Annotated in this window: 106 protein-coding genes and 1 tRNA gene (1 of these 107 cut by a window edge); 72 read left to right on the forward strand and 35 right to left on the reverse strand. The window is 68.9% G+C overall.

The genetic code is table 11. From position 1 onward, the window contains the following. Positions 1–339: the 3' portion of a type II toxin-antitoxin system PemK/MazF family toxin gene (locus AB0F44_RS09480; RefSeq protein ID WP_357354772.1), read on the forward strand. 72 nt of this gene lie to the left of the window's left edge; the window shows 339 of its 411 coding nt (coding positions 73–411); the start codon falls outside the window, past its left edge; it ends in the stop codon at positions 337–339. Positions 340–466: 127 nt separating this feature from the next. Then, complete coding sequence (locus AB0F44_RS09485) at positions 467–1834, forward strand: extracellular solute-binding protein (protein ID WP_357354774.1); 1368 nt, start codon at positions 467–469, stop codon at positions 1832–1834. Between the two features lie 50 nt (positions 1835–1884). On the opposite strand, the gene AB0F44_RS09490 is transcribed toward AB0F44_RS09485, so the two are convergent. Then, positions 1885–3153 carry a ribonuclease D gene (locus AB0F44_RS09490; protein WP_357354776.1) on the reverse strand — a complete coding sequence of 423 codons (1269 nt, stop codon included), beginning with the start codon at positions 3151–3153 and terminating at the stop codon, positions 1885–1887. Then, a complete protein-coding gene (locus AB0F44_RS09495) occupies positions 3150–3788 on the reverse strand; it encodes a DUF3000 domain-containing protein (protein WP_350660578.1) in 639 nt (212 codons plus the stop codon). The genes AB0F44_RS09490 and AB0F44_RS09495 overlap by 4 nt, the downstream gene beginning before the upstream one ends. Before the next feature lie 70 nt (positions 3789–3858). On the opposite strand from AB0F44_RS09495, the gene hemE reads away from it, so the two are divergent. Further along, complete coding sequence (hemE, locus tag AB0F44_RS09500) at positions 3859–4941, forward strand: uroporphyrinogen decarboxylase (protein ID WP_357354778.1); 1083 nt, start codon at positions 3859–3861, stop codon at positions 4939–4941. On the opposite strand, the gene AB0F44_RS09505 is transcribed toward hemE, so the two are convergent. Then, complete coding sequence (locus AB0F44_RS09505; RefSeq protein ID WP_357354780.1) at positions 4920–5846, reverse strand: LysR family transcriptional regulator; 927 nt, start codon at positions 5844–5846, stop codon at positions 4920–4922. The two genes, hemE and AB0F44_RS09505, sit on opposite strands and share 22 nt — an antisense overlap. Before the next feature lie 145 nt (positions 5847–5991). Between AB0F44_RS09505 and AB0F44_RS09510 the strand changes: the two genes are divergently transcribed. From AB0F44_RS09510 to hemG, 8 genes are all read left to right on the forward strand, one after another. Next, positions 5992–7233, forward strand: coding sequence for an acyl-CoA dehydrogenase family protein (locus tag AB0F44_RS09510; protein ID WP_357354782.1), 1242 nt, complete (start codon positions 5992–5994; stop codon positions 7231–7233). A gap of 162 nt (positions 7234–7395) precedes the next feature. Continuing rightward, on the forward strand, positions 7396–8502 hold the full coding sequence (sfnG, locus tag AB0F44_RS09515; RefSeq protein WP_357354784.1) for a dimethylsulfone monooxygenase SfnG: 1107 nt from the start codon (positions 7396–7398) through the stop codon (positions 8500–8502). Then, complete coding sequence (locus AB0F44_RS09520; protein ID WP_357354786.1) at positions 8499–9707, forward strand: SfnB family sulfur acquisition oxidoreductase; 1209 nt, start codon at positions 8499–8501, stop codon at positions 9705–9707. Before sfnG ends, AB0F44_RS09520 begins: the two co-directional genes overlap by 4 nt. A gap of 46 nt (positions 9708–9753) precedes the next feature. Further along, a complete protein-coding gene (locus AB0F44_RS09525) occupies positions 9754–10902 on the forward strand; it encodes an LLM class flavin-dependent oxidoreductase (protein WP_357354788.1) in 1149 nt (382 codons plus the stop codon). An 11-nt stretch (positions 10903–10913) separates the two neighbouring features. Then, the gene (locus tag AB0F44_RS09530; protein WP_357354790.1) at positions 10914–12260 is read left to right on the forward strand and encodes an MFS transporter; all 1347 of its coding nucleotides are present in this window, start codon (positions 10914–10916) and stop codon (positions 12258–12260) included. Continuing rightward, complete coding sequence (locus AB0F44_RS09535) at positions 12260–12757, forward strand: flavin reductase family protein (RefSeq protein WP_357354792.1); 498 nt, start codon at positions 12260–12262, stop codon at positions 12755–12757. The genes AB0F44_RS09530 and AB0F44_RS09535 overlap by 1 nt, the downstream gene beginning before the upstream one ends. 116 nt (positions 12758–12873) lie before the next feature. Beyond that, positions 12874–13164 carry a ribosomal protein L7/L12 gene (locus AB0F44_RS09540; RefSeq protein WP_357354794.1) on the forward strand — a complete coding sequence of 97 codons (291 nt, stop codon included), beginning with the start codon at positions 12874–12876 and terminating at the stop codon, positions 13162–13164. Between the two features lie 33 nt (positions 13165–13197). Next, positions 13198–14505, forward strand: a complete 1308-nt coding sequence (gene hemG, locus AB0F44_RS09545) for a protoporphyrinogen oxidase (RefSeq protein ID WP_357354796.1) — start codon at positions 13198–13200, stop codon at positions 14503–14505. A 4-nt stretch (positions 14506–14509) separates the two neighbouring features. On the opposite strand, the gene AB0F44_RS09550 is transcribed toward hemG, so the two are convergent. Next, positions 14510–15442 (reverse strand): alpha/beta hydrolase, encoded by a 933-nt coding sequence (locus AB0F44_RS09550; protein ID WP_357354798.1) that lies wholly within the window; start codon positions 15440–15442, stop codon positions 14510–14512. A 71-nt stretch (positions 15443–15513) separates the two neighbouring features. Here AB0F44_RS09550 and hemQ point away from each other — a divergent pair, with 71 nt between their 5' ends. From hemQ to AB0F44_RS09570, 4 genes are all read left to right on the forward strand, one after another. Continuing rightward, positions 15514–16233 (forward strand): hydrogen peroxide-dependent heme synthase, encoded by a 720-nt coding sequence (hemQ, locus tag AB0F44_RS09555; RefSeq protein ID WP_350660553.1) that lies wholly within the window; start codon positions 15514–15516, stop codon positions 16231–16233. A gap of 159 nt (positions 16234–16392) precedes the next feature. After that, on the forward strand, positions 16393–17100 hold the full coding sequence (locus tag AB0F44_RS09560; protein ID WP_357354801.1) for a hypothetical protein: 708 nt from the start codon (positions 16393–16395) through the stop codon (positions 17098–17100). Positions 17101–17109: 9 nt separating this feature from the next. Next, positions 17110–17703, forward strand: coding sequence for a Tox-REase-5 domain-containing protein (locus tag AB0F44_RS09565; RefSeq protein ID WP_357354802.1), 594 nt, complete (start codon positions 17110–17112; stop codon positions 17701–17703). Between the two features lie 83 nt (positions 17704–17786). Next, positions 17787–18482: an Imm52 family immunity protein gene (locus AB0F44_RS09570; protein ID WP_357354804.1), complete on the forward strand. Its 696-nt coding sequence runs from the start codon at positions 17787–17789 to the stop codon at positions 18480–18482. A gap of 17 nt (positions 18483–18499) precedes the next feature. Here the strand turns inward: AB0F44_RS09570 and AB0F44_RS09575 are convergent, their stop codons facing one another. Continuing rightward, positions 18500–19786, reverse strand: coding sequence for a solute carrier family 23 protein (locus AB0F44_RS09575; protein ID WP_357354806.1), 1287 nt, complete (start codon positions 19784–19786; stop codon positions 18500–18502). A gap of 103 nt (positions 19787–19889) precedes the next feature. Between AB0F44_RS09575 and AB0F44_RS09580 the strand changes: the two genes are divergently transcribed. Both AB0F44_RS09580 and AB0F44_RS09585 read left to right on the forward strand, forming a co-directional pair. Beyond that, positions 19890–20660, forward strand: coding sequence for an LLM class F420-dependent oxidoreductase (locus AB0F44_RS09580; protein ID WP_357354808.1), 771 nt, complete (start codon positions 19890–19892; stop codon positions 20658–20660). 25 nt (positions 20661–20685) lie between these two features. Continuing rightward, positions 20686–21510, forward strand: a complete 825-nt coding sequence (locus AB0F44_RS09585) for a hypothetical protein (protein ID WP_357354810.1) — start codon at positions 20686–20688, stop codon at positions 21508–21510. Positions 21511–21514: 4 nt separating this feature from the next. On the opposite strand, the gene AB0F44_RS09590 is transcribed toward AB0F44_RS09585, so the two are convergent. The 3 genes from AB0F44_RS09590 to msrB form a co-directional block, all read right to left on the reverse strand. Then, positions 21515–22405, reverse strand: a complete 891-nt coding sequence (locus tag AB0F44_RS09590) for an aminotransferase class IV (protein WP_357354812.1) — start codon at positions 22403–22405, stop codon at positions 21515–21517. Continuing rightward, positions 22405–23115 carry an HAD family hydrolase gene (locus tag AB0F44_RS09595; protein ID WP_357354963.1) on the reverse strand — a complete coding sequence of 237 codons (711 nt, stop codon included), beginning with the start codon at positions 23113–23115 and terminating at the stop codon, positions 22405–22407. The genes AB0F44_RS09590 and AB0F44_RS09595 overlap by 1 nt, the downstream gene beginning before the upstream one ends. Positions 23116–23229: 114 nt before the next feature. Next, positions 23230–23634 (reverse strand): peptide-methionine (R)-S-oxide reductase MsrB, encoded by a 405-nt coding sequence (gene msrB / locus AB0F44_RS09600; RefSeq protein ID WP_357354814.1) that lies wholly within the window; start codon positions 23632–23634, stop codon positions 23230–23232. 97 nt (positions 23635–23731) lie between these two features. Between msrB and AB0F44_RS09605 the strand changes: the two genes are divergently transcribed. Beyond that, the gene (locus AB0F44_RS09605) at positions 23732–24172 is read left to right on the forward strand and encodes a cysteine dioxygenase family protein (RefSeq protein WP_357354816.1); all 441 of its coding nucleotides are present in this window, start codon (positions 23732–23734) and stop codon (positions 24170–24172) included. 3 nt (positions 24173–24175) lie between these two features. Here the strand turns inward: AB0F44_RS09605 and AB0F44_RS09610 are convergent, their stop codons facing one another. The 3 genes from AB0F44_RS09610 to AB0F44_RS09620 form a co-directional block, all read right to left on the reverse strand. Next, positions 24176–25471, reverse strand: coding sequence for a GNAT family N-acetyltransferase (locus AB0F44_RS09610; protein ID WP_357354818.1), 1296 nt, complete (start codon positions 25469–25471; stop codon positions 24176–24178). A 40-nt stretch (positions 25472–25511) separates the two neighbouring features. Next, a complete protein-coding gene (locus tag AB0F44_RS09615; protein WP_357354820.1) occupies positions 25512–26384 on the reverse strand; it encodes a DUF4349 domain-containing protein in 873 nt (290 codons plus the stop codon). A 124-nt stretch (positions 26385–26508) separates the two neighbouring features. Then, a complete protein-coding gene (locus AB0F44_RS09620) occupies positions 26509–27774 on the reverse strand; it encodes a hypothetical protein (RefSeq protein ID WP_357354822.1) in 1266 nt (421 codons plus the stop codon). 141 nt (positions 27775–27915) lie between these two features. Here AB0F44_RS09620 and AB0F44_RS09625 point away from each other — a divergent pair, with 141 nt between their 5' ends. Then, on the forward strand, positions 27916–29001 hold the full coding sequence (locus tag AB0F44_RS09625) for a DNA polymerase domain-containing protein (protein WP_357354824.1): 1086 nt from the start codon (positions 27916–27918) through the stop codon (positions 28999–29001). Between the two features lie 199 nt (positions 29002–29200). Here AB0F44_RS09625 and AB0F44_RS09630 read toward each other — a convergent pair whose 3' ends face one another. The 4 genes from AB0F44_RS09630 to AB0F44_RS09645 form a co-directional block, all read right to left on the reverse strand. Continuing rightward, positions 29201–29725, reverse strand: a complete 525-nt coding sequence (locus tag AB0F44_RS09630; protein WP_355017819.1) for a hypothetical protein — start codon at positions 29723–29725, stop codon at positions 29201–29203. A 33-nt stretch (positions 29726–29758) separates the two neighbouring features. Beyond that, on the reverse strand, positions 29759–30856 hold the full coding sequence (locus tag AB0F44_RS09635; RefSeq protein WP_350660522.1) for an ATP-dependent DNA ligase: 1098 nt from the start codon (positions 30854–30856) through the stop codon (positions 29759–29761). Between the two features lie 50 nt (positions 30857–30906). Further along, the gene (locus AB0F44_RS09640; RefSeq protein WP_357354827.1) at positions 30907–31470 is read right to left on the reverse strand and encodes a DUF1269 domain-containing protein; all 564 of its coding nucleotides are present in this window, start codon (positions 31468–31470) and stop codon (positions 30907–30909) included. A gap of 93 nt (positions 31471–31563) precedes the next feature. After that, positions 31564–31827 (reverse strand): GlsB/YeaQ/YmgE family stress response membrane protein, encoded by a 264-nt coding sequence (locus AB0F44_RS09645; RefSeq protein ID WP_357354829.1) that lies wholly within the window; start codon positions 31825–31827, stop codon positions 31564–31566. Between the two features lie 263 nt (positions 31828–32090). On the opposite strand from AB0F44_RS09645, the gene AB0F44_RS09650 reads away from it, so the two are divergent. Beyond that, on the forward strand, positions 32091–32669 hold the full coding sequence (locus AB0F44_RS09650) for a hypothetical protein (RefSeq protein WP_357354831.1): 579 nt from the start codon (positions 32091–32093) through the stop codon (positions 32667–32669). Between the two features lie 604 nt (positions 32670–33273). On the opposite strand, the gene AB0F44_RS09655 is transcribed toward AB0F44_RS09650, so the two are convergent. Further along, positions 33274–33813 carry a hypothetical protein gene (locus AB0F44_RS09655; protein ID WP_357354833.1) on the reverse strand — a complete coding sequence of 180 codons (540 nt, stop codon included), beginning with the start codon at positions 33811–33813 and terminating at the stop codon, positions 33274–33276. Here AB0F44_RS09655 and AB0F44_RS09660 point away from each other — a divergent pair. Both AB0F44_RS09660 and AB0F44_RS09665 read left to right on the forward strand, forming a co-directional pair. After that, on the forward strand, positions 33791–34615 hold the full coding sequence (locus tag AB0F44_RS09660) for a DUF222 domain-containing protein (protein WP_357354835.1): 825 nt from the start codon (positions 33791–33793) through the stop codon (positions 34613–34615). The two genes, AB0F44_RS09655 and AB0F44_RS09660, sit on opposite strands and share 23 nt — an antisense overlap. 89 nt (positions 34616–34704) lie before the next feature. Continuing rightward, positions 34705–34783 (forward strand) — tRNA-Gln (locus AB0F44_RS09665). Positions 34784–34918: 135 nt separating this feature from the next. On the opposite strand, the gene AB0F44_RS09670 is transcribed toward AB0F44_RS09665, so the two are convergent. Continuing rightward, the gene (locus AB0F44_RS09670; RefSeq protein ID WP_357354836.1) at positions 34919–35851 is read right to left on the reverse strand and encodes a DUF1254 domain-containing protein; all 933 of its coding nucleotides are present in this window, start codon (positions 35849–35851) and stop codon (positions 34919–34921) included. Positions 35852–36043: 192 nt separating this feature from the next. Between AB0F44_RS09670 and AB0F44_RS09675 the strand changes: the two genes are divergently transcribed. After that, positions 36044–36991 (forward strand): alpha/beta hydrolase, encoded by a 948-nt coding sequence (locus AB0F44_RS09675; protein WP_357354838.1) that lies wholly within the window; start codon positions 36044–36046, stop codon positions 36989–36991. 7 nt (positions 36992–36998) lie between these two features. Here AB0F44_RS09675 and AB0F44_RS09680 read toward each other — a convergent pair whose 3' ends face one another. Beyond that, complete coding sequence (locus AB0F44_RS09680) at positions 36999–37781, reverse strand: alpha/beta hydrolase (RefSeq protein ID WP_357354840.1); 783 nt, start codon at positions 37779–37781, stop codon at positions 36999–37001. Positions 37782–37946: 165 nt separating this feature from the next. Between AB0F44_RS09680 and AB0F44_RS09685 the strand changes: the two genes are divergently transcribed. The 4 genes from AB0F44_RS09685 (at position 37947) to AB0F44_RS09700 (ending at position 40603) form a co-directional block, all read left to right on the forward strand. Beyond that, positions 37947–38138 carry a hypothetical protein gene (locus AB0F44_RS09685; RefSeq protein ID WP_357354842.1) on the forward strand — a complete coding sequence of 64 codons (192 nt, stop codon included), beginning with the start codon at positions 37947–37949 and terminating at the stop codon, positions 38136–38138. A gap of 200 nt (positions 38139–38338) precedes the next feature. Then, positions 38339–38770, forward strand: coding sequence for an adenylyltransferase/cytidyltransferase family protein (locus tag AB0F44_RS09690; RefSeq protein ID WP_350660472.1), 432 nt, complete (start codon positions 38339–38341; stop codon positions 38768–38770). Beyond that, positions 38767–40365 carry a class I SAM-dependent methyltransferase gene (locus AB0F44_RS09695; RefSeq protein ID WP_357354844.1) on the forward strand — a complete coding sequence of 533 codons (1599 nt, stop codon included), beginning with the start codon at positions 38767–38769 and terminating at the stop codon, positions 40363–40365. Before AB0F44_RS09690 ends, AB0F44_RS09695 begins: the two co-directional genes overlap by 4 nt. A gap of 1 nt (position 40366) precedes the next feature. Then, complete coding sequence (locus AB0F44_RS09700) at positions 40367–40603, forward strand: DUF6752 domain-containing protein (RefSeq protein WP_141806138.1); 237 nt, start codon at positions 40367–40369, stop codon at positions 40601–40603. Positions 40604–40615: 12 nt separating this feature from the next. Here the strand turns inward: AB0F44_RS09700 and AB0F44_RS09705 are convergent, their stop codons facing one another. Continuing rightward, complete coding sequence (locus AB0F44_RS09705; RefSeq protein ID WP_357354846.1) at positions 40616–41248, reverse strand: response regulator; 633 nt, start codon at positions 41246–41248, stop codon at positions 40616–40618. Continuing rightward, positions 41245–46584 carry a HAMP domain-containing protein gene (locus AB0F44_RS09710; protein WP_357354848.1) on the reverse strand — a complete coding sequence of 1780 codons (5340 nt, stop codon included), beginning with the start codon at positions 46582–46584 and terminating at the stop codon, positions 41245–41247. The genes AB0F44_RS09705 and AB0F44_RS09710 overlap by 4 nt, the downstream gene beginning before the upstream one ends. Positions 46585–46762: 178 nt before the next feature. Between AB0F44_RS09710 and AB0F44_RS09715 the strand changes: the two genes are divergently transcribed. Then, on the forward strand, positions 46763–48889 hold the full coding sequence (locus AB0F44_RS09715) for a SpoIIE family protein phosphatase (protein WP_357354850.1): 2127 nt from the start codon (positions 46763–46765) through the stop codon (positions 48887–48889). Here the strand turns inward: AB0F44_RS09715 and AB0F44_RS09720 are convergent. Next, positions 48886–49728: a helix-turn-helix transcriptional regulator gene (locus tag AB0F44_RS09720; protein WP_357354852.1), complete on the reverse strand. Its 843-nt coding sequence runs from the start codon at positions 49726–49728 to the stop codon at positions 48886–48888. The genes AB0F44_RS09715 and AB0F44_RS09720 overlap by 4 nt on opposite strands. A gap of 102 nt (positions 49729–49830) precedes the next feature. Between AB0F44_RS09720 and AB0F44_RS09725 the strand changes: the two genes are divergently transcribed. The 4 genes from AB0F44_RS09725 (at position 49831) to AB0F44_RS09740 (ending at position 53578) form a co-directional block, all read left to right on the forward strand. After that, positions 49831–50589, forward strand: coding sequence for an SDR family NAD(P)-dependent oxidoreductase (locus tag AB0F44_RS09725; protein WP_357354854.1), 759 nt, complete (start codon positions 49831–49833; stop codon positions 50587–50589). 43 nt (positions 50590–50632) lie between these two features. Continuing rightward, on the forward strand, positions 50633–52087 hold the full coding sequence (gene glmU / locus AB0F44_RS09730) for a bifunctional UDP-N-acetylglucosamine diphosphorylase/glucosamine-1-phosphate N-acetyltransferase GlmU (RefSeq protein ID WP_357354856.1): 1455 nt from the start codon (positions 50633–50635) through the stop codon (positions 52085–52087). Positions 52088–52161: 74 nt separating this feature from the next. Beyond that, positions 52162–53136, forward strand: coding sequence for a ribose-phosphate diphosphokinase (locus tag AB0F44_RS09735; RefSeq protein WP_091052555.1), 975 nt, complete (start codon positions 52162–52164; stop codon positions 53134–53136). Between the two features lie 13 nt (positions 53137–53149). Next, positions 53150–53578 carry a putative immunity protein gene (locus AB0F44_RS09740; RefSeq protein ID WP_357354858.1) on the forward strand — a complete coding sequence of 143 codons (429 nt, stop codon included), beginning with the start codon at positions 53150–53152 and terminating at the stop codon, positions 53576–53578. Positions 53579–53588: 10 nt separating this feature from the next. On the opposite strand, the gene AB0F44_RS09745 is transcribed toward AB0F44_RS09740, so the two are convergent. The 3 genes from AB0F44_RS09745 to pepN form a co-directional block, all read right to left on the reverse strand. Beyond that, entirely contained in the window at positions 53589–54059 is a 471-nt protein-coding gene (locus AB0F44_RS09745; protein ID WP_357354965.1) for an NUDIX domain-containing protein, read from the reverse strand. A gap of 716 nt (positions 54060–54775) precedes the next feature. Beyond that, complete coding sequence (locus tag AB0F44_RS09750) at positions 54776–55789, reverse strand: LCP family protein (RefSeq protein ID WP_357354860.1); 1014 nt, start codon at positions 55787–55789, stop codon at positions 54776–54778. Positions 55790–55837: 48 nt separating this feature from the next. Then, positions 55838–58270: an aminopeptidase N gene (gene pepN / locus AB0F44_RS09755; protein ID WP_357354862.1), complete on the reverse strand. Its 2433-nt coding sequence runs from the start codon at positions 58268–58270 to the stop codon at positions 55838–55840. A 222-nt stretch (positions 58271–58492) separates the two neighbouring features. Between pepN and AB0F44_RS09760 the strand changes: the two genes are divergently transcribed. Together AB0F44_RS09760 and pth are read left to right on the forward strand one after the other, a co-directional pair. Beyond that, a complete protein-coding gene (locus AB0F44_RS09760) occupies positions 58493–59113 on the forward strand; it encodes a 50S ribosomal protein L25/general stress protein Ctc (RefSeq protein WP_357354864.1) in 621 nt (206 codons plus the stop codon). Further along, positions 59110–59718, forward strand: coding sequence for an aminoacyl-tRNA hydrolase (gene pth, locus AB0F44_RS09765; protein WP_357354866.1), 609 nt, complete (start codon positions 59110–59112; stop codon positions 59716–59718). Before AB0F44_RS09760 ends, pth begins: the two co-directional genes overlap by 4 nt. A 17-nt stretch (positions 59719–59735) precedes the next feature. Here the strand turns inward: pth and AB0F44_RS09770 are convergent, their stop codons facing one another. Then, positions 59736–60398 (reverse strand): LuxR C-terminal-related transcriptional regulator, encoded by a 663-nt coding sequence (locus AB0F44_RS09770; RefSeq protein ID WP_357354868.1) that lies wholly within the window; start codon positions 60396–60398, stop codon positions 59736–59738. Positions 60399–60765: 367 nt separating this feature from the next. On the opposite strand from AB0F44_RS09770, the gene AB0F44_RS09775 reads away from it, so the two are divergent. The 5 genes from AB0F44_RS09775 (at position 60766) to AB0F44_RS09795 (ending at position 66927) form a co-directional block, all read left to right on the forward strand. Next, entirely contained in the window at positions 60766–61761 is a 996-nt protein-coding gene (locus AB0F44_RS09775) for a HAMP domain-containing sensor histidine kinase (protein WP_357354870.1), read from the forward strand. Further along, positions 61742–62434, forward strand: coding sequence for a response regulator transcription factor (locus tag AB0F44_RS09780; protein WP_357354872.1), 693 nt, complete (start codon positions 61742–61744; stop codon positions 62432–62434). The genes AB0F44_RS09775 and AB0F44_RS09780 overlap by 20 nt, the downstream gene beginning before the upstream one ends. Positions 62435–62596: 162 nt before the next feature. Continuing rightward, positions 62597–63922, forward strand: a complete 1326-nt coding sequence (locus tag AB0F44_RS09785) for an exopolysaccharide biosynthesis polyprenyl glycosylphosphotransferase (RefSeq protein WP_357354874.1) — start codon at positions 62597–62599, stop codon at positions 63920–63922. Between the two features lie 103 nt (positions 63923–64025). Then, positions 64026–66080, forward strand: coding sequence for a protein kinase (locus AB0F44_RS09790; RefSeq protein WP_357354967.1), 2055 nt, complete (start codon positions 64026–64028; stop codon positions 66078–66080). 10 nt (positions 66081–66090) lie between these two features. After that, entirely contained in the window at positions 66091–66927 is an 837-nt protein-coding gene (locus tag AB0F44_RS09795) for a 3'(2'),5'-bisphosphate nucleotidase CysQ (RefSeq protein WP_357354876.1), read from the forward strand. A 332-nt stretch (positions 66928–67259) separates the two neighbouring features. Here the strand turns inward: AB0F44_RS09795 and AB0F44_RS09800 are convergent, their stop codons facing one another. After that, on the reverse strand, positions 67260–67745 hold the full coding sequence (locus AB0F44_RS09800; protein ID WP_357354878.1) for an SRPBCC family protein: 486 nt from the start codon (positions 67743–67745) through the stop codon (positions 67260–67262). 44 nt (positions 67746–67789) lie between these two features. Here AB0F44_RS09800 and AB0F44_RS09805 point away from each other — a divergent pair, with 44 nt between their 5' ends. Together AB0F44_RS09805 and AB0F44_RS09810 are read left to right on the forward strand one after the other, a co-directional pair. After that, positions 67790–68530, forward strand: coding sequence for a dienelactone hydrolase family protein (locus tag AB0F44_RS09805; protein ID WP_357354880.1), 741 nt, complete (start codon positions 67790–67792; stop codon positions 68528–68530). Next, positions 68530–69027 (forward strand): gluconokinase, encoded by a 498-nt coding sequence (locus tag AB0F44_RS09810; RefSeq protein WP_357354882.1) that lies wholly within the window; start codon positions 68530–68532, stop codon positions 69025–69027. Before AB0F44_RS09805 ends, AB0F44_RS09810 begins: the two co-directional genes overlap by 1 nt. A 168-nt stretch (positions 69028–69195) precedes the next feature. On the opposite strand, the gene AB0F44_RS09815 is transcribed toward AB0F44_RS09810, so the two are convergent. Beyond that, positions 69196–70095, reverse strand: coding sequence for a crotonase/enoyl-CoA hydratase family protein (locus AB0F44_RS09815; protein WP_357354884.1), 900 nt, complete (start codon positions 70093–70095; stop codon positions 69196–69198). A gap of 138 nt (positions 70096–70233) precedes the next feature. On the opposite strand from AB0F44_RS09815, the gene AB0F44_RS09820 reads away from it, so the two are divergent. Together AB0F44_RS09820 and AB0F44_RS09825 are read left to right on the forward strand one after the other, a co-directional pair. Continuing rightward, on the forward strand, positions 70234–71358 hold the full coding sequence (locus AB0F44_RS09820; protein ID WP_357354886.1) for a histidine kinase: 1125 nt from the start codon (positions 70234–70236) through the stop codon (positions 71356–71358). Beyond that, entirely contained in the window at positions 71355–72023 is a 669-nt protein-coding gene (locus tag AB0F44_RS09825) for a response regulator transcription factor (RefSeq protein WP_350659343.1), read from the forward strand. The genes AB0F44_RS09820 and AB0F44_RS09825 overlap by 4 nt, the downstream gene beginning before the upstream one ends. A gap of 12 nt (positions 72024–72035) precedes the next feature. On the opposite strand, the gene AB0F44_RS09830 is transcribed toward AB0F44_RS09825, so the two are convergent. The 3 genes from AB0F44_RS09830 to AB0F44_RS09840 all read right to left on the reverse strand — a co-directional run bounded on the left by AB0F44_RS09830 (position 72036) and on the right by AB0F44_RS09840 (position 74956). Further along, positions 72036–72812: an ABC transporter permease subunit gene (locus AB0F44_RS09830; RefSeq protein WP_357354888.1), complete on the reverse strand. Its 777-nt coding sequence runs from the start codon at positions 72810–72812 to the stop codon at positions 72036–72038. Continuing rightward, a complete protein-coding gene (locus AB0F44_RS09835) occupies positions 72812–73537 on the reverse strand; it encodes an ATP-binding cassette domain-containing protein (RefSeq protein ID WP_357354891.1) in 726 nt (241 codons plus the stop codon). The genes AB0F44_RS09830 and AB0F44_RS09835 overlap by 1 nt, the downstream gene beginning before the upstream one ends. Before the next feature lie 96 nt (positions 73538–73633). Beyond that, positions 73634–74956, reverse strand: coding sequence for an LCP family protein (locus AB0F44_RS09840; protein ID WP_357354892.1), 1323 nt, complete (start codon positions 74954–74956; stop codon positions 73634–73636). 113 nt (positions 74957–75069) lie between these two features. Here AB0F44_RS09840 and AB0F44_RS09845 point away from each other — a divergent pair, with 113 nt between their 5' ends. The 8 genes from AB0F44_RS09845 (at position 75070) to AB0F44_RS09880 (ending at position 85646) form a co-directional block, all read left to right on the forward strand. After that, positions 75070–76584, forward strand: coding sequence for an LCP family protein (locus AB0F44_RS09845; protein WP_357354894.1), 1515 nt, complete (start codon positions 75070–75072; stop codon positions 76582–76584). Between the two features lie 74 nt (positions 76585–76658). Continuing rightward, positions 76659–77594: a glycosyltransferase gene (locus tag AB0F44_RS09850; RefSeq protein WP_350659348.1), complete on the forward strand. Its 936-nt coding sequence runs from the start codon at positions 76659–76661 to the stop codon at positions 77592–77594. Further along, positions 77591–78493, forward strand: a complete 903-nt coding sequence (locus tag AB0F44_RS09855) for a glycosyltransferase (RefSeq protein WP_350659349.1) — start codon at positions 77591–77593, stop codon at positions 78491–78493. Before AB0F44_RS09850 ends, AB0F44_RS09855 begins: the two co-directional genes overlap by 4 nt. Positions 78494–78530: 37 nt before the next feature. Further along, a complete protein-coding gene (gene glf, locus AB0F44_RS09860) occupies positions 78531–79724 on the forward strand; it encodes a UDP-galactopyranose mutase (RefSeq protein WP_350659350.1) in 1194 nt (397 codons plus the stop codon). After that, positions 79721–81736 (forward strand): glycosyltransferase, encoded by a 2016-nt coding sequence (locus AB0F44_RS09865; RefSeq protein ID WP_357354897.1) that lies wholly within the window; start codon positions 79721–79723, stop codon positions 81734–81736. The genes glf and AB0F44_RS09865 overlap by 4 nt, the downstream gene beginning before the upstream one ends. Continuing rightward, entirely contained in the window at positions 81720–82619 is a 900-nt protein-coding gene (locus tag AB0F44_RS09870) for an ABC transporter permease (RefSeq protein ID WP_357354899.1), read from the forward strand. Before AB0F44_RS09865 ends, AB0F44_RS09870 begins: the two co-directional genes overlap by 17 nt. Next, the gene (locus AB0F44_RS09875; RefSeq protein WP_350659353.1) at positions 82616–83413 is read left to right on the forward strand and encodes an ABC transporter ATP-binding protein; all 798 of its coding nucleotides are present in this window, start codon (positions 82616–82618) and stop codon (positions 83411–83413) included. Before AB0F44_RS09870 ends, AB0F44_RS09875 begins: the two co-directional genes overlap by 4 nt. A 124-nt stretch (positions 83414–83537) precedes the next feature. Beyond that, a complete protein-coding gene (locus AB0F44_RS09880) occupies positions 83538–85646 on the forward strand; it encodes an FG-GAP-like repeat-containing protein (protein ID WP_357354902.1) in 2109 nt (702 codons plus the stop codon). Here AB0F44_RS09880 and AB0F44_RS09885 read toward each other — a convergent pair. Then, a complete protein-coding gene (locus AB0F44_RS09885) occupies positions 85628–86329 on the reverse strand; it encodes a TIGR03089 family protein (protein ID WP_357354904.1) in 702 nt (233 codons plus the stop codon). The two genes, AB0F44_RS09880 and AB0F44_RS09885, sit on opposite strands and share 19 nt — an antisense overlap. Positions 86330–86352: 23 nt before the next feature. Here AB0F44_RS09885 and AB0F44_RS09890 point away from each other — a divergent pair, with 23 nt between their 5' ends. Next, a complete protein-coding gene (locus tag AB0F44_RS09890; protein WP_357354906.1) occupies positions 86353–87429 on the forward strand; it encodes a mannose-1-phosphate guanylyltransferase in 1077 nt (358 codons plus the stop codon). Positions 87430–87511: 82 nt separating this feature from the next. On the opposite strand, the gene AB0F44_RS09895 is transcribed toward AB0F44_RS09890, so the two are convergent. From AB0F44_RS09895 to cofD, 3 genes are read right to left on the reverse strand one after another with little or no spacing between them, the layout of a single operon-like run. Next, positions 87512–88294: a DUF3105 domain-containing protein gene (locus tag AB0F44_RS09895; RefSeq protein WP_357354908.1), complete on the reverse strand. Its 783-nt coding sequence runs from the start codon at positions 88292–88294 to the stop codon at positions 87512–87514. A 41-nt stretch (positions 88295–88335) separates the two neighbouring features. Next, a complete protein-coding gene (gene cofE, locus AB0F44_RS09900; RefSeq protein WP_357354910.1) occupies positions 88336–89301 on the reverse strand; it encodes a coenzyme F420-0:L-glutamate ligase in 966 nt (321 codons plus the stop codon). A gap of 8 nt (positions 89302–89309) precedes the next feature. Next, on the reverse strand, positions 89310–90323 hold the full coding sequence (gene cofD, locus AB0F44_RS09905; protein ID WP_357354912.1) for a 2-phospho-L-lactate transferase: 1014 nt from the start codon (positions 90321–90323) through the stop codon (positions 89310–89312). Positions 90324–90676: 353 nt separating this feature from the next. Here cofD and AB0F44_RS09910 point away from each other — a divergent pair, with 353 nt between their 5' ends. From AB0F44_RS09910 to AB0F44_RS09920, 3 genes are all read left to right on the forward strand, one after another. Further along, entirely contained in the window at positions 90677–90931 is a 255-nt protein-coding gene (locus tag AB0F44_RS09910) for a WhiB family transcriptional regulator (protein WP_008361238.1), read from the forward strand. 248 nt (positions 90932–91179) lie between these two features. Continuing rightward, positions 91180–94086 (forward strand): glycosyltransferase family 2 protein, encoded by a 2907-nt coding sequence (locus tag AB0F44_RS09915; protein ID WP_357354914.1) that lies wholly within the window; start codon positions 91180–91182, stop codon positions 94084–94086. Next, positions 94083–95912 carry a DUF5719 family protein gene (locus tag AB0F44_RS09920; RefSeq protein WP_357354916.1) on the forward strand — a complete coding sequence of 610 codons (1830 nt, stop codon included), beginning with the start codon at positions 94083–94085 and terminating at the stop codon, positions 95910–95912. Before AB0F44_RS09915 ends, AB0F44_RS09920 begins: the two co-directional genes overlap by 4 nt. Before the next feature lie 648 nt (positions 95913–96560). Here the strand turns inward: AB0F44_RS09920 and AB0F44_RS09925 are convergent. Further along, complete coding sequence (locus AB0F44_RS09925; protein WP_357354918.1) at positions 96561–96932, reverse strand: metallopeptidase family protein; 372 nt, start codon at positions 96930–96932, stop codon at positions 96561–96563. 43 nt (positions 96933–96975) lie between these two features. On the opposite strand from AB0F44_RS09925, the gene AB0F44_RS09930 reads away from it, so the two are divergent. The 17 genes from AB0F44_RS09930 (at position 96976) to AB0F44_RS10010 (ending at position 114368) form a co-directional block, all read left to right on the forward strand. Beyond that, positions 96976–97428, forward strand: coding sequence for a DUF3499 domain-containing protein (locus AB0F44_RS09930; RefSeq protein WP_357354920.1), 453 nt, complete (start codon positions 96976–96978; stop codon positions 97426–97428). A gap of 19 nt (positions 97429–97447) precedes the next feature. After that, positions 97448–98851: a phosphomannomutase/phosphoglucomutase gene (locus AB0F44_RS09935; protein WP_357354922.1), complete on the forward strand. Its 1404-nt coding sequence runs from the start codon at positions 97448–97450 to the stop codon at positions 98849–98851. After that, positions 98848–99048, forward strand: coding sequence for a Trm112 family protein (locus tag AB0F44_RS09940; RefSeq protein WP_357354924.1), 201 nt, complete (start codon positions 98848–98850; stop codon positions 99046–99048). Before AB0F44_RS09935 ends, AB0F44_RS09940 begins: the two co-directional genes overlap by 4 nt. 7 nt (positions 99049–99055) lie before the next feature. Continuing rightward, positions 99056–100087, forward strand: coding sequence for an SIS domain-containing protein (locus AB0F44_RS09945; protein WP_357354926.1), 1032 nt, complete (start codon positions 99056–99058; stop codon positions 100085–100087). A 176-nt stretch (positions 100088–100263) separates the two neighbouring features. Beyond that, the gene (locus AB0F44_RS09950; protein WP_357354928.1) at positions 100264–101076 is read left to right on the forward strand and encodes a transporter substrate-binding domain-containing protein; all 813 of its coding nucleotides are present in this window, start codon (positions 100264–100266) and stop codon (positions 101074–101076) included. Positions 101077–101340: 264 nt separating this feature from the next. Continuing rightward, entirely contained in the window at positions 101341–102159 is an 819-nt protein-coding gene (locus AB0F44_RS09955) for a transporter substrate-binding domain-containing protein (RefSeq protein ID WP_357354930.1), read from the forward strand. Positions 102160–102280: 121 nt separating this feature from the next. Next, entirely contained in the window at positions 102281–103099 is an 819-nt protein-coding gene (locus tag AB0F44_RS09960; protein ID WP_357354932.1) for a transporter substrate-binding domain-containing protein, read from the forward strand. Between the two features lie 107 nt (positions 103100–103206). Next, on the forward strand, positions 103207–104166 hold the full coding sequence (locus AB0F44_RS09965) for a DUF808 domain-containing protein (RefSeq protein ID WP_357354934.1): 960 nt from the start codon (positions 103207–103209) through the stop codon (positions 104164–104166). A 198-nt stretch (positions 104167–104364) separates the two neighbouring features. Beyond that, on the forward strand, positions 104365–105804 hold the full coding sequence (gene ahcY / locus AB0F44_RS09970) for an adenosylhomocysteinase (RefSeq protein ID WP_357354936.1): 1440 nt from the start codon (positions 104365–104367) through the stop codon (positions 105802–105804). A gap of 114 nt (positions 105805–105918) precedes the next feature. After that, positions 105919–106626, forward strand: coding sequence for an MtrAB system response regulator MtrA (gene mtrA / locus AB0F44_RS09975; protein WP_091052660.1), 708 nt, complete (start codon positions 105919–105921; stop codon positions 106624–106626). Continuing rightward, on the forward strand, positions 106623–108236 hold the full coding sequence (gene mtrB, locus AB0F44_RS09980; RefSeq protein WP_357354939.1) for an MtrAB system histidine kinase MtrB: 1614 nt from the start codon (positions 106623–106625) through the stop codon (positions 108234–108236). The genes mtrA and mtrB overlap by 4 nt, the downstream gene beginning before the upstream one ends. Continuing rightward, the gene (locus tag AB0F44_RS09985) at positions 108233–109951 is read left to right on the forward strand and encodes an LpqB family beta-propeller domain-containing protein (protein WP_357354941.1); all 1719 of its coding nucleotides are present in this window, start codon (positions 108233–108235) and stop codon (positions 109949–109951) included. The genes mtrB and AB0F44_RS09985 overlap by 4 nt, the downstream gene beginning before the upstream one ends. Before the next feature lie 73 nt (positions 109952–110024). Further along, positions 110025–110729, forward strand: a complete 705-nt coding sequence (locus tag AB0F44_RS09990) for a ComF family protein (RefSeq protein ID WP_357354943.1) — start codon at positions 110025–110027, stop codon at positions 110727–110729. A gap of 391 nt (positions 110730–111120) precedes the next feature. Then, on the forward strand, positions 111121–111762 hold the full coding sequence (raiA, locus tag AB0F44_RS09995) for a ribosome-associated translation inhibitor RaiA (protein WP_357354945.1): 642 nt from the start codon (positions 111121–111123) through the stop codon (positions 111760–111762). 89 nt (positions 111763–111851) lie between these two features. Beyond that, positions 111852–112532, forward strand: coding sequence for a response regulator transcription factor (locus AB0F44_RS10000; RefSeq protein ID WP_045547972.1), 681 nt, complete (start codon positions 111852–111854; stop codon positions 112530–112532). Between the two features lie 99 nt (positions 112533–112631). Continuing rightward, positions 112632–113102 carry a hemerythrin domain-containing protein gene (locus tag AB0F44_RS10005; RefSeq protein ID WP_357354947.1) on the forward strand — a complete coding sequence of 157 codons (471 nt, stop codon included), beginning with the start codon at positions 112632–112634 and terminating at the stop codon, positions 113100–113102. Between the two features lie 51 nt (positions 113103–113153). Next, complete coding sequence (locus AB0F44_RS10010) at positions 113154–114368, forward strand: crosslink repair DNA glycosylase YcaQ family protein (protein ID WP_357354949.1); 1215 nt, start codon at positions 113154–113156, stop codon at positions 114366–114368. The last annotated feature ends 49 nt before the right edge of the window (positions 114369–114417 follow it).

Below are 114417 nucleotides of genomic sequence, written 5' to 3' on the forward strand. Positions count from 1 at the left end.
GACCCGGGCGAGGTCGTGTGGGGCTGGGTGCCCTACGAGGACGACGAGACCCAGGGCAAGGACCGGCCAGTTCTCGTGATCGGCCAGAAGGCCGGCGTACTCCTGTCCCTGATGCTGACCAGCAAGGACCACGACCGTGACGAGGCGCAGGAGGCGCGGAACGGGCGGCACTGGATGGACGTCGGCACCGGCGGCTGGGACCGCCAGGGCCGGCCCTCCGAGGTGCGCTTGGACCGGCTGATCCGGATGGATCCCGCAGACGTACGCCGTGAGGGCGATGTGCTCGCCAAGGAAATCTTCGATGATGTGATCAAGGCCGCACGCGATCACCTCGCCTGAGGCGGTCCTGGGGCTGTTCTGACGTGCCTTCTCAGGAAGTGTCCAGGTACGTATCGTAAAGTGAATCGCTGGTAAACCGGGTCTGTGGTTGCATCACAGACCCGGTCCTGGTGTTGAGATGGAGGAAATGGTGCGGCGCACGCGGCTGGCAACGGCGCTTCTGGTGACGGTTCTCTCGGCGTCCCTCGCCGCCTGCGGTGGCGGTGATCCGGCCTCGAAGCCGTCGCCGAGCACCACGACGAAGGCGCCGACCAAGGTGAAGCTCGTCTTCGGGGTCTCCGGCCACAAGACGCTGGTCGACACCTACAAGCAACTGGCTGCCGAATACACCCAAGAGGTCCCCAACGTCACCGTCGAGGTGAAGTCCTGGCCGACCGCCGACCAGCTCACCGCGGCGGTCAACAGCGGCGAGAAGGTCGACGTGGTGCTCACCCCGCGTGCCGACGTCGCCACGTTCGCCGAGGACAAGCGGATCCAGCCCGTCGACACCCTGCTCGAGGCGCGCAACGTCGACTTCGGCGACAAGTACTCCCGTGAGGCGATGGAGGACTTCTCCGTCGAACGCCGCCTGGAGTGCATGCCCTATTCGGTCTCCCCGCAGGTCGTCTACGTCAACACCGGTCTGATCGACTTCGACGCCATGAAGGAGGAGGGCCTGCCCACCCCCAGCGTCCGTGCCGACGGCTCCCTGCGTGGTTGGACCGTCGAGCAGTTCAGCTCGGCGATGACGTACGCCGCCGAGCACAACAAGGGCGTTCGGGGTACCTATGTCGAGCAGAACCTCACCGCGCTGATGCCCTGGCTCGCCGGCGCCGGTGCGACCCTCTTCGACGACCCGCTGGCTCCGACGACCACCGCGCTGGAGGACTCCGCCGGGGCCTACGAGGACCTGGTCGAGGCGATGACCCAGCCCAACGTGCTGGCCACCGCGAAGGACCTCAACGGGCGCACCCCGTTCCAGGCCTTCAAGCAGGGCCGTCTGGTGGCGCTGGTCGGTGACCGTTCGCTGGTCTCGGACCTTCGGGCGACCGACGCGATGGAGTGGGACGTGATGCCGATGCCGGGTGGCAACGGCACCACCGGCGACTACGCCGGGCTGTGCATGGGCTCGGAGACCGCCGACCCCGACGCCACGGCCGACTTCCTCACCTACCTCATCTCGACCGAGTCGGTCGTGAAGATGGTCCGCACCGGCCACTTCGTGCCGGTCAACTCCGAGGTCGGCTACGCCCCGGTCTTCACCCAGCCCGAGCGCAACCCCAAGAACGCCCGCATCTTCACCGACACCGTGCGTGACATGCAGGTCCTCCCCGAGGCCACCCAGCTCGCCCAGCTCCAGAAGGTCGCCGCCGTCGCCGTACGAGGCTCCTTCGCTGTCGCCGAGCCCGACCAGGTCGAGGACTACGCGGTCCAGATCGACGAGCTCTCCAAGACCGTCTTCCCCCAGCCCACGCCGCTCGCCTCCCCGTCCCCCTCGATCTCACCCAGCTCCTAGCCGAGGCGTCACCCCCGTTGGCCGAGGCGTCACGTACGTCGGTCGAGAGGTCAGGGCTCGATGTCCGCGTGAAGGACGGCGTCGGTGAGGAGCGGGGCGGTGAGGGCGATCTGCCAGCCGCGGGCGCCGAAGCCGGAGAGCAGCTCGATGATGCCGTCGAGCAGGGCGCCGGGGTCGCGGGTCTTCGGGGGCGTCCACATGGCACGGCGCAGGAAGTCGGGAGTGAGCAGGTTCTCGGCGGGGAGGTTGCGGGCCTCGGCGAGGGCGTTGACCGACTCACGTGCCAGCGTGAGACGACGGGCGGCGACGGGATCCTTGTCGGCCCACGCGCGCGGCGGGGGAGGACCGTCGGAGCGCGGCGACCGCACCGGGAGCTCGTCCTCCTCCATCGTGACCGCGCGGTTGAGCGCCTTCACCCAGGAGGTCACGTAGCGCTCGGCGCCACGGCCGTGGAAGCCCTTCAGTCCGAGCAGCGCGGCCTTCTCCTGCGGGAGGTCCTGCGCGGCGGCGACGATCGCGGCGTCGGGAATGATCCGGCTCGGGGTGACGTCACGCTGCTGCGCGATCCGGTCGCGCTCGGTCCACAGCTCACGCACCGCGGCGAGGCCGCGGCGGCCGCGGACGCGGTGCATGCCGGAGGTGCGTCGCCAGGCATCCGTACGCACCGGCGCCTCGAACCCGCGCAGCCAGTCGAACTCCTGCCGGGCCCAGGCGTCCTTGCCCTGCGCGACGAGCTCGGCAGCCAGCGCTTCGCGCAGCTCGACGAGCACCTCGACGTCGAGCGCGGCGTACTCCAGCCAGGCGTCCGGAAGCGGACGGGTCGACCAGTCGGCCGCGGAGTGCTCCTTGAGCATGGTGAAGCCCAGCACCGTCTCGACCAGGGTGCCGAGCCCGACGCGCGGATAGCCCAGCAGCCGCCCCGCGAGCTCGGTGTCGAAGAGGGCGGAGGGGTGCAGGCCGAGGTCGCTGAGACAGGGGAGGTCCTGGGTGGCGGCGTGCAGGATCCACTCGGTGCCCTCGAGCGCGTCGACCAACGGCTGCATCGTGGTCAGCCCGATCGGGTCGATCAGCCAGATCCCGGAGCCTTCACGGCGCAGCTGGATCAGGTAGGCGCGGTTGGAGTAGCGGTAGCCGGAGGCGCGCTCGGCATCGATCCCGACCGGACCCGAGCCGGCGGCGATGGCCGCGGCGGCCTTGACCAGGCCTTCGTCGGTGTCGGTCACCGGAGGCAGCCCGTCGCGCAGGGTCAGTAGTGGCGCCGGAGCAGCATCTTCTGGTGTGTCCGGCCCCGTCTCGGCCTCGGTGTTGTCCTCGATCACGCGCCTCGCTGCCCTCGCCGGCTCGGTATGACGGTGACGCCCTCCGGCACCGGAGGAAGTCCCGCGGCCGTGCAGAGCAGCTCGCCCCATGCCTCGGTGTGTGGTCGCAGGTCCAGGTCGCCCGAGGCCGTGCCGACCGGCGTCCAGGAGGCGCGGATCTCGATCTGCGCAGTGCCGTCCTCATCGGCCATCCCGCCGTAGGACTCGGTGGCGACGCGGGTCACGGTGCCCGCGGCGGCGACGTGCTCGGCGCCGTGACCGGACAGGGCGTCCAGGAGCCAGGACCAGCCGACCTCACCCAGCAGCGGGTCGCTGATGTGCTCGACGTCGATATCGGCCCGGGCGTATGCCACCAGGCGGAACGTGCCAGGCAGTCCGTGCACCGTGCCCCAGGCGTCGTTGCCGTCGGGGTCGTGCAGCAGGATCAGCCGTCCGGTCGCCACGTCGACGTCGTCGACGGTCACCTCGGCGGAGAGCGCCGCGGCGTACGGAGCGATCCGCTGGGGCGCCGGCATCTCCTCGGCCAGCACCTCGGGTCTGAAGGTCGCGGCGCGCATCCCTTCCGCGGCGGACCGGAACACGGCAGGACCGGTCTCCGGTCCCGCGGCGGGACGCGACTCTCCACGGACGACCATGTGAACAGGGTATGTCTTCTGCGCGATTCGCGATGTGCGTACACGCCGCACCGGATGGGACCATTGCCAGGTGGCCGCTGAACACACCTCTGGGAAGACCCCCGACCTGCTCGCATCTTCCCCGTTCCTGCAGGCACTCGCAGGGCAGAAGCCGAGCCGTACGCCGGTGTGGTTCATGCGCCAGGCCGGCCGGTCGCTGCCCGAGTATCTGAAGGTCCGCGAGGGCATCGGCATGCTCGAGTCCTGCCAGGACGCCGACCTGATCACCGAGATCACCCTGCAGCCCGTACGCCGCTACGGGGTCGACGCGGCCATCTTCTTCTCCGACATCGTGCTGCCGCTGAAGGCGGTCGGGGTCGACCTCGACATCAAGCCCGGTGTCGGCCCGGTCATCGCCAACCCGGTGCGCACCCTGGCCGACGTCGAGGCGATCCCGGACCTGACGCCGGAGCACGTCACCTACATCACCGAGGCGGTCCAGAACCTCACCGGTGAGCTGGCGGGCATCAACGGCGGCACCCCGCTGATCGGCTTCGCCGGCGCCCCGTTCACGGTCGCCTCCTACCTGGTCGAGGGCGGCCCCTCGAAGGAGTACGCCAAGACCAAGGCGCTCATGTTCGGTGCCCCCGACGTGTGGGACGCCCTGATGCGCAAGATCGCCGGGATCTCCGGCGCGTTCCTGGAGGTCCAGGTCCGCGCGGGTGCCTCCGCGGTGCAGCTCTTCGACTCCTGGGCCGGCGCCTGCACGCCCGCCGACTACGAGCGCCACGTGCTGCCCTACTCCACCCAGGTGATGACCCGGATCGGCGAGCTCGGCGTCCCGCGGATCCACTTCGGCGTCAACTCCGCCATGCTCCTTCCGCTGATGGGCAGCGCCGGTGCCGAGGTCGTCGGTGTCGACTGGCGTACGCCGCTGGACTGGGCGATCACCCAGCTCGGCGACGACTTCGGAGTCCAGGGCAACCTCGACCCCGCCCTCGTCTTCGCGCCCACCGAGGTGATGCTCGAGCAGGCCGGGAAGATCATCGAGACCGGGCGGCGCGCCAAGAGCCACATCTTCAACCTCGGCCACGGCGTCATCCCGACCACGGACCCCGACCAGCTCGCCCGGCTCACCGAGTTCGTACAGAGCTACGAGCCGGCCGAGGGCTGAGTCGACGGCTGAGAGCGGGCAGCCGTCTCGGCGAGCAGGTCGAGGAGGCTGCGCGCCCCGGAGGTCGTACGTGCGTTGTGCCGTCGGACCGCGACCATCGTCACCCGCGAGCGGTCCCCGGCGAGGGGACGTACGGTGATGTGCCCGCCGGTCTCGCGCGGGTCGCCGACGACGCTGTAGTCCGGCAGCAGGGTCAGTCCGAGGCCCTCGCCGACCATCATCTTGCCCATCTCGGCGCCGTCGGTGGCGTGCCAGTGGTGGGGGAGGTCGCGACCGAAGACGCGGTGGGCGAACCGATACATCAGATAGCCCGAGCGCATGCCGACGAACGGCTCCTCGCGGAGCTCCTCGACGGTGATCTCGTCGCGGGAGGCGAGCGGGTGGCCCGCGGGCAGCACGACGATCGGCCGTCCGTGGAGAAGCACGCTGCCCTCGACCGTCGGCGGCAAATCGTCGCCGTCGAGCAGGTTGACCAGGCCGATGTCGATCGTGCCCTCGACGAGGGCGAGGTAGATGTCCTCCTGCACCATGGTGCGCACCTCGACGCTCGTTCGCGGATGCTCGTCGGCGAATCGCCGCAACGTGGGTAGCAGCACGGTCGAGGTGCCGGCGTGGACGGTGCCGACCCGCACCGAGCTGACCCCGGCGTTCTTGTCGCCGGCGGCCAGGCGGAGGCGGTCGACGGCCTCGAGGACGTCGGCCATGGAGTGCAGCAGGTCCTGGCCCTCGCGGCTGATCCGTGCCCCGGCGCGGCGCCGGTCGAGCAGCGTGACACCGAGCTCGCGCTCGAGCTTGGTGATCGCCTCGCTCAGGGCGGGTTGGGAGATGTGGAGCCGCTCGCTCGCGCGGCGCAGCGAGCCGTACTGGGTCACGGCCGCGATGTACTCCAGCTGCTCGATCCTCACGCTGTCCTCTCGTCGGTCGGTGATCGGTCATCCCGAGCGGGTGATCGGTGATCGCTGGCGTCCAGCCGGCCTCACATCGTCCATTCTTCAGTAACTTGGTCGACTAAAGACGGAAACGTTCACGACGCAAGACTGAGAGGGCGCGATGACAACCGAAGCTGTACGCAACGCCACGGAGTTCGGCGCGGCACCCACGACCTCGGAGGGCTGGGTCGACCGTGCCCGCGAGGTGGCCACCAGGCTCTCCGTGGACGCGGTCGCCCGCGACCGGGCCAACCAGGTTCCGACGTACGAGGTGAACCTGCTCAAGGAGAGCGGCCTGGTCACCCTGCTCGGCCCCGCAGAGCACGGTGGCGCCGGCCAGGACTGGACGACCGCGCTGCGCGTGGTCCGGGCGGTCGCCGCGGGCGACGGCTCGATCGGGCAGCTGCTCGGCTACCACTACCTGTGGGCCTGGGCCGCGCGGCTGGTCGGCACACCGGAGCAGATCGCCGCCGTCGAGCAGCTCTACACCGAGAACAACTTCTTCTTCGGCGGTGCGGTCAACCCGCGCGACGACGACCTGGTGATCAAGGTCGAGGGCGACGAGCTCGTCTTCACCGGCCGCAAGTCGTTCTCGACCGGCGGCAGGATCTCCGACCTGACCGTGCTCGAAGGCGTCATCGAGGGCACCGAGAAGCATGTCTTCGCGATCGTCCCGACCCAGCAGGAGGCGATCGTCTTCGCCGGCGACTGGGACAACCTCGGCCAGCGGCTCACCGAGTCCGGTGGCGTCGAGATCAACGGCGTGCGGGTCCCCTGGGAGTCCGCGGCCGGCTACGTGAAGCAGGAGGACGGGACGTACGACTTCGTTCCGCGGGTCTACAACACGCTCAACGTGCCGATCATCCAGCTCATCTTCACCAACTTCTACCTCGGGATCGCGGAGGGCGCCCTGACGACCGCCGCGACCTACACCCGCGACACCACCCGCGCCTGGCCCTACGCCGGAGACGTCAAGGAGACCGGGAGCGAGGAGTTCTACATCCAGGAGACGTACGGCGACCTCACTTCGAAGCTGTGGGCGGCCCAGGCGCTGGCCGAACGGGCGGCCGGCCTGATCGAGGCCATCAATGCGCACGCCGACGAGGTCACCGAGCAGGAGCGTGGTGAGGCGGCGGTCGTGATCGCGGCGGCCAAGCAGGTCGCGATCGATGCCGGTCTCGAGATCGGCACCAAGGTCTACGACCTCACCGGCGCCCGGGCGACCTCCAACAAGGTCGGCCTGGACATCTTCTGGCGCAACATCCGCACCCACTCGCTGCACGACCCGGTCGCGCACAAGCGGGCCGAGGTGGGCCGCTACGCGCTGCTCGGGGAGATCCCCGCGCCGACCTGGTACACGTGAGCCGGCCTTCGGTGATCAGTAGGGCCTCTCGCCCCGACGCCGCCTGATAGGCGGCACCTATCACGGGATCGGGTCTTCCGGTGGTCCACATCGGAAGATCCGGTCCCGTCGCCTGTTTAATCAGATAAGTTTAGTAGACATTAGCGATCCAAGGAGACCAGCATGACTTCACCGGCAACCGAGCCCCTGAAGTTCGCCTACTGGGTGCCCAACGTCAGCGGCGGCCTCGTGGTGAGCAAGATCGAGCAGCGCACCGACTGGAGCTACGACTACAACAAGAAGCTCGCGCAGCTGGCCGAGAACAACGGCTTCGAGTACGCCCTGTCCCAGGTGCGCTACATGGCCTCCTACGGCGCGGCCTACCAGCACGAGTCCACCTCGTTCTCCCTCGCGCTGCTGCTGGCCACCGAGCGGCTCAAGGTGATCGCCGCCGTCCACCCGGGGCTCTGGCAGCCCGGCGTACTCGCCAAGTTCCTGGCCACCGCCGACCACATCTCCGGCGGGCGCGCGGCCGTGAACGTCGTCTCGGGCTGGTTCAAGAACGAGTTCACCCAGCTCGGCGAGCCGTGGCTCGAGCACGGCGAGCGCTACCGCCGCTCGGAGGAGTTCATCCGCTACCTCCGCGAGATCTGGACGAGCGACGCCGCCGAGCTCAACGGCGACTTCTACCGGCTGCACGACTTCGACCTGAAGCCGAAGCCGCTGGCCTGCGAGGGCCGTCCGCACCCGGAGATCTTCCAGGGCGGCAACTCCTCCGACGCCAAGGCGATGGCCGGCCGCGTCTCGGACTGGTACTTCGCCAACGGCAACACCCCCGAGGGCCTCGCCGCACAGATTCAGGACGTCAACGCGGTCGCCGGGCCGCTGGGACGCCGGGTCCGGTTCGGGATCAACGGCTTCATCGTCGCCCGCGACACCGAGAAGGAGGCGCACGACACCCTCAGGGAGATCATCGACAAGGCCGATCGTGAGGCCGTCGAGGGCTTCGGCTCCGCGGTCAAGCAGGCCGGGCAGTCGACCGGCGACAAGACCGGGATGTGGCAGGACTCCAGCTTCGAGGACCTGGTGCAGTACAACGACGGCTTCCGGACCGGCCTGATCGGCACGCCCGAGCAGGTCGCCGAGCGGATCGTCGAGCTCAAGAGGGCCGGCGCCGACCTGATCCTCGGCGGCTTCCTGCACTACCTCGAGGACGTCGAGTACTTCGGCCAGCGCGTCCTGCCGATCGTGCGCGAGCTCGAGGCGCAGCAGCTGGAGCCCGTGGCTTGAGCACGACGGAGATCGCCCGACTCGATGCCGAGACCGCGCCGCTGGTGGCGCGGCGGCTGGCCGACGAGCTCGCGCTCGGCGACGGCGGACGCGACCGGGTCAGGGCGCTGCCCTACGACCAGGTCAAGGCGTACGCCGCCGCCGGGCTCGGCGCGCTCACCGTCCCGCTCGAGTTCGGCGGTCCGGCGCTCCCGGCCACGATCGTGGCGGAGGTGTTTCGGCTGGTCTCGTGGGGTGATCCCAACGTCGGCCAGGTCCCGCACAGCCACTTCGTCTTCCTCAACCAGCTCCGGCTGAACGGCACCCGCGAGCAGCAGCAGCGGATCTACAGCGAAGTGCGGGCCGGGGCGCTGGTCGCCAACGCGCAGTCGGAGTTCGGCACCAAGCACGTTCGCGACATCCGTACGACCCTCACGCCCGCTCGGGAGGAGGGGGAGTGGCTGCTGAACGGCGAGAAGTTCTACTGCACCGGCTCGCTCTTCGCCGACTATCTCGCCGTGCTCGCGCGGCGTGACGTCGACGGACCACTGCAGGTCGCGTGGGTCCGCACGGAGACTCCCGGCGTCGAGATCGTCGACGACTGGGACGCCGTCGGGCAGCGTACGACCGGGTCCGGCACGGTGCGCCTCACCGACGTCGCCGTGGCCGAGGAGTGGGTGACGCCGTTCTCCGTCACGTTCGACGTACCGACGACCTACGGCGCCTTCGCGCAGCTGCTGCACGCGGCCATCGACGCCGGGATCGCCCGGCGCGCGCTGGACGAGGCCTCCGAGTTTGTACGCACGAAGTCCCGTCCCTACGCCGACGCCGTCGCGCTCGCCGGGGTCGAGACGGCTGCGCAGGACCCGCTGGTCGTCCAAGCCTTCGGCGAGATGGAGCTGGCCGTACGCAGCGCCGAAGCGCTCCTCGCCGAGGCGGCGCGACGCGTGGATGAGGCCGACGCGGACCTGACCGAGGCATCGGCCGCGGAGGCGAGCCTGGCCGTGGCGGCTGCCCGCGCGTCGACGGCGAAGGTGTCGGTCGACGTCGCCAGTCGGCTGCTCGAGGTCTCTGGCACCCGGGCGGCGCTGACGTCCACCAACCTCGACCGCCACTGGCGCAACGCGCGCACCCACACCCTCCACGACCCGGCCGCCTGGAAGGTCCAGCACCTCGGGCGCTGGGCCGTCGACGGCACACCGCCACCACGGCACGGGCAGATCTGACACATCCCCACACATCCCCACACATCCCACTCGAAAGGCAGCAGCGATGAGCACCCTCAAGTTCCACTGGTTCCTCCCGACCAACGGCGGCGACGGCCGTCATGTGATCGGCGGCGGCCACGGCGTCAGCGCGCTGGCGTCGGGCCGGCCGGCGACGGTGCCCTACCTCGGCCAGATCGCCCGCAGCGCCGAGCAGCTCGGCTTCGAGGCGGCGCTGACGCCGACCGGCGCCTGGTGCGAGGACGCCTGGGTGACGACCGCGATGCTCAGCTCCCTCTCGGAGCGGCTGAAGTTCCTCGTCGCCTTCCGGCCCGACTCGGTCTCGCCCTACCTGGCCGCGCAGATGGCGGGCACCTTCCAGAACCTGTCCGGGCAGCGGCTGCTCCTCAACGTCGTCACCGGAGGTGAGGACCACGAGCAGCGGATGTACGGCGACTTCTTGTCCAAGGACGAGCGGTACGAGCGGTGCGGGGAGTTCCTGCACATCGTCCGCCGGCTGTGGGCGGGGGAGACGGTGACCTTCTCCGGGGCGCATCTCTCGGTGGAGAACGCGCGCCTCGAGCAGCGGCCGACGCCGGTCCCGGACGTCTACTTCGGCGGCTCCTCGCCTGCCGCCCTGGAGGTCGCCGCCGACTACGCCGACGTCTACCTGACCTGGGGCGAGCCGCCGGCCGCGGTCGCGGAGAAAGTCGCGAAGGTCCAGAAGCTCGCCGCCGACCGCGGGCGAGAGCTCCGCTTCGGCATCCGGCTGCACTCGATCGCCCGCGAGACCTCGTCGGCCGCGTGGGCGGAGGCAGACCGGCTGCTGGAGAACATCTCGGACGAGGACATCGCGCGGGTCCAGGCAGGGCTCTCCCGCAGCGTCTCGGAGGGTCAACGGCGGATGCTGGAGCTCAACCAGGGCTCGCGCGACGGGCTCGAGGTCTACCCCAACCTGTGGGCGGGCGTCGGCCTGGTCCGCGGTGGTGCCGGGACCGCGCTGGTCGGCTCCTACACCGAGATCGCCGACCTGATCGAGGCCTACCACTCCGTCGGGATCTCCGAGTTCGTGCTCTCCGGCTATCCGCACCTGGAGGAGTCCTACTGGTTCGGCGAGGGCGTGCTGCCCGAGCTCGCGCGTCGGGGCCTGTGGTCCCATCCCGCTCCTGTCGCCGGCCGCGGGGCAGCGGTGCCCTTCGGTGCCGCGGCCCAGTAGGGAGGATCCGGATGTCTGCTGTCACCGCCAAGGGCACCGCCAATCCGAAGCGGGTCGCGCTCGCGGCCTCGGTCGGCGCCACCATCGAGTGGTACGACTTCTTCCTCTACGGCACCGCCGCCGGCCTCGTCTTCGACAAGCTCTACTTCAACGGGCTCAGCGGCACCGCGGCGACCTTCGCCTCCTTCGGCACCTTCGCCGTGGGGTTCCTGGCCCGCCCGGTCGGAGGGCTGATCTTCGGCCACTTCGGCGACCGGATCGGTCGCAAGACCATGCTGATCTGGACGCTCGTGATCATGGGAGTGGGTACGTCGCTGGTCGGGCTGCTCCCGACGTACGACTCCATCGGGGTGCTGGCTCCGATCGCGCTCGTGGTGCTCCGGATCCTGCAGGGCATCGGCGTCGGTGGTGAGTACGGCGGCGCCGTGCTGCTGGCCACCGAGTACGCACCAGCCGGGCGCCGCGGGTTCTACGGCAGCTTCGCGCACATCGGCGTCCCGGGTGGGCTGGTGCTCGCCTCCGGGGCGTTCGCGGTGGCGTCGCAGCTGCCCGACGAGGCGTTCCTGGCGTGGGGATGGCGGGTCTGCTTCCTGATCTCGATCGTGCTGCTCGCCATCGGCGCCTGGATCCGGCTCTCGATCATGGAGACGCCTTCGTTTCAAGAGGTGCAGGCCGAGAAGAAGGTGTCCAAGCTGCCGGTCGGGGAGCTCTTCCGGCGTCAGCCGCGCACGCTGCTGCTCGGGATGGGGACCCGGTTCGTGGAGGGGTTCACGTACAACCTCTACTCGGTCTTCCTGCTCTCGTACGCGGTGGCGGATGCGGGCCTGAGCCGGTCGGTGGTGCTCAACGCGATCATGGCCGGCGCGCTGCTGGGTGTGGTCATGACCGTCGTCTCCGGAGCGCTGAGCGATCGGTTCGGTCGGCGGCCGGTCTACACGGTCGGGGCCGTGCTGGGGCTGGTGATCGCCTTCCCGGTCGCGGCCGCGGTGCAGTCCGGTGCGGTGGTGCCGTCGGTGGCGGCCTTCGTCGGTGGGCTCGGTTTGGTCTACGGCACCGTCTACGGGCCGCTGGCGGCGTTCTGGAGCGAGCTGTTCGACACCCGCTACCGGTTCTCCGCGCTCAACGCGCTCTACCAGATCTCAGGAGTGGTGGCCTCCGGGCTGACGCCGCTGATCGCGGCCGGCCTGGTGGCGCTCTCCGATGACCGCTCGCTGTGGTGGGTGGCCGGCTACAACGTCGTGGTCGCCGTGATCAGTCTGACCTGCATGTGGCTGCTGCCGGAGACCCGTGGCGAGAGGCTGCGGGACACGGCCGTCGACGAGGCGCGGGCTGTGCCCGCGAGAGAGGTGGTGGCGTGATGACCGGTCCGCTGCGTACGAATCAGGATCTCGACCCAGCCGCGTTGCGGCAGGCCTTCGGGGTCTTCCCCAGCGGGGTGGTGGCGGTCGCCGCGGTGGTCGACGGCCGTCCCGTCGGACTGGCCGCGTCGTCGTTCACCTCGGTGTCCCTGGACCCGCCGCTGGTCTCCTTCTCCGTGGCCCGGACCTCGAAGACCTGGCCCGACCTGCGGCGCTCCTCGCACCTGGGTGTCACCGTCCTCGCCGAACACCATGGCGAGGTCTGCCGCCAGCTCGCCGGCCCCGTCGACTCCCGCTTCGACGGCCTCGTCGTCAGCTCGTCACTCGACGGAGCCCTCACCCTCGACGAGGGCCTCGCGCAGTTCGACTGCACCGTCTACCGCGAGGTCGAGGCCGGCGACCACATCGTCGTACTCCTCCAGCTCCACGCCGCCGACCACGGCGCCGGCCAGCCCCTCGTCTTCCACCGCTCCAACTTCGGAAAGCTGGCCAGCTGACCCCCTCCCGCCGAGACGTCAGGTACGTCGGCCGAGACGGCACTTACGTCGGCCGAGTGGGCACTTCGGTGCCATCTCGGCCGACGGGGGTGACGCCTCGGCACTAGGGTGCGGCTGTGGATACCTTCGGAGTCGTAACCCTCGTCGGTCTGATCCTGCTCTACTTCGTGATCGAGTCGTCGGCGAGCAGAACTCGAGCGCAGGTCACCCGCCGGCTCGACAGGCTCGAGGACAAGGTTGACCTGCTGCTGAAGCAGGCGGGACTGGAGGAGCCGCCGGCGCCGCGCCAGGACGAGGTCGTCGCGCTGGCGCGCGCGGGCAAGAAGATCGAGGCCATCAAGGTCTACCGGGAGGCGACCGGTGCGGGGCTGCTCGAGGCCAAGGAAGCGGTCGAGCGGCTCACCTGATCCAGGCGATCGGGGGGATGCGAGACTTCTCCTGTGCGTGTCATCGTCGTCGGAGCAGGGATCGCCGGGCTGACCGCGGCCCGCGATCTGTCGCTGAAGGGCCACCGGGTCACGGTGCTGGAGGCATCCGACCGGGTCGGGGGAAAGATCCGCGGGGAGTCCGTGGCCGGGCAGACGGTCGACGTCGGCGCCGAGGCGATGCTCAACCGCCGGCCCGAGGGCGTATCCCTGGCTCGTGAGCTCGGCCTCGACGTGGTCCACCCGACCGACGCGAAGTCCTCGATCTGGTCGCGCGGTGCGCTGCGGCCGATTCCGCGGTCGATCATGGGTGTACCCCTCGACCTGGCCGCGCTGGAGTCATCGGGTCTTCTCTCGGAGGAGACCCTGGAGGTCGTACGCCGCGAACCCACGCTCCCACCTGCGAAGACGGACGAGGACATCTCGGTCGGTGACTTCATCGCCGCACGCTTCGGCGACGAGACGGCCGATCGGCTGGCGGACCCGCTGCTCGCGGGTGTCTACGCAGGCCACGCCCGCGCGATCTCGGTGAAGGCGGCCGCCCCGCAGCTCTTCATGCTGGCCGAGAAGGGGTCGCTGCTGGAGGCCGCCGCCGCGCTCCCGAGCTCGACGGTCCCGGTGTTCGCCGGAATCGACGGCGGCATGTCCCGGTTGCCCGCGTTCCTCGCCGAGGGCCTCGACATCCGGCTCGACACCCCCGTCGACACCGTCACCAGGACCCCGCAGGGTTTCCTGATCGAGAGCGGCGGCGAGGTGGAGGCCGCAGATGCCGTCGTGGTCGCGACCCCCGCTCCGGTCGCCACGAAGCTGCTCCGCTCGACCGCTCCTTCGGTCGCGCGCGAGCTGTCCGGGATCGAGACCGCGAGCGTCGCCGTGGTGACCTTCGCCTTCTCTGACCTCCCCGCGGAGCTGGCCGGCAGGTCCGGATTCCTCGTCCCACCCGTCGAGGACTGCGCGATCAAGGCCTCCACCTTCTCCTTTGCGAAGTGGGCCTGGGTGGGGGAGCGCGGCAACTACCTGCGTACCTCCATCGGACGCCACGGCGAGCCACCCTCTGACGACGACGACCGGCTCGTCGCCGACTCCCTGGCTGCCCTGGAGCAGATCGCCGGCATCACCGCCAGGCCGACCGACGTGCACGTCCAGCGCTGGACCGACGCCCTCCCGCAGTATCCGGTCGGCCACCTCGACCGCGTCGCCCGCATCCGCCAAGGGCTCCGGGGCGTGCCAGGCCTGGCCCTCGCCGGGGCCTCCTACGACGGCGTCGGGATTCCCGCCACGATCGGCTCAGCTCATCGCGCCGCGGCCGACATCGCCCCGTGAGGGCCTACCAGGAGCGTTCGCGCAGGAACTCGATGATCCCGTCGAGAGCCTCTCGGGCGGCCGGCGCGACGCCGGGGAGCGCCATGAACCCGTGGAACGCGGTGTCGTAGTCCACGAGGGAGACGGAGGTCCCGGCAGCACGGAGGGCATCGGCATACCGCGTGCCGTGGTCGCGGATCGGATCGTGCAGCGCCGTGATGATGTGCGCCTGCGGCAGGTCGGCGTGCGACGCAGCACGCAGGGGAGAGGCCTGCCAGGACTCGTCCCCGTAGCGCTCGCCCATGTAGAGGTGGCCGAACGTGCTCATCTGCGTCGAGGTGAGCACCGGTCCGTTGGCGTTGGCCGCCTCGGAGGGGAACTTCTCGTACATCTCCACCGCCGGATAGATCAGCACCTGCGCACCGATGGCGGGACCGCCCGCGTCGCGTGCCATCAGGGAGACCACGGCCGCCAGGTTGCCGCCGGCGCTGTCGCCCATCACCGCGATCCGGGACGGGTCTCCGCCCAGGTCAGCGGCGTGTTTGGCGACCCACTCCACGGTCGCCCAGGCGTCCTCGACGGCAGCCGGGAACGGATGCTCCGGCGCCAGTCGGTAGGACGGCGCGACCACGATCGCCCCGGTCCCCGCGGCCACGTGCGAGGAGACCCACGCGCTCTGCTCCGGCGTCCCGAGACACCAGCCGCCGCCGTGGAAGTTGATGACGACCGGCGCAGACTCGCTGACGTCATGAGGCGTGTAGATCGCGAAACGGCGCCCGTCGACGTACGTCTCCTTGATCTCGACATCCGCGGGACGGCCGAAGAGGAACGCGGTGACCGGCCCGGTGCGGAGCCCCTCGCGCTGAGCGCGCAGGGCGATCATCTCCTCGGCGTTCAGCGGTGTCTTGACCAGGCGCTCCTGGAGGAAGGCGAAGATGCGGGTACGCAGCGGCAGCATGCCCACACCCTAGAGGCCGGACGATGGAGCCCGGAGGCGATCGGCGAACGGCCGTAGCGCAAAATGGGGGCATGACCGACCCGCAGGCCGACATCAAGTCAAACGCAGCCAAGATCAACGAGCTCAACGACACGATCCGCTACACGATGTGGTCGGTCTTCTCCCTCGAGGAGACCCTCGGCGACGCCGACCGCAAGGCCGAGGCGGTCGAGGTCGAGGAGCTCTTCGCCGCCTTCGCGGGCGAGGACATCGTGGTGCGCGGCACCTACGACGTGGCCGGCCTGCGTGCCGACGCCGACGTGATGTTCTGGCTGCACGCTGAGTCCTCCGACAAGCTCCAGTCGGCCTACCACCGCCTGCGCCGCACCGCCTTCGGTGGCCGGCTCGTGCCGGTCTGGTCGCAGATGGCGCTGCACCGTCCCGCCGAGTTCAACCGGAGCCACCTGCCCGCCTTCCTCGCCGACGAGCGCACCCACGACTACGTCGCGGTCTACCCGTTCATCCGCTCCTACGAGTGGTACCTCCTCGACGACAAGGAGCGCCGCCGCCTCCTCGCCGAGCACGGCCAGATGGCCCGCGACTACCCGGACGTACGGGCCAACACCGTCCCGTCCTTCGCCCTCGGTGACTACGAGTGGATGCTGGCCTTCGAGGCCGACGACCTCTCCCGCATCGTCGACCTGATGCGCCACCTCCGCGGCTCCGAGACCCGCCGTCACGTACGCGAGGAGGTGCCTTTCTACACCGGCGCCCGCGTCGAGATCGGCGACCTCCTGGAGCGCCTTCCCTGACGCTTGCCTGATCGGTCGGAAGATCTCGTAAATTCGCTGTCCGGCCCTGTACGTCTCCACTAGCCTTTCCCGTCGCGGTGGCCGTTCTCGGGTTCGTGTGCCGATCCCGTCACGTCTGCTGAGACATCCACGTGACCTTGGGAGGGCAGAGACGTGGGGATGACCATCCCTGGGGAGTTGGACTTCGTTCTCGACCTGCTCGGCTATGAATGGCCGAACGTCGACGAAGACGCGGTCAGCGATGCCGCGCAGCTGCTGCGCGGCCTGGAATCGGACCTGCGCACCACGCTCGATGAGCTGGAGATGCGGGTCAACGAGCTCGGTGACGGTGCGAAGGCACAGTCGGTGAATGCGCTGATCAGGGCATGGACGGACAACCGCACGGCCAACATGGACGCCGTGCTCGACGCGCTGCCAGAGGTTGCGAACGGGATCGATCTGCTCGCTGATGCGATCGTCGGGCTGAAGATGAAGGTGATCGCCGAGCTGACGATCACCGCGGCGCAGATCGCGGCAGCGGCGGCAACCGCCGTGGTCACGGGAGGCCTCAGCGTGGTCGGCAACGCAGCGCTCATCGCCGCCCGCAAGAAGGCGCTCGACATCGCCACCGACATCGCGATGGACGAGGTGATCGGCCAGGTCGCGAGCATGGTGATCGAGCCGCTGACCGGAACGATCACCGAACTCGCCATGTCGATCGCAGAGGCTCCGATCGTGACCGACGGAGAGGCGACGGCGGGGACCCAGCTCAGCTACGACCTGATGGAGCAGATCGCCACGGCGCTCAGCGACTGCGGCGCCGACCAGTACGACCTGTGCGCGACCTTCGCCGCCGACGTGTCCGCCCTTCCCCTCTTCGCTTCTTAGGAGACAGCTATGGCCAAGCAGATCGGCGACGTCGCCAAGGAAGCCCTCGAGAAGGCGGGCGAGGTCCTCACCGAGGTCGGGGATTCGCTCAAGAAGAACGCTGACGACGTCGCCGAGGACATCCGGAAGCAGGCGGAGGCTCGTCGTGAGCTGGACGGCAGGTTGGGCCCCGGCGAGTGGAAGCCCGTCAATCGGAACCACAAGTTTCTCGAGCAGAAACTCGGCGCCGAGTTCGAGCGCCAGGTGACCGGCAAGGACGACGGGCTGGAATTCTGTCTTCGTGGATCGATGGACAACGAGGTCAAGTTCGACGGAGTTCTCGACGGCAAGCTGATCGAGACAAAACACGGTTACGGGAAGATGATCGACTCGTGGGGATATCCCAACGGTGCCAAGGAAAAGGACTGGCTCGATCAGGCCCTACGGCAGGTAGATGCGGCGGGCGACACGCCAGTTGAGTGGGTCTTCTCGAACAAAGAGGCCATGGAAGCGGCGCGGACCCTCTTTGAGGACTTCGACTTGCCTATTTCGGTGAGGCACCAGGACTTCGTCAACCCGCCGAGTGAATGGGACGGCTGGAATTCGCCGAAGAGCAATGGATAGGTCTTATTTCGTCACGATGGCGAGCGGGCGGAGCTCGAGGGTGACGGCCGATACGAAGAGGGAGCGGTGATACGGTCATGAGCGTGGATGAAGAGCTGATTGCGCGCGGATTCTGGGGGCCACGCCAGGAGACCCCTGAGCAGGTTGCCCAAGAGCTGGGCGCATTCCTTGCCGGCCTGGATGAGGTCTTCGGCGAGAAGATCTCGTGGTCCTCACCCGCGATGCCGGGAATGCCGCTTGGAGAGCCGGATAGCGCCCTGAAGGCGATCTCCGACGCGTTTCGTGAGAATACGGACGCTCCGAATCTTGGGATCAGCCAGGCTTATCGGGGGCGCGGAAATCGAGTCATGGTGGCTATCACCTTGATAGTCGGCGGATATACCGAGTCTGCAAAGGTGCGCAACAGTATCGTCGTGAAATGGCGAGGTGCCGATGTCGCGCCATTCGCCGCTCCGGTGCTTCGTCAGCTCGCCTCTGCCTGGGACCCGGATTGGGCCGCCGTGACCTCGAGGTCGCTCAACGAGGCTCTCGCCGAGGTGCAGCCTGTCGGAAAGCCGGGGCCGAAGTTCGGATACCTGAACTACCTCTCCGAGGGGAGGGCGCTGGCTCTGCCGGGTGGCATGGACAAGCACCTCGAGAAGCTCGACAACGGCGGCGTCGTCATCGGGTCGGGTGAGGGCGATGGCTTCCTGTCCGTGGAGAAGGTCACAGAGTTCGCCAAGGTGCTCCGGCTCAGCGCCGCCTTCTCCCCGACGCCGACCGATCGCAGCAAGCTCTGAGCAAGCCCTGAGTCGGCTCAGCGGCGGCCTCGCAGACGCGCCAGGGCGCTCATCCCGTGGTAGATCACGACCGCGGCGATGGTGCCCAGAGCGATTCCGGTGAAGGTGAGGTCGCCGAAGGTCAGGGTGAGGTTGCCGATGCCGATGACCAGGGCGACGGCGGCGGTGAACTGGTTGACCGGGTCGGCGAAGTCGACCCGGTTGTCCAGCCAGATCCGGATGCCGATCAGGCCGATCAGGCCGTAGAGCGCGACGGTGATCCCGCCTAGCACGCCGGCAGGGATCGTGTTCAGGAGCGCCCCGAACTTGGGCGACAGTGACAGCAGGATCGCCACGACACCGGCGACCCAATAGGCCGCGGTCGAGAAGACGCGGGTCGCGGTCATGACGCCGATGTTCTCGCCGTACGTCGTGGTCGCCGAGCCGCCGAAGCCACCGGCGATGGTGGTGGCGAGGCCATCGGCGAAGAGGGCCCGGCCGGTCTCGCGGTTGATGCTGTCGTCGCCGGCGAGGTGGGCGACGCTGCGTACGTGGCCGACGTTCTCGGCGACGAGGACGAGCACGACCGGCAGGAACATCGGCACGACCGACCAGGACACGGTCGGCGTGGAGAAGTCAGGGAGCCCGAACCAGGCGGCCTCCTGGAACGCCGAGGTGTCGATCTGGCCCATGATCAGCGCGGCGATGTAGCCCACGACGACACCGACCAGGATCGAGAGCCGGGCGATCAGCCCGCGGAAGGCGACCGCGACGACCAGCACGGTGGCCAGGGTGATCGCGGCGACCAGCACGGCGCCGTTGTCGGGATTGGCCGGGTCACCGCCGACGACGTTGTTGGTCGCGGCCGAGGCCAGGTTGAGACCGATCAGCGCGACGATCGCACCGGTCACCACCGGCGGCATCAGCGCCTCGATCCAGCCGGTGCCGGTGACCATCACGATCACGCCGACCAGCGCCAGCAGCGCACCGGTGACCATGATGCCGAAGAGCGCCGACCCCATCCCACCGCCGCCCATCGCGGCACCGATCGGCGCGATGAAGGCGAACGAGGAGCCGAGGTAGCTGGGCAGCCGGTTGCGCGTGATGAGCAGAAACAGCAGCGTGCCGATGCCGGAGAAGAAGAGCGTCGTGGTCGGCGGGAAGCCGGTCAGCAATGGCACCAGGAATGTGGCGCCGAACATCGCGACCACGTGCTGGCCGCCGAAGCCGATCGTCCGGGGCCAGCTCAACCGTTCCCCGGGCTTGGCGATCGCCCCCTCGCGTACGTTCTTGCCGTCATCGTGCAGATCCCAGCCGAGTCGCATCCAGCACCTTCTTCAGCTCTCATACGGCGCCGTTCGCCGCGTGCCGAACGATAGGGCCGATTCGCGCGGGGACGGAAGCCAGGCACTCCGTAGGGTTGGACACATGACGATCCGTATCGGAGTCCAGATCCAGCCCCAGCACGCCGACTACGCCCAGATCCGCGATGCCGCCCGCCGCGCGGAGGAGATCGGCGTCGACATCCTCTTCAACTGGGACCACTTCTACCCGCTCTACGGCGAGCCCGACGGCAAGCACTTCGAGGCCTGGACCATGCTCGCGGCCTGGGCCGAGCAGACCACGCGCGCCGAGATCGGCTGCCTGGTGACCTGCAACTCCTACCGCAACCCCGAGCTCCTCGCAGACATGGCTCGGACCGTCGACCACATCTCCGATGGCCGGCTGGTGTTCGGGATCGGCTCGGGCTGGTTCGAGAGGGACTACACCGAGTACGGCTACGACTTCGGCACCGCCGGCTCGCGCCTCGACGCGCTCGGCGAGGCGCTCCCGCGCATCGAGAAGCGGTGGTCCGAGCTCAACCCCGCGCCCACCCGGAAGATCCCCGTCATGATCGGTGGCGGCGGGGAGAAGAAGACCCTGAAGTACGTCGCGAAGCACGCCGACATCTGGCACTCCTTCTCCGACGTGGCAACCCTGGAGCGCAAGCGCGGCGTGCTCGCCGGCCACTGCGAGGTGATCGGCCGCGACGTGAACGAGATCGAGATCTCGACCGCAGCCGACAGCTCGGAGGCCGCCAAGCCGCTCTACGACGCCGGTGCCCGGCTGTTCACCTACGGCGTCAACGGCCCTGACTACGACCTCAAGCCGCTGGAGGACCTCGTCGCCTGGCGTGACAGCCAGTCGAGTGCAACCTGAGTCCCACCTCGGCCGTATACAGGTCATGTGGCGATATGGGTGGGTGCTGCTCCTCGTGGCGGCGAGCGCGTGTGGGAACAACGACCAGGTGCTCGACCCTGCCGCAGGGAGCGGCACCGTCCGCTCCACGGGCACCGTGACGGTGCTCGACGACGGCGGTGGGCCGCAGCTGTGCCTCGGGGCGATCCAGGAGTCGATGCCGCCACAGTGCGAGGGGCTCGAGGTGACCGGCTGGGACTGGGCCGACCATCCCGAGCACGAGGAGGCCGGAGGCACGCGCTGGGGCGACTTCCAGGTCACCGGCACCCTCGATGACACGACGTTCGCCGTGACCGAGGCGGTGCCGGCCGACGACGCGTCGGTTCCGCCGGCAGAGGAGGTCGTCGACTTCAGCAGCCCGTGCCCCGAGCCCGAGGGCGGCTGGAAGGTGATCGACCCTGAGCGGACCACGATGGAGACCCAGGACGCGACCGTGTCCGCCGCGCACCGGTTGCCTGGCTTCACCGACCTGTGGCTCGACCAGACTCGGGTGGCGCAACCGATGAACGACCCGCGCAAGCTCATCCTCAACGTACGCGTCACCGGTGATCCTGCCGCGGCCGAGAAGGAGCTGCGCAAGACCTGGGGCGGGATGCTCTGCGTCTCGCGCGCGACCGTGTCGAAGGAGGAGCTCGCCGATATCCAGGACGAGCTCGAGGACCAGCCGCACTACCTCGGCAGCGGTCTGTCCCGTGGTGTCGTCCACCTGCGGGTGCTGCTCGACGACGGCAGTCTCCAGCAGCGCCTCGACGAGACGTACGGCAAGGGCACGGTCATCCTCGAGAGCGCCCTCTTCGAGCCGGTCGGCTGAGGCGTCAGGCGACGACCGTCCCCGTCGTCGCCTGCAGGTCCGCGTACGCCTTCGAGAGCTGCTGCGTCATCGGCCCGCGCTCGATCGGACGACCGTCGAGGGAGACCACCGGGGTGAGCCCGCCCATCGTGCCGGTGACGAAGGCCTCGTCGGCCGTGTGGGCGTCGGTGAGCGAGAAGTCGCCGACGTCCACCGGCAGGCCCAGCTCGGCCGCGAGGTCGAGAACCGTGGCGCGGGTGATCCCCTCGGGGCACGCACGGGTCGTCGAGGTGCGGAGCACCCCGTCGCGTACGTGGAAGAAGTGGGTCGCGTTGGTCTCGGCGATGAAGCCGGCGTCGTCGAGCATCAGCGCGTCGTCCGCGCCCGCGTTGTTGGCCTCGACCTTGGCCAGGATCGAGGGGATCAGGTTGTTGTGATGGATCTTCGGGTCGAGCATGTCGGCGCGCGGGCGGCGCTGGGCCGCGGTGATCAGCGTGATCCCCGAGTCGTCGTAGACCGGCGACTTGAACTCGGCCAGCACGATCAGCGTCGGACCCGACTGGTTGAGCCGCGGGTCCATGCCGGAGGTGACCTTCACCCCGCGCGAGAGCGTGAGCCTGATGTGGACGTCGTCGCGCATCTCGTTGGCGGCCAGGCACTCCCGGATCGCCTCGGTCATGAACGCATCGGAGGGGATGTCCGAGAAGGCGAGAGCCCGCGCCGAGCGGCGCAGCCGCTGCAGGTGCTCGTCGAGCTTGAAGATGCGTCCCTGGGTGAGCCGCAGGCCCTCCCAGACGCCGTCGCCGCCCTGGGCGAGCGAGTCGAACGGCGAGATCCGCGCCTCCAGGCGGTGGCTGAGCTCACCGTTGATCCAGACCTGGAGGTGGTCGTTGCGGGGGTCGTAGGTCTGCAGCATCAGTCGCCGTTCTTGATATCGGGAGCCATGACATAGGGGGCGAGGCGATCGTAGTAGGGCAGGCAGCGCTCCAGCAGCGGCGCCAGGCGCGAGGGCAGCGGGTCGGATGCGCCGGGGGAGGAGGCCGCGAACCCGGTCGACGCCCACACCCCGGAATACCAGTGCGGGGCCCACACGCCGTCGGAGTCGCGCCGGCCGGCCGGCCACGACAGCATCGCCTCGTCGAAGCCGATCCCCAACGCCTCGCACAGCCCGAGGAGAGCCGCCCGCGGCGAGGCCAGAATCGAGGCGGCATCGACCACCGGCCCGCCGAACTCCTCGAAGAGCGCCACCTGCTGCGGCAGCCCGAGGTCCTCCAGCGTCGGCTCCTCGCGGACCTTGGCGTACGAGGTCAGCACCCGCTCCGGGTCCCGGACCAGGAACGCGTGTGAGAGCCCGGCGAAGGCGCCGTGGTCCATCTCCGGGAGCAGGTGATGGGTCATGTGCTTCTGGTACTGCACCGCCGAGCCGACCGGTCCGGACGTGATCTCCTTGGCCACGACCCGCCAGTCGTTCGGCTGGGAGGCGAGCACGTCGTCACGGCCCGGATGATCGAGGCCCGTGGACGCGAGGTAGGCGGCGTACAGCGGCTCGTCGAGGACCGTGCAGTCCGGCCGGTTCTCGAACGAGCGCATCAACGCCGTGGATAGGTTTCTCGGTCCTGACCACATCGCGATCCGCACAGTCACGGCGCAACGCTAGCCGGGTCAGGCCTGGTGCGCACTTCGTGCGCTCACTCCCTCGCTCGGCGCGAGCGGACGAGCAAGCTCGCCGCTCGGCCTCGCTCAGTTCGTCTCGGCAGGCTCCAACGAGATCGAGATCGAGTTGATGCAGAACCGGTCGCCGGTCGGGGTGCCGTAGCCGTCGGGGAAGACGTGGCCGAGGTGGGAGCCGCAGTTGGCGCAGCGGACCTCCACCCGGTCCATCCCGTGCGACTTGTCCTCGATGTATTCGATCGTCTCGCTGATCGGCTGGTAGAACGACGGCCAGCCGCAGCCGGAGTGGAACTTGGTGTCCGACTCGAACAACTTGGCCTTGCAGGCCTTGCACGAGTAGATGCCCTTGGTCTCGGTGTCGGTGTATTCACCCGTGAACGCCCGCTCGGTGCCCGCCTGGCGCAGCACCGCGTACTCCTCCGGCGAGAGCTCTGCTCGCCACTCCTCGTCGGACTTCTCCACGTTGTAACCCATGGCTCAAATGGTACGTCTGGGGTGGGAGCACAACTCCATTGCCAAAGTCGAGCAATCTACTATACTTAAACCCACGACGCTTCTGGAGGAGGCCACCTTGACCGCCCTTGCCATACAGCCCCTGCTGGACGCCATCCGCACCTACGCCGAGGACGACCTGCTCGCGCGGGTGCAGGTGCCCGAGACCGGCCGCGAGTTCCACCTGCTCCACCGCGACGACGAGGTCGAGGTCTGGCTGATCGCCTGGTCGCCGGGCGCCAGCACCGGCTTCCACGACCACGGCACCGCGACCACCGCCTTCACCGTGCTCACCGGCAGCCTGGTCGAGCACAACTGGCTCGGTGGTCTGCAGATCGCCGACGTCGGCCCCGGCGACGCCCGGGCGCACGACGCAGGCCACGTCCATGACGTACGCAACGTCGGCTCGCGCCCGGCGATCAGCCTGCACGCGTACGCACCGAGGTTGGACGCGATGCACAACTATCACTTTCACGGCGACCGGATCAGCCTGATCGGCGCCGAGCCCGGACGCCCCTGACGCTCAGAAGCCGGTGATGCAGTAGGGCAGCGGACCGCCGTCGGCCATCGCCGCCCAGGTCTCGATCGCCTCGGGCGAGCCGGTGATCCGGCCGGCGGCTGCCAGGGTGCGTACGTCTACGCCGCCGAGATAGAGGGCGCCGAGGGTGTCGGCGGCGAGCTCCACGGTCGGGGCGGCATCGGTCCGGGTGACCTCGGCCGTGCCGTCCGTGACCGCGACCCGCCAGGCACCGGCAGCGTGGCCGAGCGGGTCGTCGACGCCGAGGACGACCTCGCCGGCGGCGCACCAGGGTCGTGCCTGAAGCGCGGTCGGCACATCGAGCACGCGCATCCACAGCATGTCGTCGATCTCGGCGCTCTTGACCGCGAACGGCTCGGCGAGCGCCCAGTAGAGCGGGTCCTGCAGCGGCGCCCGGTGCCAGGAGACCCGCTCGACGAGGTCGATGTCGGCGAGGAAGCGCCACAGCCGCAGGTAGGCCGCCGGGGTCAGCGCCACCAGGTCGACGACCCGCGCCATCCGCAGCCCGGAGTCGTTGCGCTCGTCGGCGGTCTTGTAGATCGCGTAGCCGTCGGGCGTGCCGGAAGCGTCCAGGTGGAGCACGGCCCGCTGCTTCGACTCGCCCTTCGAGTCGCCGCCGAAGTCGTACGCGCTGGAGAGCCACGGCTCGTAGAACTGCGGCCGGGTGACCGATCCACGGGTGCGCTCCTGGAAGGTGCCGTAGATCTCGGCGACCGTCTTCCAGGCGTCGGCCGGCTCGACCATGGTCACCGAACCGTCGTCCTCAGGCACCTCGGGGCGATAGCGGAACTTCGCGGTCACGTCGACCTCGACCTGGCGCAGATGGGTGGCCGTACCGAACCCGAAGCGGCCGTAGATCGACCCTTCGGAGACGGTCAGCGCCGCCAGCGGCACGCCCGCGGCGACCGCGTCGGCGAGCGAGACCGTCATCAGCTTGCGCAGCAGCCCCTGGCGCCGGTGGGTCGGGGAGACGGTCACGTCGCTGATCAACAGGGTCGGCAGGCTGGTGCCGCCGCCCACGTTGACCGGTGACGTCCAGGACGAGAACGTCGCAACCGGGATCGTGGCAGAGGAGAACTCCGAGTTCTCCGTCCACGCTCCCAGCAACGTCACCGAGTCGGAGCGGGTGTGGTCGCGCCAGACCTGGATGCCGTCGTCGTTGCCTCGGGACTGGTGGAAGCCACGCCGCGTCCCTTCGTACCACCCCTTCAACAGGGCCTCGTCCCCGTCGAAGGGGTCGAGGCTGCGGAAGACGAGGCCGGGGTGCTCGAGCGCGCTCATGTTCAGAACGTACGCCGCCGAGCACCCCGATCTCGACTGGTTATTCCTCCGCTGGGCCAGTGGCGGGCACCGGAGTGACCACCTGCTTGCGCCGTCGGGACAGGAGCCAGACGGGCGCGAGGAGGAGCAGGAGGACCGGCGTCCACGGGATGATGGCGCCGAGCGCGACCGCGAGGACACGGGCCGAGTCGCCCAGGGCTTCCCAGCCGGCGCTCAGCCCGGCCAGGAAGCCGGGGTCGTCGTCGGAGGAGCCGCCGGGACCGGCACGGTCGATGTTGACCGTGATGGTCGACAGCGAGGTCTGGTCCTCGAGCGCCGCCTGCTGGGCGAGCAGCGAGTTGAGGTCGGCCTCGCGGCGGGCGAGCTCGGACTCGATCGCAATGACGTCACCGATCGCCTCCGCGCGGGAGAGGAGCGTACGGATCCTCTCGATGCTCGTCCGGGCGTTCTTCACCCGCACCTCGGTGTCGACGACCTCGGTGGTGACGTCGGTGGTCGTGGTGTTGGAGTCGACCAGGGTGGCGGTGTCCTCGAGGTCGGCCATCGCGTCGTCGAACGACTTCGAGGGGATCCGGAGGACCATCCGGGCGTAGCTGGGTCCGTCGTCGTCGCTGTCGCTGGTCTCCTGCTCGGTGACCTGGCCGGCGTACCTGTCGGAGATCTGCTGGACCTGCGTACGTGTCTTTCCGACGTCCTTCGCGTCGAGCGAGACCGAGCCGGTTGAGATGATCGATGCCTTTGTGACGGCCTGCTTCGGTGCCGCCGCGTCTGCGTCCTCTGCGGCCATCTCCGGGCCTGCCGCCTTCCCGGCTGATTGGTCGGCGAGCGACTCGACCGAGCCGGAGTCGGCGGAGGACCCGCCCGATCCGTCCGACCCGCCGCAGGCGCCGAGGGCGAAGATGCTGACAATCACAAGGGCCGCACCCGAGATAGGCCTGACCTTTGCTGTTTTCATGCCCCTAGTACGCCCGGGGGCATGAAAACGGTGCGGGAGACGGCTAGTTCTTTCGGGCCATCTCCTTCGGGCCATCTCTGGATCAGCTCGTCGCCGCAGCCGCCACGAGATCGAGAGTCTGGGCCACGATGTCTGCCCGCATGTCGACCAGCGGTTCGCCGTTGGCGTCCCCGTCGAGGACCGGTATGTGGATGTGACCCTGCTTGGTGTCGGCCTCGAGCGCGTCGCGGAGGGCGGTGGTGCGGTAGGCAGACTCGTTGGACAGGTAGTCACCGCCGCCACCGGCGACCGCCGTGGAGCCCGGCGTCGGGTCCTCCCGGGTGACCGGCGCGGTCGATCCGGCCGGGATCTCGGTGATGATCCGATTGATGTTCACCGGGAAGGTGCCGGGCACGGCCGCCTTCATCGCCTCGACCGGCAACGTGGTCCGGGTCCACTGCGGCTGCGGGTCGGCGTGAGGAAGGTCCTCGGGGATCGGGATCGTCTCGTTGAGGCTGACCCGGTCGTTGTCGGGGAAGGTGCCGCGATGGGCGCCGTTCCAGACCTCCAGGTCGAAACGGCCGGCGCGGCCCTGGCTGATGGTGATGGCGGTGTCCACGTCGCGTTTGCCGGGGACCAGGTGCGGCAGGAACGCGCGCTCGACGGTGCCCTGGGCGAACGGCCCCCACAGCACCGGGAACACCACGGTCTGGATCTCGACAGGCCCCTTAGCCGTGTGCACGACGCGCCCGTCCATCGCCAGCGCCGTCGCCCCGGACGGGTTCGACTGGCGGATGTTGCGATCGAGGGTGAACGGGTCGAAGCCGGAGGCCAGCACCTGCCGTGACCGGCCGGACTCCCCGCGCGCGAAGACGGTCGACTCGATCCCGCGCGAGCTCCGGTCGAAGGCCGCCAGCACCTTCGCCCGGGTGTCCTCTGACCAGGTTCGGTACGCAGGAGCGACTCGCGCGATCTCCAGCTCGCCCGCCAGCCGGGCCCAGTAGAGCGGCCGGTCGTCGCTGCGCGACAGGTCGCCGCCAGCGTCGCCGAGGCCCTGCACCCGGTCCACCGCGCGCTGCCACAGCGCCTGGCCGGCGAGCCGTGCCGCAGTGGTGGCGGCCCTGCTGCTGCCCGCGTCGCAGACGGCCGTCCTCACCGCGCCGGCGACGTCGTCGAACCCGGAGCGGGCCAGGATGTCGGTCACCGCCGGGTCGGTGAGCCGGGTGTGCTCCACCCGGGTGTCGGGCGAGGCGACCGTCCCGCACGCCGGGTCGGTGCTCGCCGTCGCGGGCGCGCCGGTGAGGCCGAGGGTGATGGCGGTGGCCAGGGCCGCCGTCGCGGCGGTCAGTGACGTGGTTCGAGTCGACATGTGGGGGTCCTCCGAGATCGTGGCGGTCGCCGTACGTTGGAGCGGATCATGCCGGGCTCGGGACGTACTGGCCAGTGAGTTGCGGATGTCGTCCGGGCGATTTCGCTGGGGGAGGGGCGCGCATCGGGCTAGGTTGGCGCCATGGCGAAGACACCGGCGGCACACGTGCAGGCAGGCGAGCGCGAGGTGCGGATCTCCAGCCCTGACCGGGTGATCTACGAGGCAACCGACCGTACCCCCGAGGTCACCAAGCTGATGGTCGCGGAGTTCTTCGCGACCGTCGGCGATCCGCTGATGCGGGCGCTGCGCGATCGCCCGACCGCTCTGGAGCGCTGGCCCGATGGCTGGCGCGAGGGCATGAAGCTGGCCACCGGCCCGACCGACAAGGAGGGTGACGGCTTCTATCAGAAGCGCACGCCCAAGGGTGCCCCCGACTACCTCGAGGAGGTCGAGATCACCTTCCCGAGCGGACGTAAGGCGCGAGAGATCTGCCCCACCGAGCCCGCTATCCCGGTCTGGTGCGCCCAGATGGGCGCGCTCACCTTCCACCCCTGGCCCGTCCGCCGCGCTGACGTCGACCACCCCGACGAGCTGCGCATCGACCTCGACCCGCAGCCGGGCACCGACTTCGCCGACGCCGTGCGGGTCGCCGGCGTCGCCCGGGAGACCCTCGAGGAGCTCGGCCTGCGCGGTTTCGTGAAGACCAGTGGCAACCGCGGCGTACACATCTTCGTACGCATCCGGCCGGAGTGGACCTTCGAGGACCTGCGTCACGCCGCGATCGGGTTCGGCCGTGAGCTGGAGCGTCGCGACGGGGGAGTGACCACCGCGTGGTGGAAGGAGGAGCGCGGGGAGCGCATCTTCGTCGACTTCAACCAGAACAACCGAGATCGGACCATCGCTTCGGCCTACTCGCTGCGTCCCAAGCCCGGCGCGCCGGTCTCCACGCCGCTCACCTGGGACGAGCTGGCCGACCTGAAGGACCCGCGCGAGCTCAACCTCTTCACTGTCCCCGACTTCCTCGCTGACGGCGACCGCTGGGCGGAGATCGACGACGAGGCGTACGACCTCACGCCGCTGCTCGAGCTGTGGGAGAAGCTGCCCGGAGGCGAGCTCAACTTCCCGCCGGACTACCCGAAGATGCCGGGGGAGCCGCCTCGCGTGCAGCCGAGCAAGAAGGTCGCGTCCCACTGGGACGAGGAGGGCAACCGGATCGGCGACAAATAGCAGAAGTGCCCACTCAGCGCGGATCCCCCGATCGCACGAGCAGGCACTTCCTCGTCGCTGGATCCCCCCGGAACAGCGAACCCCAAGATACTAGGGGAATGTGGTCCACAACTGCCAGGTGAAGCCGGTAACAGAGCGGTAACCTTCGGTGTGTTGCGGGTCACTTCTGTTGATTCGGCTGTCATGAGGACGAAACGCCTCACATTCCGCTGATTCCTTCGCCTTCGCCCGCCTGCTCGTCGAAGTTCTCGTGCTCGATCAGGTGCAGCACCGGGACGTGGAGATGGCGGCGAGCCTGGTGGGTCCAGTCGACGTGGAAGAACTCAGCGACCACGTGCGGGCGGGTCATGATGATCGCCTCGCGGCCGTCGACCGCCGCGACCTTGGCGCGCAGCGCCTTGACCGGGTCCTGGACCAGCTCGCCGTGGGCCGACGCACCGGAGGTCTTCAAGACCTTCAGGGTCTGCTCGAGCGCCTTCTCGGCCTCGTCCTTGGCCTCCTCGCGCACCGCGTCGAGGTCGATCTCGTTCATCATCATCGCCGAGCCGAGATATTCGGCGGCGCTGAGCGTGCCCATCGCCGACTCGATCCGTGCGGCGGCATCTTCCAGAGGCAGCAGCACGTGGTAGACCGGGTCCTCGACTCCCTCGTGGAGGGAGTGGACCCGGGTCGCGTCGTCGAGGGTGATTGCCTGCTCGACAAGGAGAACGACGTCGTAGCTCATGGCCCCGACATTAGCCGGATTTAACTGTGCTGTTTAGCAGGGACCTCCGAGCACTTCCGACAGATCGTACGCCACGGGTTCCTCGAGCTGCTCGTAGCCGCACGACTCCGGGTCGCGGTCGGGCCGCCAGCGCTTGAACTGGGCGGTGTGCCGGAACCGGCGTCCCTCCATGTGGTCGTAGCCCACCTCGAGCACCCGCTCCGGGCGCAGCGGGGTGAAGGAGAGGTCCTTCCCCTGCGACCAGCGGCTCTGGGTGCCGGGGACGCGGTCCGGATTGGCGGTCAGCCACTCGCTCCAGCGTCCCCACGGGTGGTCCTCGATCGGGACGACAAGCTCCTGCAATTCCTGCCACAGCTCGGCGCGTCGCGCCGCGGTGAAGGACGCCGAGACCCCGATGTGCTGCAGCTCTGGCTGACCGTCCTCCCCGGGGGCGTACAGACCCAGCAGCAGGCTCCCGAGCAGCGGGTTCTCCGGTGTGGAGGTCTTGTGCTCGCGGTAGCCGGCCACGACCACGTCAGCCGTACGCGAGTGCTTGATCTTCAGCATCGTCCGCTTGTCGGGGACGTAGGGGGCGTCCAGCGGCTTGGCCATCACCCCGTCCAGGCCGGCGCCCTCGAACCGGGTGAACCAGTCTTGGGCGACCTCGGGGTCGGTCGTCGTCGTGCAGAGATGGACGTTGTCCGAGCTCACCTCGGCGAAGACGGCCTCCAGCGCCGCCCGCCGCTCCGTCAGCGGTTCGTCGAGGAACGACTTCTCGCCCAGCGCGAGCAGATCGAAGGCCGCGTACGCAGCCGGTGTCTCCTCCGCCAGCAGGGTGATTCGCGACGCGGCCGGGTGGATCCGCTGCTGCAGCACCTCGAACTCCAGACGATCCCCGATCGCCACGAAGATCTCCCCGTCGAGCACGATCTTCTCCGGCAGCGCCTTCCGCAGCGCCTCGGCCACCTCGGGGAAGTAGCGAGTCAGCGGCTTGGTGTTCCGCGACGCCAGCTCCACCTCGTCCCCGTCCTTGAACACGATGCAGCGAAACCCGTCCCACTTCGGCTCGAACGCATAGCCGCCGTCGGCCGGCACTCCCTTCGCAGGCTTCGCGAGCATCGGCAGGATCGGCGGCATCACGGGAAGGTCCACGTCGCCACGATAGGTCAGTTGATGGGTGGTCGCCGCCTCATTCGGTGGGCTCAGGCGTGGGCGCCCTGGACTTCCTTGGCCGCGGCCTTGATGTCGTCGGCCTCGACCTGCTCGAGGGTGGACTCGACGATGGTCTCCGCCCGCTCGAGGGCCTTGCGGATCTTGATCTCGCCGGGGTCGGAAACCAGGGCGAGCAGGCCGGAGTGTCCTGGCGTGATCGCATTCTCGAGCTTCTGCTCGAGCTCGTGGTTGTGGTGGCGCTGCCGCAGCTTTCCGACGATGGCTCCGGCCCCGCCGGCCACTGCGGCACTGCCGAGGATCGACGGCGGGAAGATCACGCCGAGCGCGATGCCGCCGACGACGCCCCACTTCAGGCCTGACTTCGTGCTGTGGTCGGTTGCCTTCTGGATCTCCAGCCGGCCCTCGGCCGTACGCCTGACCACGATGACGCCCTCGATCTCCACACTGCGGCCGTCCTCGACCGACTTGAGGGTCTCGTACGCCTCCCACGCCATGTCCGTGTCACTGAAGTCCGCGATGATGAGGGTGTAGGCGCCGTCGGACACGGACGCCGCGTTCACCTCGAGGTCAGGGTTGTTGGTCTCGTCTGCCATGACATCCGCTCCTTGGTGGTTGAGATTCCACTCTCGAACGGTCATGGCTCGGCGACATCACCCGCTGCGGGTGGGATGGGTGCGCCGCGCTGATCACTGGCCCTGACGCGACTTGCGCCAGAACCCCCACGCCCAGGTGAGGAGCAGGGCTCCCAGGATCGACCCGATCAACCCGGTCGGATGGAGATCGAGGCCGTTGCCGGTCGCGAGGCTGAGGCCCAGACCGCCGACGAAGGAGCCCAGGAGGCCCGTCACCGCCGCGGTGGCCCAGTCGATCTCCTTCATCGAACGACCGAGAAGGAGTTGTGCCACGCCGCCTGCCACGATGCCGAACAGGATGATCGCGATGATGAGCATGTTGGCAAATCTATAGCATCCAAATGCGTTCTTTCCGGTGTTCGGCGACTCGAAGTGAATGTGAAGCACAGATGCAGAGAAATACGCTGCCCAATCACCCTCAATTGCTGATTCCGACCCGAATACGCGACGAGATCTGACAAACCGAATGGTCAATCTGGGGGACGACAGCGTGGTCGGCGAGACCTAGTTTGGATAGAACTCAGGACGCGCCCAGAAGAAGTCTCCGACGCCTGAGCGGTGATGAAAGCGAAGGTGGCGCCATGCGCCGGATTCTCATCGCGTTGATCATGTGTTTCGGGCTGCTCGTCAGCGGTGCCCCCTACGCCTCGGCGAGCCCTCCCGAGCAGGACCGGTGCCCGACGGACCGGCCGACGTTGTACGACGTGACCATCGGCAACACGAACGTGGCGGACTTCGGCAGCGACGGGCACGTCTGGGCTCTTGACGACTACCTCCAGCACGTCCAGGTGTGGAAGATCGGGCAGAAGCACTACTGCTTCCGCATCGAGTACGACGGAACCTGGACCAGCTTCGCGGGCGTCAGCCCGGGCGGCACGGGAACGATCAGCGAGGGCCTCACCGGCACGTTCCACGGAATCCGGTTCGCCCGGTTGACCGGAGAGTTCAACCCGCAGTATCCGCTCAGCGGTCACGTCGCAGACTTCGACTGGCAGTGCGGGGCAGACGGCACCTGCACCGGGCCGCGGCCATCGCCCGGCATGTACTTCTCGCCCATCGTCAGCTTCAACATCGTCTGGTCGGACTTTGTCGCGACCAGTCCATCCAACGGCACCTGGCACCAGGCCCAGTACGGCGACTTCGGCGACATCACCGGCTGACGTCAGGCGCTGCGGGTCTGGAGCCAGGTGCGGTAGCGGCGCAGTTGATGGCGTACTTGGGCCATGCTCGCGGCCGGGGCGTGGCCTTGTCCTCGATCCGCACCGGCGCCAGGTGTTCGGCAGGTCGGGGTCGACGCCGGGCCAAGATGACCGGGTTCGCCTAGGCAAAGCTTCCGTCGTCTCTTATGCGGTCGTCGACGGCAATCTTGTCACTGGGCAGAACCCTGGGTCGGCCAAGGAGACGGCTGAGAAGGTCGCTGAGCTTCTCTGGCTGACCGCCGCTGGTCGAGCCCTTGCTCTGCTGGTCGAGCCGCCGGAGCCGCTAGGCGGAGGCGTGTCGAGACCAACACGGTTCTTGTTGGGGAAACCTCGCATAGCGACTGTTCTTCGTTTTCTAGGTTCGCCGCCGGCCCGGTCTTTGAGTGTTTCTCGATCGCGCGCCGCGTCAAGGACGGGCTGCGCCCGCCGCTGCGCGGTGGCCTTCGGCCATCCTTGACCCAGCACTCGAACGAGAAAGATCTCGCCTATATCGGGGCGGCGGCGAGAGAGTGGCGCAGCACTCAGGTGTCCTGTTCGCTGACCGCATAACTTGGGGCTGAACTGCCTAAATGAGTCGCTTCATGGTGCTCTGTCGCATATAATAAGGCACATGTACGAGACCATCGACCACCTCCTCGCAGGGCCGCCTCCGGGTGCGTCCGAGGCTGAGTTGGTCGACTGGATCGCGGGTCTCGAAGCGGTCAAGTGCACTGCTGAGGCTGTCCAGGCCGAAGCGGCGGTACGTCTCGAGGAAGCCGTTCGGGCCCGCCAGGCCGAGGCCGGGGTTCCGGTCCGGAGGCTTGGCGAAGGGGTTGCTTCCCAGGTTGCGCTCGCGCGGCGGGTCTCGCCCGAGAAGGGCGCCAAGCTCCTCGGGCTCGCGAAGATCCTGATCGCGGAGATGCCCCACACCTACGCGCTGATGAAGGCGGGTCTGTTCTCCCAATGGCAGGCCACCATCCTGGCCCGCGAGACCGCATGTCTCTCGATGGAGGACCGCCGGGTCATTGACCACGAACTCTGCGCCACCGGCCCAGACGGCGAACCGGCTCGAGCAGTGGCGATGGGGCTGCGACAGCTCGAGAATGTCGCCAAGAAACCTCGCCATCACTCTCGACCAAGAATCCGTCGTCGCCCGGGCCGCCAACGCAGAGAAAGACCGACGCGTCAGCCTCCGCCCAGCCCCCGACACGATGACCTGGCTCGGTGCGCTACTGCCGGTCAAAGACGGCGTCGCGGTCTTCGCGGCACTGGACCAGGCGGCCAAGACCGCTGCGGCCGCCGGTGACAAGCGGACACGTGGTCAGGTCATGGCCGACACCCTTGTCGACCGGGTCACTGGCCGCAGCGCCAACGATGCGAAGCCTCGGATCGAGGTCAAGATCGTGATGACCGCCGACTCCCTCGCCAACACCAACGACCAGCCAGCCCTGGTCGAAGGCTACGGACCCGTCCCGGCGGCCTGGGCTCGTGAGGCGCTCGCCGATGCCGAAGTCTTCGTCCGCAGGCTCTTCACCGACCCCACCGGACAACTGGTCGCGATGGAATCACGCTCACGCAAAGCCCCCGACGGGCTGGTCGAGTTCATCACCACCCGCGACGGAGGAATCTGCCGCACCAACGGCTGCGACGCACCCATCCGCAACATCGACCACGTCGAGCGCCATGCCGACGGCGGCGAGACCCGTGCCGAGAATCTGCAGGGGCTGTGCGAAAGGTGCAACCAGGCCAAGGAAGCCCTCGGCTGGCGAGCCAGACCAGGACCAGACGGCAGCATCATCACCATCACACCCACGGGCCATACCTACACGAGCCCGCCACCCGACACCTGGGCACAACCCCCGCCAACCTGGTCCCGGGCAGAGTTCGTCCTGCGCAACGTACTTCTCGACCACGATCTCGCCGCGTGACCTCTTCCCAGGCCCGACCGGCATGCAGTGTCAGTGCGCGCGGTGGGGGCGCTGCCGTCTACAGTTGTCCCGTGCGTTTCGGCGTACGTTCCCCGGTTGGTCTGCCGGCAGGGCCCGCCTGACTTTGAATCAGGACTAGCGACGTAGGTTCGACTCCTACCCGGGGAGCAGAGGAGCCGCCTTGACCTGCGCTTCGGCAGATCGAGGCGAGCTTCGTCCCGCCGGATGGCACACGAGGATGGCACACGGCGGACCGAAACGGTCCCCGATCCCTGGTTGCTCGGCGTGGGTCGCCCGGTACGGCTACTTGCCCAGGCCGGGGAACGTCCAGGTGCCGTCGAGGACGGCGGGGTGCGGGCGGTAGAGGCGGACGATGTAGTTCCAGCCGTCCATGACGCCGAGGGTGTTCGGGCCTGCCGCGGTGCCGAACCGAACGGTGATCGAGCCGTCGTTGTCCCGCTGTGCAGTGACGCTGTTCAGACTGACCTCTGCGTCCCCGACCTGCTCGAAGTACCCGGCCGCGTTGTAGACCGAGATCGACCAGAACGCGTCGACCGGCACCTCACCTATGCGCAGCTCGTAGTCGCCGATGGGAAGGCCGGGCTCGACGTTGAGGTAGAACGCTTCCTGTTCGGGCAGGCCGCCCCAGCCTGCCGCGGTGCCGAGCAGGTGTCGGACGGGGTCGACATCCTCCTTGCGGCCGAATGCCCGGTCGTAGCGGGGCAGGCCGCGGGCAAGCTCCAGCAGCGCCGAGCGGGTCGAGTCGAGCGAGGCCTTGTCGAAGTCGGCTGCGACGAATGCTCGGTCGGAGGTGGCTTTGAGCTGCATCTCGTCCTGAAGGGCGTTGACCGCGGCGATGTCGGCGGGGTCGTTTGGGTCGACCAGCGTCCGCACGACGATCAGGACATAGTCCGTGTCGTAGTCAGCCACCGAGAGCTCGTGGGTGCCAGGCTCGTGAAGGATCCGGTTGATGTAGTGGTCCTCGTTGACAACCATCACCGACATGTAGCGCCCGCGGCTGTCGGGAAGCGTCAGGGCGGCACCGCTGGAGATGTCCACGATCGCGCTGGAGTAGAGCGTGTCTCGGTTTTGTCTGATGACGGGCTGCTCATCGAGTGACTCGGGGGCGCGGAAATGCACCAGCTCGTTGGTCGCACCCCGGGTCTGCAGGGCAGCGAACATCCTGTGCGTCTCAGCGCGGGCAAAGTTGTCGACGTTCACTGTCTCGGAGTTCATGGTCCGAAATCTGCTCGCCCCTGGTGACTGCCGGTTCACCCGCCAGGGGTGAACCGGGAACGTGATCTGGCGCGGGCCGACATGTTCTCAATCTGCCAAGCATTGAGGACGGTTCCTGTCCGCGATGGCTTCTACGGTCACATCAACCGATCGCCACCCCGCGCATCGGCACCGTCGCTGAAAGGACAACGCATGTCAGATCCCATCGACTTCCCCGAGCCGAGCATGATCGCCGTCAACGGGATCGAGCTCGAGGTCTTCGAGGCGGGGCAGGAGAACGCCGGCAATCCCATCGTCCTCTGCCACGGCTGGCCGGAGCTGGCCTTCTCGTGGCGCCATCAGATGGGTGCGCTCGCTGCAGCCGGCTACCACGTCATCGCCCCCAACCAGCGCGGCTTCGGCAACTCGTCCCGACCGGCCGAGGTCTCCGACTACAACATCGTGCATCTGTCCGGCGACCTCGTCTGGCTGCTGGATCACTTCGGATACGAGGACGCCACGTTCGTGGGCCACGACTGGGGCGCGAACGTGGTGTGGAGCAGTGCCGTGCTGCATCCCACGCGGGTGAACAAGGTGATCGCGCTCAGCGTGCCCTACATGGAGCGCGGTGAGGTGCCGCCCCTGACGTTCATCGAGGCGATCGTCGGCAGCGACTCGTACTTCGTCCACTTCAACCGCCAGCCCGGGGTGGCCGACGCCGTCTTCGACGCGAACGCCCGCCAGTTCCTACGCAACCTGTACCGCAAGAACGAGCCTGCGACAGAGCCGGAGCCGGGGATGCCGCTCATCAATCTCGCTCACGCCGAGCCTCCACGCGGCGAGCCTGTGATGAGCGACGGCGAGCTGGCGGTGTTCGTCGACGCGTTCGGGGCATCGGGGTTCACTCCGAGCGTGAACTGGTACCGCAACGTGGACCGCAACTGGGAGCTGATGGAGGACGTCGACCCGATTGTCCGCCAGCAGGCGCTGATGATCTACGGCGCACGTGACACGGTGATGAGGGCGCCGAACCTCGAGGCGTTCGTGCCGCGCGTCGAGGTCACGGAGCTGGACTGCGGCCATTGGATCCAGCAGGAGCTGCCGGAGGAGACCACCCGCCTGATTCTCGAATGGCTCCGGCGAGGCGCATCTCGAGTGTGAGTGCGGCTCATGCAGCGTGGCGACGGAGGAAACTACGGAGGATGTCGTTGAACGCCTGTGGATCCTCGAGGTTGCTGACGTGGCCGCAGTCGGGGATGACCGCGAGGCTGGCGTCGTGGATCTGACGCTCGAACTCGTGGGCAACCGATAAAGGCGACCGTACGTCGAGGGCGCCCCAGATGAGCTGGGTGGGCACCTGGATGGTGTCGAGCACGTCGGTCAGATCGGCGTGGGCCATCGCGGTCAGGGCGGTGAGCATGCTGTGGCGGCGTACGTCGGCCTCCATCGCCTCCAGCAGGGGCACGAACCTCGCCGGCGGAGGGCCGGCGAAGAGGCCTGGGAGGGTCGGGTCGAAGCTGTCTGCCGGCTGGTTGAGCAGGCCCGCGAGGCGGGCGTCCGCCTCGGCGAGTCCGAGAGAGCCGCGCCAGCCGGCGTAGCCGTCGGCGAGCACCAGGCTTCGCGTCACCTCAGGGTGGCGTCGGTAGAGCTCGAGGATGACGGTCACTCCCCACGAGAGTCCGACGAGAGTGCACGGAGAGATGCCCAGGACCCGGATCAGCCCGGCCAGGTGGTCTGCGTAGTCGCTCAGCGCGAACCCTGTGGGCACGTCGCCGGAGCCGCCGGCGCCTGGTTCGTCCCAGGCGATGACGGTGAACTCGTCCGAGAGCGCGTCGAGCTGTGGGGTCCAGGCGCGGCCGTCCTCGGCGCCGCCGTGGACGAACACGACCGCAGGACCGTTTCCGGCCCGCCGGAAGGCGAGGCGCAACCCGTCGATCTCGACGACGTCCATGAACCGAAGGTAGCGCGCTCCGGGTTCGGGTAGGGGATCCCCCGATCGATTCGCCGAGGGTCGCTACGCCGAGTACGCCACCGGGCTCTCGGTCATGAACTGGACCGTCACTGGCCTGAAGGTGCTGGGCGCCGCGGCGACCCGGCTGACCTCGGCCTGCGCTCGGTGGCGTACCTCCTCGGATCGGTCGTCTCGGCCGCGGGATTCGGGGTGCTCGCCGTGTCCTACCTGCGGCGGTACGCCGTCTCGAAGGTCACCATCCTCCTGGGTGTGCTCGGTGGCCCGATCCTGCTCGGGCTGCTGTTCCTCGGCCTTCCCGGACTGCTCGTCGTCCTCGGGGTCATGCCGCCCAGCTGACCCCGGCCCTCGTCATTGATGGCCACGCGCCGTTCATCTTCGTGTAAGGTCGCCGGGCTTCCTGTGGACGTCCGCGTGTCGCGTTGGTGATTCCGGAGATGCGCAGGGAGACATGGATACTGGCCTGGTATCAAGGTCGTGGGGGAGCAGGGTGTAAAGTCGCCCAAACTAATCGACAAACACTTGGAGGAAGCGTGGGCATGGGACCGATCATCGGTTACGTTCCTGGCGTGTTCGATCTCTTCCACATCGGTCACCTCAACATGCTTCGCCAGGCGCGGGAGCGCTGCGACACGTTGATCGCGGGTGTGGTCTCCGACGAGGTCTGCGAGACGACGAAGGGGATCATCCCGACCGTCCCGCTCGTCGAGAGGCTGGAGATCGTCGAGGCGATCGGGATCGTGGACGCGGTCTACGCCGAGCGCACCACCGACAAGGTCGACTCCTGGCGCGAGGTCGGGTTCACCCACCTCTTCAAGGGCGATGACTGGAAGGGCACCGAGAAGGGCGACGCGCTCGAGAAGAAGATGGCGTCGGTCGGTGTCGAGGTCGTCTACTTCCCCTACACCCTCCAGACCAGTAGCACCGCTCTGCGGAAGGCCATCGCGCGAGAGGATGCCCAGGTCTCGTGACCGGCAGTGCCCCCACGACTGGCGGACAGTTCGAGATCTCCGACGACGGGGTCCTTGTCCGGGACTCCTCGACGCCGGTCCTGATTCTCTCCGTCGACGGCCAGTACGTCTGGTCCCTCACGCCCGACCGCGACGGCCACCCGACAGACGGCGGCACCATGGTGCCTTGGCCGACCGTCCTCACCCGGTTCCTGGACGGCTCCGCGACGGTCACCATCGCCGACTACGAGGGCGAGGTGCTCTTCGAGGACAAGGTCACCCTCGGCTCCGGTGAGGGCAACATCTCGATCGTCGACGGCGGCGGCAACCCGCTCAGCGTCGACAAGGTCGGCCACCTGACCCGCTCCTTCGAGGCCACCGACGAGAGCATCCGCGAGGAGATCCTCGACGGCACCCAGCGTGTCCTCGCCGACCTCCGCGACGTGGTCGGCGTCGAGGCCTACCTCAACTACGGCGCGCTCCTCGGCGCGATCCGCGAGGGCCGGATGCTCGGCCACGACTCCGACACCGACGTCTGCTACCTCTCCAAGCACACGGTCCCCGCCGAGATCATCACCGAGTCGTACGCCATCGAGCGCACCATGCGCGAGCGCGGCTGGAGCGTCCTGCGGATGTCCGGCGGCGACATCAAGGTCCTGCACGAGGTCTCGGACGGCCGCAAGGTGCACATCGACATCTTCGTGGCGTTCTACGTGCCCGACGGTGACGGCGAGCCGGTCTTCTACCAGCTCGGCAACCGCTCCGGCCGGCTGCGCCGCGAGGCGATCGTGCCGGTCTCGACGATCAACCTGCACGGCTACGACTTCCCGGCTCCCGCCGAGCCCGAGGAGATGCTGGCCTTCATCTACGGCCCGAAGTGGCGCACCCCGGACCCGTCGTTCAAGTACGCCGACCCGCCGGCCGGCGTACGTCGTCTGGACGGCTGGCTGCGCGGCTTCCGCACCGACATGGGGCACTGGACCGAGTTCCACAACACCCACGGGAGCGAGCTCGAGAGCAAGCAGTCGGCCTTCGGCGCGTGGGTCCAGCGGCAGCTGCCCGAGGACGCGAAGGTGGTCGACATCGGCTCCGGCGCGATCGGGCGTGACGGCCGCTTCTTCGCCCGCAAGGGACACCAGGTGCACTCGGTGGACTTCTCCCGCGCCGCGGTGGCCGCCGTGCGCCGCAGGGCCGAGCGCCACAAGCTTCCGCTGGTCTCCGAGCAGCTCATCCTCGGCGAGCTCCGTTCGACGCTGACGCTCGGTGCACGGCTGGCCCGCGACCCCCACCATCTCTACGCCCGCGACCTGATCGGCTGCCTCGACGGCGCGGCGCGGAGCCAGCTCTGGACCCTGGCCAAGATGGCGCTGCGCCCCGGCGGCGGCAAGCTTTACCTCGAGTTCGCGGTCACCGGTGAGAACCTCCCCGACCCGCAGCCCGAAGGCCTCGTACGCCGCGTCGACCCCGCCCTCGTCCAGGCCGAGATCGAGGCTGCCGGCGGTGTGGTCGAGCACCTCGGGATCAACGAAGGCCAGGACATGCTCGGCAACCCGCTGCCGGGCGTCGCGCGGCTCCGCGCCTCCTGGCCATCCCTCAAAGCTGCAGAAGGAAACTGACATGTCCGACGAATCCGGCATCAAGAACATCGCTCGCGGTGCCCGCGACGCGGCCCGTACGCGCGCCTCGCTGGTGCGCCGCATCGAGGCGCTCGAGGCCGAGGTGCAGGAGCAGCGCCAGCTCAACCGGCGCGTCGCCGAGCTGACCGACGTGGTCGCCGAGCTGCTCATCCCGCTGCAGGACGCCGACAAGGAGAAGGCGGAGCAGATCCTCGCGGCCTACCGGGCGAAGATCTGACCCTCTCTAACCTCAGCCCAGCGCGTCGAGCGCCTGCCTGAGATCGTCCAGCCGCGTCCCGAGGCGCCGGCGGGCATCGCCGCCTAGGCCGATGTCGACGCCCGTGTCGAGCTCGGCCACCGCCTCCTCCACCCCGGCGAGCCGGGAGCGGAGGTCGGTGACGACATCGACGTCGACCCGGCCGGGCTGCGCGGCTCGCTCGTCCAGGGACCGGCGCAGCAGGTCGGCCTGGATGCTGAGCTTGCGGCTGGCGTGCCACAGGTCGACGAAGACCTGCACCTTCGCCCGCAGCAGCCACGGATCGAACGGCTTGGCGAGGAAGTCGGCCGCGCCGGTCGCGTAGCCGCGATAGGCGAGGTGGGTGTCGAAGTCGTTGGCGGTCAGGAAGATGATCGGGACGTCCTTGGTGCGCTCCCGCGCCTTGATGCGGGTGGCCGTCTCGAAGCCGTCCATCCCCGGCATCTGCGCGTCGAGCAGGATCAGCGCGAAGTCGTCGTGGAGCAGGGCGCGTAGCGCGTCTTCGCCGGACCCGGCGCGGACGAGGGTCTCGTTGAGGGATCCGAGGATGGCCTCGAGCGCGACCAGGTTGGCGGCACGGTCGTCGACGAGCAGGATCTTCGCCGTCCCCTGATGGCGATCACTCATGACAGCCACAACCGGAACAGCGAGAGCAGGTCGGCGACGTCGACCGGCTTGGTGATGTACTCCGAGGCACCGGCGGCGAGGCTGTCCTCGCGGTCACCCGTCATCGCCTTCGCGGTCAGAGCGATCATCGGCAGGCTCTTGAACTGCGGGATGTCGCGGATCAGGCGCATCGCGGTCAGACCGTCCATGCCCGGCATCATGATGTCCATCAGCACGAGGTCGACGCCCGGCTCCCGCTGGAGTGCCTCAATCCCGGCCTCCCCGGACTCGGCATAGAGGACGTCGATGCCGTGCTGCTCGAGCGCGCTGGTGAGCGCGAAGACGTTGCGTACGTCGTCGTCGACGATCAGGATCCTGCGACCGACGAACTGGCCGTTCGGGTCGGCCGGCTCGGGAACGTACGTCCTGGGGGACTGCCCACCGGTTCGGCCCAGCAGCACGCTCACGTCGTCGATCGCCTCCTCGGTGGTTGCCGGTGTCTTGAGGGTCATCGCCTGGGCGTACCTGTCCAGGCGGCTCTGCTGAGCCTTGGTCACCTCGCCGACCCTACTCAGCACGACGGGAATGTTCTTGGTGCGCTTGTGGGTGCGCATCCAGCGGAGTACGTCGAAGCCGCCCTCCGTCAGCGGGAGGTCCAGGACCACACAGTCGACCTCGCGGTCGGCCAGGACCGCTTGAGCCTCGTCGGGTGATGCGCCCAGGACCGTCTCGACCTCGTCGACCGAGCCGAACAGGGCCTCCACGACGGCGCTGGTGCCGGGGCCGGAGTCGTCGCTGCCGCCACTGAGAACCAGCAGGACCTGGTCAGCGCCCCTCTCGGCGGTGTCTTGCTGGAGCGACGCGACCGGCTCGCCGACGGCAGGCGTCGGCGTCTGGGCATCGATCGTCCCGGCGCTGATCCTCGGGACGTACAACGTGAAGGAGCTGCCGTGTCCGGGATCGCTCTTGACCTGGATCTCGCCGCCGATGAGGTGGGCGACCTCGCGGCTGATCGACAGACCGAGGCCGGTGCCGCCGAACTTGCGGCTGATCGTGCCGTCGGCCTGCTGGAACGCCTCGAAGATGACCTTCAGCTTCTCCGGCGGGATGCCGATGCCGGTGTCGACCACCGAGAACGCCAGCACCGCGTCGGCCTGCTGCAGGCTGGGCGTCGAGAAGCGCTCGCCGGAAGCGTTGCGGATCAGCAGCCGGACCCCGCCGCCGTCGGTGAACTTCACCGCGTTGGAGAGGAGGTTGCGCAGCACCTGCTGCAGCCGGTGCTGGTCCGAGCGGAGCACCCGGGGCACATCGGGGTCGACGCTGACGATGAAGTCGAGGTCCTTCTCGGCGGTCAGCGGCCGGAAGGTCGCCTCGACGTACTCGACCACCGAGGTCACCGCGACGTCGGTGACGTGGACGTCCATCTTCCCCGCCTCGACCTTGGACAGGTCGAGGATGTCGTTGATCAGCTGGAGGAGATCGGTGCCGGCGCCGTGGATGGTGCGGGAGTACTCCACCTGGCGGGAGTTGAGGTTGCCGTCGACGTTGTCAGAGAGCAGCCGGGCCAGGATCAGCAGCGAGTTGAGCGGCGTACGCAGCTCGTGCGACATGTTGGCCAGGAACTCGGACTTGTAGCGGGACGAGAGGGCGAGCTGCTCGGCCCGCTCCTCCAGGCCGCGCCGGGCGTCCTCGATCTCGAGGTTCTTGATCTCGATCGCCTGGTTCTGGTCGGCGAGCTGGCGCGCCTTCTCCTCGAGGGCCGCGTTGGTCTGCTGCAGCTCCACCTGCTGACGTTCGCCCTCGTCCTGCTTGTCCTGCAGCTCGGCGGCGAGCCGCTGCGACTCGACCAGCAGCTCCTCGGTGCGCGAGCTGGCCATGATCGCGTTGAGCGAGACCCCGATCGACTCCGCGAGCTGCTCGAGGAACTGCATGTGGACGGCGCTGAACGGCCGGAACGAGGCCAGCTCGACGACACCGATCACCTTCTCCTCGAACGCCACCGGGAGCACCACGATCGAGGTCGGTGCCGCCGATCCGTGGCCCGAGGAGATCCGCAGGAAGTCGGCCGGCACGTCGCGCACGATGATCGGCTGGCGGTCGTACGCCGCCTGCCCGACCAGCCCCTCGCCGAGCGCGAAGACGTCGGGGACGTCGGGGCCGGGCTGGTAGCCGTAGGAGGCGATCCGGCGCAGGACCTTGGGGCCGCCGTGCTCGGAGGTCTGGTCGGTGAGGAAGATCGAGCCCTGCTGCGCGCCGACCAGCGGGGTGAGCTCGGAGACGATCAGCCGGGCGACCTCGAGCAGGTCGCGACCGCCCTGCATGTGGCCGGTGAACCGGGCCAGGTTGGTCTTGAGCCAGTCCTGGTCCTCGTTGGCCCTGGTGGTCTCCCGCAGCGAGTCGATCATCTCGTTGAGGTTGTCCTTCAGGTCGGCGACCTCGCCGGCCGCCCCGACGGTGATCTGCCGGCTCAGGTCGCCCTGGGTCACCGCAGCGGAGACCTCGGCGATCGCGCGGAGCTGTGTGGTCAGCGTCGACGCGAGCTGGTTGACGTTCTCCGTCAGTCCGCGCCAGGTGCCGGAGACGTCGGCGACCTCGGCCTGGCCGCCGAGCTTGCCCTCGGTGCCGACCTCGCGGGCGACACGGGTGACCTCGTCGGCGAAGGAGGAGAGCTGGTCGACCATGGTGTTGACCGTGGACTTGAGCTCGAGGATCTCGCCGCGGGCGTCGACGGTGATCTTCTGGGTGAGGTCGCCACGGGCGACGGCGGTGGTGACCTGGGCGATGTTGCGGACCTGGGAGGTCAGGTTGGAGGCCATCGAGTTGACCGAGTCGGTGAGGTCCTTCCAGGTGCCGGCCACGCCGCGTACGTGGGCCTGACCGCCCAGCGATCCCTCGGTGCCGACCTCGCGGGCGACACGGGTGACCTCGTCGGCGAAGGTACGCAGCGTGTCGACCATCGCGTTGAGGGTGCCGGCCAGGGCGGCGACCTCACCGCGGGCCTCGATGGAGATCTTCTGCGACAGGTCGCCCTGCGAGACCGCCTTGGAGACCTGGGCGATGCTGCGGACCTGGTTGGTCAGGTTGGAGGCCATCGAGTTCACCGACACGGTCAGGTCGCGCCAGGTGCCGGCGACACCCGGCACCTGGGCCTGGCCGCCGAGCGCGCCCTCGGTGCCGACCTCGCGGGCCACACGGGTGACCTCGTCGGCGAACGAGCCGAGCTGGTCGACCATGGTGTTGATGGTCGACTTGAGCTCGAGGATCTCGCCGCGGGCGTCGACGGTGATCTTCTGGGTCAGGTCGCCTCGGGCCACGGCGGTGGTGACCTGGGCGATGTTGCGGACCTGGGAGGTCAGGTTGGAGGCCATCGAGTTGACCGAGTCGGTGAGGTCCTTCCAGGTGCCCGAGACGTCGTGCACGTCGGCCTGGCCGCCGAGCTTGCCCTCGGTGCCGACCTCGCGCGCGACGCGGGTGACCTCGGCCGCGAAGGAGGAGAGCTGGTCGACCATGGTGTTGATGGTCGACTTGAGCTCGAGGATCTCGCCGCGGGCGTCGACGGTGATCTGCCGGCTCAGGTCGCCACGGGCCACCGCGGTGGTGACCTGAGCGATGTTTCGCACCTGGGCGGTCAGCGTGCCGGCCATGAAGTTCACCGAGTCGGTCAGGTCGCGCCAGGTGCCGGAGACACCGGGCACCGCGGCCTGGCCACCGAGCTGACCCTCGCCACCGACCTCGCGGGCGACACGCGTCACCTCGTCGGCGAAGGCGGAGAGCTGGTCGACCATCGTGTTGACGGTCGTCTTGAGCTCGGCGAGCTCGCCGCGTACGTCGACGGTGATCTTCTGGGACAGGTCGCCGCCGGCGACGGCGGTGGTGACCTGGGCGATGTTGCGGACCTGGTTGGTCAGGTTGGTCGCCATGGAGTTGACGGAGTCGGTGAGGTCCTTCCACCGGCCGCCGACGCCCGGCACCTCGGCCTGGCCGCCCAGCATGCCCTCGGTGCCGACCTCCCGGGCGACACGCGTCACCTCGTCGGCGAAGGCGGAGAGCTGGTCGACCATCGTGTTGACGGTCGTCTTCAGCTCGTAGAGCTCGCCGCGTACGTCGACGGTGATCTTCTGGGACAGGTCGCCGCCGGCCACCGCGGTGGTGACCTGGGCGATGTCGCGGACCTGGTTGGTCAGGTTGCTCGCCATCGAGTTCACCGAGTCGGTGAGGTCCTTCCACCGGCCGGCGACGCCGGGAACCTCGGCCTGACCTCCGAGGATGCCCTCGGTGCCGACCTCGCGGGCGACACGCGTGACCTCGTCGGCGAAGGTCTGCAGGGTGGCGGTCATCGAGTTGAGCGTCTCGGCGAGCTCGGCGACCTCACCGCGCGCGGTGACCGTGATCTGCTGCGACAGGTCGCCGCGGGCGACGGCCTTGGCGACCGAGGAGATCCCGCGCACCTGGGAGGTCAGGTTGGAGGCCATCGTGTTGACCGAGTCGGTCAGGTCGCGCCAGGTGCCGGAGACGCCGCGTACGTCGGCCTGGCCGCCGAGGCGGCCCTCGGTGCCGACCTCGCGGGCGACACGGGTGACCTCGGCGGCGAACGAGGACAGCTGGCCGACCATCCGGTCGACGGTGTCCTTGAGCTGCGCCATCTCGCCGGAGACCTCGATGGTGACCGTGCGGGACAGGTCGCCGTTGGCGACGGCGGTGGTGACCTCGGCGATGTCGCGGACCTGGGCGGTCAGCCGCGAGGACATCGTGTTGACCGCGTCGATGAGGTCGCGCCAGGTGCCGGAGGCGTTCCGCACCCGGGCGCGGCCACCGAGCTTGCCCTCGGTGCCGACCTCTCGGGTGACCCGGGCGATCTCCTCGGTGATCGTGGCGAGCTGGGCGACCAGGCCGTTCACGCTCTTGGCGACCAGCAGCGGGTCTCCCTTGAGGGCGCGGCTGCCGTGGCGTACGTCCATCGTCTGGGTGAGGTCGCCTGCGGAGACGGCGGCGACGACCCGGGCGACATCGGCGGTCGGGCGTGCCAGGTCGGCGACCAGCTTGTTGGCGTCCTCGACGGCGCCGGCCCAGGCACCGCCGCCGATGCTCGGCCGGAGCCGTTCGTCATGGTGGCCGTCGCGGCCGGCCTCGCGGCGCACGCGCGCGATCTCGCCGGTCAGGTGGTTCAGCCGTTCGGCGATCTCGTTGTGGATGGAGGCGAGGTCACCGAGCGGCCCGTCGACAGGCTCGAGCCGGCCGGTGAAGATGCCGTCGCGCATCGCGGTCATCGCGTCCTTGAGCTGGCGGAGCGTGACCTGATCGACCGTCACCTGCTCGGGAAGCGTGGCCGACCTCGATGAGTCCGTCGATGAGGGCATCCCCCTGCCTCCTCTCGCGCTGATCCGCGCGTCTGCTGAAGTGTCCCACTCCTCGGCTGGCCGTGGCCCACAAATGATCGTTCACCACCGATTCTGGTAATTCCTTGACCTACCTGCCGGTACCTTGCGGTGATCAGTGCCATACCAGCGCCAAAGGGGTGCACAATCGGCGGTGGTCATGAGTATCGGAGCCAAGACACTGTCTCGAACCTTCGAGCCGGCACCGACGTCGGTCTCAGAAGCGCGCCGTTTCGCGCGCGAGGTGCTTGACGAATGGGGCCTCGACGACCTCCTCGACGACGTCGTCCTGCTGACCAGCGAGCTGGTGACCAACGCCGTGACCCACGCCGGCACGCCGATGACCGTGTCGGTCGTACGTGAGGAAGACCGGCTCCGCATCGACGTCTTCGACCAGCACCCGACCCGGGTGCTCCCGGTCGGCGCGAACGCCCGGCCCGGGGCCGGCGAGCACGGCCGCGGGCTGCTCATCACCTCGGCGCTGGCGACTGCCTGGGGGGTGGAGTACCGCCGGGATCACAAGCGGGTGTGGGCCGCGTTCGCGCTCGTGGAGACGACCCTCGACGTGGATGCGCCCAACGGGGGAGTCCCGGAGGGCCAGGACGTACGCCGCCGGGAGAGCGTGGCCACGCCCGGCCGGGATCCGCTGGGGCTGAGCGGGCTCGCCCTCAACCAGCTCGCGCTCGCCGACATCCTCGACCTCGTGGTGGAGCAGACCCGGGAGCGTTTCGACGCTGACGCTGCGTACCTCCTGCTCGAGGACGAGATGGAGGACCGGTTCGTGGTGGCCGCGACGAGCGGGTCGGCTGCGCTGATCAAGGGGCGGAGCGTGCGCCGTGGCGAGGGCGGTGCGCCGAGCCTTCGGGCCTCGTTCCGGCCGCTGGCGATCGGCGACCTGCGTGCCACGCCGGTCGAGCTGCTCCGCGGGCTCGAGCTGCGCTCGCTGGTGACCGCCCCGGTGGCCTTCGAGGGCCGGGTGATCGGCACCTTGGCGGTCGCGAAGAAGAAGCCGGGCAGCTTCGCGACCGAGGACGGCGCCGAGCTGCAGCGGGTCGCGGACTGGGCCGCGCCGAGCGTCGACCGGGCATCCACGCGGGCTGCCGATGGTGAGCGGCGCGCCTGGCTGGCGTTCCTGGGAGAGGCGAGCGTGATGCTGGCCGGATCGCTGGACCTGGAGACGACGACCGCGATGACCGGCCAGATCGTCGTGCCCCGGCTGGCGACCTGGTGCGGCATCTATCTCAACGACGTACGTGACCATCCTCGGCTCCAGTTCGCCTGGCACGCCGACGAGCACCAGCTCGACGCGGTGCGGGACGCCTTGGAGGACGCGACCCCGGACGGCCCGGAGGTGCCCGCCGTGCCCGACCTCGACGGCGAGGTCGCGATCCTCCCGCTGGAGGCCCGCAACCGGGTCATCGGCTGGCTCACCCTCGGGCGGCCGGCAGGTGAGCCGCTGCGCCGCGAGCGCCTGATGGTGGCGGAGTCAGTGGCCCGCCGGGCGGCCCTGGCCATCGACAACGCCCGCGCCCACACCGAGCTCCAGGAGATCGGCCGGTCCCTGCAGCGCAGCCTGCTGCCTGCGGTGCTGCCGGAGATCCCGGGCGTCGACATCGGGGTCGGCTACGAGCCGACGGGGGAGTTCAACGAGGCCGGCGGCGACTTCTACGACATCTTCGCGCTCGGCGCCGGGCGCTGGGGCTTCATGGTGGGCGACGTCTGCGGCGTCGGACCGGAGGCAGCCGCGGTCGCCGGGATGTCGCGGCACACCGTACGGGCGCTGATGCGGGCCGGCATCCCGATCGCGCCGACCCTGGAGCGGCTCAACGCCGCGATCAGCGACGAGGGCCTGCGGGGCCGGTTCATCACGCTGGTGTGCGGCACGCTCGAGGTCACCTCCGCGTCCCGCTTCCAGGTGCGGCTCGTCTGTGCGGGCCATCCGCCGCCGTTCCTGGTCACCCGTTCCCGGCCCGGTGTCTCCGCCCGACGGGTCGGCCGGTCGCAGGCGCTCCTCGGGGTGCTCGACGCGGTCGACTACATCGAGGAGGAGGTGACGGTGGAGCGGGGCGACCGGCTCGTCGTCGTCACCGACGGTGTTCTCGAGCGGCGCGCCGGGGACACGATGTTCGAGGAGGCCGGCGTCGAGGCCGTCCTCGCCACGGGCATCGACGTGGGAGCGCAGGTCGTCGCCGACCGGCTGCTGCGGGCGGTCGCCGACTTCTCCGCCGTGCCGCCCTCCGACGACATGGCCGTCCTCGTCCTCGACCTGGGGAAAGTTGTCTCTTAGGGCGTGCTGAACTCCTCGTGCCCGAGCACCGCGAGCAGCCGGATCTTCTCCTCCGCCTCGCTGCCGGGCACCGGCGTCAGCACCAGCAGCGCCTGGCCCTGGTCCTGGGTGGACAGCACCTGGCAGTCGACGTCGATGCGGCCGACCTGCGGGTGCAGCAGCGTCTTGTGGTCCTCGTAGCGGTGGGTGACCTCGTGCCGCTCCCACAGCTCGCGGAACTCCTCGGACCTGTCGAGCAGGAGGCGTACGAGCTCGCCGGCGCGGGAGCGCACACCGAGTGCTCCGTAGGCCATCCGCAGGCTCGCCACCAGACCCCGGCCGTGCGTGTCGTGGTAGTCCGGCGGGTAGACGTCCCGGGTCGTGGGATCGGTGAACCAGCGGTACGCCTCACAGCGCTCCCAGCCGGTCAGCGCTGCCCGGTCCCCGAAGATCGTGGTCGCGAGCCGGTTGGCGACCAGCGTCTCGCCGAGCGCGGACATGATCATCGCCGGGGTGTCCTCGAGCCGGTCCAGCACACGCAGCAGCGCCGGGGCGACGTGGCCGTCCTCGAACGTACGCCGCGGGGCGTTGTGACCGGCCAGCCGGTAGAGATGGTCGCGCTCGTCGATGGTCAGGCGCAATGCTCGGGCGAGCGCGGAGAGCATCTGGTCGGAGGGCTGCGGGCCGCGCTGCTGCTCGAGGCGTACGTAGTAGTCGGTCGACATCCCGGTCAGCGCGGCGACCTCCTCGCGACGCAGGCCGGGTGTGCGCCGGCGGGGTCCGGTGATCAGGCCGACGTCCTGCGGGCGGAGCGCCTCACGGCGGCGTCGGAGGAAGTCGGCGAGGGAGGCGCGGTCCATGGCATCCATGATGCGGGTTGGGCTCGTACGCAACCAGGGACCGCCGATCCCACGATCACCAGGTCTCTCCCGCCGTCGGAGCCGCCGCCGCAAGGTGGAGGCATGAACATCACCGGAAACACCATCTTCATCCCCGGCGCGACCTCCGGGATCGGCCTCGCTCTCGCCCTGCGCCTGAAGGAGCGCGGCAACACCGTCATCATCGGCGGCAGGCGTACGTCCCTGCTCTCCGAGCTGGCCCAGGTGCACGGCTTCGACACCGTCCGCATCGACACCGCCGACGCCGACTCGATCGCGGAGGCGACCGCCGACGTCGTCAGTCGCTTCCCGGACCTGAACGTGCTCGTCGCGATGGCCGGGATCATGCGCCAGGAGGACTGGACCACGCCGGGCTTCCTCGCCGATGCCGAGGAGACCGTGGTGACCAACGTGCTCGGTCCGATCCGGCTCATCGACGCGCTGGTGCCGCAGCTGCGTGAGCGCCCCGGCGCCACGATCCTCACCGTCTCCTCGGGGCTGGCCCACACGCCGCTGCGGTTCACGCCCACGTACAACGCCACCAAGGCGGCGATCCACCAGCTCTCCGAGTCGATCCGGATGCAGCTGGCGCCGATCGGGATCCAGGTCACCGAGCTCGTCCCGCCGGCGGTCCGCACGGCCCTGATGCCGGGCCACGAGAGCTCCGAGCACGCGATGCCGCTCGAGGCGTACGTCGACGAGGTGATGGCGCTCCTCGAGGCCGATCCCGAGGCCCACGAGGTGCTCGTGGAGCAGGTCAAGCTGCTGCGCTACGCCGAGGTTCGCGGTGACTACGACCAGATCATCGGGGTCCTCAACGCGGCCGAGGAACGGGTCCGCTGACCCCGGATCTGCGCCCGGGCGCAGCGGCCTAGACTGACCCAACATGAGCGAGCTCACCGTGATCGTGCTGGCCGCCGGCGGCGGCACCCGGATGAAGTCCAAGACTCCCAAGATGCTCCACCAGATCGCGGGCCGGAGTCTCGTGGGCCATGTCCTGGCCGCGGTCTCAGAGGCCGGGGCGTCCCGTGTCGTCGCGGTCGTGGGACACCAGCGGGAGCTGGTCGAGCCCCATATCGCCGAGATCCTGCCCGAGGCCGTGATCGCGGTCCAGGCCGAGCAGCTCGGCACGGCGCACGCCGTGCGGGTGGCGGTCGAGGCCGGCGCGGTCTCCGGCGGGACGGTGCTGGTGACGTACGGCGACACGCCCCTGCTGCGCGGTGAGTCGCTGCGCGCGCTGGTGGCCGACCACGAGGCCGCCGGCCGGGCCGCCACGATCCTGAGCGGGATCGTCCCGGAGCCCTTTGGCTACGGCCGGATCCTGCGTGGCGACGCCGGGGTCGCCGGGATCGTCGAGGAGAAGGACGCGACCGACGAGGAGCGGGCGATCACCGAGATCAACTCGGGGATCATCGCCTTCGACGGCCGTTTCCTGGCCGAGGTGCTGCCGCGGATCGGCAACGACAACGCCAAGAAGGAGTTCTACCTCACCGACGCGATTGCGCTGGCGGTCTCGGACGGGCTCGGGGTGGACGCGTTCGTCCTCGACGACGTCAGCGAGGCCGAGGGCGCCAACGACCGGGCCCAGCTCGCCGCGCTCGGGAAGATCCTCAACGAGCGGATCGTGACCCGGTGGATGAAGGACGGGGTCACCGTGATGGACCCGGCCACGACCTGGATCGATGCCGACGTCGAGCTCGCGCCCGACGTCACCATCCTGCCCGGCACCCAGCTCATCGGTGCCACCCGGATCGACGAGGACGCGGTGGTCGGTCCCGACTGCACGCTGAAGGACACCGAGGTCGGCCACGGCGCCCGGGTGGTGCGTACGCAGGCAGAGCTCGCCGTCGTCGGCCCCGGTGCCAACGTCGGGCCGTTCTCCTACCTGCGCCCGGGCACGGTGCTCGGCGACGAGGGCAAGATCGGCGGCTTCGTCGAGGTCAAGAACTCGACCATCGGGCCCGGCGCCAAGGTGCCCCACCTGTCCTACGTCGGCGACGCGACGATCGGCGAGGGCTCCAACATCGGGGCCGGCACGATCTTCGCCAACTACGACGGGGTCAACAAGCACAAGACCCGCATCGGGCGCCATGTGAAGTCGGGGTCAGGTGTGACCTTTGTCGCCCCGGTGGTGGTCGGAGACGGTGCGACGACGGGTGGCGAGGCCCTCATCCGGGAGGACGTCCCGCCCGGTGCACTGGCCGTCTCCGCAGGTCAGCAGCGAATCATCGAGGGGTGGGCGCTGACCAAGAGGGCAGGCACAGCGCAGGCGGCCGCTGCCGAGGCGGCACTCGAGTCGGGCGTACCCATCCTCGGTGAACCCCCGGCGACAGGCGAGTGACCCCCGGGGTTGGGTCAGGCAGCGAAGTTGATGGAGAATCCAAGTGCAGTGACCCCGGGGGTAGGAGCCAGCACATGACCAAGCGCACCACCGAGAAGCAGATGATGCTCTTCAGCGGCCGGGCTCACCCGGTCCTCGCCGAGGAGGTCGCCGACCTTCTGGGAACGAAGCTGACACCGACCTCGGCCTATGACTTCGCCAACTCCGAGATCTATGTGCGCTACGAGGAGTCGGTGCGCGGTTCGGACGCGTTCGTCATCCAGTCGCACACGGCGCCGATCAACCAGTGGCTCATGGAGCACCTGATCATGGTCGACGCGCTGAAGCGCGCCTCGGCCAAGCGGATCACCGTCGTGATGCCGTTCTGGGGCTACTCCCGCCAGGACAAGAAGCACCGCGGTCGCGAGCCGATCTCGGCTCGTCTGGTCGCTGACATGTTCAAGACCGCGGGTGCTGACCGGATCATCTCCGTCGACCTCCACGCCGACCAGCTCCAGGGCTACTTCGACGGTCCCGTCGACCACCTGATGGCGCTGCCGCTGCTGACCGACTACATCAAGGACAAGTACGGCAACCAGCCCCTCGCCGTCGTCTCTCCCGACGCCGGCCGGATCAAGGTCGCCGAGCGCTGGGCGGCTCGCCTTGGTGGGGCGCCGCTGGCGTTCATCCACAAGACCCGCGACATCAACCGGCCCAACGAGACCGTCGCCAACCGCGTCGTGGGTGAGGTCAAGGACCGCATCTGCATCCTCACCGACGACATGATCGACACCGGTGGCACGATCGTGAAGGCCGCTGACGCGCTCATGGCCGACGGTGCCGCCGGCGTGATCATCTGCGCCACCCACGCGATCCTCTCCGACCCCGCTGTCGACCGGCTGAAGAACTCCACCGCCACCGAGGTCGTCATCACCAACACCCTCCCGGTGCCGGAGGAGAAGCAGTTCGACAAGCTCACCACGCTCTCCATCGCCCCCATGCTCGCCCGGGCGATCCGCGAGGTCTTCGAGGACGGCTCGGTGACCTCGATGTTCGACGGTCACGCCTGATCCTGCGTCTGTCGTGGCGGGCGACTTCGAGCTGACGATCGACGAGCTACGGGTCGTCGCCCGCTACGTCGCGGAGGCCGCCGCCGAGGTCCTGCCTCTGTTCGAGGCTGCCTGCCCCGACGACCTTCGACCGAGGCTGGCGCTGGATGCGGCCTGGGAGTTCGTCGGTGGTGCCAGCCGTACGAAACTGCAGCGGGTCACCTCCTTGGACGCCCATCGCGCGGCCAAGGAGGCGCCGACGGAGGCGGCTCGACTGGCCGCCCGAAGTGCTGGCGACGCCGCCTCCGCCGCCTACCTCCATCCGCTCGCTGATGCCGCCCAGGTCGGGCACATCCTCCGTGCCGCGGCCAGCGTCGCCCGGATCGCAGAGATCTCCGAGCCCGGGGCCGCCGTGGCGTCCCTGGACCGTGCGGTCGAGCGTGCGAGCCCAGCGTCTGGCTGACGACCGGTCGTCAGGGGCCGATGAACCGGGCCGCGACCTCATCGGAGAGAGCGGCGTCGATCCGCGTCCGGAGCTCGGGCTGCATCTCCGGGAGCTCGTCCACCCGGAACCAGCCGACATCCGCAGACTCGTCGTCAGCGACGTACGCCTCGCCCGAGCGCCACGTGCAGCTGAACGTGAGGTCCATGTACACCGCACGATCTCCGTTTGGATAGACCATCGGACTCGTCGCCCCTGCCGACGCCAGCCGGTCGACCGAGATGTCCACCCCGGTCTCCTCCTTCGCCTCGCGTACTGCTGCCGTTGCCGGCTGCTCGCCTGGGTCGACAATCCCGGTGATCGGCGTCCATCTCAGGTTGTCTGCGCGCTGGACCAGAAGAATCTCGTCGTCTCTGCGTACTACCGCTGTTACGCCGGGGAGCCAGAGCAGCTCTGTTCCTATCTTGCGGCGGAGGTCGACGATGAAGTCTGGGATCGGCATGTTGTTCACGGTAGCTGGGCGATTTTCGGGGTTGGGGTGGGCCGCCGACCCGTTCTTTGAGGGTCTTCTCGACCTGCCCCGGAGTCAAGGACGGCCTGCGGCCGCCGGCTTCGCCGGTCGCCTTCGGCGATCCTTGACACCGGACCACGTCGAGAAAGATTTGGCTGGCTATCGGGGCGGCGGCCCGGGTGTGGCCACGGCACACTCACCCACGGAAGGTGACCGCTCCACGCCTGCACCAGGCATGGGGTCTCCCCGTGAAAGAAAAGGTTCTTCCACGCGCCAACCCCACCCCCGCCGAGGCCTCTCTGCGGCGAACGAAAATTCGTTCGCCCTCCAACCCTCCTGCGAGAACGGGCTCTGGGCGAAAGAAAATTCCTTCCCCCAAACCCTCCCATCTGCAAGTGGTCGGCCCGCGCCGAACGAAAATTCGTTCGCCTCCCAACACCGCCTGCCGAACTGGCCCCGAGCGGAAAGAAAATTCCTTCCACCGGGTCGGGCCGACCACCCAGATCCCAAGCCCCCGCCCAACCCATATCTCCGCGCCAGACCCCTGCCGCCGACCCGATAGCCAGCCAAAATTCTCAACGGATCCCGGTGTCAAGGATCGCCGCAGGCGACCGGCGTCAGCCGGCGGCCGAAGGCCGTCCTTGACTCCGGGAACCGTTGAGAACACCCTCCCGTAACGGGTCGGCGGCCCCCAGCCCCGAAGGACCTCAGCTAACCGTCCCGCCAGTCACAACCTCGGGATTCTCAGCCAGCCACGCATCCATCTCGTCCTCACGCATAGCCGCCCACAAGCGGCGGCCTTCGCGCTTGTCGAGACGAACGACGCTCTGCGCGCCTTCTTTGCCCAGCCCCGCGACGGGAGCGGTGAAGAACGTCAGGTCCTCCGAGGGCATCCGGGCAAGATCGAGAGCCAGGCCCCGAAGGTCACCCCCGGAGAAGCCGGAGTCGACGGTCAGGTGGCGAGTGATGATGTCGAGGAGGTCGTAGGCCTTCTTGGGGTTCTTCGGGTCGACGCTCTGCCTCAGGCCGCGGAGGATGGAGCGCAGGACGTACTGCTGGCGCTTCACGCGGTCCAGGTCGCCGCCGGGGAGGCCGTAGCGCTGGCGCACGTAGAGGAGGGCCTCCTCGCCGCTGAGCAGGTGGGTGCCCTTGGTCCAGGTGCGGTGGCGCGCCGAGTCGTGGACCGTCTCGGGGATGTAGACCTCGACGCCGCCGAGGAGGTCGCCGATCTCCTCGAAGCCGGCCCAGTCGACCCAAGCGACATGGTCGATGCGTACGCCAGTGAGCTTCTCGACCGTCTGCACGCTGAGTTTCGGCCCGCCCTGGGAGAAGGCGGCGTTGACCTTGGCCTTGCCGTGGCCGGGGATCCGTACCCAGGAGTCTCGCGGGATCGAGACGACCGAGGCCGAGCGGCGGTCCGCGCTGAGGTGGAGCAGCATCATCGTGTCGGCCCGCTGCTCGCCGGGGGTCCACGACCCTGTGGCCTTGCTGCCGGTCGTTGCCTCGCCGCCGGTGCGCCCGTCGGTGCCGAGGAGCAGGATGTTCAGGGCGCCGGCAGCGTCGCCGGCCGCCTCGGGACGCTCCTCGAGCCCGGCGAAGACATCGACGGTCCGGACCTGGCGGTCGAGTCGGTGGGCGAGATACCAGCCGGTGCCGGTGACGGCGGCGACGAGCACGACGAACGCGATCCCGACGCCGAGCCAGATGCGCGTCTTCTTCATGGCCGTCCTCAGAGGTGGGGGTCGAGGGCGGATAGAGGCTAGTGGTCGCTACTCGCGGTCATCGAAGTGGTCCTCCCACGAGCGCCGCAGGATCGTCGGTACGTCGCCGACCAGGGCAGCGCGCAGAGCATCGAGCTGACCCTCATCGAGGGCGATCCGCGGAAAGGCCCGCCCGACCTCGATGGCGAAGGCCTGACCACGGGTGGCCAGGGCAGGCGCCTCGGCGAGATAGGCGGCGACGTAGGGACGCAGCAGATGCGCCTGCTCGGCGATCCACATCCCCGAGGCCAGCGCCCCGAAGCGACGGTTGTCGACACCGGGGGCGAGCATCGCCTCCCAGGCAGCGTCCTTCGCGCTGGTCGAGGGCCGGGCGGCGAGGGCCCGAAGCGCCCCGAGGTCTCCCTCGGCGGTGCCGTCCCGGTCGCGCTCGGTCGCGATGAAGCGCGCGTCGGCCTCACCGAGCGAGGCGAGACGTACGATCGCCTCCCAGCGCGTCGTCGGCAAAAGCGGGATGCCGACCGCGACGTTGTCGGCGTCCAGCCAGCCGCGCAGCAGCCCGGCGTCCGCGCTGGTCGCGGCCAGGGCCGCGGCCCAGGCAAGGGCCCGCTGCTCGTCGTCCGCAGAAGCCTTCAGGCCCGCAGCGGCCGCGGCGGCGACCCGTGCCACCGCTCCCGCTGCGCGCGAGGCCGGCACCCGCTGCGGGATCACCACGGACCGTGCTTCGGCGAGCACCCCCTCGATGATGTCTGCCCGGGTCTCCGCGGGAAGGTGGGCCTCGACGAGGTCGAGGTAATCGTCGGCCGAGAGGTCACGCGACCGCACCCGGAGGGCGGTGGAGGACCAGAGCACGGCACGTACGAGGGGGTCTTCGAGCCGGGACGGCCCGTCGGAGAGCGCGTCCCACGAAGCCGGGTCGAGGCGGAGCGCGGCGAAGGTCTCGCCGCCGGCGTTGGGGACGACGACGAGGCCAACGAACTCCGGCAGCGGCACCGGCTCGGCACCCAGCTCGACCCGCCGGCGTCCGACGAGCCGCAGCGAGGAGTCGTAGCCGGCGACGGTGAACGCATGCGGCCGGCTTCCCTCGCGCTCCAGGACCGGCACGTCCCCGTCGCGCCGCACGGACACCGTGTCGAACCCTGGGCGCCGCAGCCAGGCGTCCACCCACCCGCGTACGTCCTTCGGCGAGCTCGCCGCGAGCGACTCGACGAAGTCGGCCAGCGTCGCGTTGGCGAAGCGGAACCGGGTCAGATGGCGGTTGACCCCGGCCATGAACTCCTCGTCACCGAGCCAGAAGGCGAGCTGCACCAGGCAGGCCCCGCCCTTGGCGTAGGAGATGCCGTCGAAGATGGTGGCGGCGGTGTCGACGTCGGGCACGTCCTCGGCCAGCGGAGCGACCGGATGGGTCGAGCGGCGCGCGTCGGAGCGGTAGCCCCACGGCTTGCTCCTGACCTCCACCTCGACCCGCAGGTCCGAGAACCCGGCGCCCGCCTCCGCGACCCGGTAGCCCATGTAGTCGGCGAACGACTCCTGCAACCAGGTGTCCTCCCACCAGGTCATCGTCATCGAGTCGCCGAACCACATGTGCGACATCTCGTGGGCGATGATCACCGCGCGGATCGCGCGCTGGGTGTCGGTGATCGCGCCGCGCGGCAACAGCTCGTCGCGGTAGGTCACGCACCCCGGCATCTCCTGCGCTCCCCAGTTGAGCCCGGGCACGAAGACCTGGTCGTAGGAGTCGAAGGGGTAGGGCTCGTCGATGAGGTCGGCGTAGTGGGCGAAGCACGCCTCGGACGTACGCCGCAGCTCGTCGGCGTCCCGGTCCAGCTCGGCCGCCAGCGACCGCCGGGCATGCCATCCGAAGTCGAGGCTCTCCCCAGAATCGAACACAGCCGTCCATCGCACCGAGTGCCACGGCCCGGCGGCGACGATCAGCAGCGCCGGCGGGATCGGGGGAGTGGTGGCGAAGACCCAGCGGCCGGCGTCGTGCGAGACGACGGCGCCGTTGGCGAGGACGGTGTCAGCCGGATCGGCGGTGACCGCGACCGCGAACGATGCCTTGAGATCGTTCTGGTCGAAGCAGGCGAAGACCTTCGAAGCGTTGTCCATGCCCAGATAGGCGGACACGTAGCGCGACCCGTCGACCGGGTCGGTGAACGTGTGCATCCCGTCGCCGTCGGTCGTATAAGGCAGCGTCGCGGTCACCTCCACCTCGTTGACGGCCCCATCGGACAGCCCGGTGGAGAGGCCGGTCAGGCCCACCCGCGCACCGTCGTACGCGGCCTCGACGACCTCCCCGTTGACGACCAACGACACCGACAGCGCGCCCTTCAGGTCCAGGAACGTGTCGGCGACCGTGGAACGGAACCGGACCCGGGTGTGACTCCGGAAGGTCTCGGGACCGGTGAGGTCCAGATCGAGGGAGTAGGAGACGGAGCTGAGCACGCCGGCCCGTGTGCGGGCCTCGTCGAGTGTGAGGGACACGGCCTCCAACGTACGTCCTCGCAGGTCAGCACGCGCGCGCATTTCGCTGTGAGCGTGATCCGGGGATAGTCTGTGGCAGTTGCCTCGGCGAGGGAGCGTATCGCGCTCCGTGATCGACAAGGTGGACGTCTCTTCGGGAGACGCCGTGCCTTCGTCGCACGGCCTTCGTTGGACCAGCCGGGCGCCATTGACGTCAGCACCACTCATCGAGGAGTTCAACGCATGTCCAGCGAGAAGATCGTCGCCGAGAAGCGCACCGAGTTCGGCAAGGGTGCCGCTCGCCGCATCCGCCGTGAGAACAAGATCCCGGCGGTCGTCTACGGCCACGGTGCCGACCCGATGCACCTGAGCCTGCCGGGTCACGCCACCATGATGGCGCTCAAGAACCACGGTGCGAACGCTCTTCTCGAGCTCGACATCGACGGCAAGATCCAGCTGGCCATGACCAAGCAGGTCCAGGTCGACGACGTCCGCCGCGTCATCGAGCACGTCGACTTCGTCGCCGTCCGCGCCGGCGAGAAGGTCACCGTCGACATCACCGTCCACGTCGTGGGCGACGCGATCTCCGGCACCATGGTCGTCACCGACGCCAACACGCTGACCGTCGAGACCGAGGCCACCCACGTGCCCGAGAGCATCGAGATCAGCGTCGAGGGCCTCGAGGCGGGCACCCAGATCCTCGCCGGCGCCGTCGAGCTGCCGAAGGGCACCACCCTGGTCACCGACCCGGAGACCCTGGTCGTCAACGTCACCGAGGCCAAGACCAACGAGGAGCCCGCCGACGAGGCCGCCGAGGGCGAGACCGCTGAGTCCGCCGAGGCTGAGGCCACCAACGGCGAGTGACCGATTCGGTGACCGACGGCGTCTGGCTGGTCGTCGGCCTGGGCAACCCCGGGCCGACGTACGCCGGGCACCGTCACAACATCGGCTATCTCGTCACCGACGAGCTGGCCAACCGGCTGGACGGCAAGTGGCGTGCCCACAAGTCCGGCCGTGCTGACGTCGTGGAAGGGCGGCTCCCGGGGGCGACTCCGGGGCTGCCCGGCCCACGCGTCGTGCTCGCCCGTTCCCGGACCTACATGAACGAGTCCGGCGGGCCGGTCAAGGCCCTCGCGACCTTCTACAAGGTCCCGCCCGACCATGTCATCGCCATCCACGACGAGCTCGACATCGCCTTCGACACGATGCGGGTCAAGCTGGGCGGTGGCGACAACGGCCACAACGGCCTCAAGTCGATGCGGTCCTCCCTGGGCACCGGCGACTTCCACCGGGTGCGCGTCGGCATCGGCCGCCCGCCCGGGCGCCAGGAGGTGCACGACTTCGTGCTCTCCAACTTTTCCACCACCGAGCGCAAGGTGCTGCCGTTCGTGGTCGACACCGCCGCCGACGCGATCGAGACGCTGATCAACGAGGGTCTGGAGAAGACTCAACAGAAGTTCAACTCCTAGGGTCAACTCCTAGAGGGTCAACTCCTGGGCGGCCGCAGATACCGGTCGTACGCCGCGACCGCAGCCAGCTGGGAGCCGACCTCGAACTTCCGCAGGATCGACTTCACCTGGGTCCGCACCGTCGTCTGGGCGACACCGAAGCGCGCCGCGATCTCGGCGACGGTGGCCCCGTCGTAGAGCAGCTCGAGCACCTCGTGCTCGCGCACGGTCAGCGAACGGACCAGGCGATGCATGCGCTCGCGTCCATCCCGGAGCAGGTGCCACTGCGCGATCAGCCCCTCGGCCTCGTTAGGTGTGTGCCCGTGCCGTCCCTCGGCCGCGTCGCGCAGCGTGTCCTCGATCGTGTCCGAGTCGGTGTCGGCGGAGAGCACCGCGACCGCACCGGCCTCGAGCAGGGCACCCCAGAGGCCGCCGCGTGGGGCGGGGGTCAGTACGACCCCGGGCAGGCGTACGCCGTGGACGAGGTCGCACACTTCGCCGAGATGGGTCCAGCCGTCGAGGTCGGTCACCACCAGCCAGGCGGAGGGGTCTCCGCCGAGCAGCTCGTCGGGGGCCGCGATGGTGGGCGCAGTCGCCGTGACCGTGATGCCGCGCTCCTCGAGCGCAACCGTCACGGCATCGAGGGTCATCGTCTCGTCGGCTGAGACAGCAACCCTGAGTCGTACGGTCGAGCCTGCCATGTCTGCCGCGCCGTTCGGTCGTCTCGGGCCCTGCCAGATCTCCCTGGGGGTATGGCTATTCTGGGGAGCCTCAGGCGGAGATCGGGAACCTGTTCTACAGTGCCCCAAGTTTGGGGATGACCTGGGACAACGTGTCCCGCAATGTAGTTTGTGGACGACCTCGAAATTCTATGACTCCTCAATTCTCGGTATTGGCCCGGAATGCGGTCCCGTGGCGATACGGTGCTGATTACGTTGCCTTGTGAAGGTTTCGGTCACAAACATTCAAATTGGGACGGCCCGACAAGCTCGGGCTGGGGGAGCAGGGCCTGGACACGGCCCGTCTCGGGACTCATACCTCACTGGCCGACCCGACCTGGGGAGCAGTATGTCTACGTCCATTTTCCAGCGGATCAACTCGGGTTGGTTAACCACCGCCTACGCAACGACCACCGCCGTCTTCATCGGTATCCAAAGTTTTCTGATCGCGGTCCTTCAGGGACCTTGGGTCTCCTTCCACGCCCACGGAGCACTCCTGTGGGCCCTCCTCACGGCCATCGTCGTCACCACCTCGCTGGTGGCCGCCGCGGCGCTGCTGTTCGGTGGCGTGCGCATCTACCGGCGCGTGTGCGCGGCAGAAGCGAAGGCAGCCGACGAGATCTACCACGACCTGCTCAGCGCGCGTGAGACCCAGCGTCTCCACCGGGCCCGGATGCACGAGGTGACCTCTACCCTCGCCGGTGTTCGCTCGGCCAGTGAGCTGCTGTGCAACTCCGACACGCTCGACCCGGAGCGTCGCGTCGCGATGATGACCATGATGGGCAGCGAGCTCAGGCGCCTCGAGCGCCTCGTCCGTGCCCAGCGTGGCGGCGCGGACACGATGCCGATCGACGTCGGCGTGATCGATGTCGACGCTGTGATCCACAACCTCGCCCTGGCCCATGAGGCCGGCGGCACCACGGTCGTCCACGAGCCCAGCAACGCGCTCGCCTCCGGCAGCTCGGACGCGGCGGCGGAGATCGTCAACATTCTTCTCGACAACGCGGCCAAGCACGGTTCCGGCGCTGTCGAGGTCAAGGTTCAGCACGAGCCCGGCGAGTCCGGTCAGATGGTCGTCATCGAGATCTCCGACGACGGCCCCGGCGTCGCCCCCGAGGTGCGCGACCGGATCTTCGAGTGGGGCGTCCGCGGTCCGGACTCGGCCGGCCAGGGCATCGGGCTCAACGAGGCCCACACCGTCGCCGAGCGGATGGGCGGCTCGCTCCGCCTCGCCGCCGCAGAACGTACGACCTTCGTGGTCACCCTCCCCAGCGCGGTGATACAGCCCAGCGCCGTGATCCAAGTAGACAAGGAAGGCGCCTCCGATGACGTCGTCGCCGCGTAGTCAGTATCGAGTCGTCATCGTCGAGGACCATGTCCTCTTCGCCGAGTCGCTCGAGCTCGCCGTCTCGATGGAGGGATACGACGTACGCCGCATCCCGATGCCCAGCGAGCCCGTCTCCACCGCCACGATGGTCTCCGTCGTACTCCGCAACAAGCCGAAGGTCGTGCTCCTCGACCTCGACCTGGGCCGCTACGGCGACGGCGTACGCCTCATCGAGCCGCTGGCCAAGGCCGGCGTCGACGTGGTCGTGGTGACCGGTGCGATCGAGGAGGCCCGCTGGGGCCAGGCGCTGCGCAACGGTGCCCGCACGGTGCTGTCCAAGTCCCGCCCGCTCGGTGAGATCCTCGGCACCGTCAGGCGCCTCTACCAGGGCGCCTGCGTCCTCGCGGTGAGCGACCGCGAGCGGCTGATCCGGGTCTGGTTCGAGCGCCAGCACGAGGTCTCCGAGCTGAGCCGCCGCATCGAGCTGCTCACCAAGCGCGAGTCGCAGGTCCTCGGCCACCTCATGCTCGGCCGCACCGTCCACGAGATCGCCGTCATCGGCGTCGTCTCCGAGGCGACCGTACGCACCCAGGTGAAGTCCATCCTCGCCAAGCTCCAGGTCACCTCCCAGATCGCGGCCGTCGGCCTCGCCCACCGCCTCGGCTGGCGGTCCCCGCAGTCGCTGGAGTGAGCCGACTGGTCTGGACCAGTGGGTTCCGGTTCCCTCATTTGGTCTAACCGGACCCCCATCGGCCCCCAACGACCGCTTTCTTCCCGCATTGTTCTGGCATGAAGTAAGCGTTCGGGCGCCCAGCAGCTATGGGGGAGATGGATGACGATAGAGCTGGCGTCGGTGGAGACAGTAGTCCCGCTCGACATCAACCGCCGGAGGGTGTCTGCCAAGGCACCCTCCCTTCGGTTGCAGGCCTCGATGGTCGACGGGCTCGCGCTGATGATCCTCGCGCCGTTGATCGTGGGACAGGAGATCGTCCCCGCGCTGGAGTGGGGTCTGCTCTGGGGACTGGCCACCAGGATCACCGCGCCGAAGATCCTGCCCGGCGCCGAGCGTCTGCGGGCGACGGTCTCGGGGGTCTTCAAGGCGTTCATGGCGATGAGCATGTTCACCTGGCTGTTGGGTGCGGTGGTCGAGCTGCCGCAGGCGCAGCTGGTCGTGCAGACGATCCTCGGGCTGGTGACCGCGCTGGCCTTCCGGGTCGTCGGCTACATCTTCAGCTCCCGGCCGCGCACTCCGCTGCGTGTCGTCGTGGTGGAGGCGGCCCACGACCACGGGGTGATCCCGGAGTGGACCCACCGGCTCAGCGGCGGCCTGATGGAGGCGGCCGCGGTCTGCCGGGCCGACGGTCTCTCCGGCGCGATCGCGTCGGTCGCACCCGACGCCGTGCTGGTCGTCCCCGGGCCTGACCTGGCCGGCCGGGAGATCCAGCGGCTGGCCTGGACGAGCGAGTCCTTCGGTCTACCCCTGCTGGTCAGCACCCGGATGCAGGACGTGACCCCGCAGCGTACGTCCTCGATGCGGCTGGGCTCGATGACCCTGCTCTACGTCGACGAGGCCCTGCGGGCGCGGCTGACCCGGGTGGCCAAGTACGTGTGGGAGTGGCTGGCCGCGGCGGCCGCCGTCGCCGTGCTCCTCCCGGTCTTCGCCGTGATGGCGGTCGTGATCAAGCTCGATTCCCCGGGCCCGGTCTTCTTCCGGCAGGTGCGCGTCGGCCGTGGCGGCCAGCAGTTCCGGATCTGGAAGTTCCGCACCATGGTCGTCGACGCCGAGTCGCTGCTGCGCACGCTCGACCACCGGCCCGGACACGTCCTCTTCAAGCTCCGTGCCGATCCGCGGGTGACCCGCGTGGGGCGGGTGCTGCGGAAGTACTCCCTCGACGAGCTGCCGCAGCTGTTCAACATCGTCCTGGGCCAGATGTCGCTGGTCGGGCCCCGTCCGGGGCTGCCGAGCGAGGTGGCGATGTACGATCGGGACTCTCATCGCCGACTTGCGGTTGCACCCGGTCTGACCGGGCTGTGGCAGGTCTCGGGGCGTTCGGACCTCTCCTGGGAGGACACGGTCCGCCTGGACCTCGACTATGTGGACAACTGGACGCTGCTGCGGGACTTCGGGATCGTCGTTCGTACAGTAAAAGCTGTTGTGCGTGGCTCTGGCGCCTACTAGTGAGTGTCGCCTAAACTCCCAGGCCGTTGTGTGAGCAACCCAACACGTACGAACAACTGGATCCTCGACGGGAACGTCCCCCATGCAAACCTCCCCCCACCCCATGATTGCCGGCCGTTATGAGCTGCACCGCCTGATCGGGCGAGGCGGTATGGGCGAGGTATGGCAGGCCATGGACCTCACCCTGCAACGCTGGGTGGCGGTCAAGGTCGTCCGGACGTCGGCCGACCCGACGATGATCGAGCGGTTCCGGCGCGAGTCGCTCTCCACCGCGGCCGCCAGCCACCCCGGCACCGTGCAGGTCCACGACGCCGGGATCGAACGCACCGCCAACGGGCCGATGGCCTTCCTCGTGATGGAGCTCCTGACCGGCCCCGACCTCGGCGAACGCCTGCGTTCGCACGGCCCGCTGATCGCCCGGGAGGCCGGCGAGGTCATCGTCCAGTCCGCGCGCACGCTCGCCGCGGTCCACGCCCAGGGGATCGTCCACCGCGACATCAAGCCGTCCAACCTGGTCTACGACAGCGACCGCAGGATCAGGATCGTCGACTTCGGGATCGCCCAGCTCGCCCGGCTGGGTGACCAGCGGCTGACCTCCACCCACGACGTGGTCGGAAGCCTCGGCTACCTCTCGCCCGAGCGTGGCTCGGGTGGCGAGGTCGGTCCGCCGAGCGACATCTACTCCCTCGGCTGTGTCTTCTACGAGATGCTCACCGGCCGCACCCCCTACTCCGGCGGTGCGCCGGCGACGATGGTCTACCAGCACGCCACCGCACCCATCCCGCGGGTCAGCGCCGTGGTCCAGGTGCCGGGGATCATCGACGACCTGGTCGCGATGATGATGGCCAAGGACCCCGAGCAGCGGCCGAGCGCGCACGACGTCGTTGCGGTGCTCACCGGCTCGGGCCCGCTTCCGGTCTTCGACGCGCAGGTGCCCAGGCAGCGTCCGGCGCACGCGTCGGGTCCGATCAGCACCTCCGGCGCCTACGAGGCGTTCGGTGGGAGCGGCTCGTTCCCCGCTGCTGGGTCGACCGGGTCGACCGGTGCGACCGGCTCGTCCGGGGCGTTCGAGAGGATCGGGGCGAGCGGGTCGTTCCCGACCGGCGGGTCCCGGGTGGTGAAGCGCTCCGGCGCCAACCGGACGCTGAGCATCCTGCTCGCGGTGGCCCTGGTCGCTGTCGCGGTCGGCGGCGTGGCGACCTTCGCCTCCTTCCGCAGCGCCTCGGAGACGGGCCGGGCGGCCGCGCTCAGCGAAGCACTCCCGGAGACCATCGAGCTCGCCGTCGACGTGATCTTCGAGCGCGACGCGCTGCAGCCCGTCGCGCAGGCGCCGGTCAACGTACGTTCCACCTACCTGCACACGACCGACCTCGCGGTCGAGGAGTGGCGGACGGCCGCGGCCGAGGTCGACGTCGACGGTGACGCCGAGCTGCGGACTCTTCACCACGACATCACCGAGGTGCTCGACGACTTCGAGCTCTACCGGGTCGAGATGCAGGAAGGTGACAAGGCCAGCCAGGACGCCGCTCGCGAGGTCTACACCGCGCTGGCCAGCAACCTGCTGATGCTCGCGGCGCACGTGCCGGAGCTGGAGGACAACCAGACCGGCGACCAGGTCCGCAACCTCAGCAAGCTGACGCAGGCGGCGGAGGCGTTCAGCATCGAGCGGGAGCTCATGATCGTCGCGCTGTCCGAGAACGAGATCGGCACGAAGTCGGTCAAGGAGCTCACCGACGCGGAGGCCGCCTGGGTGAAGGCGTCCTCGGCGTTCTACTCGGGCGCCTCGCCCGACCTGCAGGCGGACCTCGACCAGGTCTCCGACGGCACCTTCGACAAGGGCTCGGGCGCGATGATGGTGCAGCGTATGGTCCGCGACGTCGCCGCCAAGGGCAGCATCGAGGGCGTCGCCACGGAGCTGAGGGCGGCGTCGAAGGGCGAGCCGATCGTCCGCACCTGGTCCGACGGCGCCGTCGCGTACATCCAGAGCCTTCTCGAGGTGATCCTGAAGTCGGCCGAGACCATGGCCAACGACGTCACCGACGAGCACGAGCGTGCCAAGACCGGGCTGATCCTGCGCGCGGTCCTGACCGGGGTGGCGCTGGTCGCCGCGATCGGACTCGGGCTGGGTCTTTATCGGACTCGGCGGTCGGCTGGATAGAGTGCCGCGGGTGAACTTCGAAGCGGAGCCAGAGAAGACCAAGCAGAGCGAAGCTGGTGTGCCTACGCCCGAGATCCTCGCCTCCGACCACCTGCTGGCCGCCTGGCTCGCCGAGACCGCCGGCCGCCGGCTGCTCGAGGTACGTGCCACCTCCGGCCTGGAGGGCAAGGAGCTCAAGGACGCCGGTGACCTCGCGGCTCACGAGCTGCTGATGGAGCTCGTCGCCGAGTACCGCCCGCAGGACGCCGTCCTCTCCGAGGAGGGCAAGGACTCCAAGGAGCGGCTCACGAAGGACCGGGTGTGGATCATCGATCCGCTCGACGGGACCCGCGAGTTCTCCGAGCCGCCGCGTGATGACTGGGCGGTGCACGTGGCGCTGTGGGCCTCCTCCAACGACGGTGAGCTGATCGCCGGCGCGGTCGCTCAGCCGGCGCTGGCGGACGCGTCCGTGCAGAGCACCTTCCACACCGGTGCCGCCCCGGTCGTGCCGCCGTCGACCTCGACCCGTCCCCGGATCGCCGTCTCCCGCAGCCGGCCGCCGGCGTTCGTGGCGGCGCTGGCCGAGGAGCTCGACGCCGAGCTGGTACCGATGGGATCGGCCGGCGTGAAGATGATGTCGGTCGTGCGCGACATCTCCGACGCGTACGTCCACGCGGGCGGGCAGTACGAGTGGGACTCCGCCGCCCCCGTGGCGGTCGCCGCCGCTGCCGGGCTGTTCACCTCCCGCATCGACGGCTCGCCGCTGCGCTACAACCAGGACGACGTGTATCTGCCTGATGTCATCGTTTGTCGGCCTGAGCTGTCGGAGCAGATCCTGTCGTTCATCAAGCGTCACGGGGTGGAGTGACGCGGTTCGGGCGATTGGCTCACCGCGGTCGGCGACCGTGATTTGGTCGGCTGTGGGCCGCCGGGTGTGGCCACGGCACAGGCATTCACGGCAGGTGACCGATCCACTCCGAGATCAGACATGGGGTCTCCGGGTGGAAGAAAATTTTCTTCCACGCACCAATCCCACCCAGGGCCAGGCCCCTCTGAGGCGAACGAAAATTCGTTCGCCTCACCGGAAGGAAAATTCCCTCCGGCGATCGGCCCACCCCAGCTCCCAAGCCACCGCCCAACCCAAACCGCGGCGGCAAACCCCAACCACAAAACACTCCATCCCGCCGGCGTGCAAAAGACTCAAGAGCCGAGCAGCAACTCCTCGAGCGACTCCAGGCTCTGCCGCGCGTACCCCTTCCACATCCACCCGAAGACGGGCATCGCGAACGAGGCGGCCTTGGACGTGGGAGTGACGTCCCAGGACCAGGTGACCCGGGTGCCGGTGCCAGCCGGGGCGAAGGACCAGCGCCCGGCGACGTGGCCGACCAGGAGCTTGAGCGGGCCGGAGAGCGGCATGATCTCGTAGGAGAACGTCGACGGGGCGTCGACGTCGGTCAGGGTCTCGCGCATCGTCGCGCCGTCGGCGAGGACGATCGTGCGGGTCTCGCCGGCGGCATCCCAGCCGCCGGCCTGGTCGCGGACTTCGGCGATCGGGCCGATCGCGGCGTACCGGCGACCGAAGATCTGCGGCAGCGGCGCCGGGAGGACGCGGGCGAGGGCGGTCTCGTACGCGACCGGGATCGCTCGGGAGGATTCGAGGTGCAGTGCCTCTGGGTGCTGGGTCATGAGGACGAGCATGGCATCAAGTGCCTGCGGGTAGCGTGAGGGACGTGGTGGTGGAGCAGATCGAGATCGAGACACCTGACGGCACCGCCGAGGCCTATCTGGCCCGGCCCGAGAGCACGCCGAAGGGTGGTGTGCTCGTCTACATGGATGCCATCGGCCTCCGGCCGCGGCTTGCGGAGATGATCGAGCGGGTCGCTTCCTGGGGCTACGTCGTGCTCGCGCCCAACACTTTCTACCGCGACGGCAGCGTGGCGGAGCTGGCACCGACCGGCGATCTCCGCGACCCCGCGGCGAGGGAGGCGTTCTTCGTGGACGCGATGTCGAGGGTCCGGGACCTGAGCGTCGCTCGGCTGGCGATCGACATCCCCGCGTACGTCGAAGCCCTACAGACGTACGTCACCGGCCCGCTCGCAACCCACGGCTACTGCATGGGCGCGCGGCTGGCGGTGCGGACCGCGGGGCGGTTCCCCGACGAGTTCGTCGCGGTCGGCGGCTTCCACGGCGGCGGGCTGGTCACCGCGGACGCCGCCTCGCCGCACACCTGCATCGCCGGGACGAGGGCGGAGTACTACTTCGGCCACGCCGACCACGACCGCTCCATGACGCCGGAGAACGTCGAGGCCCTCAGCAGGGCGCTCGACGACGCCGGGGTGATGTACACGAACCTCATCTACCCCGACGCCCCGCACGGCTACACGATGTCGGACACCTTCTCCTACCAGGAGGAGGGGACTCATCGGCACTTCACCGATCTCGAGGCGCTTTACGCCCGTACGATGGCCTGATGGCGAAACCGGTACTTGTCGTGATGGGAGTCTCGGGCTCAGGGAAGTCGACCATCGGGGCGGCGATCGCGGGGCGGCTGCGGGTGCCGTTCGAGGATGCCGACGACCTGCATCCGCAAGCCAACATCGAGAAGATGACCGCAGGGATCGCGCTCGACGACGATGACCGCTACCCCTGGCTCGAGGCGGTCGGCGAGTGGCTCGCCCGACACGCCGAGCGCGGTGGCGTGATGGGCTGCTCGGCGCTGAAGCGGAAGTACCGCGACCAGCTCCGCCGGCACTGCCCGGAGGTGACCTTCCTCCACCTGGAGGGCACCCGCGAGGTGATCGCGAGGCGCCAGGCGAGCCGACCCGGCCACTTCATGCCGGCCGCGCTCCTGGACAGCCAGTTCAAGACGCTCGAGCCGCTCGAGTCGGACGAGGCCGGGATGGCCGTCGCCGTCGACCAGCCGGTCGACGCGATCGTCGAGGAGTACGCAGGCCGGATCGGCGCCTAGAACGGCGCCTGAGCTAGGCCGAGAGGCGGCCGACACGCGCCCATCTCGGGTTGGGCACTGCGTGCCGGCCGCGGCCACGCCCGGGTGAGGGACCAGCGGGCGGGCCCACTTTCGACCGTAGCCCAGGATGGTGCCCCACAACAGGGGGATATCGACTATCCCTGCAGGTCAGCCCGTAAAAATCTGTCCGTAGAACACGTCCGGGACCTCGGATGCCTTCGAGGTGAACTCGGGGGCTCGCTTCTCCAGGAACGCCGCGACTCCCTCCTTGCCGTCGCCGACCGAGGCGTAGAACATCGCCAGCGAATCGGACAGGTGCGCCTCGAGCGGGTGGCGCGCGGAGGCGTTGCGGGTGATCAGCTGGCGGACGAGGGCGGTGCCGACCGGCGACCGGTTCTGGGTGAACCTCCGGGCCAGGTCGATGGCGGCGGGCAGCAGCTCGTCGGGCAGGTGGATGCTTCGGATCAGACCGCCGTCGAGGGCCTGGTCGGGGTCGAGGATCTCCGCGGTGTAGAGCCACTCCAGCGCCCGGGGAACGCCCACGACGCGCGGCAGGAAGTAGGACGAGCAGGCCTCGGGGACGATGCCGAGCTTGCCGAAGACGAAGCCGATCTTCGCCTTCGAGGAGGCCAGCCGAGCGTCCATCGCGCACAGCATCGTGGCGCCGATCCCGACCGCCGGGCCGTTGATCGCGGCGATCACCGGCTTGGGGAGCGCGTGGATCGCGAGGGTGACCTTGCCGCCGGTGTCGCGTACGCCCTCGGCGTACTCGGGGTGGTTGGCCGGGTCGGCGAGGTGCTCGGCGAGCCTCTCCGGCGTCGGGTGCAGCGACTCGTCGAGGCCGAACACGTTCCCGGAGGCGGAGAGGTCCATCCCGGCGCAGAACGCCCGCCCGGCGCCGGTCACCACCACCGCGCGCACCTCGTCGGCCATCGCGTCGGTGGTGAAGACCTCCTCGAGCTCGCGCGCCATCGTCACCGTGAACGAGTTGAGGGCGTCTGGGCGGTTGAGGGTCAGGAGCGCGATGCCGTCGGCGTCCACGTCGAAGGTCAGGGTCTCGTAAGCCATGGGTCACAGTCTGCACCGGTGGTCGAGCTTGTCGAGACCCCCTCTCGCGTATTGGGTCCGCTCAGCCGCGGCTCGGCGGGTCTACGTACTGTCGAAAGTCGGTACGTCCGGAGCGATGCGGCAACTACCGTGGTGCGCGTGAGTCTGCTGCGCCGGCCCCGCTTGTCTGAACCGATCCTGTCGGGCCTCCTGGTCGTGGCGGTCGCCGCCGAGCACCTCTACATGAGCGACGCCGGCCACCCGCAGTGGTCGGGCTGGTCCGCGCTGTTGGGAATCCTCGGCGTCACGCTGGCGATGTGGGTCCGGAAGAGGCAGCCAGCGGTCGCGGTCGCGCTCGTGTGCGCGCTGGTCGGCGGCACGGTGGTTGCCAACGACGGATGGGTCCTGATCAGCTACATCGCGTTCGCGGCGCTGGTGAGCTTCCTCGTCGGCAGATGGGCCGACCGGGTGTGGCCGTCGGCGATCGTGGCCGGCGTGGCCGTGGTGACGCTGACCGTGCTGGACGCCGTCGTCAACGGCGGCGGGGTGCAGGTGGCGATGGCCGGCAACATGGTCATCTTCATGGCGCTGCCATGGCTCAGCGGCCGCTATCTGCGCCAGGTCGCCCGCAACCACTCGACCGAGATCGAGCAGGCCCAGCTCACCGAGCGTGCCCGGATCGCCCAGGAGATGCACGACTCGCTGGGCCACGAGCTCAGCCTGATCGCGCTGCGCGCCGGTGCGCTCGAGGTTGCGCCGGGTCTCAGCGACGCCCACCAGAAGGCGGCCGGCGCCATCCGCGCGGCCGCCGCCGGGGCCACCGAGCGCCTTGGCGAGATCGTCGGCGTCCTCCGCCCGGCCGCCGAGGAGGCCCCGCTGACCCCTGCCGCGGCCGGGATCGGCGGCCTGGTCGAGCGCGCACGTGAGTCGGGGATGGACGTACGCCTGGAGGGCTCGCTCGATGACGGCGAAGGGGTGCGGGACGTCGCCGCCCATCGCATCGTGCAGGAGGCGTTGACCAACGCGGCCCGGCACGCTCCCGGGGCGTCGGTGACGGTCTCGGTGGAGAACGGAGCCGACGGCATACGCCTATCGGTGACGAACGGCCGCGCGACCCTCCCTCCGCGCGCCGGGGCCACGACCGGCCTCGGTCTGGCTGGACTGGAGGAGGCTGCGCGCGCCGCCGGCGGCACGCTGCGCCACGGCCCCGCCGCCGGCGGCGGGTTCGAGGTGGTCGCCGATCTGCCGGCCCGCGAGGACCAGCGGCGCGGGGTGCGCCTGTGATCCGGGTGCTGCTCGCCGACGACGAGGCGATGGTGCGGGCCGGCGTACGCGCGATCCTGGAGACCGACGAGAGGATCGAGGTGGTCGCCGAGGCCGCCGACGGGCGCGAGGCGGTCGAGGCGGCCCAGCGCCACCGGCCCGACGTCGCGCTGCTCGACGTCAGGATGCCGCGGATGGACGGTCTGGCGGCTGGGGCCGAGATCGCCCGGACCGCCCCGGAGACCGCCCGGGTCATGCTGACCACCTTCTCCGAGGACGCCTACATCGCCCGGGCCCTCGGCGACGGGGCGAGCGGGTTCCTGCTGAAGTCCGGCGATCCCCGCGAGCTGCTCGCGGGCGTGCACGCGGTCGCCGACGGCGCCGCCTTCCTCTCGCCACGGGTCGCCCAGCGCGTCATCGCCGAGCTCGGCGCCGGGGCCGGTGACCGGATGTCGCGGGCCGCGGACGCGCGGGCCAAGGTCGCCGCCCTCACCGACCGCGAGCGCGACGTGATGGCGCTGGTCGGCGCAGGGCTCTCCAACGCCGAGATCGGTCGCCGTCTCCACCTCGTGGAGGGGACGGTGAAGGCCTATCTGAGCAGCGCCTTCGGTCGTCTCGGCGTACGCAACCGGGTGCAGGCAGCGGTCCTCGCCCACGAGGCAGGGCTCGTGAGCGAGGACCGCTAGCAGGCGGAAGCCTCAGGCGTCGCGCCGGCGGAACACCAGGTACCCCGCCAGCAGCGTGGCCACGGACCAGGCGGTGAAGAGCCCGAGCCCGCCGTTGCGGCCGTAGGGGAGTCCGTCGGAGAGCCCGAAGAGGGTCGCGATCCCGATGCCGAGATACTCCGTGCCCGCCGTCCCCGGCAGGTAGTAGGAGACGTCGGTCATCAGGTCCATCCCGCTCATCATCAGCACCATCGGCAGCAGGAAGAGCACCAGGAACGCCACGACCAGCGCCCCGGCGGTGCTGCGCAGACCGACCGCGAGCCCGATGGCCAGCGCGACGACCACGCCCATGTAGACGCTGATCTTGCCGGCCACCGTGGCCACCGCGGAGACGTCGAAGACCCCGTAGTCGCCCGCCGTCAGGTAGCCGAGACCGGCGCCCAGGACGGCGAGGAGCGCTCCGGCGACCAGTGCGACGACCTCCACGACGACCAGCTTCGCAACCAGCACCCGGCGGCGCCGGGGCTCGCACTGCAGGGTCGTACGCATGCTGCCGGAGGCGTACTCCGAGGTCACCGTCAGCAGGGCCAGCGCGATCAGCGCGAACTGGGTGAAGAGCAGCCCCGCGGTGGCGACCTCCTCGACATGGAGGAGCTGGTCGGCGTGGGACAGGTTCGGGTTGGGCTCGGCGGCGTCGAAGCCCAGCGGGACCGAGTAGAGCGCCATCAGCGCGGCCGCGCCGATCAGGCACCACCAGGTCGAGCGGACGGACCAGAGCTTGGTCCATTCGGACGAGATCGCAGCAAGCATCAGGCCACCTCCGTCCCGGTGTACTCCACGCTGTCGGCCGTCAGCCGGAAATAGGCTTCCTCCAACGAGCCGTGCCCGGCCACGAACGACTCCAGCGAGGAGTCCGCGAGCAGCCGCCCACGCCCCAGCACGACCAGGTGGTCGGCGGTCTGCTGCATCTCGCTCATCAGGTGGCTGGAGACGAGGACCGTACGCCCCTCCGCGGCGAGCGACCTCAGCAGCTTCCGGATCCACATCACCCCGTCGGGATCGAGCCCGTTGACCGGCTCGTCGAAGAGCATCACCCGCGGGTCGCCGAGCAGCACGCCCGCGATCCCGAGCCGCTGGCTCATCCCGAGCGACAGGCTCCCGGCCCGCCGCCGGGCGACCCCGGCGAGACCGACGCGCTCGAGCACGTCGTCGACCCGGGCCACCGGGATCGAGTTGCTCCGCGCCATCGCCACCAGATGCGTACGCACCCGGCGACCGGGGTGCACCGCCTTGGCGTCGAGCAGCGCACCGACCTCGCGCAGCGGACGCCGCAGCGAGGCGTACGGACGGCCGTCGATCGTCGCCGTCCCCGACGTCGGCCGGTCCAGGCCGAGGATCATCCGCATGGTGGTGGACTTCCCGGCGCCGTTGGGGCCGAGGAAGCCGGTGACCCGGCCGGGCACTATCTGCATGGTGAGATCGTCGACCGCGGTGGTCGCGCCGTATCTCTTGGTCAGGTGGTCCAGAGTGATCATGCCTCGAACCTAGGGACGTACGCGGCCGGGCACAGTGGACGAAAAGCAGCCGTCCCTACCGACGAAAGTCAGTAGGGACGGCTGGGGTGGAACGGACTATTCGGGCAGACCGGTCGGGGTGCAGATGTCGGCCGGGATCTGGTCGACGGTGTCCGCCTTGATGTGGCCGAACATCGTGAGCGCGTCCTCCTTGCGCCAGTTGACCGCGAAGTCTCGGATCGGGACGCCACAGGTCATCGCGGAGCCACCTGCGAGCGCCTTGAACGCCCACAGGAACTTCGCGCCGCCGATGACGCTCATGCCCTCGCCGACCTTGAGTCCTTCGGCGCCCTCGCCCATCTCGGCGAGCTTGGCCGGGTTCAGCAGGGTGCCCAGGCTGGTGGCCTTCTTGCCGATCGCGGAGATGACCTCGGTCTGGTTGGCGCCACGACCCAGGTCGCCGTCCTCGGCCGCATAGCGGGAACGGGAGTACGCGAGCGCGGTGACTCCATCGACCTCCTGGCAGCCCTTCTCGATGTCCAAACCGGCCTTGGGGTCCTTCATGTCCTTCTTCGGGCAGATCTCGATGCCACCCACACCGTCGACGAGCCGGGCCAGACCGCCCATGCCGATCTCGACATAGCCGTCGATGCGTACGCCGGTGTTCTGCTCGATCGTCTGCACCAGCAGCTCGGGGCCGCCATAGGCGAACGCCGCGTTGATCTTGGTCTCGCCATGGCCCGGGATCGGCACGATGGAGTCACGGGGGAGGGTCACCACGATCGTCTTGCCGGCGCCGGTGTGCAGCAGCTTGATGGTGTCGGTGCGGCTGCCCGCGGCGTCACCGGTGGAGAGCTTCTTCTTCTCCTCGGCGGTGAGACCCTCGCGGGAGTCGCTGGCGACGATGAGGTACGTCGTGCCGGGCTGGTCCGCGGGCCGCTCGCCCGCGGTCGGCTCATAGGGGACCTTGTCGACCTTGTTCCAGGCGCTGATGCCGATCCAGGCGACAGCGCCGACCAGGATCAGCACCGGGATCATCACGATGGCGACGAACCGGCGGAACGGGTGGCGCTTCTTGGGCTTGGGCTGGCGTCCCCCGCGGCCGCCGTAGCCATCGCCCGGACCGCCAGGGCCGCCGTAGCCCCCGTTGCCGCCGTACTCGCTCGGCTGGCTCCAGCCACCCTGCTGGCCGTAGCCCTGGTCGTACCCCTGGTCGTAGCCAGGTGTCGGCGCGATCTGCCCCGGCTGGGGCAGCGGCCGGTCATAGCCGCCACGCGGGGGCGCCTGAGGCGGCGAGCCGCCGGGAGGGCGCCGGATGGTGGGCATGACGTTGGTGGGCTCGGGCCCCGAGGGCTGAGCATTCTGGCCATTGCCGTACGCCCAGCCGTACTGCTGCGACCGGGGATCGTTGGGGCTGCCAGGGTTGCGGGGGTTTGGCATGCGCTCAAACGTACCGTGCCAGGCCGCTAAAGTTAGTCGGCGCGTCGCACCACTGTGTTACTCGTGTGACTGGTGATACTGGCGGTGCAAACTCATCACTCGAGGGACCCCAGATGGCTGAGCAGAACTACCGGCCCCAGCGTACGGCCGCCGAGCGCGCCTCCCGCGTGCGGTTCCGTCGCGCCATGGCGCTGCTGCTGATCACGCTGCTCCTGCCGGGGTCCGCCCAGCTCGTCGCCGGCAACCGCCGCGTCGGCCGGATCGCGATCTGGACCGTCATCGGTCTCGCGGTCACCGCCGGGCTGGTCTTCCTGATCTCCCTGCTGTGGCACGGCCTGATCTTCCGGCTCGGCACGACGCCGTGGCTGCTGGGCCTGTTCCGCATCGCGCTCATCGCCGGCGCCATCGCCTGGGCCGGGCTCTTCATCGACGCCTGGCGCCTGGGCCGCCCGCTCGAGCTCGACCTCAAGCAGCGCCGCATCGTGGTCGCGATCAACGGCGCGCTGGCCTTCTCCGTGGCCGCGACCCTGATCTTCGGCGCCCATCTGGTCGGCGTCCACAAGGGCATGGTCGAGGCGATCTTCGCCGGTGCCGAGGCCGCCGAGGCCCACAACGGCCGCTTCAACGTCCTGCTCGCCGGCGCCGACTCCGACGGCGGGAAGACCCGCTGGGGCCTGCGTCCCGACTCGCTCACGGTCGCCTCCATCGACGCCGTGACCGGACGCACGGTGCTCATCGGCCTGCCCCGCAACATGCAGAACTTCACCTTCGACGACGGCTCGCCGATGGACGAGGAGTTCCCGCGCGGCTTCGACTGCGACGGGTGCTACCTCAACGGCGTGAGCACCTGGGCAGGGGAGCACAAGGAGCTCTACAAGGGCGAGAAGGACCCCGGGATGGCCGCCACAGTGGACGCCGTCGAGGGCATCACCGACCTGCAGATCAGCTACTACGCAATCGTCGACCTCAACGGCTTCGAGGAGATCGTGGACGCCATCGGGGGAGTCACCCTGAACGTCCGCCAGCCGATCCCGGTCGGTCTCCCCTCCGACAGCTTCTACACCCACATCCAGCCCGGCACGAAGAAGCTCGACGGCTGGGAGACCCTCTGGTACGCCCGGGCCCGCCATGACTCCGACGACTACTCCAGGATGGCCCGCCAGAAGTGCGTCCTGAACGCGATCCTGCAGCAGACCAGCCCCGCAGACGTCGTACGCCACTACCAGGACGTCGCGAAGGCGACCGGCTCCACCATCACCACCTCGGTCCCGCCGAGCGAGATCGAGCGGTTCTCGGCGCTGGCGCTGAAGGCGAAGTCGCAGAAGATCTCGACGCTCTCCCTGGTGCCTCCGCTGGTCAACTCCGCCGACCCGGACATGTCCGACATCCACGCCGAGGTGCGCAAGGCGGTGAAGAAGGCCACTCCGAAGAAGGAGGAGGTCTTCGCGTCGCCCGGCACCGGCGACGACGGCGAGACCAAGGCGCCCACGCAGAAGGCCGAGGGCAAGCCCAAGGCGGGCGGCTCCGAGGCTGACGACAAGGGTGGCCCCGTCACCGGCGGTTCCCTGGGCTCGCGCAACAAGGGTTACCAGGCCAACGAGACCGACGACCTCGCCTCAGCCTGTTGAACAACGGGTTAAGCGCAGGTCACAGCGACTCGCTGATTCCCGGGATACACCGCGGTCGCGGCTAGTCTGGATCCGTGCCAGGGAGCAATCGTGTCGCCGCCGTCGTGGTGACCTTCAACCGTCTCGAGCTGCTGCAGCGACTGCTGGAGCGGCTCGACGTGGTCGACGGCCTCGACGAGGTGATCGTCATCGACAACGCTTCCACCGACGGTACGTCGCAGTGGCTCGCCGAGCTCGACGGTGCCGAGGAGCCGGGTCAGCGCCAGGTGCCGGTGATCGCCCGCACCCTGCAGCGCAACAGTGGCGGCGCCGGCGGCTTCCACGACGGCCTGGAGCTGGCGATCGAGCGCGGCGCCGACCTGGTCTGGCTGATGGACGACGACGGCCTGCCCGACACCGACTGCCTCGGGCTGCTGCTCAAGCAGACCGACCTCGACTTCTGGGGGCCGCTCGTCGTCGACGAGGGCGACCCCGGCCGCCTGGTGTTCCCGATCCGGCTCCCGGGCCGCTCCAAGGTCGTGCACCAGCTCGCCGACGTCGAGGCAGCCGCCACCGACGGCCTGATCAAGGACATCGTGATCCCGTTCAACGGGGTCCTGGTCACCCGCGACCTGGTTGAGCGGATCGGCTACCCCAGAGCGGAGTACTTCATCTGGGGCGACGACCACGAATACCGTCTCCGGGCCGAGAAGGCCGGGGCGCGGATCGCGACCGTCGTCGGCGCTCAGGTGCGCCATCCCTCCGTCGGAGATCTCGGCACCCCGATGGCGTGGGGGAGGGCGACGTACAACCACACGCCGAGCGACCTGAAGCACTACTGCATGGCGCGCAACAACCTGCTCAACCTGCGCGACTACCGAGGGTGGCCCTTCGCTTTGGCTTTCGTGGCGAAGACTCTATGGTTCTACCTGCTCACCAAGCCGCAGCCGAAGCGGATCCGGCTCTCTGCGCAGGCGTGGTGGGCAGCCATCCGGGGGGACTTCAGTGGACACGAGAGGTTCCTTCGTTGAGCACCACCCGTGAGACGGTCGCGATCGTCGTCGTCACCTACAACCGCGCCGACATGCTGCGCGGGCTGCTCGACGGGCTCACCAAGCTCGACGAGCCCGCTGACGCGGTGATCGTCGTCAACAACGCCTCCACCGACCACACCGCGCAGGTCCTCGCCGAGGCGATCACGCCCAACCTCCAGGTCATCGACAGCCCGGAGAACCTCGGTGGCGCCGGCGGCTTCCACCTCGGCACCAAGGCCGCGGTCGAGCAGGGATGGGACCGTCTCTACCTGATCGACGACGACGTCGTCCCGGCCCACGACTGCCTCGAGGTGCTGCTCGCCCAGGACGAGGACTGCCTCTTCTCGGTGCGTGAGGACAAGAACGGCAAGCTGATCGAGCTGGCCGCGCTGAAGTTCGACCTGCGCAACCCGCTCGCGATCAAGCCCAAGACCGCCTCGGTCATGGACACCTACCCGACCCGCGACGCGCTTCCGGAGCGGGTCGCCGTGGAGAACGTCGCCTTCGAGGGCTTCATGATCCGCCGCACCGTCCTGGAGGAGATCGGGCTTCCCGATCCGACCTACTTCATCTTCTACGACGACGTGGATCTCGCGATCCGCGCCCGCCGCGCCGGCCGCACCATCTGGGCCGTACGCGACGCGGTGCTCGTGCGACAGCTCGACTTCAGCCAGCAGCACGACTTGGCCGGCTGGAAGGGCTTCTACATGTACCGCAACCTCTTCGTCGTCCACTTCCGCTACGGCGAGAACGTCCTCGTACGTCTCAAGCCCTGGCTCATCACGGCGGCTGTGGTTCTCCTCAGCCCGCTGCGAGGCGGCAAGCACGAAGCCGTCAACGTGATCAAGGCCCTGCGCGCCGCGCGGGGCATGCGAACCCTGCCCACCTCCTCCTGACCGACCCCTTACCCACAGAGACCTAGACTGAGCGATCGTGTCCTTCCCTGAAACCACTCCTGACCTCGTCGTCGTCGGCTCCGGCCTCTTCGGCCTCACCATCGCCGAGCGCGCCGCCACCGAGCTGGACAAGAAGGTGCTCATCATCGAGCGCCGTCCGCACATCGGTGGAAACGCCTACTCCGAGTTCGACGAGGAGACCGGCATCGAGGTGCACAAGTACGGCACCCACCTCTTCCACACCTCCAACGAGAAGGTGTGGAACTACGTGCGGAAGTTCACCGAGTTCACCGACTACAAGCACAAGGTGTTCGGGAAGTACAAGGGGCAGGTCTACTCCCTGCCGATGAACCTCGCGCTGATCAACTCCTTCTTCGGGAAGTCGCACACCCCCGACGAGGCGCGCGCGCTGATCGCGGAGCAGGCCTCCGAGTTCAACACCGAGGACGCCAAGAACCTCGAGGAGAAGGCGATCTCGCTGATCGGCCGCCCGCTCTACGAGGCCTTCATCAAGGGCTACACCGCCAAGCAGTGGGAGAAGGACCCGACGGAGCTGTCGCCCGACATCATCACGCGCCTCCCGGTCCGCTACACCTTCGACAACCGCTACTTCAACGACAAGTACGAGGGTCTCCCGGTCGACGGTTACACCGCGTGGCTGGAGCGGATGGCCGACCACCCCAACATCGAGGTCAAGCTCGACACCGACTTCTTCACCGTGGTCGACGACTTCAAGGGCAAGGTCCCGATCGTCTACACCGGCCCGGTCGACGAGTACTTCGACTTCTCCGCGGGCAAGCTCTCCTGGCGCACCGTGGACCTCGAGTCCGAGACCCTCGACGTGGACGACTACCAGGGCACCGGCGTGGTGAACGCCAACGACCCCGAGGTCCCGTTCACCCGTGAGCTGGAGTTCAAGCACCTCCACCCCGAGCGCGCCGACCGCTACAAGCCCGGCAAGACGATCGTGGTGAAGGAGTACAGCCGCTTCGCCCAGGAGGGCGACGAGCCGTACTACCCGATCAACACCGCCGACAACCGCGAGAAGATCCTGGTCTACCGCGACCTGGCCAAGAAGGAGCCGATGGTGCTCTTCGGTGGCCGCCTCGGCACGTACAAGTACCTCGACATGCACATGGCGATCGCGTCCGCGCTCACCATGTTCGAGAACAAGCTCCGTCCCCACTTCGAGGACGGCACCCCGCTCACCTCCGGAGGCGTTGACGAATGAGCGTGACCCGACTGCTCCAGCGGCAGATCCTGCCCCTGGACCGTGACTCCGACGTACTCCCGCTCTACGTCGACAACCAGGCTGCCATCCTCGACGCCGACAAGTACGAGGTCGGCTCCGACAAGACGGCCCAGGCGCTGAACAACGCCCAGATCCGCCAGTCGATCAACGACGGGACCCAGATCCACCCCGACCAGATCGAGTCGCGTACGGCGCTGCGGATCCTGAAGAGCGAGCGGCTCTCGCTCGGCACCTACTTCAACGCGTTCCCGGCCAGCTACTGGCGCCGGCACACCGTGGTCGACAGCGTGAAGCTGACCGTCGCCCTCCAGGGCCGCGGCGCGAGCGTCATCGTCTACAAGTCGATGGCCAACGGCCGCTCGCAGCGCGTCGACGCCGCCGACACGGGCACCAACCCCGAGGGCACCTTCACATTCGACCTGCCGCTGAAGCCGTTCGTCGACGGCGGCTGGTACTGGTACGACGTCGTCGCCTCCGACGAGGACGCCGTCATCACCTCGGCCGAGTGGACCGCGGAGGTCCCCGACGACCGTGCCGAGCACGGCACCGTCGACATCTGCGTCACCACGATGAACAAGCCCGACTTCTGCGCCAAGCTGCTCGCGCAGATGGGCGAGGACGAGCAGCTGCGCCCGTACCTCGACACCGTCTTCGTGATGGAGCAGGGCACCAAGAAGGTTGCCGACGACGTCGAGTTCCCGGCGGCCGAGAAGGCTCTGGGCGACCTGCTGCACATCGTCGAGCAGGGCAACCTGGGTGGCTCCGGCGGTTACGCGCGTGGTCAGCTCGAGTCGCTGCGCAAGGGCACCGCGACGTACGCCCTGATGATGGACGACGACGTCGTCTGCGAGCCTGAGGGCATCATCCGCGCGATCACCTTCGGTGACCTCGCCAAGCGGCCGACCATCGTCGGCGGCCACATGTTCTCGCTCTACGCCAAGTCCCGCCTGCACTCCTACGGCGAGATCGTCCAGCCGTGGCGCTTCTGGTGGCAGTCGGCTCCCGGCGTCTACGGCGACTGGGACTTCGGCGCCCGCAACCTGCGCTCGACCCGCTGGCTGCACAAGCGCGTCGACGTGGACTTCAACGGCTGGTTCATGTGCCTGATCCCGCGCAAGGTGATCGAGGAGATCGGGCTCTCGCTGCCGGTCTTCATCAAGTGGGACGACTCCGAGTACGGCCTGCGCGCCAAGGCGGCAGGCTTCCCGACCGTGTCGTTCCCGGGTGCGGCCGTGTGGCACGTCCCGTGGACCGACAAGAACGACGCCCTCGACTGGCAGTCCTACTTCCACCAGCGCAACCGCTTCGTCGCCGCGCTGCTGCACTCGATCTACGACGACGGCGGCCGCATGGTCACCGAGTCGTTCTCCCACCAGATCAAGCACCTGGTCTCGATGCAGTACTCGACGGTCATGCTGCGCCACCAGGCGCTGCTCGACGTGCTCGCCGGACCCGAGAAGCTCCACGAGACCCTCGCGACCCAGCTTCCCGCCGTACGCGAGATGGTCAAGGACTACCCGGACGCGCAGCTCAAGGCCGACCGTGACGAGTTCCCGCCCGTGCGCCGCCACAAGCCGCCGCGCAAGGGCAAGGAGGACACCGAGGTCCCGACCAGCCGCGAGGTCAAGCTGGCCGCGCTCAAGGCGCCGATCCGGCAGATCATGAAGCCGCGCAAGCTCTCCACGGAGTTCCCCGAGGCCGAGCTCGCCGCGATGGACAACCAGTGGTACCGGATCACCAAGTACGACAGCGCCATCGTGTCGATGAACGACCAGCAGGGCGCTGCCTTCTACCGCCGCGACAAGAAGCTCTTCAACCAGATGCTGAAGGACACCGTCAAGGTGCACCGCCGGCTCAAGCGCCAGTGGCCGAAGCTGGCCGAGGAGTACCGCTCAAAGCTGAGCGAGTTCACCTCGCCCGAGGCCTGGGAGAAGACCTTCGAGCCATGGCTGGCCGCTGAGGAGAAGGGGTCCGATGGCAACCGGAGTTGATGAACGCCCCGTACGGATCGTCGACGCGCCGCTGGCACCTCCTGCGGAGAACCTCGGGCTGCTCTCGGTCTTCAAGCGCCGCTACCTCCTCAAGCTGCTGGTGCAGCGTGAGATCAGCGGTCGCTACTCCAACTCGATCCTCGGCGTCTTCTGGTCCTACATCAACCCGTTGACGCAGTTCCTCGTCTACTGGATCTTCATGGGCAAGATCATGGGCGCGGACAAGGGGATGGACAACTACCCGGTCCACCTCTTCGCCGGGCTCGTCATCGTCCACTTCTTCACCGAGACCTTCGGGGCAGGGACGCGATCCCTGCTCGGCAACAAGGGTCTGCTGAAGAAGATGGCGATGCCGAAGGAGATGTTCCCGGTCGCCTCGATGCTGGTCTCGCTGTACCACCTCGTGCCGGCGACCCTGATCCTCATCGTCGTCTGCGTGTTCAGCGGATGGGCGCCGAACTGGGAGACGATTCCCTCGCTCCTGCTCGCGCTCGGCATCGTGATGGCGCTGGGCACCGCCCTGGCGCTGGTCTTCAGCCTTGCCAACGTCTTCTTCCGGGACTTCGGCAGCGCGGTCAACATCCTGACCAACTACATCCGGTTCGGCGTACCGATGATGTACCCGTTCTCGATGATCGTGGAAGCTCTGGGCGACAAGTCCTGGATCTACCTGCTCAACCCGATCTCGGACGCCGTGCTGCTCTTCCAGCAGGCCTTCTGGGTCGGGGTGACGCCGAACCCGGAGGCGACCGCCGCCGAGCACCTGCCCGAGAATCTGTGGATGTGGGGTCTGGGCGCGTTCGGTGTCTCGCTGGTCCTGCTGGTGATCGCCCAGGTGGTCTTCAGCAAGTACGAGAACAAGATTCCGGAGCGTCTGACATGACCGCCGACTCGATCGTGGTGGACGGAGTCACCAAGAACTTCACGCTCCGCTACCACCGCAGCATCAAGGACATCACCGTCGCCAAGATGAAGGGACGGGCCGTCTCCAACACCTTCAAGGCGCTGGACGACGTCACCTTCACGATCAAGCAGGGCGAGTCGGTCGGCCTGATGGGCCTCAACGGCTCGGGCAAGTCGACCCTGCTGAAGCTGATCAGCGGCGTGATGCGCCCCGACCAGGGTGCCGTGAAGACGCGCGGTCAGATCGCCGGCCTGATCGCGACGGGCGCGGGCTTCCACCCGCAGCTGTCCGGCAGGGAGAACATCTTCCTCAACGCCGCGATCTACGGGCTCTCCGCCGAGGAGACCGCCGAGATCTACGACGACGTGGTGAACTTCGCCGAGCTCGGCGACCACCTCAACTCCCCGGTCGGCAACTACTCCTCGGGGCAGTACTCGCGCCTGGGGTTCTCGGTCGCCGTCCACATCGACTCCGACATCTTCCTCGCCGACGAGGTCCTCGCCGTCGGTGACAAGCCCTTCAAGAAGAAGTGCATGGAGAAGATGGAGGAGATCCGCGACAGCGGCCGCACCGTGGTCTACGTCAGCCACGCCGCCGGCTCGGTCAAGCGGATGTGCGACCGCGTCATCTGCCTAGAGAAGGGCCGCCTGGTCTTCGACGGCGACGTCGACGAAGGCATCGAGTACCTCCACTACGGTGAGGACGACGCCAAGGGATCGGTGGCGCAGAGGAAGCTCGACGCTGCCGACAGCGCCCTTGGGGCGGAAGTCTGAGCTGAGCTCAGGGCGAGAGCCTGCGGGGAATTACAGATCTGTAGTTCTTCGCAGGCTCTTCCCACGTCTGTGGCTGATGTGAAAGATGTTCCCTGGTGTTACGGAACCAGGGGGGATCCACACGTTGATTTCGCAGGCCGGAGAAGAGCACTCGAGCGAGGTTCAGCGCGCTCGGTCGCGCTATGTCGCCTCGACGCAGCAGCTGCTCGTGCTCGGGTTCGTCCTGGCCGCGCTGGTCCCGGCGAGCACCGTCGTCGACCTGAAGGTGGTCCGACCCGGCGAGGTTCCCGTCTCCGGGAGCCAGGTGGCGGTGCCGTCAACGGCGCAGGTGCCCGCGGAGCCGGTCGACGCCCACCTCGAGGAGATCTCGCTGACCGCGCCCGTGGCCGGCCGGGTCACCGCGCAGGCCAACAAGGCCGCCTCTGCGGGCGACACGGTGACCGTCACCAGTCTCCCGCAACCGGTGGACGGCTTCGGGACCGTCGGACTCACCTGGGCGCCCGGCGCGGTCGTTCCGGAGGAGGCGGTCGCGGCCGACGTACGCACACTGGAGGACGGGACGTGGAGCGACTGGCAGGCGTTGGACGTCCACCTCGACGACCATGCTCCTGACCCGGGCTCCGCGGAGGCCGACGGATCGAGGCCGGGCACCATGGAGGCGGTCGTCGGCGAGGTCGACCAGGTGCAGACCCGGCTGCGGCTGACCGGTGCGCGGGTGCCGGCCGACCTCAGGCTGGCGGTGATCACGCCGGGCGAGGCGGACGCGAGCCGTAGCGAGTCGCCCGAGATCGAGACCGGCGCCGATGACGCCCCGGAGCCGGTCGAAAGCGCTGGAGGCGCGGAGAGCACGCAGGAGGGGGAGGCGGCGACGCTGTCAGCGGCCGCGTACACCGCCAAGCCCAGCATCTACAGCCGCCGCCAGTGGGGCGCCGACGAGAGCGTGCGCGAGGCCGGTCCGCCCGAGTACCACGAGGTCCGCGGCGGGTTCGTGCACCACACCGTCAACACGAACTCCTACACCAAAGACCAGGTGCCGGGGATCATCCGGAGCATCTACGTCTACCACGTGCAGAGCAGGGGCTGGCGCGACCTCGGCTACAACTTCCTGATCGACAAGTTCGGCCGGATCTGGGAGGGCCGCTACGGCGGCGTCGACCGTCCCGTCGTGGGTGCTCACACCTCGGGCTACAACAGCTACGCCTTCGCCGCCTCCGCGATCGGCAACTTCGACAACGTCGCACCCCCGACCGCGCTGGTGAACGCCTTCGGGACGTTGTACGCGTGGAAGCTGTCGCTGCACGGTGTCCGCGGCAACAAGGGCTCCACCCGGATCGGCGATCGCACGTTCTCGCACGCGATCCTGGGCCACCGCGACGCCGGCTCCACCGCGTGCCCGGGCCGCTATCTCCACGCCAAGCTGAGCACGATCCGCTCCCAGGCAGGCTCGAAGCAGGCGAGCTGGGCCGCGCGCGAGCTGCAGTCGCAGATCAGCGGCCGCGGCTACCCGGACCTGGTCGCCCGGCGGTCCACCGACCGGCGGATCGTCGTGATCCGCACCGACGGCAATGCCCACTTCGGTACGCCGCGAGCGACCAACCTGATCGGCGGCACCTCAGCCACGTTGATGAACGCCGGTGACTGGGACCGCGACGGCGACGGCGACATCCTGATCCGCCACACCGACGGCACGATCCGGGTCAACCGTGGCAACGGCACCGAGACGTTCGCCACCGGCGTCATCATCGGGCGCAGCTTCGAGTCCGTCTCGGTCATCGACGTGGTCAGCGATATCACCGGCGACGGCTGGCCCGATCTCGTGGGCAAGTACTCCACCGGCGAGATCCGGGTCTGGCCCGGGCGCGGCACCAGCGCCCTGGGCGGGTCCTACCGGATGCGCAGCGCCGTGAGCGGCTCGACCCAGGTCATCGGCGCCGGCCGTTTCTACGCCGACGACGGCTCGCCCGAGGTGGTCGTCAGGGTCTCGAGCAAGCTGCTGATCTTCCGCACCAACGGCCCCGGTGGCCTGACCACCTACTCCGACCCCGGGATCGACACCAGCGTCTTCGACTTCATCCTCGCGACCAAGGACCTGCGTGGTGCCTCCACCGGCGGCGACCTGCTGCTGCGCCGCAAGTCCGACGGGATGTGGTTCGCCTACGAGCACAACCAGAACGGCGGCTGGGACCGGAAGAGCCAGATGGGCGTCGTACGAGGCTACGACCAGTTCGGCTGAGCCCGCTCGGACTCCGCCAGTGCGGTCAACCGCTCGTCGGTCGCGTTGGTGACCAGCACCAGCGAGCCGCCACCGGCGAGCAGAGAGGCGAGGAGCTCGGCACCGGCCGGTGAGGCCGAGGGGACGGTGGAGAGCAGGCGTACGGCCTTCCCGTCGCCGCCGAACAGATCCGCGTGGCTGGTCTCGACGCCGGCCCAAGAGGTGGCCGCGTCGTCCGCCGCGGGCGGGTCCCAGGGGGTGAAGGCGTCCGGCTGTCCCCAGACCTCGATGCCGACGTCGTGCACGCCCTGGGGGAGCGGGGCGGCGAAACGTACGCCGAAGGGCAGCAGCGAGCATGCCAGCGTCGGCCGCTTCCCGGCCTCGTCCGCCCAAGTGGGCAGCGTCTCGGGGCCGCAGACGACGGCGTCGGGGCTCTCGGAGTCGGTCACCACCAGCCCGGTGTTCCAGGCGGCGCCGAGGAACACGGTGGCCAGCCAGTGGGTGGGCAGGTCGATCCGGAGGCTGTCCCCGCGTTCGAGGCCGTGCTCGTCGAGGAGGAGGCCGGAGGCCTTGGCCACCCAGTTGGCGTACGTCGTGGTGGACAGCTCCTGGCGCTCGCCGCTCGCTTCGTCGTAGAAGGTCACGAACGGACCGCCCGGGTCTGTCCGGAGTGCTTGGGCGAGGGTCTCGGGATAGGTCTGCACGATGAAACCCTAAGGTGTGCGGCATGACGTTCTGGGCAGTGATCCCCGCTGGTGGTGCCGGCACGCGACTGTGGCCGCTCTCGCGGTCCTCGGAGCCGAAGTTCCTGCGCGACCTCACCGGCCACGGACGTACCCTCCTGCAGGAGACCTACGACCGCCTCGAGCCCGTCTCCGACGGCATCATGGTGGTGACCGGTGCGGTCCACGAGCGGGCCGTGTGCGAGCAGTTGCCCGAGGTGCCGCACGACGCGATCCTGGCCGAGCCGAGCGGGCGCGACTCGATGGCCGCGATCGGCCTGGCCGCGGCCTTCCTTGAGCGGCGCGACCCGGAGGCGGTGATGGGCTCCTTCGCGGCCGACCACGTGATCCGCAACGTCGACAACTTCCACGAGACCGTACGCAGCGCCGCGGCGATCGCCGCGGAAGGCTGGCTGGTGACGATCGGGATCTCGCCGACCTTCGCCTCGACCGCGTTCGGCTACATCGCCGAGGGCAAGCCGTTGGACGGCCACTCGGGGGCATACCTGGTCGACGAGTTCGTCGAGAAGCCGTCGGCCGAGGTCGCGGCCGGTTATCTCGCGACCGGCCGCTACCGCTGGAACGCCGGGATGTTCGTCGTCCGCCCCACCGTCCTCCTCGACCTGCTCGCGGAGTCGGACCCCGGCTTCACCGACCGGCTGCGGGCCATCGCCGCCGAGCCATCGCGGCTCGAGGAGCTGTGGGAGACGCTGCCGAAGATCGCCGTCGACCACGCGGTCGCGGAGCCCGCTGCTGCCGCCGGCAAGGTCGCCACGGTGCCCGCCGACCTCGGCTGGGACGACATCGGCGACTTCGATTCGCTCGCGACGCTGCTCCAGGCCGCCGCCACCGCCTCGCCCGACGGCCCCACGATCCTCGGCGACGCCTCTCTCGTCCACGCCCTCGACTCCACCGGCCTGGTCGTGCCTCACTCCGGCCGCATGATCGCCCTCATCGGCCTCGAGGACATCGTCGTCGTCGACACCGACGACGCCGTCCTGGTCACCACCCGCACCCACGCGCAGCAGGTCAAGAAGATCGTCGCCGCCCTCAAGGACTCCGACCGCACCGACCTCACCTGAGCCGGTTCGCTCGACCAGCGGGAATGAGAGACGGCCGCCTCCCCGAAGGGAGACGGCCGTCTCGTACGTCCGGAGGGCCAGATCACATGGCCTGGGCCTCGGGGCTGGAGGTGTAGGGGTACGTCTCCATGAAGTCCTTGATCGCCTCGCCGGAGACGCCCTCGCAGTACTGGAAGACGCCCTTCTGGGTGGACGCCTCGGTCGGGTTGGCCGGGTCGGCGGACCAGTGCGTCATGGCGATGTGGGTGCCCGAGGGGAACTCGGTCTTCTTGTCGCCGGCGACGGCGGTCTCCTTGGCGTCGGCAGCGGTCCACGGAGCCGCGATGAACTTGTAGCGGAAGTTGGAGGTGCCGGCGAACTTGTCACCGATCGCGCGCAGCTCGTTCAGCTCGTCCTCGGAGACGGTCTCGTCGTACCACACGATCGTGTAGCCGTGCTCGAGGTTGTGCACCAGCGCCTCGAGGTCGGGTCGGTCCTCCGGGGTGTAGAACTTGCGCGACATGTCGGCCGGCGCGACGTTGGCCTCGTTCCAGTGCGGACCGAAGGCCGGGGGAGCAGTCGTGTAGGTCTGCTCGGTGCCGGTGGCGATGTGGTTCTGGTTGCCGTCGGCAGCCATCTCCGTCACCTTCTGGCAGCCGGCGGCCTTGGTGCTCTTGCCGATGTCCTGGAGCGCGACGTCTTTGAACTCGCGGTCCTTGAAGTAGCCGGTGATCGGGCCCCACGCGGCGGCACCCACGATCACAAGGGCGATGGCGATGCAGACACCGACGATTGCCGCACCACGGACGCGCTCTGCGCGGCCCTGCTTCTTGCGGATGTCGTTGATGACCGCCTTGCGGTCTTTGTTGAGCGACTTGTTGGCCACGGTTCGGCGTACCTCGGGTCTTTTGTCGGGACGCGCAGATTCTAGGTGGTCAGTGGTAGCAGAAGGGAAGTTGCCCCGTGATTGTTCTCCTCGCGCTCGCATCGCCAGCCGTGGGCGAACGCCAGCGCGGCGATCACCGCGGGGTCGGCTCCGGCCACCCGAAGCCCGTCCTGGTGCGGGACGGGGGCGGTCCCGGTCACCTCGGCGACGGCCGCGGAGAGCTCCTCGACGCTTGCCGGGGCACCGAACGGGGCCTGGTCCTCGGCGGCACCCTTCAGAGCGCGTACGACGGCCTCCCTGGCCCCGAAGCCGAAGAAGTCCGAACCCTCGGGGCGGATGAGCGCGTTCGCTCCCGGCCCGTCGTCGCCGGGCTCGCGGACCAGGTCGGCCCGGCCGCGCAGGACCGCGAACGGCCGCGCGCCCAGCTTGCCCTGGGAGATCTCGGCCGCCGAGGCGATCTCGTCGACGACGGCGGGGGCGGTGACGACGAGGTCGTTGCCGTAGGCGTCGACCTGACCGGCGAAGCTCTCCAGCACCTCGAGACCGGCGGCGCCGATGGCGATGTCGGTCTGTCCGTCGCGCCAGGCGCGTCCGGCGGTGTCGGTGATGATCACCCCGACGTTCGCGCCGGTGCGGTCGCGGAGCGTGGCGCGCAGGGCGTGCGCGGAGGCGTCGGGGTCCAGGGGGAGCAGCACGATGTGGCCGGCCTCGACGTTGGAGGCGTCGATCCCGGCAGCGGCCATGGTCAGCCCGAGCCGGCTGCGCACGATCTGCGTCGGCCCGCGCCGGGCCACCACCCGCGTCGTCTCGCCGGGGAGCGCGTCGTCCCGGTTGCCCTCCCGCACCTGGCCCTCGGCCTTGGAGACGACCTTCGAGGTGACCACGACGATGTCCCCGTCGACCAGTGGGGACTCCAGGGCGTCGAGGAGCAGGGCGGCGAGGTCGTCGCCCTTACGTACCTCGGGTACGCCGCCGGGGGCGGTGACGGTGATGCCCTGCCCGCTCATGGGCGCCTTCATCGGGTGACCAGCTCGACCGCGGCGGCAGCGATGTCGGCGGTCGCGTCCTCGGAGGACATCCACAGCGGGGCGGCGGCCGCCTTCAGCCCCGACTCGGTGAGCGCGGGGACCGCGTCGGCGTCGGCGGTGTCGACGAGCCACCCGTCGAGGACCCCGCCGGAGCCCCGCGTCCCATAATGCAGACCGACTCCGGCGGCAGTCGCGTCGACGCCGACGGCGGCGAGCATCTGCTCCGCCATGCCGCGTACGTGATGGCCGCTGATGATCGGCGAGATCCCCACCACGGGCGCCGAGGTGGCGACCAGGCCCTCACGGATCCCGGGTACGCCGAGGATGGTCCCGATCGAGACGACCGGGTTGGACGGGGGCACGATCACCAGGTCGGACTTCAGCAGTGCGTCCATCACCCCGGGGCCCGGCTTCGATTCGTCCTGACCCACGAAGATCAGCTTCTCGACGGGAACGCCGGCCCGGAGGCGTACCCAGTATTCCTGGAAGTGAACGACAGAGAGGCCACTGGGTGAATTCTCGTCTTTCACCGCGACATGGGTCTCGACGCGGTCGTCGGTCATCGGCAGCAGCTGCACGCGATCGCCCCATACAGGCTTCAGCCAGCGTTCGCACAACGCAGTGGTGACCTGCGACAACGGGAACCCGGCCTCGATCATCTGGGTGCGTACGAGATGGGTGGCGATGTCGCGGTCGCCGAGCCCGAACCAGGTGCCGGGCACCTCGTAGGCCTCGAGCTCCTCCTTGATCGACCAGGTCTCGGCCTTGCGGCCCCAGCCGCGCTCATGGTCGAATCCGTTGCCGAGGGTGTACATCACCGTGTCGAGGTCGGGGCAGACCTTGACGCCGTGCATCCACAGATCGTCGGCGGTATTGGCGATCACGGTGACCCGGGCATCTTCCTCAATGCCCGGGACACGGCCGGCAGAGATGCCGTGGAGGAGCCCGGAGATGAACTTCGAACCACCATGGCCGCCGGAGAGAACGGTGATGTCACGCATGGCCCTAGCCTCTCAGACGAGGGCCAGCACCCCTGCTCCAGCCGGTGCCGAAAGCCTGTGTTAATGCGGCCCTAGCAGATTTGAGGGTTGACTTGTGGCACCGACAGGCATGTAATTTCATCAGTGTGATTCGAAATTGAAACGAGGACCGATAGCGGTGGCGACAGCGCTTGAAAATCTCGGGAAGATTTCGGCAGGGAACTGCATCAAAAAGATGGCCTAGGCCGTAACAAGAGGCAGTGCCCGCAAAAAACGGGGGGATCGGTTACCTGCCGATGGCGTGAGGTGACTGGCCCAAGATGGGGTCACGGTCCCGAAAACAAGCTGAATAGGGTCGAAAGGTCGGAAAGACGATGAGAGAGCTGTTTCTCCTCGAGCCGGACACCGACGAAGGGGGCTGGCAGGAGCGCGCCCTGTGCGCGCAGACGGATCCGGAGGCGTTCTTCCCTGAAAAGGGTGGATCGACTCGGGAGGCCAAGAAGGTCTGCCAGACCTGCGAGGTGCGCCAGGACTGCCTTGAGTCTGCTCTGGGCAACGACGAGCGCTTCGGAATCTGGGGCGGACTCTCCGAGCGAGAGCGCCGTAAGTTGAAGAAGCGCGCAGTTTGAGCCTGTGACCTCGCGACGAAGGAGCGAGGTCACAACGCGAAAAGATCGAGCGAGCGCAACGCCTGAGCTTGCGAAGGCGTGAAGCGGGTCGAGATCTACGAAGGCCGCAACCAAGCACGAGCCAGCAAGGCCCGGACCTCACGGTCCGGGCCTGCTGATCTTTTCCGCCCAGATACCTGCGGGGGCGTGGCCGATCGCCCGACAGGTCCATTCGGTCTATGACCAGATGGGCACTAGGGTTGCCGATCGTGCAAGCGTCGGTCGCCCTCGTCCTCGTCTCTCATAACGGCGCCGGCTGGCTTCCGACCGTCATCGACGGGATCAGGAACCAGCAGGCTCCGGTGAGCTTTGCCGTCACGATCGACACAGGATCCACCGACAGGTCGGTCGAGATCCTGGAGGAGACCTTCGCCCAGGTGGTCAAGCTCCCGGCGTCGACGACGTTCGCGGACGCGGCCAACGAGGCGCTCGCCATCCTCCACCAGGCGGCGCAGCCGCCTGAGTGGATCTGGTTCCTCCACGACGACTCGACCCCCGACCCGCACGCGCTCTCGACCCTGCTCAACGCCGCCGCGGAATACCCGGAGGCCGACATCCTCGGCCCCAAGATCCGAGAGTGGCCCTCGCTGCGGCGGATGCTCGAGCTCGGTGTCTCGATCTCGGTCACCGGAGCCCGGGAGACCGGCCTGGAGCGGGGCGAGTACGACCAGGGCCAGCACGACGAGGTACGCCGCGTCCTGGCCGTCAACACCGCCGGCATGCTGATCCGCCGCGAGGTCCTCGAGTACCTGGGCGGTTTCGACAAGCACCTCCCGGTCCTCGGCACCGACATGGACCTCGGCTGGCGGGCCGCCAACGCCGGCTTCACGACCATCGCCGTCCCGGACGCGGTCGTCTTCCACGTGGAGGCGGCCCACCGCGGCGTACGCAAGACGCAACTGACCGGACGCCGGATCCACTATCAGGAGCGACGAGCCGCGCTCTACACCCTGCTGGTCAACGGCCGGCCGGGGACGCTGGCGCTGTGGATGGTCAGGTTCTTCTTCCAGACCCTGTGGCGGATGCTCGGCTTCATCCTGGTGCGCGACCCCGGGACCGCGCTCGACGACCTGGCCGCGCTGGGCTGGATCTACGGCCACACCGGCCAGATCATGCTCGCCAAGCGGCGGCGCCGGAAGCAGGCGCACGCCGACAAGGACGTGGTCAAGGCGCTGCTGCCTCCGCCGTGGCTGCCCTACCGCCACGGCCTCGACTTCGTCTCCGACGTCGCCACCGCGGTCACCCTGCAGGCCTCCGACATCGCCGAGCGGCGCCAGATGGCGCAGGCCGAGGCCGACCCGGCCTCCTTCGCCGCCAAGCGGCAGGCCGATCGGGCCCAGCTGGAGGAGGACGAGATCCCAGCCGAGACCGGGTGGCTGGTGCGTCTGTTCACCAACCCGGTCGCGGTTCTCCTGGTCGTCGTCGGCATCCTCGGCGTCATCGGAGCGCGGGCGGCGCTCGGTGGTGTGGCCGGCAGCGGCCTCGGGCCGACGCCCCAGAACGTGGGCGACTGGTGGCAGCTGCAGTTCGAGTCGTGGCACGCGATCTCGCAGGGCACCGGCGTGCCCGCGCCGCCCCACGTCTTCCCGCTGGCGGTGCTCGCGACGTTCCTCGGCGGCAACCCGAGCCTGGCGGTCACCGCTGTGATGCTGCTCAGCTTCCCGATCGCGCTCGGCGGTGCATGGCGGCTGCTGCGGGTCGCGGGCCGGCTGATCAGCCACCTCGGCGCCCCTCGCTGGCTGCTGCTGTGGGGTGCGACGGCATACGCCCTGGTTCCCTATGTCAGCGGTGCCTTCGGTGACGGCCGGATCGGTGCGGTCGTCGTCGGCGCGCTGCTGCCCTGGCTCGCCCATGCCGCGCTCGGGTTCAGCGACCCCGTCGCCGACCGCCGTTGGCGCGCCGGGTGGCGCACCGGCCTGCTGCTGACCGTCATCACCGCCTTCGCGCCGATGGCCTTCTTGGTCGCGGCCGTCTTCGCGGCGGTCATCTTCATCGTCGCCCGCCGGCTCATGCCCGCAGTGCTCAGCGACCGCGACCAGTGGGGTCCGCCCACCGCGGCCATCGCGACACCGGTCGGGCTGCTGCTTCCGTGGTGGCTGCCGGCGCTCTTCTCCGGCGGCTGGGCAGCCCTACTGCTCGACCCGGGCCGGCTGCCGGCCCCGGCCGCCGGCGGGTTCGACCTGCTCGTGGGCCGCCTGACCGGGCTCGACGGCACCGACCTCGGCGCCCCGTGGTGGCTGGGCCTGGCGCTGCCCCTGCTGGCCGTGCTCGCGCTGATCCCGAGCCGCACCCGGATCCCGGTCATGGTCTGCTGGATCGGCGCGGTCGCGACGGCGGTCGTCACGATGCTGCTGTCCTGGATCCCGATCCCGCTCGACGCCGGCATCGCCCGGGTCGGCTGGGGCTTCCCGCTGGTCGCCATCCAGGGCTTTGCGGTGGTCGCGACGGTGCTGGGTGCCCAGGGTGCCATCCTCGACGGACTGAACGGGCTGCGGAAGGTCATGGTCGGCGTGGCGGCCGCGGTCGCGGCGGTCGGTGTCGTCGGCAGTCTCGGCTGGTTCGTCTACGCCGGCACCGGTGACCTCGCCGACAACACCAGGGCCCTCGGCCACACCGGGGTGCCCTCCTACATGCTCGACCCGACCTCGACCACCCTCGGCCCGGAGGACGGCGTCCTCGTGCTGCGCGGCTCGGTCGACGAGGGCATCCGCTACGCCGTCCTGCGCAACGACGGGATCACCCTCGGTGAGGACGAGATCGCGCAGGTCGCCGGTGGCTCGGACGAGCTCACCGGAGTCGTACGCCGCCTGGCCGCCGATCCCGACGACGCGGTGATCGGTGATCTGGCCGCCCAGGGCGTGGCCTACATCGTGATGCCCGGGCCGGCCGACTCCTCGGTCGCCGAGGGGATCGACGCCTCCGGGTCGGTGACCCAGGCGAGCACCGTCGAGCGCTCGACGCGTGCCTGGCTGCTCGACTCCGAGCCGAGCGACCCGGGCGTGACCGAGTCGCAGTCCATCATCCGTACGATCCTGTTGGTCCTGGCCGGGATCGGGCTGTTCGTGGTCCTGGTCCTGTGCCTGCCGACGCTGATCCAGAGGAGGGAGTCGGCATGAGTCACTCACGTGACCCCTACGACCGCTCGCACGAGCCGCAGGACGACGACGTCTACGGCCAGGAGCCGTGGATGCTGGACCCGTTCTCCGACCCCTACGCGGGCCAGACGGCCCAGACGCCGCCGGAGGGCTACACCCCCGAGCAGCTCTACGCCCAGCAGCCCTACGTGCCGGGTCCCGAGACGGGACAGATGCTCGCCCAGACGGGCTACCCGCCGCCGTACGAAGGCGACTATCAGACCGGCGAGTTCCAGGGTGGCTACGAGCCGGAGTTCGAGGCCTGGCCGACCGCCGACGAGATGCGGGCGGAGGAGCCGGAGGCCCAGCAGGAATCACAGCAGGAGCGTGCAAAGGGCGGACGGATGGCGGCTGCCGCCGCGGCAGCAGCCGCTGCACGACCCCGGCTGCGCCGCGTACGCAGGCAGCGCGGCCGCCGCCTCGACAACACCGTGCTGGTGGCGCTGGGCCTGGTCGGCGCGATGGCCGTGGCGCTGCTGCTCAACCGGCCCCACCAGTGGGAGCAGCCGAAGCTGGCCTCCGACAGCAGCGCGCCGACGGCGGCCACCGTGGTGTGTCCCGGGAAGCCGAAGTCCGGTGCCGACCAGGTCGCCGTCACCAACGCCGCCGACGGGTCCGGCGAGGTCGCGCTGAGCGGTCCGGGTGCGGGCGACGGCGCAAAGGCGACCGTGGCGTCCGGCAAGGTCACCGGCGCGTCGGTCAAGCCCGGCTCGGTCGTGGTCAAGGCGGGCAAGGAGGTCGCCCCCGGCCTGATCGCCGGACGCTCGACGATCAAGCCGCTCGCGGCGACCGGATGCCTGCCTCCGCAGGCGGAGGCCTGGTTCCCCGGCGTCGGTGCCGGCGCCACCCACAACTCGATCCTCGAGCTCACCAACCCCAACAGCGGTGCGGCCACGGTCGACATCTCGCTCTACGACGAGAAGGGCGTGGTGGCGGTCCCCGAGGACCTCCGCGGCGTCGCGATCCCCGGCAACACCACCCGCACCTTCGATCTGCTGCACGTGATCCCGCGTAAGGGTGAGCTGTCCCTGAAGACCACGGTCGTACGCGGCCAGGCCGGGGTGATGGTCCGCGACCGTGCCATCGCGCTCGAGACGGAGAAGGGCACCGAGGACTACTTCCCGGGTCAGTCGACGCCGGCCGAGACCAACCTGCTGGTCGGCTACCCCAACAAGTCTGCGAGCCGCACGCTCACCGTCACCAACCCGGGCGACGCCCAGGTGAGCGCGGAGCTGCGCCTGCTCACCCCGAAGAACGTACTCACTCCGGAGGGCGCTCCGGAGATCAGCGTTCCGCCCAACGGTCAGGCGCAGGTCGACCTGACCAAGCTGCTCGGCAAGGACAGCGCCGGTGACGCCTACGGCGTCGAGATCGTTGCCACCGGCCCGGTCGCCACCGCGATGCGCTCGGTCGACCGCGGCGACGTCGCGATCACCACGGCCACCGAGACCATCTCAGAGCCGACCGCGTTGGTCGTCCCGGCCGGTGGCGGTGTCGGCAAGAAGCGGGTCCTGATCGCCGGCCCGGTCGCCAAGACCGGGGCCAGCGGCACCGTCAAGGTGGTCCCGATGACCGCGAAGGGCAAGGCGCTCAAGGCCAAGTCCGTCGAGATCGGCCCGGGGCTCGGTGCCGAGGTCGAGGTGCCCGCTGAGGCTGCGCTGATCCAGTTGGTGCCTGAGGGTGTCGAGGTCAACGCGTCCGTGGTGATGAGCGGGGACGGCGACGCGGTCGTCCCGTTCCGTCCGCTGCGCTCTGAAGTACGCACCGCCGGGGTCGCTCCTGGGCTGCCGCTGCCGTTGGAGCCCTGAGTACTGCCTTAGTCGGTGTTCCTCGTGGCTGGGGTTTGCCGCCGACCCGTTCTTGAAGGGTGTTCTCGGCGTCGCCCGGAGTAAAGGACGGCCTTCGGCCGCCGGCTGACGCCGGTCGCCTTCGGCGATCCTTGACACCGGTCGTCGCCGAGAATTTTGGCTGGTTATCGGGTCGGCGGCAGGAGTTTGGCGCAGCGGTTTGGGTTGGGCGGGGGCTTGGGAGCTTGGGCGGTCGGTCCGACCGGTGGAAGGAATTTTCTTTCCGCCCGGGACCAGCTCGGCAGACGGGTCGGGGAGGCGAACGAATTTTCGTTCGCCGCAGAGGCCGCCTCAGCGCGGGGCGGGTTTGGCGCGTGAAAGAAATTTTTCTTCCACGCGGAGACCCCATGTCTGGCCTAGGCGTGGAACGGTCACCTTCCGTGGGGCAGTGTGCCGTGGCCACACCCGGGCCGCCGCCCCGATAGCCAGCCAAGTCTTTTCTCGACGTGGTCCGGTGTCAAGGACCGCGAAGCGGCCGGCGTAGCCGGCGGCCGCAGGCCGTCCTTGACTCCGGGGCAGGTCGAGAACACCCTCAAAGAACGGGTCGGCGGCCCAGCCCAGCCACAAAATCTCGGTACCAAAGCGCGCCGGTACGAGAAAGACTCGCCCTCAGGGCTGGTAGCGCGGATCAACGTCCTCGGCGGCGATCCCGAGCAGGTCAGCGATCTGCTCGACCACGACCATGAGCACCATCGCCTCGACCTCGGAGCGGGTGTGGCAGCGGTGCTCGATCGGCCGCCGGTAGATCACCAGCCGCGCCGGTTTCGCGCCAGCACCCCGCTCGAGCGACCCGAGCGGGATGTGGTCCTCGACGGTCCACTCCTTGGGGATGTCCGGCGACTCCTCCACGGCGTACTCGATCAGGCCCAACCGTGACTGCCAGCGACCGTCGATCTCGGTGACGATGGCGAGCGCGATGTCGTCGAAGCGCTCCCGGCGGGTGCGCAGGACCGGCACCTTCGGGTCGGTCGGGACGGCCATCGGACCGCGCCTGCCACGGCCATGCCGATCCCTGTGCCTGGTCATGTACGCGAGCCTAACTGCGCGGCTGGCCTCAGGGGAGTACGGTTCACTCGTGACTGCTCGTCGTTGTTCGCGTACCGCCTGCCAGCGTCAAGCCGTCTGCACGCTCACGTATGTGTACGCCGACCAGACGGCCGTTCTCGGCCCGCTGGCGACCTATGCCGAGCCGCACGCCTATGACCTGTGCGAGGAGCACGCCGAGCGGCTCTCCGCGCCCCGGGGCTGGGAGGTCGTCCGGCTGGCCCGTGAGCCCGTCGACCCGCAGCCCAAGGGCGATGATCTGCTCGCGCTGGCCGACGCCGTACGTGAGGCCGCGAGGCCGCCGGCTCCGTCCCCGCGAGGTCCCGTCAGCGCCCCCGGGCAGGACGACCCCGACGAGCCGGGCGCGACCGACGGCCAGCCCCGCCCCGGTGGCACTCGCCGCGGGCACCTCCGCGTGCTGACGTCCGAGTAGGACGACTAGAGTTCCGGACATGCCGGAGAGAGTTGACCCCGACATCGCAAACGCCGTGTTCAAGGCGTACGACGTCCGTGGCACCGTCCCTGATCAGATCGACGAGAACCTCGCCCGACTCGCGGGGCGAGCCTTCGTGCACGTCGTCGATGCGCGTGGCGGCGAGATCGTCGTCGGCCACGACATGCGCCCCAGCTCCCCGGCGCTCTCCGGAGCCTTCGCCGACGGTGCGACCGAGGCCGGTGCCGACGTGACGATGATCGGGCTGGCCTCGACCGACGAGCTCTACTTCGCCTCCGGGCACCTCGGTCTGCCGGGCGCGATGTTCACCGCGAGCCACAACCCGGCGCAGTACAACGGCATCAAGCTGTGCCGGGCCAACGCGGTCCCGGTCGGCGCCGAGACGGGGCTCGACGAGATCCGCGACCTGGTCATCTCCGGTGAGGCTCCGATCGCCGACGTCGCGGGCAGCATCAGCGAGACCGACGTGCTGGAGGCGTACGCAGCACACCTGCTCGGCCTGGCCCCGGTCAAGGGTCGCCGGCTCACCATCGTCGCCGACGCCGGAAACGGCATGGCCGGCCACACCGCGCCCGCGGTCTTCGGCCGCCTGGGTGACGAGGCCGTCGAGCTGATCCCGATGTACTTCGAGCTCGACGGCACCTTCCCCAACCACGAGGCCAACCCGCTCGACTCGACCACGCTGGTCGACCTGCAGGCCAAGGTGCGCGAGACCGGCGCGGACGCCGGCCTGGCCTTCGACGGCGACGCCGACCGCTGCTTCCTGGTGGACGAGAAGGGCGACGTGGTCAGCCCGAGCGCGATCACCGCCCTGATCGCCGAGCGTGCCCTGGCCCTGGAGCCCGGCGCGACGATCATCCACAACCTGATCACCTCCCGCGCGGTTCCCGAGATCGTCACCGAGCTCGGCGGCACCCCGGTGCGCACCCGAGTCGGCCACTCCTACATCAAGGCCGTGATGGCCGAGTCCGAGGCGGCCTTCGGTGGCGAGCACAGCGGCCACTTCTACTTCCGCGACTTCTGGCGCGCCGACTCCGGCATGCTCGCCGCGCTGCACGTCCTCGGCGCCCTCGCCGAGACCGACAAGCCGCTGAGCGAGCTGCTGGCTGCGTACGCTCGCTATCCGATGAGCGGCGAGATCAACTCCACCGTCCCCGACCAGGCCGCCACCGTGGCCGAGATCGAGAAGGCGTACGCAGGGCGCGACGGTGTCACCGTCGACAAGCTCGACGGCCTGACCCTCTCTCACGCCGACTGGTCGTTCAACGTACGCGCCTCCAACACCGAGCCGCTGCTGCGGCTCAACGCGGAGGGCAAGGACACACTCACCATGGAGCGCGTGCGCGACGAGGCGCTCGCGATCATCCGAAAGACTCCACCGAACGAAAGGCGAGGCGCATGACTGGCGCAACGACCCCTCTGGGCCTGAGCGAGAAGCTGCTCGAGATCATCGTCTGCCCGCAGTGCCACGGCGACCTCCTGCCTGTCGAGGCCGACAGTGAGCTGGTCTGCCAGGGGGATTGCGGGCTGGCCTACCCGGTCCGCGACGGCATCCCCGTCCTGCTCATCGACGAGGCCCGTCCCACCAAGGGCGAGTGAGGCCGCGATGACCTGGTTCGACGAGTCCAGGCTGGACGACGAGCGGGCGCTGGCCGGTATCGACCTGCTGCTGCGGTCGCTGGCCGAGTCCGGAGCCCGGGTCCGCCGGGAGGCTGCGGGGGCCGCAGAGCCCCTGCAGGAGGCCGTACGCCGCGCCGCGGAGACCGGCCGACCCCGGGCCGTCGTCGCCGCAGGTCCCGACTCGCGCCTGCTGCGCGCGGTCCTCGAGCCGTTCTGCCCGGTGCCGTTCGTCGCCTGGCCGGCCCCGGGCCTGCCGGGCTGGGCCGGGAGCCTCGATCTCGTGGTCGTGCTGGCCCCGACCGGCTCCGACCCGGGGGAGGCCTCGGCCGCCGCCGAGGCCGTCCGCCGTGGCGCCCAGCTGGTCGTGGCCGCTCCGGAGAAGTCGCTGGTCGCCCAGCACGCCGAGGGACGCGACAGCACCCTGCTCCCGGTCGAGGGCGGCGACACGCTCGCGATGGCGATCCTGATGCTCACCTACCTCAACTCGGTCGGTCTCGGCCCGGAGGCCGACGCGGACAAGGTGGCCGACGCGCTCGACGACGTCGCCACCGCCTGCTCGCCGCATCGCGACATCTCGGTCAACCCCGGCAAGATCCTGGCGATCTCGCTGGCCGACTCGCTCCCGGTCGTGTGGGGTGGCTCCGTCCTGGCCGCCCGCGCCGCCCGTCGCGTCGCCGAGAACCTGCGCCGGGCCAGCGGCCGCGGTGCCATCGCCGGTGACGCCGATGACCTGCTCCCGGTCCTCGAGGCGGCCCGGCCCCGCAACGTCTTCGACGACCCCTTCGCCGAGGAGCAGGCGTCGGCACGTCCTGTTCTGGTCATCCTCGACGACGGCGCGACCGATCCGATCATGGTCGAGCAGCGACGTCTGCTCACCGAGGCCGCGGACACGCGAGGCGTACGGGTGGAGGTCGTCGAGGCGAACGCGAGCACGGAGGTCGCCCGCTACGCGTCCCTGCTGCTCCAGGGCACATACTCCGCGGAGTATCTTCGTTTGGGTCTGGTTAACGACGGTTAATTCCGAATGACGGACAGAGACGTGTGATCTGGCTCATATCGCACGGTCAGGGGCGTCGGCGACATCTCGCTATGAGGTGAGAACGCTGGACGTCAGGGAGTGGCCCCCGGTTTGATTTGGCAACAATTCAGCCACATCGAAGGCTGGCCCCTTCCCTGGAACAGGATCCCCCTCCCATGAGCCAGACCAAGTTCGTCGTCGTCGGTGCCCTAGCCCTCCTGGGTGCGATCGTCTTCAGTGGTCGGCTCTCCGACCCCGCTCCGCCCGCGACCGACGAGGCGAGCGCAGCCGCCGGCGGCACCCTCCGGATCGGCGTCGACAGCGCCGAGCCGTCGTACTACAAGACCGACGGCGTGACCAAGGGCTTCGACTACCAGATGGCGCGCAGCGTCGCCGAAGGCCTGGGCGCCGAGCCGGAGTTCGTGGAGATGGACTTCAACCAGCTCTTCCCGGCCCTCGAGGCAGGCAAGATCGACATGATCGGTGCCCAGGTCACCAAGACCGAGGAGGCGGAGCGGAAGTACGACTTCAGTGCTCCGTACTTCGTGACGTACGTGTCCTTCCTCGCCCCGAAGGGCTCGACCATCAAGAGCCGCGACGACATCGACGGCAAGAAGATCGCCGTGGTCGAGGGCACCGTGCAGGAGCGTTACCTCGAAGAGCAGTACGAGGACGTCACCGTCATCAAGGCCCCGGACGCGGACGCCGCGGTCAGGTCGATGGGTCGGGGCGAGGCCGACGCGTTCTTCTACGGCGCTCCCTACTCCCAGTCGATCATCAAGAGTGCGCCGATCCCGCTGACGGAGCCGATCGTCTACCAGGCCGAGGACGCCCCGATCGGGTTCGTGGTTCGGGAGGGCGACGAGCGCAAGGAGCAGATCGACGGAGTCATCGAGGACATGGTCCTCAACGGGGAGTGGACGAAGATCAAGACGGACTACTTCGAGGCGGTCCCGCTCTCCGAGGTCTTCAGGGAGAAGGGTGCCTGATGTGCGGCTGTCTGTGTTTGGATCCGTTCGCCTGAGAAGGCTTCTTGAAGGTGAATGATGCGCGTGATCTGTGTCACGCAGTGCGGTGAAGGTTCGGTCACGGAACGTGACGGATCGTGACGTTGATGGACGAAAACCTGGACGCGGGGGAGCAGACAGGTGTTTGATGCAACATCGTCCGGCCACTCCTGGCCAGCACGTCTCGGATTCTCGGCGCCGACGTGACGGGCATGCCCCACCATCCCGAAAACACAGGACTTCCGCATGAATCACATCAAGTTTGTCGTCGCCGGCGCCCTGGCCCTCCTAGGGGTCCTGGTCATCGGCGGCTATTTCGCCGACCCCGCCCCCAAAGCGACCGATCAGGAGAGTGCCGCCGCCGGAGGCACGCTGCGGATCGGTGTCGACGGCACCGAGCCGGCCTTCTACAAGGTCGACGGCGTGACCAAAGGATTCGACTACGAGATGGCGCTCGGTGTCGCCGAGGGCATGGGTGCCAAGCCGGAGTTCGTGGTGATGGACTTCAGTGACCTCTTCACCGCACTCGAGGCCGGCGAGATCGACATGATCGGCGCCCAGGTCACCGAGACCGCGGAGCGGAAGCAGGACTTCGACTTCACCGCGCCCTACTTCGTGACGTACCTGTCCTTCCTCACCCCGGAGGGCTCGAACATCAAGAGCCGCGACGACGTCAACGGCAAGAACATCGCGGTCGTCGAGGGCACCATCCACGAGCGTTACCTCGACGAGCAGTACGAGAACGTCAACGTCATCAAGGCCAAGGACGAGGACACCGCGGTCAAGGCGATCCAGGACGGCAAGGCGGACGCGTTCTTCTACGACGCCCCCTACACAACGCCGATCATCGCTCGCTGGCAGGACAGGTTCCCGCTGAAGGAGGCGATCGTCTACCCGGCGGACGACGCTCCGATCGGTTTCGTCATGCAGAAGGGCGACAAGCGCAAGGCGACGATCGACGGGGTCCTCGAGGAGATGATCCTCGACGGGAAGTGGCTGAAGATCAAGAAGGAGTACTTCAAGGAGTACCCGCTCTCGGAGGTCTTCAAGGACAAGGGCGCCTGAGCCTGACGCCGCTCGCCCCGCTTTGGGGCGCCTGAAGTCCAGTAGCCTACGATGCCCGCTGGCCCGGCTCAGCCCAGGTCACAGTGTCTCGGCGCACCCCTCCCCCCAAACAGGACGTCGTATGAAATCCCTGAAGTTCATCCTTGCGGGCGCGGTCACCCTTCTGGTGATCCTCATCGTGGTCTCCAACACGGTTGAGACGACCGGGCCCTCCTCCGCCAAGCGCAGCAGCGCCGCCGATGACGGCCAGCTCAAGATCGGTGTGCTGGACAGCGCCCCGGTCTACTACACCGAAGGTTCCACGGCCAAGGGCTTCGACTACGAGGTGGCCCTCGGCGTCACCGAGTCGCTCGGCATCAAGCCGTCGTTCATCCCGATGGACTTCGCCGACCTGTTCACCGCGCTCGACGAAGGCGAGATCGACATGATCGCCTCGCAGGTGAGCGTGACCGAGGAGCGCGAGAAGGCGTACGACTTCTCGCACCCCTATTTCGTCACCTACCTGTCCTTCACCACCCCGAAGAACTCCCCGATCAAGAAGCTCAAGGACGTCAACGGCACCAAGGTCGCCATCGTGGACGGCACCGCTCAGGAGAGCATCCTCAAGTCCCGCTTCCCCAAGGCCGAGATCGTGAAGCGGAAGAACGAGGCGGCCGCGCTCGAGGCGGTCGCCGCGGGCAAGGCGGACTCGTTCTTCTACGACGCGCCCTTCACGGAGGGACTGATCAAGAGCGCCCCGATCCCGATGGAGGAGCGGATCGTCTTCCCGTCCGACAAGGCCCCCATCGCCTTCGTCTTCCGCAAGGGCGACGGGCTCAGGGACCAGGCCGACGAGGCGATCGACGAGATGATCGTCAACGGGGACTGGCTGCGGATCAAGACCGACTACTTCAGGGAATACCCGCTCTCGGAGCGGTTCCGGGAGCAGGGCGTCGAGTAACGGGCCCCACCCGATAAGGTTCCGAGCATGAGCGAGCGCCAGCGAGCGACAGTAGGCCTCAGGCCGTTGCCTCCGTATTCTTCGCACTTCACTACGGAGGCAACGGCATGAGCGCCGGACTCTTCGCACTCCTCGACGACGTAGCCGCCATCGCCAAGCTGGCGGCTGCGTCCGTCGACGACGTCGGCGCTGCCGCCGGCAAGGCCTCGGCCAAGGCCGCCGGTGTCGTCATCGACGACACCGCGGTGACGCCGCAGTACGTCCACGGCATCGCCGCAGAGCGCGAGGTGCCGATCATCAAGAAGATCGCCTTCGGCTCGCTGCGCAACAAGCTGCTGATCATCCTGCCGGTGGCGCTGATCCTGGCGCAGTGGGCGCCGTGGGCGATCACCCCGATCCTGATGCTCGGTGGCGCCTTCCTCGCCTTCGAGGGTGTCGAGAAGGTCCTGGAATGGGTCCGGCCGCACGAGGAGACCCACGAGACGCCGGTCGTCCTAGAAGGGCCCGAGGCCGAGAAGACGATGATCGCGGGGGCCGTACGCACCGACCTGATCCTCTCCACCGAGATCATGGTGATCGCGCTCAACGAGGTCATCGACCAGGGCTTCTGGATGCGGCTCGGCGCCCTGGTGGCGGTCGCCTTCCTGATCACCATCGTGGTCTACGGCGTGGTCGCCCTGATCGTGAAGATGGACGATGCCGGGCTGTCGCTCTCCCAGCGTCCCGGCGCCTTCGCCCAGCGGCTCGGCCTGGGCATGGTCTCGGCCATGCCGAAGGTGCTCACGGTGATCTCGATCGTCGGCACCATCGCGATGCTCTGGGTCGGTGGCCACCTGATCCTGGTCGGTGTCCACGACGTCAACGGCCTCGCCGCCGGCCACCCCGGCTGGGCCTGGCCCTACGACACCGTCCACCACCTCGAGGAGGAGGTCCACCACGCCCTCGGCGCCGTCGGCGCGGCCGCGGCCTGGCTGGTCAACACCTTCTTCTCCGCGCTCGTCGGCCTCATCGTCGGCTCGGTCGTGGTCGGCGTACTCCACCTGCTGCCGTTCAAGAAGAGCCACTGACTCTCAGTCGGTCGGTGCGGTCTCGGTCGGGGGACAGGTCGCCTGATGCTGGTCCATTGATGTTGGCCTGGCGTTTGCCGTCCAGGATTACCGCAGGGGCCGAGGGCCGCTTGTAGTCTGAGAGGAACCTGCGTGGGAGATCCCGCTGATGCGCAGATGCGCGACGCAGGCCCGCATTAACTTCGGTAAGGAATAACCATGGACTACAAGGTTGCCGACCTGAGCCTGGCCGAGTTCGGCCGCAAGGAGCTCTCCCTCGCCGAGCACGAGATGCCGGGCCTGATGGCCATGCGCGAGCGCTACGGCAAGGACCAGCCGCTCAAGGGCGCCCGCATCGCCGGCTCGCTGCACATGACGATCCAGACCGGCGTCCTGATCGAGACGCTGACCGCGCTCGGCGCCGACGTGCGCTGGGCCACCTGCAACATCTTCTCCACCCAGGACCACGCTGCCGCGGCCGTCGTCGTCGGCAACGGCACCGCCGAGGACCCGCAGGGCACCCCGGTCTTCGCCTGGAAGGGCGAGACGCTGGCGGAGTACTGGGACGAGGCCGAGAAGGTCTTCCAGTTCACCGACGAGGCCGGCAACCCGGTCGGCCCCAACATGCTCCTCGACGACGGTGGCGACATCACGCTGCTCCTGCACAAGGGCGTCGAGTTCGAGAAGGCTGGGGAGGTGCCGGGCCAGGACTCCACCGACAACGAGGAGTTCAAGGAGGTCCTGCGCGTCCTCGACCGCAGCCTGAAGAACGACCCGCAGTACTGGACCAACATCGCCAACGGCATCAAGGGCGTCACCGAGGAGACCACCACCGGTGTCCTGCGCCTCTACGACCGGTTCAAGGAGGGCTCGCTCCTCTTCCCGGCGATCAACGTCAACGACTCGGTCACCAAGTCGAAGTTCGACAACAAGTACGGCTGCCGCCACTCGCTCATCGACGGCATCAACCGCGCCACCGACGTGATGATCGGCGGCAAGGTCGCGGTCGTGTGTGGCTACGGCGACGTCGGCAAGGGCTCCGCGGAGTCGCTGCGCGGCCAGGGTGCTCGCGTCATCGTCACCGAGATCGACCCGATCTGCGCGCTGCAGGCGGCGATGGACGGCTACGAGGTCCGCCGCCTGGAGTCGGTCATCGAGACCGCCGACATCTTCATCACCACGACCGGCAACTTCGACATCATCCGGGTCGAGCACTTCGAGAAGATGAAGAACCAGGCCATCGTCGGCAACATCGGCCACTTCGACAACGAGATCGACATGGCCGGCCTCGCGAAGATCCCGGGCATCGTCAAGGACGAGATCAAGCCGCAGGTCCACCAGTGGATCTTCCCCGATGGCAAGAAGATCATCGTGCTCTCCGAGGGCCGCCTGCTCAACCTGGGCAACGCCACCGGTCACCCGAGCTTCGTGATGTCGAACTCCTTCACCAACCAGACGCTGGCCCAGATCGAGCTCTTCACCAAGACCGACGAGTACCCGATCGGCGTCTACGTCCTGCCCAAGGCGCTCGACGAGGAGGTCGCCCGTCTCCACCTCGGCGCCCTCGGTGTCGAGCTCACCGAGCTCAATCAGGAGCAGGCCGACTACCTCGGCGTGCCGGTCGAGGGTCCCTACAAGTCGGACCACTACCGCTACTGATCAACGTCTGAGTCGGCGCGTCAGCCCCATTACGTCGGGGCGGACGCGCCGACTCGCGCGTTGTGGGGTGGCTCATGTGACGCGTCGCACGCACTGGGTGACAGAATCGGACACATGGCCGATCGCAGCGCTCCCGACCAACCCGCCAAGGGAAAGGTCCTCGTCGTCGATGATGATGCCTCGCTGAGCGAGATGCTTGCGATCGTTCTGAGACAAGAGGGGTTCGACTCACAGCTCGTCGCCCGCGGTGACATGGCGCTGCCGGCGTTCCACGACTACAAGCCCGACGTGGTGCTGCTCGACCTGATGCTTCCCGGGATGGACGGCATCGAGGTGTGCAAGCAGATCCGCAAGGAGTCGGGTGTGCCGATCGTCATGCTCACGGCCAAGGGCGACACGGTCGACGTCGTGGTCGGGCTCGAGTCCGGGGCCGACGACTACGTGGTCAAGCCGTTCAAGCCCAAGGAGCTGATCGCGCGGATCCGGGCGCGGGTACGCCGGCATGGCGACGCCGTGCCGGAGGTGCTGGAGATCGGCGACCTCACCATCGACGTGGCCGGCCACCAGGTCACCCGTGGCGATGAGCAGATCCAGCTCACGCCGCTGGAGTTCGACCTGCTGGAGTGCCTGGCCCGCAAGCCCCATCAGGTCTTCTCCCGCGAGGTGCTGCTGGAGCAGGTGTGGGGCTACCGTCACGCCGCCGACACCCGGCTGGTCAACGTGCACGTCCAGCGGCTGCGCTCCAAGGTCGAGCACGACCCGGAGAACCCCGAGATCGTCGTCACCGTCCGTGGTGTCGGCTACAAGGCAGGGCCCGTGTGACGCTCCAGCAGGTCGTCCGTAGAACAGCCGGGACGCCCAAGAAGCTCCTGACCACCTGGCGTCGGTCGATCCAGACCCGCGTCGTGGTCTACACCGTGCTCCTCACTGCGGCCGCCGTCAGCCTGGTCGGGCTGATCCTGCTCGAGCAGATCGGCGACGAGCTGGTCCAGGACCGGGTCGCCGCGGCGAAGGCGGAGGCCTCCGAGGAGCTCTCCGCCGCCCGCGCGAACATCGCGGAGACCTCGGGCGCCAACGGTGGCACCCCGCTGCAGCGCAACGACCTGGGTGACCCGATCATCCAGCGCAGCGTCTCGCGCGGCTACGGCGTCGTCATGGCCGGTCCAGTGACCTCGACCTCCGGCCGGATCAGCGACGACGGCGTCGAGTGGACACCCGGTGTGGACGTACGCAGCGTCCCGCGCACCCTCGAGGACCGGTTCCAGACGATCCGCGCCGAGCCGGCCTGGACCTACACCCGGATCTCCTACGACGGCGAGCGATCCTCGACCCCCGGCATCGTGATCGGGTCGCAGCTGGAGCTGCACGACGACACGTACAACGTCTACTTCCTCTTTCCGATGGACCAGGAGCAGGAGACGCTCGGCGTCATCACGCGCGGGCTGCTGGCCGCCGGCGCGATCCTGATCCTGCTGATCGGCGCCGGCAGCTGGATGGTGACCCGCCACGTCGTCACGCCCATCCGGATCGCCCGCAGGACCGCCGAACGGCTCGCCGCCGGCCGCCTCGAGGAGCGGATGGTCGTCCACGGCGAGGACGACCTCACCGGCCTGGCGATCTCGTTCAACCAGATGGCCAGCGGGCTGCAGAACCAGATCCGGCAGCTCGAGCACCTCTCCCGCGTCCAGCGACGGTTCAGCTCCGACGTCTCCCACGAGCTCCGTACGCCGCTCACCACCGTCCGCATGGCCAGCGACGTCCTCTACGAGGCCAGGGACTCCTTCGACGCCCCCACCGCCCGGGCAGCCGAGCTGCTGCAGACCGAGCTGGACCGGTTCGAGACGCTTCTGAGCGACCTGCTCGAGATCAGTCGCTTCGATGCCGGGGCGGCCGTGCTCGACCTCTACGACACGGATCTGACCGCACTGGCCCACGCCGTCGTCGAGGCCTACACGCCGCTCGCCGACAAGCGCGACATCGAGCTGAAGGTCGTCGCTCCGGGCCATCCGTGCATCGCTCAGGTCGACCATCGCCGGGTCGAGCGGATCGTACGCAACCTGGTGGCCAACGCCACCGACCATGCCCTGGTGGGCCAGACCGTCACCATCCGGATCGACAGCGACGAGCACGCGGCCGCGCTGACCGTGCGCGACCACGGCGTCGGGCTGGCGCCGGGGGAGACCGCCCTGGTCTTCAACCGGTTCTGGCGTGCTGACCCCGCCCGCGACCGTTCCAGCGGCGGCACCGGCCTGGGCCTGTCGATCTCGCTCGAGGACGCCCATCTGCACGGCGGCTGGCTGCAGGCCTGGGGTCGCCCGGACCAGGGTGCGCAGTTCCGGCTCACGCTTCCGCGCTATGCCGGCGCGGCGCTGCGGCACAGCCCGCTCCCGCTCGTCCCGGCGGACGCCCGCGACTCCCTGGAGGCATCGTGAGACCCCTCTTCGCCGTCTTCCTGACCGCGCTCGCACTCATGGTCTCGGCGTGCTCGGGCGTACCCGACTCCGGCCCCGTCCAGAGCGTCGACCTGGCCGCGCCGGACGCGCAGGAGGAGGTCATCCCCTACAACCCCGGCGCCCCACGCGCAGGAGCGTCCCCGGGCGAGATCGTCGACGGGTTCCTCGATGCCATGAAGGCGACCCCGATGAGCACGGCCTACGCCCGCCGCTACCTCACCAAGGACGCGGCGATGAACTGGGCGCCGGCCGGCCGCACCCTGGTCTACGGCGAGCTCGGCAGCCACGTCGGCTCCTCACCGCGGGTCTCGGTGGAGCTCGAGGACGCCGGCTGGCTCGACGAACGGGGCGTATGGCGCGGCGGTCTGGCCGCCTCGCAGGCGATCCTCGACTTCGAGCTGACCCGCGCCGAGGGCGAGTGGCGGATCAGCTCTGCACCCAACGCCCTGGTCGTCGAGGAGGATTGGTTCCTGACCCACTTCGCCCGCAGCAACCTCTACTACGTCGAACCGACCGGGCACACCCTGGTGCCGGAGCCGATCTTCGCCCCCAAGGGCAACTCCTACGCCACCACCCTCGTCTCCAGCCTGCTGAGCGGGCCGGGGGAGGAGGTGCAGGGCGTGATCCGCAGCGCGCTCCCGGCCGCGGCGGACGAGCCCCGCTCGGTGGACGTACGCGACGGGGTGGCCGAGGTCGACCTCGCCGGTGACCTGGGTGACCACGACGCCGAGGAGCTCCAGCTCATGGGCGCCCAGCTGGCCTGGACCCTGCGGCAGGACGCCAGCGTCGAACGCATCCGGCTCACGATCGACGGCGAGCCGGTGGTGCTGCCGGGCTACGGGGAGACGTTCAACGTCGACAGCGGCGGCGGCTACGACCCCAACGGCAACACCGCCCGGGTCGATCTCTACGCCCTGCGTGGCGGAGCGCTGGTGACCAGCACCGGCGAGAACGGTGACCCCTGGGTGCCGGTGCTCGGCGGCTGGGCGAAGTCCCACGGCGTGACCGACGTCGCCGTCGACGCCGACGGCTCGACCGCCGCCGCGATCACCGCCGACCGCACCGGCGTCGTCGTCGGCCAGCTGACCAGCGACGGCGAGCTCAGCAGGGCGCCGGTGAAGGGCACCCGGCTGCTGCGGCCCTCCTGGGACCTCGCCGGACGACTGTGGCTGGTCGACAAGGACTCGACCGGCGCCCGGGTGATGTACGTCGACGGTGACCGCCGCGTCCGCGTCGCGGTGCCCGGGGTGACGGGGGAGAACGTGACCCGGTTCCTGGTCTCCCGCGACGGCACCCGGTTCGTGGCGGTGATCGACGGCGAGTCCTCGGACCGGATCGTGGTCAGCCGCCTGCAGGCCAGCTCGAAGGGCGAGATCACGACCGCGACCTCGGCCGTCCTGCTGCCGCACCCGGACTCCGCCACGATGCGGGTCACCGACATCGCCTGGACCTCGCCGACCACCATCGTCGCGGTCCAGCAGATCAGCTCGACCGCGCTCTTCCAGTCGGTCTCGCTCGACGGTGCCCCCAGCGGTGAGCGCTACACCCTCAGCGACCGGGTCACCGGCGTCGTCGGGTCTCCGGTCGCCTCGGCCCGCCTCTACGCGATCTCGGGCTGGACCCTCCTCGACCCCCTCGACAGGTTCGACCTGGGCCTGCCGTCCGACCTCTCCGACGTGACCTACCAGGGCTGAGTCTCCACAGCCTTATCCACAGGTACGCAGCCCCTGGTTGCCCCGTCGCGCGCACCCTGGTCGACTCGGGCACATGCACCTTGCCGACGCCTGGCACGACCTCGTCGTTGGCGGCCGCTGCGTCGGCTGCCGGCGGCCCGGCAGGCTGCTCTGCCACGACTGCCGCGCCGCCCTCCCAGACATGGCCCGGCCGAGCCCGCCGTCCCCGGCGCCGCCGGGCATCGCCCCGGTCTTCGCAGCAGGGCCCTACGACGGCACCCTCAAGCAGCTCGTCATCGGTCTGAAGGAGAACCAGCTCCTCGGCCTCCGCAGGCCGCTGGCCGGCCTGCTCGCGCTCTCCGTCCTCGAGGCGATGGCGACGACCGGCGCCGGCCCGACGATCCTCGTCCCGGTCCCGTCACGCCCGGCCTCCGTGCGCGAGCGCGGCCTAGACAGCACCGCGGCGATCACGCGCAGGGCGGCCGCGATGCTGAGGCAGCACGGGCTCGGCGTACGTCATCACCAGCTGCTCCGCACCAGGTCCGGCGTCGCGGACCAGGCCGGCCTCGACTCCCGGCAGCGGCAGGCCAACCTGGACGGCTCGATCACCTGTCCCGCGTCCGGCATCCGGACACTCGCCAAGAAGATCCCACGGGCGACGCTCATCGTCTGCGACGACGTGATCACCACCGGCGCGACCGCGCGGGAGGCTCAACGTGCGCTGGAATCGGTCGGACTCGGCGTGAAAGCGATTGCGACCGTAGCGGCCACCCAGCGTCGGTCTCGCGTTCAAATGTAGGAAACCGTCATGTAATTCTGTTGAAGGGCTTTCGTGGGGCAGATCGGCGAACTACCGTCACTACATGGAGTCCGCCTGGGTCCGTGGTTGCGTCGCAGAGAGGTCCGCATTGCGGGCATCCGAGCGGCAAGCCGATGCCAGTCGCAGGCGAAACGGTCCACGTAACCCTGGAGACAGGGGATCACGGTGCGGCTTAGAGATAAGTCCTGCCCTTGCCCTCCCGTCAGATGCGGGAACCAGCAAGGAGAAGGTGGAGTGGCACCAAGCTGCTAAGCCTCTGCAGGCGATTGTGGGGTCGAAGACCAGGTCGGCCGGGCGGACTCCGTACCCCGGAGGTCACATGCGCTGACCATCCGGGAATCCGCCAACCCCGAAACACCGGGAGGTACCGATGGAAGTTGTCGTCACGGCTCGCAACGCCGAGGTCTCAGACCGCTATCGCGCTCACGTAGCAGAGAAGCTCGCGAAGCTCGAGAAGCACGACCACCGCATCATCAGGATCAACGTGGAGGTCGACAACGAGCCCAACCCGCGCCAGCACAAGGGCGCCGTGCACGTCGAGCTCACCGCATACTCGAAGGGTCCGGTCATCCGGGCCGAGGCGTGTGCCGAGGACAAGATGGGGGCGCTGGACCTGGCTGTCGACAAGATGGCTTCCCAGATGCGCCGGGCCGCCGACCGCCGCAGAGTCCACCGTGGCCGTCGTACGCCGGTATCCGTCGGGCAGGCACTCGCGGGCATCGAGCCCGACGGCCTGGCCTCGACGTCCGAGTCCGAGACGTTCGAGGAGGACACCGTGCGTGAGCACCAGGTCGGTCCGATCACGGTGACGGGGGAGGGGCCCTTGGTGGTCAGGGAGAAGACGCACACCGCGGAGCCGATGACGCTCGACCAGGCCCTCTACGAGATGGAGCTGGTCGGACACGACTTCTACCTCTACATCGACAAGGACTCGATGAGGCCGGCGGTCGTCTACCGCCGGAGGGGATACGACTACGGGGTGATCGCGCTCAACCGCGCAGACCTCGTCTGAAGCACGTTGGCCGGGACTTTTCCATCCCTCAGATGGATGAGTCCCGGCCATTCTCTTTGTCATCATCAGTTACGTGCCATGATGCATTCGTGTCATCTACATCTGGTGCCGATCGTGAGCCGGTCCGCGTCTTGGTTGTCGACGACCAGGAGCTCTTCCGAAGGGGCCTGGTCGCGCTGCTGGCGAGCGAACCCGGCATCGAGGTCATCGGTGAGGCGACCAACGGCATCGAGGGCACCGAGCGTGCCGCGGCTTCCGCTCCGGACGTCGTGCTGCTCGACGTACGCATGCCGAAGCAGACCGGCCTGGAGGCCTGCGTCGCGATCAAGGAGGCCGTCCCCTCGGCCAACATCATCATGCTGACCGTCTCCGACGAGGAGGCCGACCTCTACGACGCGGTCAAGGCCGGCGCGATGGGCTACCTCCTCAAGGACTCCTCGATCGACCAGGTCGCCCAGGCGATCCGGGTGGTCGCCGACGGCCAGTCCCTGATCAGCCCTTCCATGGCGGTCAAGCTGATGGAGGAGTTCAAGCAGATGTCGCGGCCGGACCGCTCCCCGGTCCCCGGCCCCAAGCTCACCGACCGCGAGCTCGAGGTCCTAGGCCTGGTCGCCAAGGGTCTCAACAACCGCGAGATCGCCAAGCGGCTGTTCATCTCGGAGAACACGGTCAAGAACCACGTACGCAACATCCTGGAGAAGCTCCAGGCCCACTCGCGCATGGAGGCGGTCATGTACGCCGTGCGCCAGAAGCTCCTCAACGTCGACTAGGCTGACGCCAGCGTCGCGTGCCGGTGGCAGACCGTGTCAGGCATGGAGGCGCCGGATTCGAAGGAGCACGACTGATGTTGTCGTCCCCTTCGCCCTCACGTGACTGAGGGCGAGAAGACCAGGCTGATCGCCTGGAGCAACGAGATGCGCGACGTGCACGAGCGCTTGCGCAAGGCTCTGCGGGTGACGCAGGAGGCCATCGCCGCGGGAGATCCCGCTGAGCCCGCGGCTCGCGACCTGCTGCTGTTCTGCCACGGGTTCTGCGCGGCCCTGACCGGCCATCACGAGGGTGAGGACCGGGAGCTCTTCCCGGCGATCGCCCGGTCACACCCGGAGCTGCGCGAGACCATCCGGTACCTGGAGCAGGACCACTCCATGATCGGCCACCTCCTCGGCGGCCTCCAGGCCGCCGTCGATCAGGCCGCCACCCCCGAGGAGCTCGGCAAGCACCTCGAGGGCATCGCCGCGATCATGGAGTCCCACTTCCGCTTCGAGGAGCGCAAGCTGCTGAGCGTGCTGGAGACGTTGGAACTCGAAATCGACCCAGCCAGGGTCTTCGGTCCGCTCTGACGAGCCGGTTCCGGACGAGGGTTGTCCGGAACCGGCTCTAGAGTCGGACTTGTGCAGTCCCGCTCTCAGACACTCAGCCGCTCCCAGGCCCGCCGGATCGCGCTGGCCGCGCAGGGGTTCGCCGACAAGCCCCACACGACGCCGACGATGCGTACGTTCCAGCGGACGCTGGAGCGCACCGGAGTCCTCCAGATCGACTCGGTCAACGTCCTGCAGCGCGCGCACTACATGCCGCTCTACAGCCGGATGGGGGCGTACGACACGGGGCTTCTGCACCGCGCCAGCAAGGGGCTCAAGGACCGCAGGATGGTCGAGTACTGGGCCCACGTGCAGGCGTTCATGCCGGTCGAGCTGTGGCCGCACATGCAGTGGCGGATGGACCACTACCGGGCCCAGAAGGGCTCGAAGTGGTGGGGGAGCGTGCCGGACGGGATGAAGGAGAAGGTGCTGGCGCTGGTCGCCGAGCAGGGCGCGCTCACCGCGCGCGAGGCGGCCAAGGTGCTCGAGGACGCCGGCCCGCAGACCAAGGACCACTGGGGCTGGAACTGGTCCGACTCCCGCAAGACCCTCGACATCCTCTACATGTTCGGCGAGCTGGCGATCTCGCACCGCAACGACCAGTTCGAGGTCGCCTACGACCTGCCCGAGCGCGTCATCCCGCGGATCCACCTCGACGCGCCGACGCCGTCGAAGGAGGAGGCCCACCTCGAGCTCGTACGCCGCGCCGCGCGGTCCCACGGGGTCGGCACCGCCAAGGACATCGCCGACTACTTCCGGATGCGCGTGGACGACACGACACGCGCGCTGAACCAGCTCATCGACGCCGGCGAGGTGGAGCCGGTGACGGTCGAGGGCATCCGCAAGCAGGCGTACCTCTTCTCCGGGTCCCGCCTCCCGAGGCGCGTCGAGGCCCGTGCGCTGCTGAGCCCGTTCGACCCGCTGGTCTGGGAGCGGGAGCGCACCGAGGCGCTCTTCGACTTCTTCTACCGGATCGAGATCTACACGCCGGCGCCCAAGCGGATCCACGGCTACTACGTGCTGCCGTTCCTCCTCGGCGAGCACATCGTCGGCCGCGTCGACCTGAAGGCCGACCGCAAGAGCGGAACGCTCCAGGTCAAGGGCGCGTACGCGGAAGAGGGCGCGCCCGTGGAGACGGCCATCGAGCTGGCCGCCGAGCTCGAGCGGCTCGCCGGCTGGCTGGGCCTGAGTGCCATCGAGGTCGATCCCAAGGGCGACCTGGCACCCCTGCTTGCGCCGTTGGTGTGAGTGGGCGACCGGGAGGTGGGTAGAGTGAGCGTGCTATCTGTCTGCCGCT

Source organism: Nocardioides sp. NPDC023903, from assembly GCF_040639295.1.
In the GTDB taxonomy this organism is placed as follows: Bacteria; Actinomycetota; Actinomycetes; order Propionibacteriales; family Nocardioidaceae; genus Nocardioides.

Coding starts and splice junctions, on each gene's coding strand:
- AB0F44_RS09625 (WP_357354824.1), top strand. CDS start 27,916: ATGGCGAAGACACCGGCGGCACACGTGCAGGCAGGCGAGCGCGAGGTG.
- AB0F44_RS09550 (WP_357354798.1), bottom strand. CDS start 15,442: ATGCTGCCGCTGCGTACCCGCATCTTCGCCTTCCTCCAGGAGCGCCTG.
- AB0F44_RS09725 (WP_357354854.1), top strand. CDS start 49,831: ATGAACATCACCGGAAACACCATCTTCATCCCCGGCGCGACCTCCGGG.
- AB0F44_RS09990 (WP_357354943.1), top strand. CDS start 110,025: ATGCACCTTGCCGACGCCTGGCACGACCTCGTCGTTGGCGGCCGCTGC.
- AB0F44_RS09715 (WP_357354850.1), top strand. CDS start 46,763: ATGAGTATCGGAGCCAAGACACTGTCTCGAACCTTCGAGCCGGCACCG.
- AB0F44_RS09870 (WP_357354899.1), top strand. CDS start 81,720: ATGGCAACCGGAGTTGATGAACGCCCCGTACGGATCGTCGACGCGCCG.
- AB0F44_RS09770 (WP_357354868.1), bottom strand. CDS start 60,398: ATGGCAGGCTCGACCGTACGACTCAGGGTTGCTGTCTCAGCCGACGAG.
- AB0F44_RS09950 (WP_357354928.1), top strand. CDS start 100,264: ATGAGCCAGACCAAGTTCGTCGTCGTCGGTGCCCTAGCCCTCCTGGGT.
- AB0F44_RS09800 (WP_357354878.1), bottom strand. CDS start 67,745: ATGACCCAGCACCCAGAGGCACTGCACCTCGAATCCTCCCGAGCGATC.
- AB0F44_RS09925 (WP_357354918.1), bottom strand. CDS start 96,932: ATGGCCGTCCCGACCGACCCGAAGGTGCCGGTCCTGCGCACCCGCCGG.
- AB0F44_RS09595 (WP_357354963.1), bottom strand. CDS start 23,115: ATGTGGTCAGGACCGAGAAACCTATCCACGGCGTTGATGCGCTCGTTC.
- AB0F44_RS09920 (WP_357354916.1), top strand. CDS start 94,083: ATGAGTCACTCACGTGACCCCTACGACCGCTCGCACGAGCCGCAGGAC.
- AB0F44_RS09495 (WP_350660578.1), bottom strand. CDS start 3,788: ATGGTCGTCCGTGGAGAGTCGCGTCCCGCCGCGGGACCGGAGACCGGT.
- raiA (WP_357354945.1), top strand. CDS start 111,121: ATGGAAGTTGTCGTCACGGCTCGCAACGCCGAGGTCTCAGACCGCTAT.
- AB0F44_RS09655 (WP_357354833.1), bottom strand. CDS start 33,813: ATGGCGAGGTTTCTTGGCGACATTCTCGAGCTGTCGCAGCCCCATCGC.
- AB0F44_RS09780 (WP_357354872.1), top strand. CDS start 61,742: ATGACGTCGTCGCCGCGTAGTCAGTATCGAGTCGTCATCGTCGAGGAC.
- AB0F44_RS09585 (WP_357354810.1), top strand. CDS start 20,686: ATGTGGCGATATGGGTGGGTGCTGCTCCTCGTGGCGGCGAGCGCGTGT.
- AB0F44_RS09645 (WP_357354829.1), bottom strand. CDS start 31,827: ATGCTCATCATCGCGATCATCCTGTTCGGCATCGTGGCAGGCGGCGTG.
- AB0F44_RS09525 (WP_357354788.1), top strand. CDS start 9,754: ATGAGCACCCTCAAGTTCCACTGGTTCCTCCCGACCAACGGCGGCGAC.
- AB0F44_RS09810 (WP_357354882.1), top strand. CDS start 68,530: ATGGCGAAACCGGTACTTGTCGTGATGGGAGTCTCGGGCTCAGGGAAG.
- AB0F44_RS09660 (WP_357354835.1), top strand. CDS start 33,791: ATGTCGCCAAGAAACCTCGCCATCACTCTCGACCAAGAATCCGTCGTC.
- AB0F44_RS09875 (WP_350659353.1), top strand. CDS start 82,616: ATGACCGCCGACTCGATCGTGGTGGACGGAGTCACCAAGAACTTCACG.
- AB0F44_RS09610 (WP_357354818.1), bottom strand. CDS start 25,471: ATGAGCGCGCTCGAGCACCCCGGCCTCGTCTTCCGCAGCCTCGACCCC.
- AB0F44_RS09720 (WP_357354852.1), bottom strand. CDS start 49,728: ATGGACCGCGCCTCCCTCGCCGACTTCCTCCGACGCCGCCGTGAGGCG.
- cofE (WP_357354910.1), bottom strand. CDS start 89,301: ATGAGCGGGCAGGGCATCACCGTCACCGCCCCCGGCGGCGTACCCGAG.
- AB0F44_RS09675 (WP_357354838.1), top strand. CDS start 36,044: ATGTCAGATCCCATCGACTTCCCCGAGCCGAGCATGATCGCCGTCAAC.
- AB0F44_RS09680 (WP_357354840.1), bottom strand. CDS start 37,781: ATGGACGTCGTCGAGATCGACGGGTTGCGCCTCGCCTTCCGGCGGGCC.
- AB0F44_RS09745 (WP_357354965.1), bottom strand. CDS start 54,059: ATGCCGATCCCAGACTTCATCGTCGACCTCCGCCGCAAGATAGGAACA.
- AB0F44_RS09750 (WP_357354860.1), bottom strand. CDS start 55,789: ATGAAGAAGACGCGCATCTGGCTCGGCGTCGGGATCGCGTTCGTCGTG.
- AB0F44_RS09945 (WP_357354926.1), top strand. CDS start 99,056: ATGACCTGGTTCGACGAGTCCAGGCTGGACGACGAGCGGGCGCTGGCC.
- AB0F44_RS09910 (WP_008361238.1), top strand. CDS start 90,677: ATGAGAGAGCTGTTTCTCCTCGAGCCGGACACCGACGAAGGGGGCTGG.
- AB0F44_RS09590 (WP_357354812.1), bottom strand. CDS start 22,405: ATGCTGCAGACCTACGACCCCCGCAACGACCACCTCCAGGTCTGGATC.
- AB0F44_RS09890 (WP_357354906.1), top strand. CDS start 86,353: ATGACGTTCTGGGCAGTGATCCCCGCTGGTGGTGCCGGCACGCGACTG.
- AB0F44_RS09775 (WP_357354870.1), top strand. CDS start 60,766: ATGTCTACGTCCATTTTCCAGCGGATCAACTCGGGTTGGTTAACCACC.
- AB0F44_RS09845 (WP_357354894.1), top strand. CDS start 75,070: ATGGCTGAGCAGAACTACCGGCCCCAGCGTACGGCCGCCGAGCGCGCC.
- AB0F44_RS09580 (WP_357354808.1), top strand. CDS start 19,890: ATGACGATCCGTATCGGAGTCCAGATCCAGCCCCAGCACGCCGACTAC.
- AB0F44_RS09530 (WP_357354790.1), top strand. CDS start 10,914: ATGTCTGCTGTCACCGCCAAGGGCACCGCCAATCCGAAGCGGGTCGCG.
- AB0F44_RS09650 (WP_357354831.1), top strand. CDS start 32,091: ATGCGCCGGATTCTCATCGCGTTGATCATGTGTTTCGGGCTGCTCGTC.
- AB0F44_RS09560 (WP_357354801.1), top strand. CDS start 16,393: ATGACCATCCCTGGGGAGTTGGACTTCGTTCTCGACCTGCTCGGCTAT.
- AB0F44_RS09710 (WP_357354848.1), bottom strand. CDS start 46,584: ATGCCCTCATCGACGGACTCATCGAGGTCGGCCACGCTTCCCGAGCAG.
- AB0F44_RS09930 (WP_357354920.1), top strand. CDS start 96,976: ATGTACGCGAGCCTAACTGCGCGGCTGGCCTCAGGGGAGTACGGTTCA.
- AB0F44_RS09830 (WP_357354888.1), bottom strand. CDS start 72,812: ATGCTTGCTGCGATCTCGTCCGAATGGACCAAGCTCTGGTCCGTCCGC.
- AB0F44_RS09705 (WP_357354846.1), bottom strand. CDS start 41,248: ATGAGTGATCGCCATCAGGGGACGGCGAAGATCCTGCTCGTCGACGAC.
- AB0F44_RS09690 (WP_350660472.1), top strand. CDS start 38,339: ATGGGACCGATCATCGGTTACGTTCCTGGCGTGTTCGATCTCTTCCAC.
- AB0F44_RS09790 (WP_357354967.1), top strand. CDS start 64,026: ATGATTGCCGGCCGTTATGAGCTGCACCGCCTGATCGGGCGAGGCGGT.
- AB0F44_RS09735 (WP_091052555.1), top strand. CDS start 52,162: ATGACCAAGCGCACCACCGAGAAGCAGATGATGCTCTTCAGCGGCCGG.
- cofD (WP_357354912.1), bottom strand. CDS start 90,323: ATGCGTGACATCACCGTTCTCTCCGGCGGCCATGGTGGTTCGAAGTTC.
- AB0F44_RS09835 (WP_357354891.1), bottom strand. CDS start 73,537: ATGATCACTCTGGACCACCTGACCAAGAGATACGGCGCGACCACCGCG.
- AB0F44_RS09815 (WP_357354884.1), bottom strand. CDS start 70,095: ATGGCTTACGAGACCCTGACCTTCGACGTGGACGCCGACGGCATCGCG.
- AB0F44_RS09620 (WP_357354822.1), bottom strand. CDS start 27,774: ATGTCGACTCGAACCACGTCACTGACCGCCGCGACGGCGGCCCTGGCC.
- AB0F44_RS09630 (WP_355017819.1), bottom strand. CDS start 29,725: ATGAGCTACGACGTCGTTCTCCTTGTCGAGCAGGCAATCACCCTCGAC.
- ahcY (WP_357354936.1), top strand. CDS start 104,365: ATGGACTACAAGGTTGCCGACCTGAGCCTGGCCGAGTTCGGCCGCAAG.
- AB0F44_RS09640 (WP_357354827.1), bottom strand. CDS start 31,470: ATGGCAGACGAGACCAACAACCCTGACCTCGAGGTGAACGCGGCGTCC.
- mtrA (WP_091052660.1), top strand. CDS start 105,919: ATGGCCGATCGCAGCGCTCCCGACCAACCCGCCAAGGGAAAGGTCCTC.
- hemQ (WP_350660553.1), top strand. CDS start 15,514: ATGACCGACCCGCAGGCCGACATCAAGTCAAACGCAGCCAAGATCAAC.
- AB0F44_RS09535 (WP_357354792.1), top strand. CDS start 12,260: ATGACCGGTCCGCTGCGTACGAATCAGGATCTCGACCCAGCCGCGTTG.
- sfnG (WP_357354784.1), top strand. CDS start 7,396: ATGACTTCACCGGCAACCGAGCCCCTGAAGTTCGCCTACTGGGTGCCC.
- AB0F44_RS09700 (WP_141806138.1), top strand. CDS start 40,367: ATGTCCGACGAATCCGGCATCAAGAACATCGCTCGCGGTGCCCGCGAC.
- AB0F44_RS09960 (WP_357354932.1), top strand. CDS start 102,281: ATGAAATCCCTGAAGTTCATCCTTGCGGGCGCGGTCACCCTTCTGGTG.
- AB0F44_RS09575 (WP_357354806.1), bottom strand. CDS start 19,786: ATGCGACTCGGCTGGGATCTGCACGATGACGGCAAGAACGTACGCGAG.
- AB0F44_RS09565 (WP_357354802.1), top strand. CDS start 17,110: ATGGCCAAGCAGATCGGCGACGTCGCCAAGGAAGCCCTCGAGAAGGCG.
- AB0F44_RS09510 (WP_357354782.1), top strand. CDS start 5,992: ATGACAACCGAAGCTGTACGCAACGCCACGGAGTTCGGCGCGGCACCC.
- glmU (WP_357354856.1), top strand. CDS start 50,633: ATGAGCGAGCTCACCGTGATCGTGCTGGCCGCCGGCGGCGGCACCCGG.
- AB0F44_RS09965 (WP_357354934.1), top strand. CDS start 103,207: ATGAGCGCCGGACTCTTCGCACTCCTCGACGACGTAGCCGCCATCGCC.
- AB0F44_RS09485 (WP_357354774.1), top strand. CDS start 467: ATGGTGCGGCGCACGCGGCTGGCAACGGCGCTTCTGGTGACGGTTCTC.
- AB0F44_RS09840 (WP_357354892.1), bottom strand. CDS start 74,956: ATGCCAAACCCCCGCAACCCTGGCAGCCCCAACGATCCCCGGTCGCAG.
- AB0F44_RS09865 (WP_357354897.1), top strand. CDS start 79,721: ATGAGCGTGACCCGACTGCTCCAGCGGCAGATCCTGCCCCTGGACCGT.
- AB0F44_RS09935 (WP_357354922.1), top strand. CDS start 97,448: ATGCCGGAGAGAGTTGACCCCGACATCGCAAACGCCGTGTTCAAGGCG.
- AB0F44_RS09940 (WP_357354924.1), top strand. CDS start 98,848: ATGACTGGCGCAACGACCCCTCTGGGCCTGAGCGAGAAGCTGCTCGAG.
- AB0F44_RS09670 (WP_357354836.1), bottom strand. CDS start 35,851: ATGAACTCCGAGACAGTGAACGTCGACAACTTTGCCCGCGCTGAGACG.
- AB0F44_RS09760 (WP_357354864.1), top strand. CDS start 58,493: ATGTCCAGCGAGAAGATCGTCGCCGAGAAGCGCACCGAGTTCGGCAAG.
- AB0F44_RS09955 (WP_357354930.1), top strand. CDS start 101,341: ATGAATCACATCAAGTTTGTCGTCGCCGGCGCCCTGGCCCTCCTAGGG.
- msrB (WP_357354814.1), bottom strand. CDS start 23,634: ATGGGTTACAACGTGGAGAAGTCCGACGAGGAGTGGCGAGCAGAGCTC.